A 115343-nucleotide genomic window follows, 5' to 3' on the forward strand; every position below is an offset into this window, starting at 1 on the left:
AGCCTGCAACAGCGACGCAGGATCAAAAACGTCCCCTGGCAATGCCACCCCAAGCGCCCCACGCAGCACGCCCAATTCCAATTCGATCGCCGACAAAGTGGACGGGTTCAAACGGGGGATGTTGGCGAAGATCGATTTTAACGAAAACCAATCCTGGTCGATCGGCCCCAGCAGTTGTCCCAGCGAATCGCGGCGGTCACCACGCTGGGCCGCGGATTCCAATTCTTGTGCCGATCGAAACATTCGGCGGCTGCGCTCCATCACAATCGCCTGCTGCTTGGGCGGCAGGTTGACCATCGACCGGATCGTCAGTTGGTCCAAGACTTGGCCCAAACTCTGTTCCAACCGATGCGCCGACGCAGTCAAGGATTGAGTGTTCTGCGGTGGCGGCATCCACAGCAAAGCGTAGGTTTGATCACCGCATTCGCGGAATCGATCCAAGCGTCGCGACAGGTGCGGATCGCCGAGCTCGTAAACCGCTTGGCTGACCGGCGACCAACCGCGAACGAATTCGGTAAAACGAGTAACAACTTCCTCGTAGGGTGCGGTCTCGATCCGGTCGGCTTCTCTTAACATCTGACCTCGCATCAATCGCACGTCGTGGCTGATTCGCTCGGTTCGTGAGTTTGCGGCGTTTGAAAGCGGCAGGTCGTCCAAAATCGTTTGCAGATGAGTCGATCCGACGATCATCAAATCGTGCAATTGGTGTCGGTCGAATTGAGGCTGCAATCCCAGCTGCCCACACATCTCGGTCGCCAAACGATCGCTATCGCGAATCGCAGCGGTCGAACGACTGGTCAGTGCGTCGGTCGAACGCAGTGTGAACGATAGTTGCCGCCATCGTGCATCCAGTTCGGAATAGGCTGGGACGATCCGATCCAAGGTATCCAAACCGTCGCATCGCCCGATCAATGAACGAGTGTCGGCTGCGATTCGATAGGCATCCGGCATCACCCCACGCAGGACCGCGTTGCGAGCCGCGGCGGTTCGAAGGTCGGCAACCAATGCGTCCACGTTGCTGCTGAAACCCACCAACGTCTCGACAAACTTGGCGGCTTGGCGGCTGCGGACACTGATCGACGCGGACCCGCCGGGATCACGGGGGCGGGCGATGGTCCGCTGTTCGTTGGTGGGGCGACTGGGGTTCGGCCGGTTCCCATGGGGACCGGGCGTGCCGGGCGGGGGCGCATCGGGCAAAGCTGCGGGCGGTGCAGGTTTGCGCCCCGACGCCTGCTGGGCTTCGGCGATCGTCCGAAAAAGATCCTCGATCAGACTGCCACGCTGAGCCATTGCTGGACCGGTGGCGATGCAAACCAGCATCAACGGAAGGATTCGGCGCATGTGGATCGTTCGGGGTTGGCTAGAAAAGAAACTTAGGAATCCGCGTTACCGGTAGCGCAGAATCCCCACCATCGGCAGCGGGCTGCCGCGGCCAGCAGAAAAGAAAACAGCACCGTCGTCAGTGATGTTCGTCTATCAACGATAGCGTAAAACGATCACAGATTCCGTAGAACCCATTGAAACACTCGCTCGGTCGCTTCGACCTGCCTGTCTGCTCGACCTTTCGCGGTCAATTGTTGGCGGGATACGGAAACATCGAACGGACCGCTGGATTGCCGCCGCGCCGCAGCGATGAGGACAACCCCATCGAACCCTGCGGGCGCCGCGGGGCCAAAGTGTCCGGTGATCGAAACCGCCAAGTCGGCTTCGGGCGTCTTCGTTAGAACGCCCTGTGCCATCTGCTTCGCTACGACTTCGCACACGGCGGTTTGCTGGGCGATCGTATCGGCATCGACATCCAACCATCGCGTCTTCGTATCGTTGCGGTAGGTCACCGCCGACCCACAAAGCCACTGCGACACTCCCGGCACCTTCCCCAATTCGCATGCGACCATGCCACAGGTACAGCTTTCCGCAAACACGACTCGGCACTTCGATTGGGCCAACCGGTCGACCACTTGGGCGGCTAGATTCATCGCTGACTCTGTGACGGGGGAAATTCACGATCGTCGGGAACCGTATCGATCGAGGCAGTCTGATCGGATTCCAAATCAGCAATCTCGTCATCCGCAGCTTCGTTCATGATCCGCTGGGCTTCGGCCATCTGGTCACAGAATTCGATCACCTCTGCCTTCTGGTCGGACGAGATCGGCATGCTACGAAACAGGTCCGATTCCTTTTTGACCAGTTCGCCATCCTTGTTCAGTTTTAACTTCACGGCCACTGCCGACAAATAATCGCTGGACGAACAGGATGGGCACGACGCCAATTGCAGTTCGACAAAGTCGGTCGACGATTCCGAGAACTTCAGCCGACGGAACGCCGCGACATCGCCCGTTCCAACCATCTGCCAAGCCGGGTCCGTGGAACTGACCGGCAGCGCCGCCATTTCGTTGGTTTCCACGGTCCACTGTTCACAGTCTTCGCAAAACGGTGCGTTCCCGTAACTCTTTCTGGCCCAGAATGCCGTGACGAAAACGATTGCGGCCTCGATGATCCACCCGGCCACGGCTTCCCAACCATCATGCGGTTTGCCATTTTTGAACCACAATCCGTTCTCGAAAATGTACTGTCCCCATCCGTAGATCGAACGCGGATCGAACCCAACGATCGCAGCGTTGACCACATCGTCGCTGAACCCATCCGCCGACGAAATGTACCAGGCACAGTGGACGGCCCAGGCAACATAGAAACTGACCATCGTGGTCAAGATCACCATCCCCGCGACGAAAAAATGGCTGCGGAACTTGGTCCATCGGCAAGTCCACCCCACCAATGTTCCCAGCAAACCGCCGTAGGCTAAGGTCAGCAAACATCGCAGTTTCAGAAACGGCAGATAGACCACGGCGCCGGAGTACAGGATCCCGATCACTACGGCCGCGGGCACTAGAACCGCGAACGCGATCACCAGGCCACTGACGGGAACTCGCCCGCTGTGCCGATAGCGAGACACTGCGGTGCGGGAGTATTCGACCTCGTTCATGATGCTGATTCGCTCGCTGACTTCGCCATGATCGTTGCCAAGGATCGCTGGCAATGGTCGTTCCCAAGATAGGTTCCATCGGATCGATGGTACCGCCGGCGGTCATTCTAACGCCTAGGCCGGCCGACGCGGACGAACACGACCGCGAAAAAGAAGCACTGCCTGTCGCAGTGGCATCCGTGCCAGCGGCCAGCACAACGCAGATCCCCACCGTCACGCCAACCAATGGGCAAAGAGTTCGCGCGGTCACCCACCACATCGGTGCCGGGTGGTCCCGTGGCTACCAACCGTATCCAACGCCACGACCGATTCCAATGGAAACACCCACGCCGCGTGACGCCGGGTACCGGTAGGATGGCCGATAGTATCGGGACACCGGACGTCCGATCTGGACCGAAACCGTTGGCCGCGAATAAGCGGGCGCCGCGTAAACCGGGGCTCGGTAATACGAACGTACGGGAGCGACATAGCGGGGCGCGTAGACCGGAACGACCACAGCCCGACGCAATCCACGCCGATGGGCTTGGGCCTCGTCTGCCGTACTAAACATGGCGGTCGCAACAACAACGCCCGCAATCAGATACTTCAACATCGTCAAACTCCTAGTGAGAAAGGAACTTCGACAATTGTCGGGCGCCTGTCAAATATCAACAAGCGTACAGGGTCGCCGGGGGGATCGTTTCCAGGTCCGCGGCGGCAGGTCCCCGCGCCTAGCGACGGCTGGGTTTCGGCGTTGCCGTCGACGCGATCTGCTGGACCGTCGGCAGTGCCACGCCCCGCTTTGCCGCTTCGAAACGCAGTGCACGCTCGAAAAAAGGCATCGGGAACGACGAATTCCGCTTGATCGCGTACCGTTCGATCGCGACTACCAGTTCCGCGTCCAGTTCGCCTTTCTTGACCTTTCCGACCACCAGCGCGATGTAATCCCGCTGTTCCTGGCGGGTGGCCCGAAGCCGATTGACCAATTGGTCGCTCAGCCGAGTGAATCGGTCAGACGTGGAATAAGACGTCTGGGGCGACACAATCTGTGCTTCGGCAATCGACGACAACGTGATTGCAAGCAACAAGGTTGCGAACGAGACGATTCCGGTTTGCCAGCGTGTCATTTCTTTTCATCTCTGTGGTTCCGAGTTCGATTGCCGGGCATCCAGCACCCGTGACCATCGCGTGGAAGCCCCGCACGATCTTTGGCAGGATCCGAAACGGCTGCCCCGCCAAACGTCAAAGTTGGACGAACCAGTAGCCTTTTCCCAATCAGCACGACTTCTGCGGCATGGGTACCAAGACTTTGGCGTTCATTGCAAGCCGTCCGTTGAACTATGGCAATCTGGGCGGTTTACAGAATTGATGCGGCTGGCTTCTGGTTCTGTCTGGCCTGGTCGGGGCGATTGTGTGCACGGCAACGAATGGGAAGCCGAAACAAAACAACGTGAGCAAGGTTGTGCCAGGGTGCCGCCGAACTCACGAAGTGGTCCCGTCCGGCCCGGCCGCGTTCCCAATAAGGGGAACACACCAGGCGTCTTTGATGGGCAGGGCCGAAGACGGAACAAATCATCAACTGCCGCCCTGAGTGGCGAAAAATCGGAAGGAATCCGCAATGTATCGTTGGCTATGGATGGGGTCTCTTGCGGCCCTGCTTGTCGGATCGACCGGTTGCCTGCATCACAATGTTCGCGGCGGCAACTGCTCGACGGGTGCGTGCAGCACCGGAGCCTGTGGAAGTGCACAATCGTGCGGCGGCGGCCAATGTGGCGGCTGCAATGAGTGCGCCGACAGCGCCCCAGTGGGTGTACTGAGTCGGCTGAAACATCGCAGCAAAGCCAATGCTTGCAACGGCGACTGCGGTTGCGGCAAAAGCGGCGTGCTGGGACGCCTGGGCACCATGGCTGGTGTCGGAAACTGTGGTTGTGGCAGCCGCACTGGATGTCAAACCGGCCCATTGGGTTGGCAACAAGGCGGCCTGGACTACAGTTCGCACTTGAATCCAGGTCTGCTCGGCCACAACGCCGGCAACGCGATCAATGGTCAGCAGTTCGCTCCTGGACCGCCTACCGGACAAGTCGCGTACCCTTACTACAGCGTCCGAGGTCCTCGTGACTTCTTCGTCGACAATCCGCCGACAATTGGCCGTTAAGCAAACGGTAGGAACGCCCATTCCCAGGGAAAATTTTCGCTCTGGGAACAAGCAAAATAATCGACAACGGCCAGCCGATTCTTTCGGACTGGCCGTTGTCTATAGATCCAACCAAGTTCGGCGAACATCGGTCGACGCATCACCCGAGGCGTCCATCGGCGTCTGTTCGCTGAACCTTTGCGACCCGACAATGGGTCTAGCTTGTTAGACAACCAGATATCGCACCTGAAGTTTCCATTCGCCGTGAGGGCAAACCTGTGGCATCCGACTTTCGGCTCAAAGAACAGCTTCCCAAACTGACCGAACAAATCGTCGCGACCTACACGCCGGAGGATTCGATCAACCATCTCGGCCACTGCGCCCTGCCCAGCTATTCGGGCATCGTCGAGATACTGATGAACATCAAAGACATTCTGTACCCAGGCTACCGCCGCAAAGTCGGTCTGCACTCTGGCAACATCGAGTATCACGTCGGCAGTTTGATCGACACGTTGCATGACCAGTTGACGACGGAGATTGCGCGAGCCCTCCGACACGAAGACCGCGTCACGCAAAAGCATACCGATTGCGAAAGTGATATCGACTTCGAAGCCAAGGGCCAAGCGATGGCGATCGAGTTGCTGAAATGCATCCCCGGTCTTCGCCGCACGCTGGCCACCGATGTCCAAGCAGCCTATGACGGCGACCCCGCTTGCCTAACGACTGACGAAGTCGTGTTTTGCTACCCCGGTTTCGAAGCGGTCACGATCTATCGCATCGCTCATGAATTGGTCCGATTGGACGTGCCTTTCATCCCGCGCATGATGACCGAATGGGCGCACAAAGAAACCGGAATCGACATCCACCCCGGTGCAACCATCGGTGACTACTTCTTTATCGACCACGGCACCGGCGTGGTGATCGGCGAGACCTGCGAAATCGGGCAGCACGTCAAGCTGTACCAAGGTGTCACGCTGGGCGCTCTCAGTTTCAAAACGGACAGCGAAGGCGTCTTGATCCGAGGCCAAAAACGGCATCCCACGATCGAAGATCGCGTCGTTGTCTACGCCAACGCAACCATTTTGGGCGGTCGCACCATCGTGGGACACGACTCGGTCATCGGTTCCAGCGTGTGGATCACAAAGACCGTGTCGCCGAGCACCACCGTGCTGCTGGAAAAGCCGCAATTGAAGGTTCGCGGTGCATCGGCCGATCACGAAGTGCTGGAAGATCGATTGAACTTCCAGATCTAGCAATCGTCATACGCCGCGTAATAGATGCGGCGTAAGAGATGCGGTGGCCGAAAGTCCTGACGCCACTTGCCACGACCGTGCCCAAGCGCCGCCCGCCAAAAGTCAGCGCGACTTACGTCCGGTGCGGCGGCTTGTCTTTCATGCCGAACTTGGCAATCCGCGGTTAGACGGCCGATGCCTTGACCAACGTTTTGCTGGGGTCCCCGTTTGCGACGAAGGCGTTCTCGCGGGCCACCTGCACGTTCTCGACCACGAACGTCAGCCTATGATGGGGTTGGACTTCGCGGCGTAGGAAGTCCAGCATCTCATTGCAGGCGGTTTGAATCATGATGACTTCGATCCGAACTTGCGGGATCGCTTGGACCGGCGTCTGTTCCAGCAAATGCTTACCGACACCGCGGCACGGAGTTGTGGTGTAGCCAGTGGCGCCCAACTGAATGCATTGGTTGACCAACATCGATTCGTTTTCCGGAGCCGTCATGATGGTGATCCGTCTTAGCGTGCACAATCCTTTCCGGCGGGCTGCGTGTTCGTGGTTCGTCAGCGGTTGGTGTTCGTCCAGACCGATCACGCGAAACACGAGTCCCTGCTGCGAAAAATCATCGGACACTTCATGCAGTTTGTCCATCACGCTGTGGTCGACGAACTTCGTTTCGGACAGATCGAAGTCAACGTTCTTGCGTTCCACCAAACCCAATTGCTCGATCTGGCGTCGGATAGGAATCCAGTTGCTGAACACGGCCGATTTGTAAGCCACGATCCGGATGGTTTGACCATCGTCATCGGCGACTTCGATCTCGGGTTTGAACAACGACCGCAGCGGCACCCCGTTGGCCAAGTGGATCACAACCTTGGTAGCGATCCCAATCGCGATCCCGATCAACAAGTCGGTTGCCAGCACCGCAACCATCGTCACCGTAAAGATGGCCAATTGTTCGCGACCGATTCGCCAAACGTTCATGAATTCGCTGGGGTGGGCCAAGCGAAAACCTGTATAGATCAGCATCGCTGCCAACGCGGCCATCGGAATACGGTGCAAAACCATCGGAATCATCGCGACACAGCTAAGCAGGAACATGCCGTGCCAGAAATCGGCAAATCGGGTCCGTGCTCCGTTATCGATATTCGCCTTGCTCCGTACGATTTCCGAAATCATCGGCATTCCGCCGACCATGGCCGCGCAAAGGTTCCCGCAACCGACCGCAACGATATCGCGATCCATATTGGTTTTTCGGCGCCAAGGATCGATCAGGTCAATCGCTTTGGCACTGAGCAACGATTCCAAACTGCCGATGACGAAAAACATGAACACCCACGACCAAGCTTTGGGCTGCTGAAGCGCCGAAAAGTCGGGGGTGGTGATCTGGTCGAACATGCCAAAAACGCGATCGGGCATCGCGACGAGGTAGTTTTCGCCCAACTGATATTGGTGGTTCTGCAGCACATAGGAATGCTCATGCATCAAGTCAAAGAACATGCCCATCGGAACAGCGACCAGCAACACGATCATGGGAGATGGAAAGACCTTGGCTAGCTTGAATTTTTTACCGATCATGGGCCACAGGAACATGATCAAAATGCTGGTACCACCAATCGTCGCGATTGCCGGGTTGGCGGATGCCAGGTAGTGCGGAATTTCTCTTAACATCGTCACAGGGTCCCCCGATGCAGTCACACCGAGGGCAACAGGAATTTGCTTGGCAATGATGATCACGCCGATGGCGGCCAACATTCCGTGCACTGCCGAGATCGGAAAGAATTCGCCCAAAATCCCGGCCCGAAAGAACCCGAAGGCAACCTGCAACACAGCCGCCGCGACCCCCACGGCCAACGCCGCACGGTAGGCATCGACATCGTTGGCCGACCAACCGCCCGCCATCCCATCGCCGCCAAACGATTCGATACAGCCAATCGCGATCACGATCAAACCCGCCGCAGGCCCCTTGATCGTCAACTCTGAATTGCTAATCAGTGTGGCAACCACCGACCCCACGATCGCTGTGAAAATGCCAGCGATCGGTGGATAGCCGCTGGCGATCGAAATGCCCAAGCACAGTGGCAAGGCGATCAGAAAGACGAGCAGGCCGGAGATGAAGTCTTGTTTGAAGTACTTCTTAAATCCAGCCAGGTTGCCGCGAGGCACTTCCGAGGTTTGGGGGGTCGTGGTGGTCATTTGGCGATTGGTCCAGGTCCCCAACGGATGGGGTGAAGATGTAAGGTGGGACTTGATCAGGCGAACCAACAAAACGCTGCTGGCCCCTGCTCGAAAATGCGATCTACGGCCGCAGGGTGGGGCTAATCATCGTGATCACGACCGACAACATCATCGTCATCATCCGATTCGTCCGTGTCCGAATCATCCGAATCATGGTGGGCGTTGTCGTAGTTTTTGGTCGCGTGCGTGATCGGGTTCAAGGCACGTTTTTCGGTCAGTTCCTTCGCTGCGTGATACCGCGATGCCACGCCTGGTTGCGGCACCAAGCCACCGCCAAGAATCAGAACCGTCAGCATCAGAACAGCGATTCGTTCCGAGCGGCGAGCATGCATCGGGATCAATGTGGCGTGTGATCGACCGGTAAAGATCCGAAAGTACGCCATCAATACCGCGATGCCACATAGCGCCGCTGCGATGACAACCGTCATTCCAACCAATGGGTAGACCTCGACAGCGCCTTCGATCAAAAGTTCCATGCCGACGAAGCCGACCGTGAAAGGAAACCCAATTGCGGCCAAACCGGTCAGCAAAAAGAAGCCCGCCAACGTGGGCATGTGACGACTGAGTCCGTGGTAGTCGGCCAGCGATATCCGAGAGATGCGTGCTTCGATACTTCGCAGCGTGATCCCAAATCCCGTCAATGACAGCCCGACCGACAACCATACGCAAAGCGCCCCGGTCAATCCGATCGGTGTGACCAGTTCTAAGCCGACCAACACCAACGAAGCTTGACTTAGGAACAGATAACAAAACATGCGGCGAGCTTCGCGTTGCACTAGCGACATCCCGCCGGCGTACACCGCCGTGACCAACGACAGAACGGCGATACTCTGCAGCGCCCAATCCGGTGCGATCGGCAACACAAACCGCATCACCGCGTAGGCCCCGGTCAAAGGGGTCACAAACAAGATGGCGGTTCCAAACGTCGCCTTTTCAAACAGGTCGGTCATCCACAGGTGCAGCGGCGCGATCCCACTGCGAAGCAGTGCCGCAGCAGTCAACAACGCGCCGGGAATCAACACCGACTGCGATACCTCGCCCGTCCACTGCAGTGCGGCATAACCGACCACCAACAGGACCACAAACACGGACATGTGCAGTACGAAGATTCGCGTGCAACGACCGCGTCGTTTCAGTTCTAGGTACACCGGCAGTGTCGCCAAACACATCAATGCGACCAGTGTCCACGAAGCGCGGCAACTGAACGTCGCCAACAAAATCGCTTCGGATACAAGCGTTGACGTCAACGAGAACCTTGGCGCCTTCGTACGCAGGGTCGACAAGACCGTCACAAAGTGGATCAACGCGCCCAACGGCAACAGGAACGCACTGAGTTCATCGACCACAAAGACTTCTTGATGGAACAGCCAATCGATGACCGCCCAATGGTCATGCGCGGCAAACGTTCCCAGCATGATGAAGTCAATCAGTTCGCCCACCGTCAGCGCGAGCGTCAAACCGCTGATCGCGACGGCTTGCCGGAACGAATGATCCGGATTGGCAAAAAACCGAATCCAGATAGCGCCGACCAAGGGAACCAAAATGGATGCTTCCATCCACGGAAAATGCAATTCACCCATCAGGCAGCCCTCTCGGAATCTTCGGGATGCAATTCGATCGCGTCCGATTCACGCGAAGGTTCGCGAGAAATCTTGTCGGTCGTCCAACGTTCCCAGACATCAAATTGCTGGAACAGCACCATGAACGGAGCCACGATCCATCGGTCCAGCGCGATGTCCATGAACCCACGGTCAAATCCATACCGGTAACACCAGCGTTGGACCCCGACGGGCACCCAAGTTCCAAAACGAGACTGCGAGGCGGGCAACCGACTGCCTAACGCGTTTTCCATCGTTTGATAGTCACGAAGCAGCGTGGGTGCCCTTAGTAGTTGCATCGTTCGCATGCAGGCGTGGCCGATGATGTGAATCAAGGCCAAGTATTTCAGTCCAAAACCGATCTCAACCACAATGATTCCTACCTGAGTAAGCGAAGCGTAGGCCAGCGAGACCTTGACGTCATGTTGGACACGCGACATCAACGCGCCGCTAAGCGCCGACACCACCCCCAAGCCGATGACGAGACACTGCAGCACCAGCGACACCTCCAACAAAGGGCTGACTCGCAATAACAAGTACACGCCAAGGTGGACCGACAACGCGCCATAGAAGATCGCACTCGACGGTGTCGGACCTTCCATCGCCCGCGGCAGCCATCCCGAAAATGGAAACAAGGCTGACTTGCCCGCGGCAGCAATCAACAGCAACGTTCCGACAAACAGGGCTTGCTGCGGCGTGACCGCTGCAGTCCCCTCGGGCCAGATACCGCTGCTCATCAAGCCCCCAAAATCGCCTTCGCCGGTCATGTGGTGAATCGAAATTGCCGCAATCAAAAACGCAGCATCCGAAAGGCGATAGATCGACCAAACCCTTTGACCACTACGGACCGGATTTTCGTGCTGATCAAAGTAGGCAACCAACAACGCCGACGACAAACCCACCATTTCCCAACCGACGAACAAGGTTTCGATCGTGCCGGCCAAGGATGACGTGACCATGCCGGTAAAGAAAACGGCGTAGTACAGAAAGAACCGACTGTACCCTTCTTCGCGGTGCAAATAGCGCCGAGTGAACGAACCTACGACACCGCACAACACGCACGAAAGGATGACGAAGGGAATGCTGAGTCGGTCAAAAACAAACTTCAGGTGAAAGTGAAACTCTTGCTCGGGGATGGTCACCCAGTCGCCCCATTCGATAGGAACATAACGGGTCCCCAGCGCTAGCATCATCACCAAGATCGCAACGGCGGGAGTCAGCGAGAACAACACCGCAGCCTGTGTCAGCCGCGCCACCGATGATTCGCTGAGCGGGCGTCCGACCAGCGAAGTGAGTCCTAAGACGGCAATCAGAATCGCCGGGCTGACGACAACAGCCGTGCCTAAAACTTGGAATGTCCATTCAACAGCGGTCATTGGACACCTCCCAAGCGATCCAAGCCGACCGAGGCGAATCCCAAATGGTCGCGTCTTCCACGGTACCAATCCGTCGACGTCGCAGCGGAGGGTAAATCATGAGTCGTTGGTGCATAGGGCTGAAAGCGTCCCTGGTGATAGCGTTTGATTTGACAAGTCTCGGCATCGAAAACGCTCAATTGAACCCAACCGTTGCGGACCAATCGGTTGATGGTCTCGCTGCGGTTCATGATCGCTTGCATCTTTTCGGGTGTCGTTTCGATGACGAACAGAATTCGCATCGGTTCGTGAATTTCGATCATCTGTTGCGATAGCCCCGGGCGCAGATCGCTGGACGCCCCCGTCATCACGCCCAACATCGATGCGATGTTGTGCGGCAACTTCGAACCGCAACCGTAGCCTTCGACGTCGACGGTCGAAAAGTAATATTCCAGATTGATGCCGGCACAGACGGGAATCGCTGCGGCCAGGATCCGCGCCAAAATCGACGCGTCGTCATCATCGATGGTGGGATCGTAAGACGTGACAAAGCAACGTCGATCCAGATACATTCCCCGACTCCATTCACGGCGACCAACAAACGCCAACGCGTTGGTCGCGTGGTTGTATTCCGGTCGCGCTTGGGACAAGTCTTCGGCGCGTTGTTCGACATGCTCCAACGCAGCACTGAAACTCATATCGATCGGCGCGGATTCGAAGCGTCGAGAACGTTCATGTGCGTTCCTGGCACGCGCCTCGTCGACACTGGCTTCGATCCGCCGAAACAGCGTTCGGTGAGTCCGTGGCAGCGAATCCAGATCGTAGTACTCCACCCGGTCGTTGCAAGTATTGTGATAGGCACCGACAAACCGAACATCATCGGGAAGTTCAATGCCCTGCTGGGCCACCAGTGCACGGACTCGCGAATCGTTCGCCATCATCGCAAAGGCCCGCGCGTTGGGGCCACCACGACCGCCGCTGCATGCACCGCAGTTGTAAGCCGATTCGTGCGGATTGTTCAGACTGCTGGATCCATGGCCAAAGAAGACAGTGATGGGCGGCAGATCCTTGACCGAACCGATGTCCTGCAAAATACGAACGACGATCGAAGCCATCTCCGACAGGCTATAGCCCAGTGCATCGAATGCTTGCCCCGGTTGATCGACGATGCGTTCCAGGTGCAACTCGGTCGCGGGCGGACGCGTCAAGGTTCCGATCGCTTCGCGAATTTGTGACGTCAACCGCGGTGCCAAAATTCGGGCGACCATCGGGAACGTTGCCAACGCACCAAAGACGCCGGTGATCCAACCGCCCAGCATCGTGCGGGACCCCGAGTGGACTTGGTGGGTGACGGTGCCGATCCGATGTCGTCGTTTCGCGCGTTTGGCGTTGTCTTCGACGGACGAAAACAACGGCTCTTCGACCACATAGTGATCCGGCTTAATCAGGTTCGGGCATAGAGGCCGAAAATGGGCATGGTCGGCACCCTGGTAGTACATCGCAACCGCATAGAAGCCCGCCGCGGAAGCCGTTTGGCATTCGGGATCGACTTCCTCTAAGTGACGACGCATGGATTCTTCGCGATCATCGATACAGAAGATCGCTTGATAGGCGGGGATGCGTTTCGGCGCGGCCGACTGTTTCCGGTCATTGATCCGCTTTGCATGAATCGCGACGGCGTCGAGTGCTTGGTGCCGATACTGCTGTTCGTACGCCAGATGAAAAATTCGGCGGCGTTCCAAAGATGTGAAGGATTCGATCTCGCTGATCAATCGCTGCCACTGCGGTTTGGACATCGAAACCAATTGGTCAGGCGTCCATCCGCCGGTCTGCGCCAACTGAAAAACCGTGAACGCACGCTGTTGAACCGAAGGCATTCTGGCTTTCGACGAAGCTCGGGTTGCCAACGAACGAATTTCACGCAGATCGTCGGTACCGAACAGTCGGCGTCCCGCGTCCACCAACGCGTGCTGTTCCAGCAGCAACTGAATCGCTAGGTACTGGGCCAGAGAACCCGCCGGGGCTGGATGAGGAAAGAACGGCGCCGAGGTTTCCATCTGCCAAATCATGCCGGCCCAACCTCGCAACGCGAGCAACGATTGGCCGATGTATTCGTCTTGTTCGGATTCGTCGATTCCAAGCGTTTCCAGCGAGTTTCCGATCGACTCGTAAGCGTCGAAGTCGCCCGCTAGGATCTCGTCCAACTGTGCCTGCATCGGCCGCATCCACGATGGCAGCAACGACATTCCCTGGGCGTACAACGTTGCGAACGAATGCGCGAACCCGGCTTCGCGATCCGGCAGCGATAGTCCCGCGAACCCCTGATCCAAGAACACTCCGCAAAACCGAATCAAGATCTCCTGAACCGGATTGTCGGTGTCCGTTCCCGTTGCCTCTAACAACATGTCCCGCAGCCGCAGCGGATGCGGGGTGATGGGAGCCGCTAGCCCGGCCTTTTCGACCCCGCGTTTGCAGACTTCCCACATCAACGTCAACACAAACGATTCCCACTTCTTGGTGGACCAGGAATCGATCTTTTGGTCGCGGAATTTGGTCAGCAAGCTATTTAGCAAGGTTTGGTCAGCCGGCCCCAATGCCGCACCGACCACATCGCCACTGGTTCGCGTCTGCCCGTCGCCGCTGTTGCGGTGTCGCAACACCCAATTGCGGGTGTGAGCCATCATCTGTTCACGCTCGACGTTGGACACCGAATCATTGAACGTACGTAGCAGTTCCGATTCGGCCAATAGCCATTCCAGTTCCGCGTCCGGCGCCGCGTGAGGCGGCATCTGCAACATCGCCAACCGCAGCGTATATCGAGTACCGAAACTAGCGATCAGCGCGTCGGCACCGTCCGCCAGATCTTCCAGCAATACATCTTGCAGATCCTGCAGTCGAATTCGCCCCGAATGCAACGCTTCCCGGAACCGCTCCTCGATCAAATATGGCTGGCAGTCGTACATCGAACCACCCACCACGACCGCTTCTTCGAAAGGCAGATCCTCGAACGAATGCAGTGTGTTGTGGTGAACGAATACCGAGATGGGCCCCTGCGCAGGCAAGTAGTGCGTTGCGTGCTCTAGGGCAGTTTCCAAACGCGAGCGCCACTCGCACGGTGCAACTGTAGGGGAGGTGTCGTTGGCGGGTTCATCCGACGCGGTCACGGAAGCGGGGCCGTCGGGCATGCTGCAAAAATCCTAGCGAGGAGTGGCGTCGCGGACAGGCAATGCCATCCACACAACTTTGCACATTCGCATATCTCGTGCCGCGTTGCCTGATGATGCTGGGCGTCGTCGCGAATTCCCCGTCATTTACGGCCCGAAAAACTTTCTTTTGCTAAAGAGTCATCGATTCCGCACGATCAACATGCAAGTGCCTGCACGGGGGCGTGCAACATATTGCACAGCCAGCATCAAGAGGTTGATGCGAAGAGAGATTGGGACGGGATTGTGACGCGAGGATCGAGACGACAAAAGGTTGTGGCGTTAACGAATCGTGACGCAAAAAGGCTGTGGCGCAAACGAATCGTAGCGAGACTCGCCAAGAGTTTCGGCCTAGACGTCGCACACCGAAAGTCTTGGCGACTTGCGCTACCGGGGTGGGCCTAAACGTCGTACACCGAAAGTCTTGGCGACTTGCGCTACGGGGTGGGGGTGGGGGTACGCGGTACGCGGTTGCGGCCGACTCGATCTTTTAGTCGCCTGCCGTTTGGCTTGGCGACTTGCTTTGCACACCTTGTTGGTGCTGGGGCTCTACAGGCCTAGGTCACCGAACAGGGGAGTGCTTAGGTAACGTTCGCCGAGGCTGCACATGATCGTGACGATTCGCTTGCCCTTCATTTCAGGACGGGCGGCGACTTGAGCGGCAGCCCACATATTGGCTCCGCTGCTGATGCCGGCCACGATGCCTTCCATCTTGGCCAGCTTTCGGCCCCATTCGAATGCATCTTCGTCTTCGACCAAGACCACGTCATCGATGATGGAAGTATCCAAGTTCTTGGGAACGAACCCGGCACCGATGCCTTGGATGCGGTGTTTGCCTGGACTTCCGCCGCTGATCACGGACGAATGAGTCGGTTCGACCGCGAACGCTTTGAAGTTCGGGTTTTGCTTTTTCAGATACCGTGCGATCCCGGTCAACGTACCGCCGGTGCCCACGCCGGCGACGACCGCATCGATGTCATGCCCGCTGTCTTCCCAAATTTCGGGACCAGTGGTGGCCTCGTGAACCGCGGGGTTGGCGGGGTTTTCGAACTGCTGAGGCATGAACGCGTTTTCGGTGGTTGCCACCAACTCGGATGCGCGGCTGATCGCCCCGTTCATTCCGTCACCGGCAGGTGTCAGCACCAAGTTGGCGCCCATCGCCCGCAGCAAAGCCCGTCGTTCGACCGACATCGATTCGGGCATTGTCAGCGTCAACTTGTATCCTTTGGCGGCGCAAACGAACGCCAACGCGATGCCAGTATTGCCGCTGGTTGGTTCGACGATGTGCGTCCCTTGGACGATCTTCCCGTCTCGTTCACCGGCTTCGATCATGGCCGCACCAATTCGATCTTTGACGCTGTTCAGCGGCTGAAAGAACTCGCACTTTGCAAAAATCGTCGCTCCGCCTTCGGGAGCCAGTCGGTTGATTTGGATCATCGGGGTATCGCCGACGGCCAAAGTCACATCGGCGTACGTTCGTCCTCTTGGCATCATTTCTCTCCGAAAAAACGCGTTATGTTGAACAGGTGCCCGCGGATCCGACCGCGGCATCGAACGTCCCAAAATCGAACCAGGACGCAGATCAATTCAGCCACTTGGGTGGCATCTCGGAATGCGATGTCGCAAAACCGAGACAAAATCCCCCAAGGGCAAATGTACATTTCGGGCTAGCGAAAGCTTCGCCAGCGCTGTCTCCATCGGGGCATCCGACTATTGGACGGTCCAGGTGTCACCCGAGGCGAACAGAGCTTCCAAATCGCCTTCGCCCTTTGTGCTGCGAGCCAGATCGACTTGAGCGTTGATTTGGTCGTCGTAGGTTTCGACGTTCTCTACCGCTCGAAACACACCGATCGGTTCGGGCATTTCGGGATAGCTCATGCGAGCCAGCATCATGTGAATCGATGGGTTGGGCGACTTTTCGTCGTGAATCAACAAATCGTCAGCTGGCACATCCGCGGTGTTGACGATTTCCAAGTGGTTGCCAACCAAACGAATTCCCTTGGTGCCCTTGGCAAAGATCAATGGCTTGCCGTGTTCAAGTTCGACGACGTTGTCATCGCGTTGTTTCTTCTCTTGGGCGTAGGCCATCGCACCGTCGTTGAACACGTTGCAGTTCTGATAGACCTCGACCAGCGAAGTTCCCTTGTGGGCGGCGGCGCGAGCCAGGGTCTGTCCCAGGTGTTTGACGTGGGCGTCGATGCTGCGGGCGACGAAGGTGGCTTCCGCGGCAAGCGCTAGCGACAGCGGGCTTAGCGGGTGATCGATCGATCCCATCGGTGTGCTTTTGGTGATCTGACCTTCGCGTGACGTTGGGCTGTATTGGCCCTTGGTCAAACCGTAGATCCGGTTATTGAACAGCACAACGTTCACATCGATGTTGCGTCGCAGCATGTGGATGAAGTGGTTTCCACCGATCGAAAGAGCGTCGCCGTCGCCGGTGATCACCCACACCATCAGGTCGGGGCGAGTCGACTTCAGTCCGGTCGCAAACGCGGGTGCACGACCGTGAATCGAGTGCATGCCGTACGTGTTCATGTAGTACGGGAATCGGCTACTGCAACCGATACCGCTGATGAAGACGATCTTTTCACGTGGCACGCCCAATTCGGGCAACACCTTTTTCATTTGCGCCAGGATCGAATAGTCCCCACAACCGGGGCACCAACGAACGTCTTGATCCGAAGCAAAATCGGCAGCTTTAAGAACAGGCAAAGAGGACATGGGAAAGGTTCTAATGGTTGGATGGAGTGTTGGATGGGGCGGGGACGAAGGCGGGCGGCACTAGGACGCCGACCGCGCTACTCCGCCGGCCGATGGCGTTTGGTTCTTGGCGGACTCTGCAATCTCGGTGATCTGTTCCACCAATTCGGTAACGGTGAACGGTTTGCCTTGGACTTTGTTGATGCCCAAACAGTCCACCAGATGTTCCGCTCGCAACAACATCCGCAACTGGCCCTTGTTCAACTCTGGGACCACCACCTTCTTGAACGAACCCAACAGTTCGCCAATGTTTGATGGCATTGGATTCAGATAACGAAGGTGAGCGTGACTGACCTTGTGCCCAGCCTTTTGGATCCGGTCGACGGCGGTGTGGCAGGACCCATAGGTGCCGCCCCACGAAACCACCAGCACATCGCCACTGGTTTCACCAAACACGTCCTGGGGCGGAATCCGGTTGGCGATCTGTGCAACCTTCGCCTCTCGCGTGTCCGTCATGTGTTGGTGGTTGGCTGGGTCATAGCTAACGTTACCGGTGATGTCCTCTTTTTCCAAACCACCGACGCGGTGCATCAAACCAGGCGTGCCTGGGCGAGCCCAAGGTCGAGCCAAGTTTTCGTCACGCATGTAAGGCTTGTATGCCTCGGATCCATCACTGCCCTCGGGGTGCGATACACGGATCTTTGGCAGTTCGCTAAGAGCAGGAATACGCCACGGTTCGCTACCGTTGGCGATGTAACCGTCCGACAAAATGATCACCGGGCACATGCACTCGGTCGCAATCCGCCAAGCTTCGATCGCGATATCGAAACAGTCGCCAGGCGACCGTGGTGCCAGCACCGGCAGCGGCGATTCACCGTTACGGCCGAACATGGCCTGCATCAAATCGCTTTGCTCTGTCTTGGTTGGTAACCCCGTGCTGGGGCCACCGCGTTGGACATCGATGATGATCATCGGCAGTTCCAAGATCATCCCCAACCCCATCGCTTCGCCTTTCAGCGCGATGCCCGGGCCACTGCTGGCGGTCACTCCCATCGTGCCGCCAAAGGCCGCTCCGATGGTCGAGCAAATCGCCGCGATCTCGTCTTCGGCCTGGAAAGTACGAACGCCAAAGTTCTTGAACTTGGTCAGTTCGTGCAGAATGTCGCTGGCCGGCGTGATGGGATACGTTCCGTAGAACATTTCCTTTCCGCTCAGTTTCGAAGCAGCGACCAAACCCATTGCAATCGCTTGGTTGCCCATGATGTTGCGATAGGTGCCGGGAACCAATTCGGCTGCGTTGACCTGGTAGCTTTCACCAAATGCTTCGGTGGTTTCTCCGTAAGCCCAACCTGCACGCAGGGCCGCAACGTTGGCGGCGGCGACGTCCGGCTTTTTGCCAAACTTGGCTTCGATGAACCGCAGGGTTGGATCCAGCGAGCGACCGAACAACCAGTACACCAAACCCATGGCGAAGAAGTTTTTGCAGCGATCGGCAAGCTTGGTGCCCAGCCCGAACTCGGATACCGCATCGCGAGTCAGTTTGGTCATCGCGACCTTGACCACGCGGTAGGTTTCTTCGATCACGCTGGCGTCTAGCGGATTCGATTCGACCTTCGCCAGTTTGAACTCTTTCTCGTTGAACCCATCTTCGTTGGCGATCAGGATGCCGCCTTTTCGCAGATCACTCAAATTGGTGACCATTGCGGCTGGGTTCATCACGACCAACGCATCGAGCACGTCGCCCGGCGTGAAGATTTCTTCGCTGGCAAACTGCACCTGGAAACCCGACACGCCGGCTCGCGTGCCACGCGGGGCACGGATTTCAGCGGGGAAATCCGGGAACGTCGCAACGTCATTCCCAGCCAGCGCGCTGGTATTGGTCAACTGGGTGCCCAGCAATTGCATGCCGTCGCCCGAGTCACCGGCTAGACGCACGGTGATGCCAGAAACAGATTGAACGTTCTTGTTGGTCGTGGGGGAAGCCGTCATGGAGTGCTCGTCATGCCACCGCTGCCGCGCCGTCAATGAGGTCGGTATCGATGGCCGGTTAAGGCGTAAGTGAGAGGGACTTTAGGGGTTGTATCGATCGTTCCGGATCAGAAACTTACCGAAATTCTATAATTCGCGGGCGTTTTGGTAACGCCCTTGCCCGAGATTCTTGGATCAGAACGCTCGTTTTCAGCAAAAAACATGCTCTTCCGCTTCCTCGGCGACTCGAAATTGGCCGCCACAGCGTCTTTCCCGGCATCAAAAACGGGTGCCGGCTACTTTGTCGCACAATCGGTGATTTCAATCGCAAGCGTTTGACTGCGACACAGATCTAAACGCATCAAAACCCGGATATTGCCGCGGTCACAGCTGACCGGACGCCCTCCTTGCCGGGGATTCCAAAACGGATGGCACCGAATGCCCCCCTCTGTTGGTCACCCAGGATCTGCAGACTAGACCAGCACGGCTTCGCCCCACAGGCTGGGATCCTCCAGCACGGGGTACTCTGGCCCTAGGGAAAGGGTCTGCCAACCGAGTTCACGATCGACGACGGCATAATACAGGCTGATCCGCGGCTGATCGGCTGGATCAAATCCCGTCAACGCATCCGCCGGGATGAACCCCGACATCTCGTATCCATCATGACGCGGCATGCCAACAATCTTCAGTTGATTGGGGCCAATGCTCTTGGGATGCATCCGCGCACGGTTGATGGGGATCATCGCAGCCGTCGGACGCTCTCGTTTGGGTCCGCCACCGGCCGGCATGAACAGAAACCGGTGACAGTACTGGGTCGCACGGTGAATCAGCGGGCTACATCGTGTGTCGATCCACAGATGAAATCCGTCGCTGTCTTCCAACCTCGAATCGCGACACCACGGCAATTGGCGTTTTCCATTGACGTTGATGTGCAAACCGATGCCTTCTTTGCACCACGCCATCCGGACATCCGCGAAAACGGGCCGGTCCCCCAACGCACCTAGAGACGGCAATTTGCACTTCTCGGGTAGCTTCAGCCCCTTGGTGGACCATTTGCAAGGGTCTTTGCAAAGCGTCACTTCGAACCGAAACAGAAAGGTCGGGTCGATCAGCGATTCGGGTTTCGGATCGTCCTGCAAAGTGCCCTCCGTGAGCGTGGGGTTTGATCAGCCAGTGGGTTCAGCGGCGTCGACTTCAGACTATCGCAAAATCCCCAAAACGAACACCCATCCGCCCAAGCGGACGCACGCCGGATGGACATTCGACCCCAAGGCCATTCGCGCCCAAGGCCACTCGATCGCAAACCCATTCGAATCACGGGTGCAGGATCTTTCGTGAACAATACGCTCGCAGGTGGCACCTGCAAAATGGCGAACCGATGCGAGTTCCGATTGACCGCATTTGTGCGTTTTCTGCTTGCCGACCTTTCCGCCCAACCCGTTCAACGCCCCCCAAGGGGAACTTTCGGACGGTCTGCGGGCGTCCTAATCACGAGAATCCAGCTTCCGTGGCCACGTTGGCTGTTAAGTTGGTTGGACACGAACCGGATGCGTGCCCCCCACCCTTTGCCCTCTGCGACCGAACTTTTCCATGATCGACCTTTCATCCCCATCACTGCGAAACGGCTTGCTTTTGGCTTGGATGACCAGTTTGGCGTTGTCTTTGGCGGCCCCGGAAACCCAAGTTTCAGCGACCGCGCAAGACGCCGCTGCCCCGAGCAAACCGGCATCGAAGTATCCCGATTCGGTCGTCGAGAAGGCCGACACGATCCTGGACTCGGTCGATTTGCGGCGGGCCGGGCGAGTGATCCAGTCGACCGCGACGGCAGACTTGTCACGGGCCATCAGCGGTCTATCGCGAAGTCGCCGTGAACTGCGGTTGGTGTATCAGGACTGGAAAGCGACCGACGACCATATCACAGCGATCACAGACGAACTGAAACGCCTGAACGGTCAGTACGGCGAACTGAACCTGCAACTCGCTCGCGTCGCCGGACGCGATCGAAGCTCCGAAAACAAATTGATTGGTTTGATCAACGCTGGCGTGGCCCGTTCGTCTCAATTGGACGACGAAAAGACCGCTCAAAAAAATCTGCTCGCTGAAAAACGTGCCGCCCTGAACCGGGCCGAAGCCGAATACGCCGAAACCGTCCTAGCAATCCGATCGGACTACAAAAAGCTGAAATCGGAGCTGGACGAAAAACTGCTTCAGCGACCGGTCCAGATCGCGTTGCAAGTGATGAACGCTAATTTCGAAACCCCCGAAGGGCTGACCGCGGACAAGATCCTGTCGTCGCTGGACAAGCGACTGCAACGCATCGAACAAGAAGTGTTCAGCGAAACGATCGCCTTGGACGTTGTTCAAAATTCGATGTTTGTGGACGTTGTCGTGGGCCGCAAAGCGACCCGCATGGTGGTGGACAGCGGCGCGTCGATCATCAGTTTGCCGGCAAAAACCGCGGCTGATTTGGGAATCGTGGTGCCCAGCGACGCTCGCAAGATGCGAATGATCTTGGCGGACGGTCGCGAAATCGCTGCCCGCGGTGTGATTCTCGATCGCGTCCGTGTGGGCGAATTCGAAGCCGAAAATGTCGAGGCGGCCGTCCTGGATGCCTCCGCCACCGACGCCGAACCGTTGCTAGGGATGAGCTATCTGGGCAAATTTAAATTCGAAATCGACATGGCCGAAAAGAGCCTGAAAATGCTGCGGGTCAAAGCCGAGGACTGATCATCCATTCTCGCGAACGTATTTTTTCAGCTTGCGATCCAACGTACTTCGTTCGATGCCCAAAATCTGAGCCGCGCGACTTTTATTGCCATCGGTGTGCCGAAGAATCCGTTCGATGTGGCCCCGTTCCAGTTCCGCAAGCGTAGACAAGGGCGCGGTGGATTCGTCTTGGGGTACCGATTGGTCCGTCGCCGGCGACAGCGCCAGATCCGATTCATCGATGATGGTTTTACGATTGAGCACAACGGCTCGCTCGATCACGTTTTTCAGTTCGCGAATATTGCCTGGCCACGAATAAGCGGCCAGCCGTTTCTTGGCACCGCTACTGATGCTTTCGATCTTGCGGCCCATTTCCAGGTTCAACCGATGCAAAAAGTGTTCGGCCAACAAAAGAACGTCGCTGCCACGATCACGCAGCGGTGGCACAATGATCTCGACGACGTTCAAACGGTAATACAGGTCCTGTCGGAACAGCCCCTTCGACACCATCGACTGCAGATCGCGGTTGGTCGCCGCCACGACCCGCACATCGACGCGAATCGATTGATGACCACCGACCCGTTCGAACGGGTGGCCTTCAAGAACTCGCAAGAACTTGGCTTGGACCTCGGGGCTCATCTCCCCAATCTCGTCAAGCATCAAGGTACCACCGTCGGCGACTTCGAACTTTCCTCGTTTTTGGTCCGTGGCCCCGGTAAAGGCCCCCTTTTCGTGGCCAAACAGCTCACTTTCCAGTAGTGACGGTGACAGCGCGGCACAGTTCAGGCACACCAGCGGTCCGTCGCGGCGGTTGCTGGCGTGATGCAACGCAGATGCCACCAATTCCTTGCCTACGCCCGACTCACCGCGGACCAACACCGTGGTGCCGGTGGGGGCGGCCAACCCGATCTGTTCAATGACCGCGGCGATCGGTTCGCTACGTCCGACGATCTGGACCTTGCTGCCCAATTGAGACTGCAACTGCTGGACCTTCCGCCTGCTCCGGTGCAAGGCCCTGTCCATTTCCAATCGTTCCACTTGACTGGCCAACGCTTCGGCCAAAATTTCGCTCGCCGCGACAGTGAACTCCAAGTCAGACGACGACAACGGTCTGCCGCCGGCGGCCGTTGTCAGGTGCAGCATGCCATGCAGCGACCCGTCGTGACGTCGGATCGGAGCCAGAATCAAACTCTCGATATCGATCTCGCCGCGACTATTTTCGGTGGCAAGTTGGCCGTCGCCCAAGACGTTGCGAGCCAGGGTAGCCTGTCCGTCGACGGACGCCACCGATTGCATCAACTGTTCAGGCGGACGGCGATAGCTACGCGGGCCGGTTTGCCGGGTCGCCACCAACGGCAGTTCGCCACCAGACGACGGCGGCTTAGTCGCTAAATAGACACCGGCGGTGTCGATTTCGACGTTGGCCGCGATCGTATCCAAGACTTGCTCGATCGTCGCGTCGGTTTCGTTTTCTCGCGCCAGCGTGAACGCCAACTGCAGCAGCGGCAGGCTGCGGCTGGACTGCGGCCCCGGTTCGGAAAACGGATTTTCGGCGGGATCAGCGTGCAAGTACGCGCTCTCGCGGCGGCGATCGGTGATCGAAGCGGGATCCAATTCCGTGGTCAGCTGGTCGTCCGTGGCGTGTGCGGGTCCGGAAACCGGTGCCAGTCCGCCACCGGCACCATCAATCCGATCGGTGAACGTGATCGCGAAGCCAGCCACCGAAATCTCGTCATTCCGTGCCAAGCGAACGGCACCTTCGATCCGTTTTCCATTGACAAAGGTCCCATTTCGGCTGCCCATGTCTTCCACATACCACCCGCCGACAGAAGTTTCGCCGGATTCTGATCCCCAACGAATACGGGCGTGTTGGCGGCTGGCCTGGTCGCTTTTCAGCACGATTTGGTTCTTGGACGACCGTCCGATGATCGCCTCGGCAGGCGTAGAAAGTCGAAAAACGTCGCTCCAGCGGCCTGCACTGCGCAGCACCAGGTAGGCCCCCCCACGGTCCGGTTGGACCGATCGACCGGGTTTCGATGGCTGGTTGGGTTTCAACGGTTGGGGTGTAGGTGTGTTCACGATCGCCGATCGAACCGGAAAAGCTTCTGTTGCTGGAAGTTTCTACGCCAACTATCCTAGCGACTGACTGGAATTTGCTCGAAATCTGCGAGCCGATCAGTCAGACTAAAAGCATACCTCGTCGACTCTAGTACGCGGGACGTCCTTCCGGACGCCATCCCGAAGTGCGATTCACCCGGAGATCCACTGCGATGGATTTGGTCCCCCGAACTTCACGTTCATTCCTAAAGTCTCTTTTCTTGGTTCCGACTTGTTCGGCGCTCGTCCTGTGCGTGGCCGCAACAGTGCACGGTGGCCTGTCCGGCATCGGCAGCCAGCGTTCGGTTGGCGGCGTGATGATCGACGCCGCTGGTGTCGTCCGCACCGCAACGGCAGTCGAAAAGCAGGACCTCGCCAACACACTGCGCGAGAGTCTGTCGCCTGCCCAAGGCGAACTGGACAACGCTGCCGAACTGCGAATGATCTCGCTAGCCGGACTGCAGAAGGCAATCACGCAAAGCGAACAAGACGGGAAGCCGATTCCCGAAGACATCGAATTTTTGGCCGGCCTACAGCGAGTCGACTACGTATTCGTCGACACCGACAAGCATGACATCGTCATCGCTGGTCCTGCCGAGCCTTGGAAACTACTGGACGACGGATCGGTTGTCGGAACGATCTCTGGCGGATCGACCATGCGATTGGCCGACCTTGTGGTGGCAATGCGAAGTGTCGAAGTGGCCCGCAACGGCGGCATCAGCTGCTCGATCGAGCCCACTCCCGAAGGTCGCCGCCGTCTGCAACAGATGCTCAGCCGCGTCAAACTTCGTCCTGGCCAAAACCCGGCCATCTACGAAGCCACGATGAAGGAAGCCTACGGACCGCAAATGATTCACTTGGCTGGCATCCCTGCCGACAGCCGGTACGCTCGTACCCTGGTCGCGTCGGACTTCGAAATGAAGCGAGTCGCGATGGGATTGGCTCCGTCGCCAGTCGCTGGATTGCCAAGCTATCTGGAAATGGCCAAGAACAGCCGCCAAGGTGCTGGCCAAAACCCACGTTGGTGGATGGCCTGCGATTACGACGCACTGGCTCGCAGCGATGACGGTCTGGCCTGGAAGATCTCTGGACGCCGCGTCAAAACGATGACCGAACAAGATTTGGTTGCTGCCGATGGCACCGTCAAGGGCGGCGGCCGTGTCGACAAGACCGCGCAAGCTTGGGCCGACAAAATGACCGACTCCTTCGGCGAACTGGCCAAGGAAATTCCTGTCTTTGCGGATCTTGAAAACGTGATGGACCTGACCGTCGTTGCCACCTTGATCGTGCAAGAACGTTTGGCGGAAACCGCTGGCGTCGACTTGGCGACTCTTTCGAAGAGCAACGGCGTCGAACTGGCTTCCTACGCCGTACCACGCAGCATCGACCCGCAGTGCAGCTTCATTCGCGGCCGCGCCGGATGGGTCGTAACCGCCTCCGGTGGCGTCGATATCAATGCCTTCTCGATCATTGAAAATCAGAAGACGGAATCGGCCGTAGGCGAGACTCGCGGGGCCATGTTGGCATCCGCGACGGATCGTTGGTGGTGGAACAAGTAGTCTGAAATGGGTTCGTGGGGACCACGATCTTTCGAAGATGACATCGCGTGCGATTGGTTAGAGGATCTGTTGGATTCAGATCCAATCGCATTCTTTGACCATTGCCTTGATCTGAGCGGACTCGATTCGCTGGAGATGTTGGCGTGCATCGGCGTCGTCTGTACCGCCGAAATGATCCGCGGCTTGCTATGCGGGCCGCGTGATGGGTTGCCCGAATCGGCCCACCGCTGGCTGCAACAGAACGATTCGCTCGACGTGCTGGTCCAAAGCTTGGTGCCCAGCACCGTCGACGGACTGCGGCGTGTGCTTTCGCCGGATTCGGAGATGTACCAACAGTGGGATGACGCCGGTCCCGAATTCGACGCCTGGCACAACAACGTCGAATCGCTGCTGCACGAACTGCGTCTGACGGTAATTTAGCCCCGACCGGTGATTTCGCCCCGGCCGGCGCCCCCGTTCATCGCGTACCGCTGTTCATCGCGCACCGCTGTCGAATGCCCCGCAACGACAGGGTCAGTTCTGGTTGCGAATCTTTTCGAGCGCCAACGTCATTCGCTGGACGATTTGGGGATGGGCATCAGCGATGTTGTTGGTTTCGCCCGGGTCAGCCTCCAGATCAAACAGCATGTAGGGGGTCTCGAAAGGTTTCCCCTTGGGCTTTTCGCGTCCGCCGCTTCCGTTGCCAGCGACCATCTTCCATTTTCCGGCTCGCAGCGCGAACATTCCGGCAACGCTATGGCAAACCAAAGGCGAGCGACGGTAGTCAGCGTTGGGATCGGCAAGCAGTTTGGCAAAGCTGACGGAATCCGGCCCCGCGTCATCGGTGGTCGAAAGGTTTAAGTGATCGGCCAATGTCGCCATCACATCGACCAGTCCAACCACTTGGTTGACCTTCTGCCCTGCGTTCATCTTTTCGGGCATGCGGACAAAGAACGGCACTCGATGGCCACCCTCCCAAACGTCCGCCTTGGTGCCTCGCCAATTTGCGTTCGACCGATGCGACGCGGCATGGAAACCCTGGACGGATTCGTCATCCAGATGATCCGGTTGCCCTTCGTCGATTCGATACATGAACGATCCGTTGTCACTGGTGACGATCACGATCGTTTGATCCAACACCCCTTCGCTTTCCAGTGCATCCACGACGCGACCGATCGTTGCATCGACCTGGCGAACAAAGTCACCGTAGTCTCCTCGATTAGACGTTCCGACGAACCGCTTGGCCGGTAGCACCGGTTTGTGCGGCGCGGTCAGCGGGAAATACAACATCGTCGGTCGATCCGATTCTTTCATTCCGCTGATCACGGTGACCGCTTCGTCGGTCAACCGATCCAGACAACCGCGGAGTTCAAAATCCACTGCACGCGGCCCCTGGCGTGTGTAAGCCGGGAATCCAACGGCGGATTGGTCAACCGTTTCGGACGTGGTGGCTTTGCCGTCACGGAAATACGCATAGGGTGGGAAATCCAGCGACGCTGGGATCACGAACGAGCTTTCGAAACCATTCATTCCGGGGAATTCGGTCAACGGTTTGGCCAGGTCCAGATTGGCCTTACCGCCAACCAGCCCCAACCCCAGGTGCCATTTGCCAACGATCGCGGTCCGGTACCCATTGTCGGAAAACACGGACCCCAGCGTGGCCCGATCCGCGTCAATCAGTGGGCTGCCGTAGCCATCTAAAACGCCTCGCTTCAAACGCGTCCGCCAACAGTACTGACCGGTGACCAGTCCGTATCGGGTCGGTGTGCAAACTGCCGACGGTGTGTGTGCGTCGGTAAACGTGATCCCTTCGGCCGCAAGCCGGTTGAAGGCGGGCGTTTGAATCGTCGAATCGGGGTTCAGCGGCTGAACATCGCCGTAGCCAAGGTCGTCGGCAAGAATCAAAACCACATGCGGCCGCTGATTCGACTGGGCCTGCACCGCCCCGCCGCACAATGGCCCCAGCCAGACGGCACAGAACGCTAGTGCCATCGGCCCCATCCGCAGTTGCGCAACGCGGCGGAGACCGTCTTTTGATCGTAAGCAAGGTTGGGAATACGCCGACTTGGCCATAAACGATGTCATTCGGAAGCCTATTGTTTCTTGGGGAGAATGCGGACAGAAACGTCCAGCAAGTCATCGAATCCTTCGCTGGCGATGATCCCAACATCCGATCAGGAGATCCGATCAGGAGACTGGGGTGCTGTGACGAATGGCAGCGATTGTACGTCAACCGCGATTTTGATGCGAAACCGGGACTCCCCATCCGGCATGGGGTATCTCGTGTAGCATCAAGCGCGATGGAACCTGTAACTTCATCCTTTGTGCGGTTGATCAGTCGGACCGGTTTGCGGAGCGGCTGAGACGTGTCGGCGACGTGTCGGCCCTATTCGCAATGCCGTGCCTCTCTTTTCGGGATCAGTATTTTGTCGAGTTCAACAGTTCGGCTTTCGATGGCGGTTGGCCTGCTACTGATGTTGGGCATCGGCGGATGGTTGTATTCCAATCCTTCGACGACCACGGTGGTCATCTCGACGGGATCCGAAGGCGGCGTCTACCACAAAGTGGGGACGCTGATCGGCGATGCACTCCACCAACGCATCCCAGAAGTTCATTGCACGATCGACCCGAGCGTGGGCAGTACGGAAAACATCGCTCGGCTGGAAGCAGGCACGACAGACGTCGCAATCGTTCAAAACGATGCTGTCGCTAGTCAACGAGTTCGCAGCCTAGCGATGCTGTACACCGAATCGTTGCATCTGGTCTGCCGCCGGGAAGCCCAGATCACGTGTCTGAACGACTTGGTGTCTCACCAGACAAACCTGGGATCGACATCCGGTGGCACATCCCAATTGGTCAACGAACTTTTGTCGTTCGCACAGATCCAACTGCCCGAATCGATGCAAACTCGCGTGGGGTTCACCGAGGCCGAGACGATGTTGGTTTCAGGTCAACTGGATGCCGCCTTCTTTTTGGTCGGCGTGGGGTCAGACATCATCCAGCGTTTGCTTGCCGACCCACGATTCGAACTCGTCCCCATCCAGCTGCGTGCCAGCGGAGCATCCGATTCGTTCTTCGCCGACAAAGCATTTATTGACGGATTCCAAACTCGCTATCCTTACGCAACCTATCGGGAAATTCCGCTGATGGCGTACCAGGGCAAGCCCACCCGCCCAGTCGCTTCGATCGGAATCGGGGCGGTGCTGGTTTGCCGCGACGACTGGGACCAAGAACTTGCTCGAGTCCTGGTGCAAGCGGTGTTTGCGCACAAGGCCGTGCTTGGACGGAAGATTTCGCTTCTGACCAACATCGACGAAACCACCAGCCAGTCGTCGCTGCAGTTCCCGCTGCATCTCGGCGCGGACGCCTATTACCGCCGGAACGAACCCGGCTATCTAGCAGAGAATGCCGAATCGATCGGACTGTTGATCACGCTGGCGCTGCTAACCGCAAGCGGATTGCATGGTGCCAAAAAGTGGATCGACCAGAACCGAAAAAACCGCGTCGATGTCTACTACGCACGAGTGCAAGAAACCGACACGCTGACTCGGCAAGCCACCACCCCAGATGACCTTGCGAAGTGCGAAGAACGACTACGCCTGATCGAAGCGCAAGCCTGCGATGAACTGATCGCCGAACGCTTGGATGCAGACCATTCGTATGTGATCCTGCAAAACATGTTGATCCGTTGCCACACCGACCTGGATCGCAAACGCCCGCCGCCCTGGCAGCAAACGGAACCCAAGGCCTAACGCCCAAATTCGGCCGACCGCTGTGTCCCAAATGCTGTGTCCTAAATGCTGAATTCGCAACCAGCCGCGTGACTCGCGTCGGTGAACGGGTGGTCGCACGATGGGTGGCCGAATCGGATTCAGTGTGGACGGGAAGGTTCCAACCTGCCGCGACATCCCCACCGTCCGACTGCGGCGATACCGGTACATTGAAACCCACCTTGGCTATCCATTTGACATTGGGGCTGAAGTTTCGGCTCCAACCGACCCGTGTTGGCCCAGCAAGTGCACTCCGTAATCCCTAACGGCCGTCATCGGCCGGGATTCCACTGGCAATCCACTTGGATCGTCAACGAATCACGATGCGGATCAAGCCACTTGATAAAGGGAAATAGCGATGGACATTCCACAGGTCACTTCAAACGCGGACGCACAATCCGGCCAGATGGGCCAGCGGTATCTTGCCAGCGGAAAGTCGGTCGCGCTGCGACGCTGGGAAATGGACGCGTGTGAGTTCAATCATTCGGTTTGCCGTGAATACGAAACCGTCGGCTTGGTGATCAGCGGCGAATTGGCATTGGATCTAGACGGCGAGATTGTCCATCTGCATCCAGGCGACTCGTGGCTTGTCCCCGAAGGCGCACCGCACCGATACCGCGTTGTCGAACCGGTGGTTGTCATCGAAGCCACCAGCCCGCCAGCACGATTCAATGACCGCGACGAACCGGCCTAAGAATCATCGGCGTTCGATTGCAGATTCACTGCAGACGAGGTAACCAACGGATGTCGACAATGTGGCATCTGCTGGCGACTTACGCTTGGGACGCACACCGATCGACAGGGCTTCGAATTGACTTGCCGCGATTCGGGAACGACACTTTGGCGAACACTTCCCGTTCGATCCAAACGTGAATCATGATGCGGCATAGCCAAAGTTTGTTCTCCACCGCTTTTAGATCTCTGCTGGCAAGTTATCGTGCCAAGGCAGGACGACATCCATTGTCGACCGGCAACATCGCCGCTTGTTGGACGATGCTGTCGCTGACGATGCTTTCGTCCGCAGCGGCGCAATCCGGCGATGCCTCATCCGGCAACGCTTCGGATGCTTCCAGGCCCAACGTTATCTTGATCGTCACCGATGACCAGGGCTATGGCGACATGTCGTGTCACGGCAACCCGTGGTTGAAGACACCCCATTTGGACCAATTGGCTAGCGAAAGCGTGCGGCTGGAAGACTATCACGTCGATCCGGTCTGCACGCCCACGCGAGCCGCATTGATGACGGGTCGGTATTGCACTCGCGTCGGTGCCTGGGCGGTGGTTCAGGGGCGACAGTTGCTGCAACGGGATGAATCAACCATCGCAAACGTGTTCGCCGATGCCGGGTACCGGACGGGAATGTTTGGCAAATGGCACCTCGGCGATGCACACCCGTATGCGCCTCGCTTTCGGGGGTTCCAGGATGTGGTGTGTCACTTAGCGGGCGGAGCCGACGAGATTGGCAACCCTGTCGAAAACGACTTCTTCGATGACACCTACTATCGAAACGGAGTCCCCGAAAAGTTCGACGGATACTGCACCGATGTATTCTTCAGCGAACTGCAACGTTTCGTCACACAAGAATCCGACGCTCCGTTCTTTGCTTACCTACCGCTGAACGCGATGCATGGCCCCCATCACGTCGCGAAGAAGTATTCGGATCCTTTCCTGGAACAAGGGCATAACGAAGCACGTTCTAAGTTTTTTGGAATGATCGCAAACTTCGATGAAAATCTAGGTCGATTCAGCGCGACGCTGAAACGGAAGGGAATGGACCAGAACACCATCGTCATCTTCATGGGCGACAACGGGACCGCGCAGGGCAGTGACGGGAACCCAGCGAATGACGACGGGTTCAATGCCGGGATGCGAGGCAAGAAAGGATCAACCTACGAAGGCGGGCACCGCGTCGCCTGTTTCGTACGCTGGCCGAACAAACTGGAACCGGGACGTCGAATTCATCAACTGACCACGCACCGCGATTGGTTGCCAACGTTGATCGACCTCTGCAAATTGGAACCATCCAAGTCTGCCCCCCATCAACCGTTCGACGGACGATCCATCGCACCGCTGTTGCTGGGCGAAGAAGTCGATTGGCCACAGCGAACCGTGTTTGTCCAGCGGCAAGCCGATCAACCATCGCTCGAGATGAATCCAGGACGCCGTTCCGCCTATCCCAAGTACGCGGTTCTGACGGAGCAATGGCGAATGGTCAACGGCGAACTGTATCACCATGGTGACGATCCAGGCCAGACACAGGATCTGTCCCAACAGCACCCCGAAGTGGTCGAGCAGTTGTTCGCGCAGTACGAAAAACACTATGCCGACGTCTTTGCCGAAGGCGAACCCTATGCACGGTTTGAAATTGGAACAATGGAAAACCCCACTCGCTTGACTGTCCGCGACTGGCATCCGGACACCATCCCGGGAGTCAAAGGCAGGGTGATCTGGAAGCAGGAACAGCTTGGCGACGACAAACTGTTCATCAATGGTTTTTGGGCCGTCCACTTCGCTCGAACGGGAAGGTACCAAATCCGCTTGTCACGCTTTCCGGGTGACGCGATCGCTGCCATGAAAGCCGATTCGGCGACACTTCAAATCGGCGACCAGACGTTTTCACAAACGATCCGGGCAGATGAATCGTCGGCGACATTCGAAGTGGAACTGGCCGAAGGCGATGCCTTGCTTCAGTCGTGGTTGGTGGACGCAGAAACCGGAAACCAACGTGGTGCCTATTTCGTCGACGCCAAGTTGATTGGCAATTGAGAGTGATCCCCGCCCCCCCAGCTTGATCCTGCCCAGCTTGATCAGGCTCAGTACGGTCATTGCCCAGCCTGACCACAGTCGGGCCGGGCGGGCGGGCTCCCGATCCAATCGGATCGATCCGGACGAATTGGCCCTCGCCAGACTTCCCCGCAGGCGAAATCGCTCTCGCCAGCGATAAAACCTGCTTCGGGCAACCTTTTTCGGGCTATTTTGTTGACACTCCGCTGATAGACGTCATTGGCCTCATGTAGGCAACGAGCGATCAATCAGTGTCGTTTCTTTCTTCCCCCTCTTTTTTACTCTCTCCTCCGCAAACCGCTGCGCGGCGGGGCCGAGATGACTTGAATCGCGACACTGATTGATCGCTCGTTGCTAGGTCAGTCAGTGGACATTCGACACGTCTGTGATCGCGATCGGACTTCGGTCAGGGCGAAACAGCACAAGGTTTGGAAACAACATTGAAGCCCGGCAATAACGAACAAAAAGGCGTCGACGCCGAGGTGGTGGCACTGATTGCACAGCACCAGTCGCGGCTTCGTGGACTGTTGCGGTGCATGATCGCTGGGCACGCCGACGTGGACGATCTACTGCAAGAGGTCAACGTCGTCATTTGCCAAAAAGCCGACACCTTCGAAATCGGCACTGATTTCTGGGCATGGGCCAGCCAGATTGCTCGCTACAAGGTGATGGAACGCGGCCGCACCTTTGCACGCAGCCGATTGGTTTTTGACGATTCGTTTCTTGATGAACTTGCAGAGGTCGCCACCCAGCGGGCATCCGGATTTGACGAACAACGCGACGCACTTCGCCGGTGTCTGCAGAACCTGCCTCCGGCGCAGCGGGCGCTCATCGAAATGCGGTACGCCAGCGAGCGAACGATTGGCAGTATCGCGAGCGAAATGGATCGGCCAGCGGGTTCGATTCGGCAGACACTTTATCGGATCCGCGGATTGCTGATTCAATGCATCCAGAATCGCTTGGGGGATCTAGCGTGAAGTCCGAATCAGATCGCGAGTTCGCGAAACTTCTGGACCTAGCGGTCAACGGTCAGATTGATCACGTGGGGCTGGCACGCGCCGAACAGTTGATGCAGGAAGACCGCCAACGAATGGAATGCTGGGTCGATCACTTTCGTTTGGATTCGATGCTAAGCGACGAGATGGATCGCCGATCCATCGTGGATCTGGTGGATCTGGTGGCCGCCAGCAACGAAGCCGATTCGCCGGAAACCGGCACGCTTGCAGCTTGGCTTGCCAGCCATCTTTCTGGCCGCACAATGCCATGGATCGCTGCAACCGCACTGGCCGCAGTCCTGTTGCTGATGTTGGCTCCGCGTTTTTGGACACCATCAAACAGCGTCGTCAGCCAACTTCCCCACCGGACCGATTCCAGCGGCGCGATCGCCATGCTGGTCCAATCCACTGCCGACCGCTGGAAGGGCCGGACACAGTCTCCGGCGATGCTAAGCCCTGGTCGATTGCAGTTAGAATCCGGACTCGCAGAGATCGAAATCTACAACGGTGTCACCATGTATTTGGAAGGCCCTGTTGATTTGGACCTGATCTCGCTCGATCGAGTCCATCTTCATCACGGAAAGATTCGCGCAGTCGTTCCCGAACAGGCATTAGGGTTCACCGTCACGACCGAATCGGTGCAGTTGGTCGACCGCGGAACCGAGTTTGCCATTTCGGCCGAATACCAAGGGCTATCGAAAGTACACGTGTTTGACGGGCTGGTCGACCTGTACCCCATCGATCAACCAGACGTCGACGATGACAAGCCGGGGCATCCGGTCCACCAGGGACAAAGCGTCGAAGTCGGGCCCGCTTTCGCCACCCGCGAAACCGAACTCGATCCCGACGAATTCCCTTCGGCATCTGCGATCGATCGTTCGGTGGAACAACGCCGCCAGCGGTGGGTTCAATGGAGCCAGCAGTTCGCGAAACGTTCCGATTTAGTGCTCTACTTCACTTTCGAAAACCCTCGCGACCACAAACCGCACCGACAGCGTGTCGACAACCTAGCCAGTCCGCCACAAGAACCGAGCCAAGGAACCATCGTTGGCGGCGAATCGATGGCAGGACGCTGGCCCGGAAAGAACGCGATCGGTTTCTACCATTCGGCGGACCGAGTGCGGGTACGAGTGCCAGGGGATTTTCCCCAATTAACGCTCGCCTGCTGGGCACGCGTGGACGAACTGCGGGGCGCCAATCAAGCCTTGTTGCTGACTGACACGTTTGAACCCTGGCAACCCCACTGGCAGATAGCACGCGAAGGAGTGCTGAAGCTTGGGATTGGTCAACCAACGCCCCAAGAAGCACGAGCGATGCGTAGCCCGTCACAGCCGCTGAATTCGGTCACCCCGATCGGACGCTGGATGCATCTGGCAACGGTCTACGATAGCGAAACCAAATCCGTCCAGCACTACATCAACGGGGACCATGCTGGATCCAACCAACTGCCTTCGGCCAAACCGCTTCGCATCGGAACCGCAGAGATCGGCAATTGGTTGAAGCCCCGTACCGAAGGTGGCGAACCCGTTCGCAATTTGGACGGACGAATCGACGAATTCATGCTGCTACGGTCCGCCTTGGATGCGAAAGCCATTCGCGAAATGTACGAAGCGGGCCGCTGAAACGAATCCAAACCAAATGCATCGATCCATCACTGGACGAACACCACCGAACAAGCCGACCCTGCATTCCAAGCACACCGCATCAAGTCTCTGTGGTGCAGTCCCCACCGACCTAGGAAATCCCACAAGATGAAAACGATCTTCTCCGTCCTGTCGCTCATGGCGATCCTTTGCACCGCTGCCGTTTCGGCCGACGAACCGTCCAATCGCACCGTCGTCCTGCAAGACAACTTTGACGGTCGTACATCGGTGGGCGATGCCTATTCCACTGCTCGCGGAATGGAGGACGCATGGTCGGTGGTGGATGGAGTTCTGATCGGCAAACAAACCAATGACGATCACGGCGCTGTGATCCGTACCGAGTTGGCATTTGACGACATCGAAATCGAGTTTGACTTTCGGTTCAGCGGCGGCAGCCGATTCAATTTCGTGATCGATGACAAGAACGAAAGATCGGTTCACTCCGGTCACATCTGTCGCGTTTCGATCTCGCCCAAACAATTGAATGTCAGTGACGATAAAGTTGGCAGCATGAATCTAGAAGTTCGCAAAATCCGCCAGAATCCCGCTGCCACGGACGCTGACAAACAAACTCTTCAGCAGGTGCTAGCCAAAACTCAATCCGCGGTCAAAGTCGACCTCAAACGAGGCCAGTGGCATCATCTGCGAGTCCGCATTCAAGGCGACCAGATGCAGGCATTTCTGGATGGCAAGCTTGCCACCAGCCTGAAATCACCTGGGTTCGCACACGCCACGAAATCAAAATTCGGATTCACGGTCAACGGTTCGACCATCGATTTTGACAACCTGATGGCCTATCGAATCGATCCAAGCACCACCCGGTAACCGGGTTGGTCACCAATGGTGCTGGTGGAATGGATTCCAAACCGAATTTCGAATTCGGGCAAGCGCACTGTCTTTCCCCTGCCGTGAAGTCCACGACCGAGTTGATGATGTTTCGACGAAGTGTTTTTCGCCCATTCTGTTTGCTCCTTTCTCTGCTCCCGTTTGGCTGCGATGTGCAGTCCGCGGAACCGGCATCGGGGCGTCCCAATCTGATTTTCATTCTGACCGACGACCAGCGATATGACACGCTTGGTTGCACGGGGAATCAGTTCGTGCAAACACCGCACTTGGATCAGTTGGCCGCCGATGGCACCCTGTTCGCCAACGCATCGGTGACCAGCGCGATCTGCACGCCCAGTCGCGCATGCTATTTCCTTGGCCAGTACGAACGCAAACATGGCGTCAATTTCAACTCTGGCACCGCGATGACCCAGCAGGCATGGTCCAAGGGCTATCCGATGGTGCTGCGCGACGCCGGATACTTCACGGGGTACGTTGGCAAGAATCATGTTCCCATCGGCCCCCAAGGCTATGACTCGGACGTCATCGATCATAGCTTTGACTTTTGGTACGCCGGCCACGGGCATCTATCGTTCTATCCCAAACGTCGACACAAAATTTTCGAACATGCGATCGCCGACACACAGACCGAAGTCGTGGGCGAAGGCGCCGTCAGTTTTCTTTCCAACAGTGCGGGATTCATCGAAGGTGCGGACGCATTTTTGCAGCAACGTCCCGCCAACCAACCCTTTTGCCTATCGATCGCCTGCAATTTGCCGCACGGATCAGGCACCCGATCGATGGAAATGCTGCCCACCGATCCCGAACTGTATCGGACCATGTTCCGAGACCGAATGGATCAAATTGGCATCCCCCAAACCTACGTTGCCGCGGACCAGATCAGAAAGCCAAAACTGCCCGCGGATGTGCTGTTCAGCGATTTCCGACAAACCAACTATGACTTTGTCGACAGCCCTGAACTGCTGAAAGAACAACTGGTCCGCAAAGCACAGACGATCACAGGAATCGATCGGATGGTGGGCCGGATTCGAACGACGCTTGCCGAACAAGGGCTCGCCGACAACACCGTCATCATTTTCACTTCGGACCACGGGCTGATGAACGGCGAATTCGGACTCGGCGGAAAGGCACTCAACTACGAAGCCTGTTTGCGTGTACCGATGATTGTGATGGATCCGCGAATCGATACGGACCAGCGTGGCCGCCGGTCCTTGGCATTGGTTCAATCGATCGACATCGCACCCACCCTGATTGAGTACGCCGGCGCTGACCTTCCGGATGAAATGCAGGGGCACAGTCTTCGCCCCCTGGTCGACGGAACCACCGACAGCATCCGCGATGTCAGTTTCGCAGAAAACCTATGGTCGACCTACTTTGGCAACCCGCGAATCGAATCTGTACGAACGCGTGATTGGAAGTACATCCGGTATTTCGAAAACGATCGCGATCAGTTCGCCAGTGTCACAAAGAAAACGCTGTACCAAGTCAGCCAAAGTCAAATCGAAAGCTATTCACGTTGGCTGACCAGTTCGATCGAAGGCGAAGCTCCGGTGTACGAGGAACTGTTCCACTTGGCCTCGGATCCCAGTGAATCGGTCAACCTTGTGGCACGTCCGATCTATGCCGAACGTCTTCAACAAATGCGTCAACAATGCCAAGCATCCGTGACGCTGGCCAAAGGCGACGTAGACCAACCGTCCGCGACCATTGTCGTCCCTGAAATTCGCGAAGGCAAAACGAAGTAGCATCGCAGGCCAAGCGGACACGGCTCCGCAGCCCGCGGATTCCCCCTTTGCCCCCTTTGCCCGCTGCCGCGGCTGACCGAGCATCCGCTTCTTCGGCCGTCCAAGCATCCTTGTCCATTCAACCCCACCCGATCCAACACGTGTTGGACGCAACATCCATCCCCCAAGGTTGACCATGTCCTACCCATCGAAAATTACGACGCCGAATCATTCATCCAGACGCCAATTCCTAAAAACGTCGACCGCTACGGCCGCCGGCGTGTTGGTCCCGTACCACCTGACCACGTCACCAGCGCGGGCTCAGTCCAAAGCCAGCCGATTGCAGTTTGCATTGATCGGCGTTGGCGGCAATGGAACGCGAACAGCGCCGGTCGGGAAAGAGTTTGCCGACTTGGTTGCACTGTGCGATGTCGATTCGCAACATCTCGACGCGGGCAACCACCTGTTGTGCGATGGCAAGGCCGATACCTATTCGGACTATCGCGAAATCCTGGCTCGTGACGACATCGACGTGGTACAGATTTCGACACCGGATCACTGGCATGCAAAGATCTTGATCGAAGCGATGTTAGCAGGGAAAGACGCGTACTGCGAAAAGCCTCTGACCTTGACCATTGACGAGGGCAAACTGGTCCGCAAAATCCAAAAACAGACGGGGCGAGTCGTCCAAGTCGGCACGCAGCAACGCAGCAGTTTCGACAAATTCAATCATGCCTTGGCAATCATTGCCGAAGGTCGAATCGGAAAGCTGAAACGATTGGTCGTCGGAATTGACGGGGGTGGATGGAGTCCAGAGATCCCCGCAACGGAAGTCCCCGCCGAACTGGATTGGGACCGCTGGCTGGGCCCGACGCCCTCGATTCCGTATCGCTATTTGGTCAACCCCAAGCGAGATCCTAAGAACGGATTCACCAACGGGCACACTCAGTTTCGTTGGTGGTATGAACATTCCGGCGGAAAGCTGACCGATTGGGGCGCCCACCACTTCGACATCGCGATGCTTGGAATCGCTGCCGCTGGGCAAAACAACGATCCAGTATCGGTCGGCGGAACGGCGAAGCACGCGGTGGAGTTCAAAGACGGTATCCCGGTTCAAACCGATCGCTACAACACAGCCCAGAGCTTTGATCTGCACGTATCGTTTGCCGATAGCGATATCGACATGAATATCCGCAACGATGTCGACAACGGAATTCTTTTCGAAGGCGACGAAGGGCGCATTTTCGTCAACCGCGGCAAACTGGTTGGAAAACCAGTCGAAGACTTGACGTCCAATCCGCTGCCGGATGATGCGATCTCCAAAATCTATCGTGGCATGCCCATGAAACAGAACGACCGGCACGCACATTGGGAAAATCTAATTTACGCCATCGACAATCGTGTGCTCCCTATCTCGGACGTCCATTCGCACATGAAGATGTTGAACGTCGCCCACTTGGCGGGCATCTGTTGCCGGTTGGGAAGGACGGTGAATTGGGACCAAAAGACTGAAACCGTGATCGGTGACGACTTAGCCGCTAGCATGATGGAGCGGCCCTACCGCGACGGCTACCAAATTGAGATGTAGGCGAACGCGTCGACCAGCCAACCCCATTGTTGTCGCTAGACCGATCGATCAACGCGGCGGCATGAACACTTCATACCGAAATCAAAGGAAACCTTCCTGCCATGCATCTTTTTAAAGTCACGCTTCCCTTTCTGTTCGTCGCGGTGCTTTCAGGCGTCGCATTTGCCCAGACCGATGCGAAGCGTCCGAATGTCCTGTGGATCACGATCGAAGACTGGAGCCCCGATCTGTCGTGCTACGGCACCAAAGGAATCGAAACGCCGCATGTCGACAAACTGGCATCCGAAGGCATTCGATTCGAGCGGGCCTTCACGACATCGCCGGTTTGTTCGACTTCGCGATCGGCGATGATGACCGGTTTCCACCAGAACTACATCGGTGCACACCAGCATCGCACCGACGACAAGAAACCGTTGCCGTACGGGATCCGCCCGATTCCGCACCTGTTTGCCGACGCCGGCTATTTCACGTGCCTGATGAGTTGGAAGACCGACTGCAATTTCTTGCCAGATTCCAAAGAGGAACTGTTCATGGGCGGCGACTGGAATCAGCGTGACCCAGACCAGCCGTTCTTTGCACGTATCACCTTCGGTGGAACTCACCGCGCCTGGAATCGCGATCCGGTTCGGCCGATCGACGGGGACGACGTCGAACTGCCGCCGTATTACCCCGACACCCCATTCATCCGCCGCGACTGGGCCAACGGATTGGAACAGATGCAGTTGGTGGATCGCGAGGTCGGCGAATTGCTGAAACGATTGGACGACGAAGGACTTTCAGAGAACACCATCGTATTTTTCATTGGCGATCATGGTCGCTGCCACATTCGCGGCAAACAATTCCTGTACGACGAAGGAACTCGCATTCCGATGATCCTGCGTTGGCCCGGAAAGGTCCAGCCGAAACAAGTCAATCACGACCTGGTGATGTCGATCGACATCTGTGCCACCATTTTGGACGCCGCGGGGATTCAACCGCCGGTTCCACTGCACGGCAAGAATCTGTTCAGCGACGATGTCGGGCAACGCAAATATGTGTTCGCCGCTCGCGACAAAATGGACGACACGCACGACGCGATGCGTTCGATTCGCAGCCAGGAATACAAGTTGATCCAGAACCTGATGCCCGAGCGAGCTTATTGTCAGTTCAGTTTCTATAAAGAGGCGTCCTATCCGCCGCTGGCCGAGCTGAATGTGCTGAACCTGGAAGGCAAACTGACACCCGCCCAAGCGGCGTTCATGTCGGCGACCAAGCCAGAGATCGAGATGTTCGATCTGCGCACCGACCCCCACGAGATCCATAACGTGGCGGATGATCCTAAGTACGCCGATGCCAAAGCCGAATTGATCGCAGAACTAGATCGTTGGCGCAATGATGTGATCAATGACCAAGGTGTTTCGGACGAATTTCGCGGAATCGGTATCTTCCCGGATTCCTGCCCCACACCGACCGTTGGCCAGTGGGTTCAGCAAAATACCGACAAGTATGACTTTGCCAAGTACGGGGCACCGGGTTGGTACCCAACCCGCACCTTGGAACAGTGGAAACAGATCCGCGAACAGTGGGAACCCTATGTTTTCCGCGGACCAAATGAAAAGGTGGCACGCCCGGTGATCCCGTTCACGAAAAAGCCAAAGCGAAAATAGTCGGCTCGCCGGATCGGCTTTGCCGTCCATGCTGAACTTCCCAAACTTCCTTTCACTTTCCTGCGGTTGGAAATGATCGCGCTGCCCTGGAACACCATGAACCGACCGAATGCTTGCTTGATTGCCACGCTGATACCTTGGGTCTGCGCATGCTGCGTTTTCCCGGCGAAGGCTGACCAGCCGGGGAAGACCACCCCGGATGGAACGACAGTCCGGGCGGCCGTTGCAACCGACGCTGGCGGACCGGCTGCCAACGTTTCCGGGAACAACGTTTCCGGGAACAAGGTCCCCGGAAGCAAGGTGCCCGGAAACAAGGTGGCCGGAAACAAGGTGGCGGAAACTCCCACTTGGACGGACCCGATGGTTGCGGCCCGAGAATCGGCTGCGTTCGGATTCTTGGGGGAATACATCAAGGATCGTCAGGCCATTCAGGTGGTTCCCTGCGAAGGTCGGTACTATCTGTCCATCTATCAGGGCGGACTACCTGGGGCAGGATGGGATCGTGGCCGGATCCAGCATGAATGGGTTCAGGCAGATTCAATCGCAGATCGGTTAGCAGGTTTGACGAAGGTGGACCGATCGGGATCGCTGACGTTCCCCACGCCACCGGAAAACGCAGTCGTCTTATTCGATGGCAAGAACATGGATCACTGGGCCCATGGGAAGATCCTGAACGGGTTGCTGCAAGCCGGTGCCAAAACCAAAGATCAGTTCCAGGATTTCCAACTGCACTTCGAAACGATGGTTCCCTTCAAACCGGAACTTCCGTTGGCTCACCCCGGGCGAGGGAACAGCGGCGTCTTTGCCGTCGGTGCCTACGAAGTCCAGGTCTGCGACACCTTTGGAATTGATTTCGCCCCGGATCGTTGGAAGATCGACAATGTCCAGAAGCACCCGGACACGTGGTGCGGATCGATCTATGGGATTCGTGCGGCAGACGTCAACATGTGCTTGCCGCCGTTGGCCTGGCAGACGTTCGATGTCGACTTCACGGCCGCTCGATTCCAAGATGGCGAAAAGATCTCGGACGCCCGCATGACCGTGCACCAGAATGGAATTCTGATCCACGATGACATTCCATTGCCTGAGGGAACCGGCGGCGGCCCCTCGGGTCCACGCGACGAAGTGCCTCGCGGAGCCATCTACGTTCAAAACCACCACAATCCAACCCAATATCGCAATATCTGGATCGTACCGCGGGACTAGTTGTGTAGCGGTCGCTTCGCCCCCCCTTGGGTATTCAGAAGGCGAAACCCGAATTCTACGATTCAAAACGATTTCGATTAGGCTACGGTTCGCAAACTGCGACGTTCCCTATCTAGCTGCCCAGCATGAATCCACTGAACCGGTTTAGCCGATCCCGCAACTCCCATGTGCAGCCCGATGCCCACATGACGTGGGCTTCGCGAAGCATTTCCATGACGGTTACCCGAACCGGACTGTACCTGAAAAAGCAGCTCTGGATCTGGCCGATCGTTGCGGTCGTGATGTTGTCGACCATCGGCTATTTCATGGGCAGTGCGATCGAATCGACGATCAAAGGTAACGTCAGCTCGGGAATGCAGACGCTGGTCGATCTGGAAGCCGAAATGTTGACCAAGTGGTTCAGCGTTCAGGAATCCGCCGCCGAAGCTCTGGCCAACGACGCGTCGGTGCGCCGAACGGTGTACCAACTGTTCCAGCAGGACGACAGTCTTTCGACATCGCCATCGACGACCGACCCCCACCTGGAATTAGCGGCCGAGCTGGGCCCTGCGATGTCGGCCCACGAATTCGACAGCTATCTTTTGGTGGACAAAACCAAACGAGTCGTTTCGGCAACCCACACCGCGTTGATCGGTGAACAGGGGATCGCCGAATACGAATCCTTTATCGATCGGGCGCTCGCCGGCGAAGCATTCGTCTCACCCCCGTTTCCCAGTGTCGTGATGATGAAGGGCATCGACGGACGATCTCGTATGGGCGTCCCCACCATGTATGTGTGCGCCCCCGTTCGTGACCCGTCGTTCCAAGTGGTCGGCGTGCTTGCGCTGCAGATCCGTCCCGAACGAGAATTCATCCCGATCCTTCAACTTGGTCGAATCGGTGCGTCGGGCGAAACCTATGCCTTCAACGAAGACGGCATCATGATCAGCAACAGTCGCTTTGACGAAGACCTCATCTTGCTGGGACTATTGCCGGACCAACCCCATTCGCATTCGATCCTGCAGATGTCGGTACGCGACCCGGGCGACGACATGACGCGCGGATTTCGCCCCAACCGCCGCCGGTCTCAATTGCCGCTGACGACCATGGCTGCCGATGCGATCGCAGGGAATTCGAACCTGAACGTGGACGGCTATCGGGACTACCGCGGCGTGACCGTGATCGGCGCCTGGCGGTGGCTGCCAAAGTACAAGATTGGCGTCGCAATTGAAGTCGTTGCGGATCAGGCGTTTCGTCCGATTGTGATCTTGCAACGAACGTTCCTAACGATCTTCATTCTGTTGTTGTTATGTGCCATCGTGATCTTTGTGTTCACGCTGATCGTCGCCCGACTGCAACGCCAATCTCGCGAAGCGGTGATCGAAGCCCAACAGTTGGGACAATACACGCTGGATCAAAAGCTAGGCGAAGGTGCGATGGGGGTCGTGTACAAAGGCCATCATTCGATGCTGCGACGTCCCACTGCGATTAAACTGTTGCATGCCGACAAGGTGAACGACACTTCCATCGCTCGTTTCGAACGCGAGGTGCAGATTACCTGTCAATTGAACCACGCCAATACGATCGCGATCTACGATTACGGTCGCACGCCGGAGGGAGTGTTCTACTATGCCATGGAATACTTGGATGGCATCGACCTGCAGGACCTGGTCGACAAGTACGGAACTCAGTCCGAGGCTAGAGTGATCCATATTCTGTTGCAGATGTGTGGATCCCTGTTCGAAGCTCATTCACAAGGACTTGTGCATCGCGACATCAAACCAGCCAATGTGATGCTCAATCGCCGCGGATGTGAACCGGACGTCGTGAAGGTGCTGGACTTTGGGTTGGTCAAAGCGGTCGATCGCACCGAAGGATCGCCCGCGTCCGATGGAAACTCGATGTCGGGCACGCCCCTGTACATGTCGCCTGAATCCATCCAGGCCCCCATGACCGTTGACGCTCGCAGCGACATCTATGCGGTTGGCGCGGTCGGCTATTTCCTGCTGACGGGCAAACCCGTCTTCGAGGCGTCCAACTTGGTCGACCTGTGCCAAAAACACATCGAGGAATCGCCCGTCCCGCCGACCAAACGAACCAATGTCCACGTGTCTAGCCAGCTAGAAGACGCAATCATGGGATGTCTGGAAAAGTCACGTGCCAAGCGGCCGCAAACAGCACGCGATCTCGGAATCCTGATCTCGAAATGTGCGGCGGCTAGCCAATGGACGATCGAGGATGCGGACCGATGGTGGGGGCGACACGAACGTGGATCACAGACCAAGGTTTCGACCGCGCCAACATCCACCCCGTCGTCAACAGCATCGGCTGCGATGGATGCCACGATGGACCAGTCCATCCAGGATCCCGATGCTGAAGATACCGGTCGATAATCCGGCAACCAGCGATCGGCTGCGGTGATGGCCGATGATCCGACTTAGAAACTGATCTGCAGTTGAGTTCGGACAAGCCAACCCTTGTCGCCTGGGTTGATGTCCAACACGGCCGAGTTGACCGTCGCTCCGTTCAGATACGTCGCGTCCATCGTTACCTTGGCGTGATCTTGGTCAAAGTACCAAGCCCAACCTCCTGCAAATTCGTCGGAACTCTGATCGGTCACGCCCAGTGTTCCCGAGTTTCCGTTGACGCGGGACCAGCGAGCCATCAGTTCCATCTTGTGGGGAACCACGAACATGCCGGATTGCAGCCAGAACCCGTGGTCGAACAGATTGGGAACGTAATCGCCCTGGAACCCAGTGATGTTGCGGAAGTAGTATTCGCCCGTCGCCGAGAAACCTCGATACTTCATCGATGTGTCCAACGAAAAAATCGATACGTCGTAGCTTTTCACGGCGAACGGCAGCAAATTGGAAAGTTGGTGCCCCGAGTCGACTGTTCGGATCGAACTGAATTCGGTGGTGCCACTGCGGTCAATCGTGGTGGTCGCAAAGCCTGCCCCGACACGCGTCGCAAGTTGCCGGTGCCCGGTTAAGTCCGCAAGCTGTCCCGGCCCCCACTGGCCCGTCGGGTGGAAATGCAGACGTCCCGAAAATGCGTTGTTGTTGTCCAGTTGACCGCTGCTGCCGGTTTCTGCACCACCGGTCACCAAGCCGTTGAACAATGCCAGTTCCCAATGAATCGGAAGCGGCAAACTATTGGTCGCGCCATAGAAGCCCAACGCCAGACTGCGATTGACGTCAAAGTAGGTGCTGGACATGGATCGGTCTGAAAACTGAAGATGCTTGCCGCTAAGCTGCCTAGCAAGCGAGAAAGGCATCTTGTACAGCCCAGTGCGAATGCCAAGCGTTCCGCGGTCGCAATCCCAAAGACGATGAGCAAGGTCGAACTGAAAGTAGTAGTCTAAGATTCGGATCGAATCGCTGGCGTTGCTTCGCCCATCCAGTTGAACGTAGTAGGACAGGTCCGAGCTGATCGCATTGCCTGACAGAATGATTCGAGCACGTTTAAGCTGAATCTGGTTCAAATCGTCTTGCGAGTCGTTGCCCGCGAACACCGTTTGCCGTAGCTGTCCCCAACCGTTCAGCTTCAAACGATAAGGATAGTGCTCGGTTCCCAGATCCAGATCATCTTGGCTAGCGATGACAAAACCCCCATCGTAGCCAACGCGAATCGGAACCACTTGGGACGACGAAAGTGAAGGATTGGATTGCAGGTCGTTCGCCGAACTTGCACCGAAAGTCGCATCGTTCAGAGTTTCGGTTGCCAGCAGATCCAGTGAATCGGAATCATAAGAGGCAAGTTGAACGGGAGCGGTCCGGGGCGTCTCGCCAATGGACGATCCGGAGTCCAGCCAGTTTAAGCCGAGCGATTCCGGCAGGCCAGATTCCAGCGCGGTCAAATCGGACCATTGCCTCGGAAATTCGGTCCCGCGTGTCGCGGGTTCGTTGGTCCTGGATTCCGTTGCCCACGGCTGGGACGGATCCATCCCGGGCTGGTCAGCGTGGGCAGCAACGGCAGAGAGCAGGGACATCAGTGATGCCAATGCGATCCTCCATCGTCGACCCAGCTGCTTGTTCATGACGTTTCAGACACCGCATGAAAGGAAAGCACGGGGGGAAATGGGCGGACCGAAAACGGCCGTTTCATTCCTTTCATTCGGCATGACTGGCATTCCCTATCAACCGAATGCCAACTTTTTTCGCAGAATCGCTCATCGACCAGCATGGCTGATCGCCCCCGGATCGCATCGGCTTGGGGCCAATGCGCTGACGATTGATCCTCCGCGGCGGAGTCGAATTTCGCGTCTGAACGGCGCTGACTTGATTCATCCCGCCCAAGCACATCACGCGACGGAAGTTGATTGGACCGCGTCCGTTCATCCGCCTAGCGTCTGCCTAACGTTCGATCTGCGGTCGCCCTTGGCCGCGTCGACCGCCCTGCTGGCGGCCACCGCGTTGGCCGCCGCCCCGTTGGTCCGCTCCACCTTGGTCGGCTCCACCTTGGTCGGCTCCCGGGCCTTGCTGCAGCATTTTCTGTTGTTGGGCGGTCAGAATGTTGGCGAGTTGGGCGTCGACTTCCATCTGCAACTTCGCGATGGCCTGACGCTGTTCGTCCGATAGTTCGAGATGATCTTGGACATGGGACGGCATGATCTGACCCACTGGCGGAGGCCCGAATTGGCCCTGCCCACCTTGCATGCCGCCACCGCGCATCTCACCGGCAGGGGGTCCACCGGCGCCGAAATCGCCACCCGCACCACCGCCTGCTCGACGACCGCCGCGTCCTCCCTGCGCCTCCATCATTGCGGTCAATTCCTGTCGCGTCACCGCACCATCTTGGTTGGCATCGGCTCGGTTCAGCATCGTTTTCAAACGATCATCGCTGACCTCGTTGACCGTTAGCATGCCGTCACCATTCGTATCCATGGTCATCAATCGTTCCACCGGCGATGGTCCACCCTGGCCGCCTGGTCCACCCGGTCCTCCCGGACCACCCGGGCCTCTGCCACCTCCGGGTGGTTGGGCCATGATCGTGCTGGTGCAAAACAGTGTGATCGCGACACAGGACAGAGATGAAAATTTGCGCATTGGATTTTCCTGACAAGTTAGAGAGAAGCGACTCAGTCGACGCGGCAACCCCAAACTGGGGCCGCAGACTGCTGATATAACGTTGGTTGCAGCCACGCCCGAAATCCGCCAATGATTTTCGAAAAGGTTCTTGCGATGCTTTTCAGACGATTCACTGCAGCGTTTTCAGTCGCCCTCTGGTTCGCCGCCACACTATCGACACCGGCCCAGACACCCAAGCCCGCACCGGCGATTCAATCCAGTCTTCCAGTGATGACCACCACGGAAGACCATCGCGACATGATGCGTCAGTTGGCAATCACCGCACTGCGTCCGGGACCAAGTGGCAACCCGGATGCGGACAACGCGGCCAACTACGACGAAGCGCTCGCCAATCCCTTTCCGGATTGGCCAGCGATTTTGGTAGCCAACGATGGGACGGACGTTGCCACCGAAGAAGATTGGCGACAACGACGTCGCCCGGAGATCGTCGAGGCGTTTCAGCAGCATGTCTATGGCCGCGTCCCCGAACGAGTTCCCGTAGTGACCTGGGATGTTCGCGAAACACGGGAAAGCACGTCGGGCGATGTTCCGGTTGTCGAGCAACACATTGTGGGTACGGTCGACAATCGAACGTGCCCGGATATTTCTGTCGAAATCAGCATGTCGCTCACTCTGCCCAAGGACATTTCGGGCAAGGTGCCGGTGCTGATGATGTTTGGACGGACAGCTTTTGATCCGGTGCCCGAGTGGATGAAACGCTTCCAACGCAGAGGATCGGATGACGGTAACGGAAACCAGACCGACCGCCCGGCTTCCCCAACCGATGAATTGATCGCTGCCGGATGGGGTGTTGTCCGCATCCATCCCGCGTCGATCCAGGAAGACAACGGTGCCGGATTGACGCGTGGTATCATCGGACTGGTCAATCAGGGCCAAGTGCGGAAGCCCGACGATTGGGGATCCCTTCGCGCCTGGGGTTGGGGAGCCTCGCGAGGCTTGGACTACCTAACGACAAGAGACGAGATCGATGCGGATCGGGTTGGCATCGAAGGAGTTTCGCGATACGGAAAGGCGGCGTTAGTGGCGATGGCGATGGACCAACGATTTGCGATGGGGTTGATCGGATCGTCCGGCGCCGGTGGCACAACTCCGTTCCGTCGCAACTTTGGCGAGGCTCCCGAAAGTCTTGCGAGCTCCGGCGAATACCACTGGATGGCGGGCAACTTCCTACAGTACTCGGCCCAAGAATCCAGCCGAGGTGCGATGGACGCCAACGACCTGCCCGTGGACTCGCACCAACTGATCGCGTTGTGTGCCCCACGGCTGACGTTCATCAGCTATGGCATCCCGGAAAAGGGCGACGCCAAGTGGCTGGATCAACAGGGCAGCTACATGGCGGCGGTCGCCGCGAGTCCGGTATTCGATCTGTTGTCAGCCCGTGGTCTGGGCGTCGACCAAGACTACCAATCCGCCACAATGCCGCCCGTCAATCAAGGGATCCTGACGGGCCATCTTGCGTGGCGACAACACGATGGCGGGCATACCGATGCCCCCAACGTCCGGCATTTCATTGCTTGGTGCGAAGAACACTTCGGCCGCTAGACAAGCCGGACGTGATGCGTCGGACGCGATATTGCAGTGCCCGCACTCGAAATTGGTCAGCGAAACGCTGCCAGATCCTTTGCAAACTTCTTTCGCCAATTTTCGAAAATTTCAGCGGCGGTTCTCCGGGCACTCAGCAACTAGTGGTTTAGCGGCACAACGATGTCCCGCTGCCCCATGATCCATTCGATAAGGTTCTGCCCATGCTCCGCTGGTCTGTACTGCGACCGCTAAACTTCCTGGGAAGCTTAGCAGCGATCGCTCTTCTTTCGGCAAGTGTTCCCGCCGTCCAAGCACAGCCGCCGGGCTTTGGTCCAGGAGCAGCCGATCGCGAGCTGCTGGATCAGTTCGATGCCGACAAAAGCGGCTGGTTGAACGAATCCGAACGCGGACAGGCCCGACAATTCTTAGCGGACAACCCCGCCCCACAGCGAGGATTTGGTGGCCGCGGTTTCGGGGGGCCCGATGGACGTGGTACGGATGGACGTGGCCCAGAAGGACGCCGCACAGAATCACATGACAGAGATTTCGATCGTCGCGGTACCGGCGGACCGGATGCCGGGCAACGCAGGCCGGAAGACGCTGGTTTTGGACCACGCCCCGGCTTTGGTCCACCCGATGGCTTCGGACCTCCCCGTGATCGCGATGGCGATCGCCCCGAACGCGGTGGCCGACCGGGCCCCGGCGACGGGCCTCCCGACGGCTTTCGCGGACGCGGTGGACCTCCCGGTGGTGGGCCTCCCGGAATGGGACGCAGCCGACCTGCCCCCGAACCCGGCCGAGCGGTTCGCAAAGATTCTGTCGAACCGCTCGATGCCGATCTATACGACACCAGCGTGCTGCGAACCATCTTTGTTGACTTCGCCAATGACGACTGGGAAGCCGAACTAGAACAGTTCCATGGAACCGATGTCGACGTGGCCGCGACCTTGACCGTCGACGGCAAGATCTACCCGAACTGCGGAATCAGTTTTCGCGGGGCGTCCTCGTACGGCATGGTCCCGACGGGATACAAGCGATCGTTGAACGTCTCGGTCGATATGGCTGACAACAAACAACGGATCGGCGACTACAAGACGCTGAACCTGCTGAACGGTGCAAGCGACGATTCGATGATGAGCACCGTGCTGTACTCGCACATCGCCAATCGTTCCATCCCGGCACCGCGATCCAACTTTGTTCGCGTTGTGATCAACGGCGAAAACTGGGGCGTATACACCAACGTCGAACAATTCAACAAGGACTTTGTCAAACGCAACTTTGGCAGTGGCAAAGGCGCTCGTTGGAAAGTCAGCGGATCGCCACGCGGTGGCGGTGGGCTGGATTATCGCGGCGAAGACCTGGCCGACTATCAACATCCCTACGAACAAAAATCAGGCGACGAAAAAGACCTTCGCAAACTGGTCGAACTGTGCCGAGTGATTGATCAAACGCCCGCCAATGAACTTCCCGCCGCACTCGAAAAGATCGCGGACGTGGATGGATTGCTTTGGTTCCTGGCTCTGGATAACGCGCTGATGAATTCCGATGGCTACTGGATTCGCGCCAGCGATTACAGCATCGTGCTGGACAAGGACGACATCTTTCACTTCGTGCCCCACGACATGAACGAAGCATTCCGCGGTGCCGGCGGACCAGGCGGCCCCGGCGGCCGAGGTGGTCCTGGTGGTCCTGGTGGGCGGGGAGGCCCGGGTGGCAGAGGCGGACGCGGGGGCCCTGATGGTCCCGGCGAACGTGGATTTGGTGGGCCAGGCTTTGGTGGGCCAGGTTCTAGTGGGCCAGGTTCCAGAGGGGCAGGCGGATTCGGTGGTCCTGACTTCGGTCCACCTCCTCGGGACCTCGCCGATGCGGGCAAGCCAGTCTCCGATGGACCCGCTGCATCGCCGCTAGAACTGGATCCATTGATCGGGTTGGACGATCCAAGCAAACCGCTTCGAAGCAAAGTGCTTGCTGTTCCCGAGTACCGCGATTCCTACCTAGCGAAGGTGCGTGAGATTGCAGAGAGGTCACTCGACTGGGATCAAATGCGTCCATTGATCGAATCGTCCGTCGCGTTGATCGATGACACGATGCGAATCGACACCCGAAAACTGGGAACTTACGAAGCCTTCAAAGATGCGGTGGCATCGCACGACAGCGACGCACCGGCCGACCACGATTCTCAGGTTCGCGGTGGCCATGGAAGCATGAACCTGAAGCAGTTTGCCGATGGACGACGCAAGTTCTTGTTGGAGTACACGAAATGACTGACGCACAAATTCACGACAAACGGATCGAGCTGAAATACATGCTCGATGCATCGCTGTCGCTGCAGGTCCAACAATGGGCTCGCGAACATCTGGGCATCGATCGTCATTGCAACGAAACGCTCGGCGATAGCTATGACGTCAACACGCTGTACCTCGACACGCCCGACTATGACTTGTTCCATCGCACCGGAAAAGCTGGTCGCGCCAAGCACCGCATCCGCCGTTACGGTGACGAGAAGTCGTTGTGGATTGAAACGAAACGCAAAAAGCAGAACGTTGTCCGCAAAAATCGGACAGCAGCAGATGCGGATGAAGTCCTATCCCAACTGTCCGCCCCGGATGACACGTCGCCCTGGTGCGGTGCATGGTTTCGCGATCGCGTCGTCGATCGCAACCTGCAGCCCGCCGCACAGGTTCACTATCGACGCTTCGCTCGCACGGCAACTTTTGATGGCGAAAGCCTACGGTTGACCATCGACAGCAACCTACAAGCCAGCCCGGCTCAGGGCTGGCTGGTGGCCGCTGCGTCGGATCCACACCCACCGTCCCAGCGACTACAAGCCACCGATTCGCAAATCCTGGAACTCAAGTTCTACAACCACATGCCGCATTTGTTCAAAGAACTGCTGCGCACCTTCGCGATCCCCGCAACAGGATTTTCGAAGTATCGCACCGCAGTCCAGGCATGGCAGCTAGACACGCCGGTGCCAATCTCAGTGGCACCGATGGATCAAACGTCGGAAAAGGATTGCTTGGCCAATGCCTGAATGGATTACCAGTGTATCGACCGAGGTAGACGCTGACCTTCCGACGCTCGCGACACGCCTGACCTTGGCGTGGCTCTGCGGTTGGATCGTTTCCTTCATCGCTCGATACAAAAAGCCGCATGACAACAGTGACAACTTCACGCTGACATTGGTGTTGATGAGCATTCTGATCGCTATGGCGACGCAGATCATCGGCGACAACATCGCGCGCGCGTTCAGCCTGGTCGGGGCATTGTCGATCGTTCGATTCCGCGCCGCGGTGTCCTCCACTCGTGACGTCGCGTTCGTCTTGGCCGCGGTGGTCGTCGGAATGGCGATCGGAGCGGGCCAGTACTGGGTAGCAGTGATTGGAATCGCGGCAGTGGCCTGGGCCACCGGATTCAATGGGTCGATGCCCACGCCGACGAATGACAAGCAGAATCCGTCCAACGCCAAACCATGGCAGCTGACGTTGAAAGTAGGCCTCCACACCGTCGGCGGTTGGGAATCCGAACTGCAGCGGATGACCGCCAACTACCACCTCGTTTCTGCCGAAACCGCACGACGCGGCGGCGCCTTGCAACTGGTCTACCAATTCCAGCCCCATCAAGACCACGACGCCAGCCAACTCGTCGCTGCACTCAACGGTCTCCCCACCGTCGAATCCGCCACCGCCCAATCTGGATAAGCCAACTCGAATGGCAGAGGGCTATCGCCACTGCGTGGCTGTAAGGACAACTAGTGCCAAAGGGAACACCGACGATCAGGTTTCCCAAAAGTCCCGCAGGAACGGCAGCCAATTCGGTTCCCCAAAGTCCCGCAGGGACGACAGCAATTTGCCGGTGGTCTTGACCACCGGTACCGACCGCAAAACCAACAACTCGCTTTCTCCCCTCGCTCGATCGCCGCTGAAGGCGGCGATCGGGCGAGGGGAGAAGGCAGCACATTCTGCTGACACCGATGGCCAAGGCCATCGGCAGAGGGCTGTCGCCACTGCGTGGCTGACAAGACAACTAGTGCCAAAGGGAACACCGACAATCTGGTTTCCCCAAAGTCCCGCAGGAACGGCAGGCAATTCGGTTCCCCAAAGTCCCGCCGGGACGACAGCAAAATTGCCGGTGGTCTTGACCACCGGTACCAACCGCAAAACCAACAACTCGCTTTCTCCCCTCGCTCGATCGCCGCTGAAGGCGGCGATCGGGCGAGGGGGGAAGGCAGCACATTCTGCTGACACCGATGGCCAAGGCCATCGGCAGAGGGCTGTCGCCACTGCGTGGCTGAAAGGACAACTAGTGCCAAAGGGAACACCGACAATCTGGTTTCCCAAAATTCCCGCAGGAACGGTAGGCAATTCGGTCCCCCAAAGTCCCGCCGGGACGACAGGCAATTCAGTTCCCCAAAGTCCCGCAGGGACGACAGCAATTCAGTTCCCCAAAGTCCCGCAGGGACGACAGCAAAATTGCCGGTGGTCTTGACCACCGGTACCAACCGCAAAACCAACAACTCGCTTTCCCCCCTCGCTCGATCGCCGCTGAAGGCGGCGATCGGGCGAGGGGAGAAGGCAGCACATTCTGCTGACACCGATGGCCAAGGCCATCGGCAGAGGGCTGTCGCCACTGCGTGGCTGAAAAGACAACCAGTCCCAAAGGGAACACCGACAATCTTGTTTCCCAAAAGTCCCGCAGGGACGACAGGCAATTCAGTTCCCCAAAGTCCCGCAGGGACGACAGCAATTTGCCGGTGGTCTCGACCACCGGTACCAACCGCAAAACCAACAACTCTCTTTCTCCCCTCGTCCGCTGCCTATTGGGGAAGTCCCATCGGATCCCCGACCAATTCGTTCCACTTGTCCCGCTGTTCGGGCGTCAGAATTTCCAGGATGTGATCGACGGTGTTTTGTATTCCCGCCCATCGCTGTGGATCGTTTGGCGGTCTGCCACCGAAATCGCGTGGCCGGCCTCCTCCACGTCCACCGGGCGGACCATCGCCAAATCCACCTCGCGGTCCGAAGTCGAATCCATCGTTGGGAGGACGGTGATCCAGGGAAACAAAATCGGAAAATGCGCCTGGACCGCGATTGGATCCGGGCCCGCCTGGGCCACCACCTGGCCCACGACGATTGCGGTCATCCGAATTCCGTCCGGGCCTCGTTTCTTCCATGATCCGGTTGATGTCCACACGTTGCTGGCGAGTCAATTCCAGCGCGGCCACCACTTCCGACGTCTTGAAGGTGAATGGTAGTCGCCGTTGCCTGGCAATTTGACGCAGCCGATGCAATTGATCATCCGAAAGTTGCTCGGACACAAACTGATCAAATTCTTGCAGCAACAGGCTCAGTTCTTCGTTCTCGCTATTGAGCCCACCTGGGTTCTGATGCGCCATCGAACGACGCTGTAGTTCGAACTGCTCGATTGCCTGATCGATACTGATGGCCTTCGTTTCGTCGATCGCTAGTTCTGTTTGCACATCCGGATCATTCAATTGCATCAGCGGCATCACGTTGTCGAGGACGCTGAGTTCTTCGACCATCTTCTGCACGCGAGAAGACGTCGCCGCCAGATCGCTCTTCAGTGCCGGATCGTCGGAGCGCAGGGCTAGAAAATCGCGGTAGAATTCGAGCGAGGTTTCCAGAAAACTGCGACGCAAATCCTGCAAATCACCGCGGTACGCAAGCTCGCTCTCGCTGAGACTGCTGAACGTGTCAACGGCTAGCCGAGCCTGCTGGAAACTCTGTTCGGCAAGTTCACGCTGTTGAGTTTCTCGTTCCAGTGCTTTCCGCGTCGCATGCTGCTGGCGCCATACGGTCAACGTCGTCACCAGCAAGGCTAGCGTTGAAACGAACAGTACAGCAAACGCAGCCGCCACCAATCCACTGTTTCGGCGTCGCCACTTGGCCAAGCGTTGCAACCCGGTTGGCGGCTTCGCCTTGATCGGTTTGTCATCCAGCCAACATTGCAGGTCATCTGCAAGTTCCTGCATCGTCGAATACCGGTCGACGGGCAGCTTCGCGATCGCTTTGCGAACGATCGTGTCCAGTTCCGGTGGCAGATCGGGAACAATCGATTTGGGCGATGCAGGTTCGACTTCGACGACTTGGTTCAACAGTTCGCGGAACCCCTCGCCCTGGATCGCTGGTCGCAGAGTCAATAACTCGTACAGCGTGACTCCCAACGAATAGACATCGGTTCGATGGTCCAAGACAGTCCGCTTTCCCGATGCCTGTTCGGGCGACGCATAGCGAAGTGTCCCCATCGGGTCGCCCGTACGCGTCAGATTGCCAGGATCGGATTCAATCTGAGCCAACCCGAAATCGGTGACCCAGATTTTTCCGGCACCATCGATCAACAGGTTGCTTGGTTTGATGTCTCGGTGGATGACGCCATACTGATGCGCGTGCTGAATCGCGACCGCCGCCTCGTGCGCCATTCGCACGGCGGACTGATAGTGTCGGCGACGACCGGCCATCGTGTTCATCGAAGTCGTTTCGCCCGTGACCGTGGCCGCAGATGGGCGATCGGCGGCGTCCAGCGTGGTGTCCTGCGTCCGCTGCTCTTCGGATCGACTGGCGATCACGTCCGCCAACGTGCGTCCCTCGATCATCTGCATGGCGTAATAGTGCACTCCACGATCGCTGCCGACCGCGTAAACCGGCACGATGTTGGTGTGGTGCAAGGCAGCGGCGGCGTGAGCCTCATTGCGGAACCGCTGCAAACGGATCTCGTCCAGACCGCTGGCGAAGGGCAACACCTTCAACGCAACTCGTCTGCCCAGCGACAACTGAATCGCTTCGTAAACCACGCCCATGCCCCCGCGGCCGAGTTCACCGACGATCTGGAAATCGCCGATCGGTTTGGCGGTAAACTCGGCATCCGGTGCGACGAAACCCGATGATTTGGCGGGCGCCGGGCCCGCACGATGCACCATCGCCAAACCTTCTAGCGATGGACGCAGCTCGTCCGCGATTTGAGGGTGGTCGGCCAAAAACGCTGCTACCGTCGGGGCGTTGCCCGCGTCCAGCATGCTCATGTAAGCCTTCACCGCCGAAACCACTCGGCCATCATCGGTTTCATCAATCGCGGGCAATGTCATCCCTCTCCCATCGTCGTTTTCAATTTCGCTAAACCACGCACCCACAACTTTTCGACACTATCGACGCTTCGTCCCATCGCCTTGGCGACATCGGCAAACAGCATCCCGTCAACGTGTCGCAGCACGATCACCTGCCGGTAGTCCTCCGGCAACGATTCCAACGCACCGGCCAACTGCAGAAAGGCCTCGTTTCGTGCAAACTGTTGACTCGGCGACGTAACATCACCAGCGATCCGCGAATGCAAGAATCCCGATGCACTGGCCAAACTTGCATTCAAACTCTGTTCCAATCGCGGGTCGCGTTTCTGCGTGCCCAGAAACTTGCGAACGTGCATCGCCAAGATGTTCGACAAAATCCCCCGCAACCAACCAGCAAATTCTTCGGCCGATTCGCCGCGGAACTCCGCGATGTTGCCGTGCGCAGCCAGACAAACCTCCTGGGCCAGATCAGACGGATCTGCCTTCCCCCGCATATGGTTGTGCAGACCCGCGCGAGCCAAAAACACGACGTACTTTCGATAGCCGTCCAACAAATCGCCTAACGCCTCCGAATCTCCCGCCCGCGCAGCACAAATCAACGCAGACGTTCGGTCTGCTGTCCCGTCTTGTCCGGAAAGTGAATCGTCAGTCAAAGGGTTCTCAATCGTTTGCCAAGGCTGTCCTAGAAGTACGGTTGCGGTCGCTGTGTCCAATCCGCCGCACCAAAATGGAATTCTACCAAATGCATCCCTGCGCCTGACCCGCGCCACCGTTCCCACGGACGATGCCAGCCGACTCGCCCCTTCGCCGGCCGATCGAGCAAACGGATCGGCCATCACACGCTCGGCCATCACAATCACAATCGCGGCCGCCCCGGCAAGACGCCCCCCGGGCTGCGTTCGTGAAAGGTTGACATCGAGCCCCCTTTCTATACACTAAGGTGCACGTCTTGGCAGGCTGGTTCAGCACTGCCGATGACAAGTTGTTTCCAGCGGTTCCCGTGCATTCAAATTTCCGTGAATTTCAATCATGACGCCAACGATGAAGCTGTTTTTGATCGGATGCGTCACAGCAACGTTCGCATTAGCGGCTGGCTCGCCGGCTCGCGGCCAGTTCACGGTCAACATCGACATTGATCAAGCACCGTTCCAGTACACCGAAACCCCGGGCAACAATCGAGTCAGCCGGTTGATGCATCAACTGGAGAACAAGGAAGTCGAACTCGATTACACGAGCCAACGCGGCTACCTCGATTCGCTGTTGGAAGCACTGCAAATTCCACCGTCATCGCAAACGCTGGTATTTTCCAAGACCAGCATGCAGGTGCGTTACATCACTCGACGCAATCCACGCGCGATCTACTTCAACGACGACACCTATGTCGGATGGATCAACGGCAGTTCGCTGGTGGAAATTTCAACCGCAGACCCGAAACTCGGTGCGGCGTTCTACACGATCGACATGTCACCGTTTCGCCCCAAACTGAAACGGATGAACTACGATTGCTTGGCCTGTCACGCTACCTCGCTAACTCAGGGCATTCCCGGCCATACGGTCCGCAGCGTGGTTCCGTCCTATGATGGCAGCGTCAACTCGCAGACCCAGTCTTTCATCACGAACGACACCAGCCCATTTTCGCAGCGTTGGGGCGGTTGGTACGTGACGGGATTTCACGGCGACATGAAACACATGGGCAATGCCTATGTCAAAGGCGGCAGCTTAGACACATCACGAAACGCCAACCTGTTGAACCTGCGTGACGAATTTGACTCTGCCAACTACCTTGCTCCGCAAAGCGACATCGTGGCGTTGATGGTGCTGGAACACCAGACGCAAATGCACAACTCGATGGTTCGGGCCGATTTTTTCGTTCGCCAATTGGACCACGAAGCCAGTGAACTCGACGACGACAAGGTGGACGCAGCGGAATCCGCTGCCCAATTGCAGCTGATCGCTGGTGAAGTGGTCGATCGACTGCTCTTCAAAGACGAGACGAAGCTTACCGACGAAGTCCGAGGATCCGTTGTATTCGCGGCCGATTTCCAAACGCTCGGGCCGAAGGATTCGCAGGGTCGATCACTGCGAGACTTCGACCTCAAGTCGCGCATGTTTCAGTATCCGTGCAGCTATCTGATCTACTCCGACGCATTCAAATCACTTCAACCAAAACTGCGATCAGAAATCGTGCGGCAAATTCACGATGTTCTTGCCGGCACCGCCGGCGGTGACCGCTACGAACACCTTTCGGCGGCTGACCGCGGATCAATTCTGGGGATCCTATCGGACACTCACCCAGACTTCTCCATCTCTTCCAACGACTGATCCGGCGGCATTGGCGACCTGCCGGCCCCGGCCGCCAATCACTGAGCCACAGGGCGTGACGCCGTCCCGAAGGCTAGGCAATGTCTTTATTCGCCGTCGCCATACCGGCTAGATGTCCTGGATGATTCCAGTGCTGTCTGCGAAGGAATCGGTGGGGACGCCTAGGCGCTGTAGCATCGTTGCGTACAGGTTCGAAAGCGGCAGGTCTTCGCCCTTTGCTTCGTCTTGCCACGGTTCGCCTTTCCCCATCCACGGACCGCCTTGGAAATTGAGGCCCGCGTGATTGAAGTATTGCCCCAGCTTGAATCCCATCTGTTTCCCACCCGCCAAAATGATCGGGTAGTTCCGCGATAGGTGAAACGCACTGGATGCGGAACCGAACAGCAGCAACGTATTGTCCAGCATGTTTCCGGTTCCCCCGGGTTCCGGTGTTGCCTTCAACTTGGCGACGAAACGCCCGTATTCTTCGTTCAAAAATCGGCAATAGGTACCGAAATTCTTCCAACCATCGGGGTTCTTGGTTTCGTGGGAAAGTTGGTGGGCCAGGTTAAACCCGACCGCTCGCGCCAAGTGATCGCTTCGACCGACCCCGTTTTCGCGGCCGATCTGGTAGGTCGCTACCCGCGTTGAATCGGTCTTGAACGCTAGATAGATCAGATCGAACATCGTTTGCAGATATTCACGTGGCTCGTCGGTCGTCAGTTCCAAATTCAACGGATCACCATCGACGCTTGGCAACGGTGCCCCCAACCAACGTTTTGCTTTCTCGACCTTGATCTCGGCTTGGCGAACGGAGTCCAAATATTCGTCCAGACTACGTTGGTCGGCAGTCGAAAGTGATTTTCGCAGACGCTGTGCATCATCCTGCATTTCGTCCAATGCGCTGCGACTGAGTGCCAGACGGCGCGCCGAGTCGACGTCGCTGTTGACGAACAGCTGGTCAAAGATCTGTTTGGGACGATGTTCGGCCGGTATCGGTCGTCCGTGATGATCAAACGAAATCGTGTGCGTCCCGCGTGCAGTCCCCGTTCCACCATCGGTCGACATCACCAGCGATGAAAAACGCGTCTGGTCGCCGACATGCTTGGCGTAAACTTGATCCAACGAAATCGTGTTCTCGTACTCTTTGTCTCCGCCACCGGTGAGAGCTGCGGTCAAGAACTGGTCGGCATTGTTGTGCCCGTGAACACTTCGCGACTTGGGATGCGAAAGTCCCGACAGCACGATCAGATCGTCTTTCACCGGATCCAACGGTTCCATGCACTTGGTCAGCGCAAACTCGCTGCCGTCGCCATGCGGAAACCACGCCCAGTCCTTGTACGCAGGATCTTCGGGCAACGGCATCGGCACACCATCGGGAAAGTAGAAGCAGCCGAGCCGTTTTGGGTTGGCCTTTGGTTCGGTACCCGCAACCACTCGGGCCGCCAGCGACCCAAACATCGGCAACGCAAGCGCAGTCCCACTGCCTCGCAGGAATCGGCGACGATCGATCGTGTTCATTTTTTGCGGCATGGCGTGGTTCCTAACAAGATTCGTTTGTGCGTCTTGATCGTGCGGTCGCTGATGTCGTTACATCGATTGGAACAGGTTGCTGTTGATGATCGCATTGACCATCGTCTTCAAGCCATCACCGTCTCGTCGAACCTGAGCGGTGATCGCATCGATCTCGGCTCGGTCCGAAAATGCCAGGGGGCGGCCCAGCGCATAGGTGGCCAACTTGGACACGGTGGCCCGCACGAACTGATCTTGGCGATTTTCCAACAGGAACCGTTTCAGGCCGTCCATGCCATCGATGGTTTCGTGATTGAACAGTTCACTTGACGCGTCGATCGGCTTGCCTTGGATCTCGTCACGCCATTTCCCCAGTGCGTCATAGTTTTCGAAGGCCACACCCCAGGGGTCAATTTTGACGTGGCAAGACATGCAGGCAGCGTGATTGCGGTGATCTTCGATTCGTTCCTTCAAAGTCATCTTCGCAATCTCTGGATCCGCTAGATCAATCTGCGGAACGGCCGGCGGTGGGGGCGGGGGAGGATCAGCCAGCACACTTTCAAGAAGCCAGATCGCCCGTTTCAGCGGGTGAGAGTCCGGATAGTCGGAATTCATCGCCAATAGCCCAGCCTGTGTCAGCAACCCGCCACGGCGGAAGCCATCGTTGATCGGAACGCGTCGAAAATGATTGCCGTGCACATTCCGCAAACCGTAGTGCTGTGCCAAACGCTGGTTGACGATCGCGTAGTCGCAGTGCAGAAAATCCAAGACGCTGGCGTCCTGCTGCAGGACGTGACGGAACAGGGCGACCGGTTCGTGCAGCATCGCTTCTTTCAAGAGCGGATCAAACCCACGCACGTGCTGTTCGAAATTCTGGAAATCCAGCAGCTGCAAATCCAACCACTGATGCACGAAGTGTTCGCCAAACCGTGCACTACGTGGGTCGTCCAGCATGCGTCCAACCTGCCACTGCAGCACCGTCGGATTTGCCAGTTGTCCACTGTCCGCCAACGCCAATAGTTCGGGATCGGGAATGCTGCACCAAAGGAACATCGACAACCGGCTGGCCAGAGCGTGAGCACCGAGTCGCGATCGGTCGTCATCTTGGCGTTTGTCATCGACTTCCGCCGCCGCGGGATCGCCCGACGGGCTAGCGATGTACAGAAACTGAGGCGACGACAGCACGGTCGCTAAGACTTCGATGACGGCCTCTTCGAAACGATTGCACTGCGGACGCATCGTGTCGAAGAGATCCATCTTGCGGTCGACTTCATCGTCGGTGACCGGACGTCGCCAAGCGCGAGTCATGAATCGGGTGATCGTTTCGCGAGCGTAATTTTGCTCATCCGCCGCATCGTCGCTTTCAAAGAAGATTTTGCGATGCGATTCCGGCGGCCACTGGTCGTAGACGGGCGCGGCGACCTGCACATGATCGATCTGAATCTTGGATGCCGATGCCGACGTATTTCGAAATCGAACGTATTCCGATGGGCTTGGCGTTGATCCCATCGGCGACGTTTTGCGGACAGAGTTGCGGGGATAGATCTCGCCAAGCGGCACGTCCCACTGAATGATCTGTGGTTCATCCGGTCCCGCCGTCACGGGCGTGTCTTTCTTTCCGACGGGCAAAAGCGCACGGCCTTCGTTGCTGGCTTGCCATCCAAACAACAATTGCAAATCCGGAATGTAATCGCTGTCGGTGTTCACTCGCGACGCTCGCACGGTGACCCGCATCGTGCCTTCATCGGGCAAATGGTTCCCCAGTTCAACGATCAGTCGACTGCTGCGACCGTTGGGAAGAACGGCGACACAATCGAAGTCGTCGGGGATCGCAGAGGGCTGGTCCGTCGGCTCGAACGCGAATCTGGCGCCGTGGTAGTCCCAATCGGCTTTCGCGGTCCGGTCACCGGTCAGGTCGCTGAAGTATGCGGCGCTGCGTGGTGGACGAAAGCCGTCCTGAAGCTTTTCCAATTCGGCCGCAAGTTTTTCGGGATCGTCCTTCAGTTCCTTTTTCAGCTTGTTGATCTGATTGTCTTGCTTGGTCCATTCACGTTGTGCGGCATCCTTCATCGCGACGTCCCAGTAGCGTGTGGGCGGCCGATCGCCAGTGACCGTTGCGCGGCGCAGTGCGTTGCGGGCGATCCGGTGATACGTTTCGAACTGTGACACCGATAGATGCAGCAGATCCGAACTGTTCTGGAATCCCTCGTCCGAATGCGCCTCGGGTGGCAGATCGTCTGCGAATTCCCAAGGCAATCCGAGCAGGTCTTGTAGCGCGTAGTTGTACTCGTAACGCGTCATCCGCCGGAATCCGGAATGATCCCCCGAGCGCCGACGCACGATCGATGCGGTTTGCAATTCGGTCGATAACCATTCGGTCAGTTGCAGTCGATCGGCTTCACTTAAGTCCCCGTCATCGGGCGGCGGCATTTCGCCCTTGGTGATCACAGCAAAAATCTCGGACCACCAATCGGTATCGGCCCCGTTCACCAGATCCGGATCGAGCGTATCGATCCGAATGTTCCCCTCGGTCGTATCGGGTCCGTGACAATCGATACAGTTCTGTTCCAACAGCGGCTTGATCGTAGATTCAAATCCCGACAAGTTCGCTTGCAGAGGCTGCGATTGTGCGGATCCCGTTGCTTGCCGACGATTCCCAGCTGAAAAGTCTTTGAATCGAGACCGTTCGAGTCCGGTGGATTTCAAATCAGCCAAAGTCGGCTGCTGGGCATCGACGGCAGCGATTTTCGTCACCACTTCCACCGCTGACTGCACGTTGGAATCCTTGGAATCCTCCGCAAATATCGGCACTGCGAAAACGGTAGCGCAGGGCAGCAGCAAGAATCGAACGGCTGTTCGCAGGATCAATCGCATGGGTGGGGACGACCAAAGGGTTGGGTCAATCGATATGCAGGCGGGATCCAGACGGCACACTCGCAATGCACTGAAACGAGGCTGATTCAATTTGCAAACACGCGTCTGGACAGCCCTATCTTAGCACAATTCCGGAATGATCAAACAACCATTGTCCCGAGCCAAGACGGGAACGGATCCGCCGCCCCTCAACACCCCAACGATCCCCAACGATTGTTCCGCTAGCTGGCTTTTCGACGCCAAAATCACACGGATGTCGCGACATCGATTCCCCCCCCCCCCCGAGTCCCCGTGACACGGACGATTCCCCCCCCCTGCGACGACAAAGATTGCAAGCTTGGAAGCTTGTGACGACTCGCATCGGCCTCTCAGTGGCCCCCCCGGCTTGCCAAATAACCGATCCGTTGTCGCGTGCTGGAATCGGCAAGCCGCGCCTCTACGAACCGACCTGGTTGGCGAATGGAGAGGCCATCCGAGCACGCGGGGATTGGCTCCGCTAGACTTTTCTTCCCCTAAGGGATGTCTTTTTGAACTCGACTTCAGGTGCTTTCCAATGCCTCGCTTCCTGCTTCTGGTCGCCTTCGCGACCGTGTTTTCGCCTGCGGCACAGGCCGAGCTTTCCGTGCCAAATTTTTTCAGTGACCACATGGTGCTGCAGCGAGATCGACCTGCGGAGATCTGGGGAAAGGCGACGGCGGGATCGGAAGTGAATGTTCAATTCAAGGGCAACCGTTCCACAGTCGTGGCCGGACCGGATGGCCGTTGGCGAGTGGGCGTTGAAACCGGAAAGGCAGACGCGGCGGGCGCCGACCTGACGATCCAATCGGGCAGCCACCGCATCACCATCCATGACGTGCTGGTCGGCGAGGTCTGGTTTGCATCCGGCCAATCCAACATGGTTTTCACAATGAATCGTGTTCCGGCATACGCCGACGTGATCGCCAAGTCCGACTACCCACAGATTCGGATGTTCAATGCACCGACCGTGACCGCTGTCACACCGCAAGAAGACATCGATGGCCAGTGGACTCTGTGCAGTCCCAAATCGATGCCTGGCTATTCCGCCGTTGCCTTCTTTTTCGCTCGCAAGCTGCACGAAGAACTTGGCATTCCGGTCGGAGTCATCAAATCGGCTTGGGGCGGGAAACCCGTCGAAACGTTCACCAGCCGTGCGGCGTTGGACTCACTGCCGGGAACGAAGGCGCTTGTCGATGCGATGGACAAAGCCGACGCGAACTATAACGAAGCCAAGGCACAAGTTGCCTACCGATCGCGATTGGACCAGTGGGAAGCTGATGCCAGAGAACAACGCAAGCTTCCCGCCGATCAACGCAAGAAGCTAGCCCGGAAGCCGACGAAGCCAAAGCGACCGCTTGATACCGAAGGCAAACCGGGCGTGCTGTTCAATTCGATGATCAACCCGTTTGCCGGATACACGATTCGTGGCGCGATCTGGTACCAGGGCGAGGGCAACGCAAAGCCGGGCGCAGTCCCGTACGACCAGACTTTGCCGTTGATGATCCGCGATTGGCGAACGCGTTGGAACGATGACTTTTCGTTCTACTTCGTCCAGCTTGCAAACTACCGTCAACCGTCAACGATGCCCGGTACACCGGACCACTGGGCACTGCTGCAGGACCGCATGCGCTTGGTGCTGGACACGACACCCAAAACCGGCATGGCAATCATCAACGATGTCGGCGACGCCAAAGACATCCACCCGAAGAACAAGCATGATCCCGGCGAACGTCTGGCGCTATGGGCGCTGGCAAAGGACTATGGACAAGAACTGGTCTACAGTGGACCACTGTTCCAATCCAGCAGCTTGCAGGGCGCATCCGTTCGCGTCACCTTCGACCAGGCTGGCGACGGACTCAAGTCGCGAGACGGCGAAACGCTGAAACGATTTGAAATCGCCGGAAAGGACCGCATCTGGCACTGGGCTGATGCCAAAATCGACGGACCTAGCAGCGTCGTGGTCACCAGCGACGCGGTCCCCAATCCTGTTGCCGTGCGGTACGCGTGGGCTGCCAATCCGAAGGGAGCCAATCTGGTCAACAGTGCAGGACTACCAGCCTCGGTATTCAGGACCGACGACTGGGACGATTTCGGTTCCGAGTCGGAAGCCAAATCCAAACGCTTACAACGTCAGCAGTAGGTCCAACGAGCCCGGGGAATCCCACCGCAGCCAAGCCGTCTGATCCAGGCGGCTCTGCGATGGTTTCAAAACCGGCCGCGAAAGCACGGTGGTCGATGAAGCCACGTGCTGAACGGGCCAGACGCTTGCACAGGGCACCGCGTCAGCCTCAACGTCATGCCGCTGCGATCATTCTGCGGCAGCCACTTCGGCGTCCGATGGTTTTGGATCGGCACCTAGCTTGTAACACAGAGCGATCGCTTGGCGAGCGTAGTCGACCGATTCGGCGAGCACACGAGCAGCTTCTTGACGAGCGTGGAATCCCTTGCTGTTTTCGCTCGCGATGAAGTCAAGTCGCCACATCGCTTTACGTTGCAGGTCGCGGATCGGCTTCAACTGTTCTTCCGTCGCCCCGGCCTCTTGCGCCGCCATGATGGCATCGAACATTTCAGTGACCGCCACCGCCGCTCGATCGATCAAGGCTCTCGTGCGATCTTGGATCAGATCGACGCGGTCCTTGATTTCCTGTTCGGGGATATGGTGGCACGTCTGGCACGCTTTATTGATGTTCAACATCGGGCTGCGAACCCAGTGGCTGCTAACCTTGGTCGCACCGACCTTTTCGTACGGCATGTGACAGTCACTGCAACTGACGCCCGACCGAGCGTGGATACCCTGGCTCCATAGTTCGAATTCCGGGTGCTGTGCCTTGTAGACCTTCGTGCCGGTTTCTTTGTGGACATAGTCATAGAACTGACCGCCATCTTCACCATCGGCCGTGGCGGGGAACTCCGTTTCGTTCCATTCTTTTTCTAGGTCCTCGACCTTCAAACCGTTTGCCCAGGGGAAGGTCAACGTCATCTTGTTGGCACAGTAGTACTCGACATGGCACTGGCCGCAAACGAACGAACGAAGTTCTTGACGCGTGGCATCGGTGTTCGGATCGTAGTTTCCTTTGGATCCCGCGTCTCGCCATTTCTGGATACTGGGCAAATGCGGCACTGGATCATCGCTCTTGGCCAGCTTGTCGATGCCTAAGATGAACCCTGGCCGCGTGACGCGAATCGCCATGGTTTCGGGATCGTGGCAATCGATACAGGACACTGGGTGAGCATTGCCCAAGTGGGGATCACCTTCGGAAGCAGCGAAAACTCCGTCGGGAGTCTTCAACAACTCGGCTTGGACTTCCTCGTACTTCTTCTGACTGACAGCTTTGAATCCGGCCATCACCGCTTCCTGGTTGAACGATTCAGCCAAGACCGATTCGGTGGCTTCTTCGCCCATCGATTCCAGACCAATGCGTCGATAGGTAGGGATGATCGAAGCGTGGCAATGCAGACAGGCACCGGATTGCTGGACTTCGGTGACTCGCTTGGTCACCTCTTGATCGGCCAACATGTGGGCGTGACCACGCGCCTCGCGATATTCGATGCTGAACGCGTAACCGGCGAACAGCCGTTTCAACCAAGGGTGTTCTTTCAATTTGTTTGGCGGCAACGCGTGATTCCCACCGTAATCGGTGTAATCGTCCTCGACCGTCTTCAGATAGTCCTCGTACTGCTGCGGGAAATTCAGTCCCCAAGGCTTCGGATCGGTGCTGATCTCGGTAACCTCGACCACCTTGATGAACGGCGCGCGAGCTTCCTGTTTGCGTTCAAAAATGTTGACCAAGAGCGCCACGACACCGACGGTGACCGCTGCGACCAATCCGGTCAGTAACGCAAGCCAGCCGAAACTACGTTGATCGTTAGAAGTCATGTAGAAAGTTCTGAAGAAAGTGTTTTGAAAAGGTAGATTGTCGCCGCGTGTTTTTACCAACCAGCGTGACCGACGTTACTGTGGCAATGCACGCAGGATTGCATGTCACCGCCATCGACCGCCGGCAACAGCGGATGCACGAAATCTTGATGACAAGAGACGCAAGTGCTTTGCGTGACCCGCTTGTTGCGAGGTTTGATTTGGATTGGATCCTTGAATCCGCCCGTCGTGAATGCCAACGAGTGGAAGAATCCGTTGTCGGCCTTGGTTACCCATTTGCCAACAAAATCATGTGGCAGATGGCAGTCATTGCAGACCGCAACGTTGTGATGGCTGCTCTGTTGCCACGAATCCAGATGACTTTGCATCACATGGCAGTTGACGCAAGTCTGCGGATTGTTGCTCAGATAGCTTGCGCCACGCCCGTATCCGAACGTGAACACGCCAAGCCCAGAGAAGATGCCCAGACTGGTCACGAATAGAATCGCACCTTTGCCAAAGCGGCGTTTGGTTGGCTTGCTTTGGGGGACATCATCCGGCATTCATGCGTCCTGCTACTGCGATCGTGGATGCGATAAGATTGAATAGACTGAATAGCGTACAAAGTTATCCCATCGCGTGCCTTGACCTAAATCAAGACTACCCAAAAAACATGCCGATTCTGCCAAGTTCCCTGCCGCGAAACCACGACTCGCCCAACGAGAGCGTGATTTCAAGATGCCAGTTCCTCTCCGGACTTGGCCAAGACCAAATCAAAAAGCTGGCCGCGATGTCGGTGCCGCGAAACTATGCAGCCGGCGAATCAATCTTCCGCCAAGGCGACGCATGTCCGGGATTGTTCGTGGTGGACCAAGGACTGGTACGCGTGTTTCGCAGCGGAGCGGGCGGCGGACAGCACGTGCTTCATCTGTGCGGTCCCGGACAAACGTTTGCCGAAGTTGCTGTGTTTGCAGACTTTGACTTACCCGCCAACGCGATCGCAGTGCAACCGACGCAGTGCTTGTTGATCCCCACCGATGAACTGCAGAACGAATTAGCGGCCAACCATCAACTTTGCCGGGATATGCTAGGCAGCATGGCGTTCTGGACACGACACTTCGTTCAGTTGCTAGACGACATCGTGCTGCGCGATGCAACCGAACGGGTGGCCAGGTTCCTGTGCGATGCCCCGTGTGATTCAAAGGGCCACCTGAAGCTGCCGGGTTCCAAGAAAGACGTCGCCAACCACTTGAATATCGCCAGCGAAACGTTCTCGCGAGTGCTCCGACGACTTTGCGAAAGCGAGGTCCTGGAAAATCGCGCCGGCCAGGACATCCGAGTCATCAACGCAGCCCAGTTATCCCAGCTTGCCGTACAAGCCCCGAAGACACAGCCGATCCAGTAGCGGTCGCCTTCCGCACCCCGCGATGGTCTCCACCAAGCGTTTGCCAACAATTGCGACGTTTGCTGACAACTACGGGACAACCTAGCGATGCAACCACGGCCCTACGACGATGAGTCAAGGATCGCAGTGATGTTTTCCAGCGGTCGTCCGATCGCCGCCTTTTGATCGTGGATCACAATCGGCCGCTCGATCAATTTTGGGTTTTCGGCCAAGATGGCCAGCCACTGCTGATCCGACAGATCTCGGTCAGCCAAACCCAGCTCTTTGAACAGTTTCTCGCCGCGACGTGCCAATTGCTCGGGCTTCATCCCCAGCATTTTGACAATTCGCCCCAGCTCTTTCTCGCTAGGCGGTGTCTCCAAATACTTGACAACTTCGAACGGAATCCCGCGTTCTTCGAGCAACTGCACAGCTTGACGGGATTTCGAACAACGCGGATTGTGATAAATCGATGTCATGGTTTCGCTAGATCGGTTCGGTCAGTTCAAAAACGGGAGGCAACACTGCAATCCATTGGTCGGTTGATCTTGCGAAGCGATCGCAGCGCTCAATCCACCATTCCGCTAGGCACGCGGTTACGAATGATCTTGGTTGTGGGATCACCGGGCATGATCGTATCGCACCACAGTTCATTTTCGAACCGATAACGCACTTGGATCGCTTGGGCTGTTCCGGCCGCGAAAGCTTCGGCCGCGTCGGCCAGTGCAACCGTCGCGTCGCTGTGGGATGATTTCAATTGCACATGCTGCACGTCGGCACCGGCAGACAGATCGGCAAACAACTGCATCACCTGGTCTTTCGCCCATTCGGCTTGCAATATCTCTGGCAGGGGATCGTTGTTCGCCAGATCTTCCAATTTCAGATAATTCGAAGTCATGCGTTGGGGATTCCAGGGCGAGAAAAAGCGGGCATCAGCAGGATTGCGTTTTCCGGTGCGGGACACACATATCGGCACACCCCGCATCCAGTGCAAACATCTTCGTTGACACTTGGTTTGCCATCGGAAACGGTGATCGCACGCTCCACCGGACAGCGTTCGCTACATACGGTACAGGTCGTGGAATGATACGCAAGACACAGATGCGGCGTGACGCGAGCGGTGCCCATGATCGGCGGAATGTTGTCGATCAACACCCCTGCGTCGCAGGACGCGATGCACGGAAAATCCTGGCACATCATGCATGCCGACGAATCGGCATCGATGATGGGTGTCCCCGCAACGATCCCTAGGCGATCGGGCGCTTTGACGATCGCATCGTAGGGACACGCTTCGATACAGTCTCCGCATTTTGTGCATCCCGCCAAGAATGCATACTCATCAATCGATCCTGGTGGACGATGCACGGGGATGGTCCGCGCCACCGGCGTGCGTCCCAGGTTGGTCACCGGAACGGGGTCAATATTGATGCCAGCGATGCTGCGAGGCTTTCCGAGCGGAGGCGTCTGCGGCTCGGGTGTTGGCAAACGTGTGACGAGCGGCGCAAATTGCGACGCGGGAATCAGCTTCCAAAGGCGACCTTGCAACAACGCCCGTCGACTTCGCGAAGTCGGTGCAGGTTTCAGCAGAAACGAAAACGCACGGGCAGGCAGACGCCATACCGCGGCCAACACGCGTCGCAACCAAGACGACACGGGTGGCGACACCGACGGACGTTGCTGGCCGTCGGACGGATTCATTTCGAGACCACGTCCAGCGGTGGCAGCATCGGCACCCAATCGCTCGCTGGCATCTGGTCCAATTCCGCCGACGGAGCATGGCACTGGGTGCAATTGGTTCGCCATGGGTGCGTCGATTCCATGCCCTTCCAACCGTTTGGACCACCGTGACAGGCACTGCAGTTTTCACGCATCCAACGCGAATGCGGAATCGTTGGCGGCGCTCCTTGGAACGCCCGCTGACCCTGCTTGGGTGCCGGCAACCCGACGAAGCTAGTGTCAACGTCGGCGTCCAAATTCTGAAACGGTGCCGGCGCCATCGCCCCATGACATTGGACACAATTCCCCAAGAACGGGTGTGACATCACACTCGCTTTTTTGCCATCGATCCTGCCCCCGTTACCGTGGCACGCGTAACAGGCCGCGTCGTTTGTGTTTTCAACCGGGTGCGGAATGATCGGCGGAGCACCATTGAACGCTCGCCTGGATGCGCGCAATTGCCCGGACGCTTCTTTTTCCGCAGGGCTCAATTTGATCTTGGTGTACAGGTCGTACTGCGAGGACGGCAAGGATTGCGGGGTCGATTGCCAAGCCTTTGTCGGCCCCATCGCCGAACCGGAGACCTCGCTGTACGAAACCGCCGGGATCAACTTCGGATTCGCATCAACTGTTTTTTGATCGAACTTCGCCACCATCGATGTTTCATCCAGTCCGCCCGGTTGTGGCACGCCATCCATCACGCCGACCAGAAATCCGATGACCGCTAGCGCGATCACGCCAGCGAAGAAGATCGGTGCTAGCCGGCCGATCATGAGGGCACCTCGGCAGTCGTTGCGGGCGATTCCTTCACCGCAGCCTTTTCCGCCGGTGATTGCGATTGCGTGGTCTTTTTCACCACCCGCACCGCGCACTTCTTGTAGTCCGGCTGTTTCGAGAACGGATCGTGAGCTTCCAGCGTGCAGTTATTGATCAGTTTGGTTTCGTCAAAGAACGGCACGAAGACTGTCCCGCGTGGTGGACGACCACGTCCATCGATCCAAACCGGCAAATCGCAGGTTCCTCGCCGCGACTCGATCGTAACGACTTCTCCCTGCCGGATATTCGCCGCTTTGGCGTCCGCCATGTTCATTTCGACATATGCTGTCGGCATCGCTCGATTCAACGGTGCGACGCGGCGTGTCATCGTGCCGGTATGCCAGTGTTCCAGCACCCGTCCGGTGCACAACCACATCGGATATTGATCGTCCGGCATTTCCGGTGGTGGTTGATAGTCGTGGAACCAGATCTGCGCTCGACCATCATCACTGGATGAGTGATAGAACTCGAATTCCTGGCCTTCTTTGACAAAGGGATCGTCGAACGCCGAGAACCGAAACCGGGTTTCTCGCCATGATCCATCCTCTTGCTCCACGACCGGCCAACGCAACCCACGGGCTTTGACGTATTCATCGTACGGGGCCAGATTCTTGTGCTTCATCCGCGTGAACTGGCGGTATTCTTCGAACAGATGCTTGTCGACGTTCGTGTCGTAATAGTGATCGAAATCCCAGACCGGAATTTCTTTGCCATCATCGTCCTTGATCGCAAAGATAAAGTCACCGTCTTTATCCTTCATCCCCTCGTGGCCCATTTCGAACAGCTTGTGAGCGATTGCGATCGTCATCCAGCAGTCATCACGGGCTTGACCGGGCGGGTCGACCATTTTGAACCATTGCTGCGTCCGGCGTTCGCTGTTGCCAAACATACCGTTCTTTTCCACCCACAATGCAGCGGGCAGGATCAAGTCGGCAAGCAGTGTGGTCGCCGTCGGATACACCTCGCTAACGATCAGGAACTTGTCGTCGAGATCTTTCTTGTCGTTGAACAGCGCGTTCAGGTTCGGCAGCGTCTGGCCCGGATTGGTGACCTGCACAAGCATCGTCGTGATGTCCCCGCCCTCGGATGTCGGCCTGGTGAACTGATCGAACATCTTCACCGTGTGATAGCCGGGCACTTCACTGATGCTGCCTTCGCGAACGTTCCAATATTCTTCGCTTTGCTGGCGGTGTTCCGGTTTGGCGACCACGCGACCGCCGGGCAAGGCGTGTGCAAGGGTGCCGACTTCGCGAACCGTGCCGCATGCGGACGGTTGCCCTGTCAAACTGGTCGGCGCATCACCGGGACGCCCAAAGTGACCAGACAACAAGTGCACACCGTGGACCAGCGAATTGATCGCAGTGCCCATCGTGTGCTGGTTCATGCCCATGCACCACAGCGACGTGATCCGAATGTCGTGGTTTCCGAACAGATCGGCAAGCATCCGAATTTTGTCGGCGGGCACACCGGAAAGTTCTTCGACCAATTCGGGCGTGTACTTGGCGATGGATTTGCGAAAGTCATCTTCGCTGATCGCTTCGCCCTGCAGAGTCGGGTTTTCTGCCTCGGCACCGCGGAAATTGCAGTGTTTTCCCACGAATGATTTGTCGTAGTTGTCGTTTTCGATCAACAGATGCATGATGCCCAATGCGATCGCAACATCACCGTGCGGCTTCATTTCCAAATAGTCGCTGGCCGCGTCCGTGGTCCGAGTTCGGCGCGTGCCGATGTCGATGATGCGAACCTGTTGGCCACGGGAACGACGATCGGTGACACGCGAGAACAACACCGGGTGCATTTCCGCAGGATTATTGCCCCACGTAATCAGCACGTCGCATTCGTCCAAATCTTGATAACAACCGGCCGGTTCGTCGACACCGTAGGTCGCGATGAACCCCGTCACGGCTGACGCCATGCACAACCGAGCGTTGGGGTCGATGTGGTTATTGCCGAGCCCGCCCTTCATGAATTTCTGTGCTGCGTAGCCTTCGGGAATCGTCCATTGGCCACTGCCATAGAACGCGAAGGTATCGGGCGAATCGAAGATCCGCTTGGCAATCGTTTCGATCGCTTCGTCCCAACTGATCTCGGTCAGTTCGCCGTCTTTGCGAAGCAGCGGTTTGGTAAGACGGTCACTGCCGTAAAGAATCCCACCGACATGATAGCCTTTGACGCACAACAACCCTTTGTTGACGTCGGCAGCCTTGTCACCGGCGATCGCGACCACACGTCCGTCTTCGACACCGACCTGCACATGACACCCAGTCCCACAGAATCGACAGGGCGCCTTGTTCCAGTTCAAACCATCGCCACCGGGCAAATCACCAACGGCTTGGTCGGCGTGAACGACCGGCAACGAAGTGTCGCCGGCGACCATCGAACCGGCAGCAGCCAACGCGGCCGACTTCAAGAAACTGCGACGCTTGGTATCCATCATCATTCATTCCTGATTGATTCGTTCGTTCCGCATTCGCCTTCCTCATCAAACGCAATCATAGCGACCGCCAAATCGATCACGCCCGGCAATTCCTGAATCGCGTTCCAAATCTCGGCGTCACGATCTCTGTTATCCGAGTCGACAACGATCGCCAGTTTGCTGCCGCCAGCAACACCGACCTCGATTTCGGGAATTTCCCGCAGCCGGTCGATCGTAGCGTTATGATCACTGGTCGGCGACCGGAACGTAACAACGAGTCCGCTGATTGGCACCGCGATCGCCTTTGAAAAGTGGTCCGGAAGTCGGCGAAGTGAGGTTTCGCCAACATGCACGCCAGTGTATACATTAGAACTCATCGGTGGAACCTCTCTTTGGGACAGAAATTCATGCCGCGAATCGCTAACTTGCTCTTTGCCGGCGTGGCGTGTTTGGCGGTCGCGATGTTCTTTGTCGCGTTCAACCAAATGGCGATGCAGGACACCGCCTACACCCACCATGCCAACTTGGATGATCCGGCGGCGGACGATTCACGTCACGTGGCGGACCAGAAGACATCGCATGCAGATGAATCGGAATCGTCCGGCGATCTAGAAGTGTCGGCCGTGAAGTTTCCGGTCACGATTCGCAAGCCCAGCGGGCCACCGCGGATCGAATTGGCTGGCATGGACCCCCAAGGTCGATCGGCAACGGTGGCTTGCTCGACATGCCATGCCAACCGCAAACCAAACATCGAAAACGTTTCGGCCGCGACGCTGGATGAATTCCATCGCGGCATGACGTTCAAGCATGGCACGATCACCTGTTATGCATGCCACAATCCAGACGGGTCCGATTCGCTGCGGATGGCCGATGGAACTTCGCTTGAATACCAGGACGTGATGACCTTGTGTTCGCAGTGCCACGGCCCGCAAGCGACCGCATTCGCGCATGGTGCACACGGCGGAATGAACGGTCACTGGGATCTAACGCGTGGACCGCAGACAAAAAACAATTGCATCGACTGCCACGATCCGCACGCCCCCAACTATCCCAAAATGATCGTCGGTTTCAAACCGAAAGATCGTTTCAATGCACCGGCGGATTCCGATCACGACCACCAAGGAGCGGACGTCCATGACAGCCACTGAAAACGGATCGCCCAAGCAGCCCAGCACGGATCGATCGCTGCCGGTCATTGAAAACTTCACGCGCCGCGCTGCCGTCAAAGGTGCGTTCGCAACATTGGGTGCGGGAGCCTTTGTCGCCGCGATCTCGCCGCTGCGACAAGCCGCCGAAAACTCGTCGGCCGCTGAGTTCATGCAGACCCATTACACCGAACTGTCACCGGACCAGAAGGGTGACGTGATCGCCCGACTGGAAGCCGAAACCAAAGAGAAGTACGGCGCGGACGTGACGATCGCGGATGATCGGCCCATCCCCGGAACCAAATTCGTCTACGCGATCAACCTTAGTGTTTGTAACGGCAACGGAAAGTGCGTCGAAGCCTGTCACAAAGAAAACAATCACGACCGCGATACAAACCAATCCTATATCCGCGTCCTGGAAATGCCCAAGGGCACGATGGATATGGAAAAGGGATCGACAACGTACTCCGGCACTGTCCCCAAGGACGACAAGTTCTACCTGCCCGTGCAGTGCCAACAATGCGACGAACCGCCGTGCGTCGACGTTTGCCCAGTCAAGGCGACGTGGAAAGAAGAGGACGGCATCGTGGTGGTCGATTACAACTGGTGCATCGGTTGCCGGTACTGCGAAGCGGCATGCCCCTACCACGCACGCCGGTTCAACTGGAAAAAGCCGGAAGTACCAGCCAAAGAAATCAATCCCGACCAAAGCTACCTCAGCAATCGAGTCCGTCCGGTCGGCGTGGTCGAAAAGTGCACCTATTGTTTGCACCGCACACGGCGCGGAAAACTGCCAGCCTGCTTGGAAGCATGCCCGACGGGAGCACGCGTGTTCGGCAACATCCTTGATCCGGAATCGAACATTCGATGGATCCTGGAAAACAAACGCGTCTATATCTTAAAAGAAGAACTGGGCACCAAACCTGCCTTCTTTTATTACTTCGATTGAGCCTTCGTTGACGTGGATCAAGCGATTGGCTTGCCAGCCCACGACGGCGACCCTTCTGGCAGACTACCCCACCAGGAACCATGAGCAGCATTCCCGCGAAAGAGTCACACACCACGAGCTATCCGAAATTCATCGGTCGTTCGTTGTGGTTGGCCACCGAAGGTTCCTTTGCATTCTATGCCTGGATGACGATGCTGACCGCATTGTTCTTGGTCGGTGCCAATGCGTGGGCCAACCAGGTCGCCGGCGGCATGATCGGCACCAACATGACGGACCAAGTCAGTTGGGGTCTGTACATCGCCAACTTTACTTTCATGGTCGGGTTGGCGGCCGGTGGCGTGATGATGGTGATCCCGGCGTACCTGTATCACGACCGCAAAATGCACGACGTCGTGATCATTGGCGAATTGCTTGCCATCGCCGCCATTGTCATGTGTCTGATGTTCGTCGTCGCAGACCTGGGTCGCCCCGACCGGTTCTGGCACATGATTCCGGTCATTGGAAAGTTCAACTTCCCGATCTCCATGCTGACCTGGGACGTGATCGTCCTGAATGTATATCTGCTGTTGAATCTGCACGTCTGCGGTTACTTGCTTTACATGCGTTATCTCGGTCGCAAACCCAACCCAACTTGGTACATCCCCGTCGTGATGCTGTCGATCGTGTGGGCGATTTCGATCCACACGGTCACCGCGTTCCTGTACTGTGGACTGGGCGGGCGACCGTTCTGGAACACCGCACTGCTGGCACCACGATTTCTAGCGTCCGCTTTCGTCTCGGGCCCCGCCTTCATCATCGTTTCGCTGATCTTGATCAAAAAACTGACTGGAATCGGCGGATTGGATGGACCGATTGCGACGTTGACTAAGATCATCCGTGTGACGATCCTGATCAACCTGTTGATGGTCGCATCGGAACTGTTCACCGAGTTCTATACCGGTGGTTCGCATGTTAGCGCGGCGAAGTATCTGTTCTTTGGCTTGCACGGCAAGACCGCGTTGGTGCCATGGACGTGGACAGCGATCGGGCTGAACGTCACCGCGGCGCTGCTATTCCTGTGGCCGGGAACACTGCGTTTCCGCTGGCGTCCATTATTGGTGGCGGCTTGCTGCATGGCGTTTGTCGGCGCCTGGATCGAAAAGGGCATGGGCCTGATCATTCCCGGCTTCGTACCAAGCACGCTGCACGAGATCGTCGAATACGTGCCTAGCCAACTGGAATGGAAAGTCACCGTCGGCATCTGGGCCTTTGGATTGATGGTGTTCACCATCGCCATCAAGACCGCATTGCCGACGCTGAAACATCCCGCCGAGCACTAAACAACGAGCACTAAACAACGAGCACTAAACAACGAGCACTAAACAACGAGCGATCGATCAATCAGTGTCGCGATGCAAGTCATCTCGCCCCCGCCGCGCAGCGGTTTGCGGGGGGAGAGAGTAGAGCGAGGGGGAAGAAAGAAACGACACGGATTGATCGCTGGTTGCTAAACGGGATGTGATTTTCGCAACAGCGTGACGCTTTCGGCGATCAGTTCGCTTTGGTGACCAACACGACCGAATCCTCGGTCGCCATCAGGCTGTGCAATTCGCCCGGTGGCAGGAACAGCATCGTCCCCGGAGTCATCCGTAGGGTTTCGCCCATCGTCGTGAATTCAACGGCCCCCGCGACGCACTGCACGGTGATCTCTTTGGCCGCTTTGTGCTCGGCAATCGACTTGCCGGCCGACAGGACCAGTCGCATGACGTTCATCGGCCCGGTCTTGATCAGTAGCTTTGGCTTGGGATCGTCGCCGCTGCCAACATCGTTCAGGTCAATCAGCTTTCCAGGTAGTTGGTCCATCTCTGGTTTCCGTTCGTAGGTATGGTTTTCGAAAAATCGTTAAGCGACGCTTGCCATCCTACACCCGCACGTGCAGATTAGGAAGCCAAGCAGTGATCCGTTCGCCAAGGATGCGGGGTCACCAAGGTGATCGCCAGAAACTACGATGAAGCAGCCTCGGATGACTGCTGGCACCGGGCTGCTATCCGATTCGGGCCGTCCGCCCCGGGGTTGGCACGACACCTATCGATCCACCGACGAAGACACTTTCATGATGAAGTCACGAATCATCCGCCTCGTTTTCTGCCTCGCTAGTTTTGCGTTCTCCGCATCCACTCAAGCGAGCAATCCACCGAATGTGATCTTGATTTTTGCCGACGACCTGGGCCCTGGGATGCTGGGGTGCTATGGCCAACAAGTCGTGTCGACTCCGAACATCGATCAATTGGCCGCCGATGGCATGCGGTTCGACAACTACTATGGTGCAGTCTTCTGTGCCCCCGCACGATGGACGTTGTTGTCGGGAATGCACGACGGACGCAAGGGCGGCTGGAACCACACTTCGGCGGGACTGCCGATCCAGCGGGATTCGGGCAAAATATCCGAACAGGAATATCAGCGTCGATTGGCGACTCTGAAATCCAAAGCCCACCCCATCGCGTCCGACGAAGTGTTCCTAGGACAGGTCGCGCAGTCGGCCGGTTACCGAACCGCACAGTTTGGCAAATTGGACCGAGGCTTTTTAACTTGGCATGAACGGGTCAAACGTTTTGGGTGGGATTTCCACGAAGGCTACTATGACCACGCCCGCTGCCATGGATTTTATCCGCCCTATCTATGGCGCAATGGCCAGCGGTTCGAATTGCCAGGCAACCACTTGGCGGACTGTGGCAAAACCAGCGAGAAGGGTGACGAGCCGGTTGGCTATGGTGGCGAAACCTATTCGCAAAACGTATTTTTGCAAGGCATTCTGAAGTTCATTCGCGAAAACAAGGACCAGCCATTCTTTCTGTATCACCCCACGCAACTGCCGCACGGACCCGTTGCGATTCCTGAACTGCACGCGGACTTTGCCAATCATCCGACCATGAGTCTTGCCGAAAAGAAGTACGCATCGATGGTCAAGATGCTGGACGACCATGTGGGGTTGATCATGAACGAATTGAAGAAACAATCGATCGACGAGAAGACGATCGTCGTGTTCTGTTCGGACAATGGGCACGAACTGTATTACGGTCCCAAGCCGGCCTATCACGCCCAAAAACTTGCTAACGGGCAGAGTGCCAATTTGGACGACAAAAAGTGGCGAACATCCGAATGCGGTGACATTTTTGATGGGGCAGGCGGTCGGGCCGGCTTGAAGCGATCCGGGTATCAGGGTGGGATGCAATGTCCGATGATCGTCCGTTGGCCTGGAAAGATCTCGGCCGGATCTGTCACGGACCTTCTGAGTTCGCATTACGATTTCATGGCGACTTTGGCGGACATCGGAAACGTGCCCTCGCCGCCCGGCAAAGACGGCATCTCGTACTTGCCAACACTGTTGGGACAGCCTCAGACCCAAACCCATGACTATGTGATCGTCAACAATCACAACCATCGCATGGGGTCGAGCGCCGTGATCGCTGGTGACGGATTCAAACTAGTCGAAATCAATCGCGCCAAAGACCAGTTCCAGCTTTACAACATCGAAACCGACAACGAGGAAAGGCACAACTTGGCCGATCAGCTTCCGGAAAAAGTTGCATCGTTGAAAGAGATCCTGGTTCGTGAAATCGATTCCGACCGCCCCGATCTCAACTAGCGCTGAACCGATACGACGACGCAGCTTGGATTGCGATGCGATCGATCGCCGGGATGCCAATCGTTCCGTTGCCGACCACTGCAGCGTGCAACGCGGGTCACCGATCACTGGTTTCGCATCGAAACATCGTCCAGATAGAACGAGGAATCGTCGGTTGCCGACGATATGAATCCAACCCACCGGGTGTCTGTCCAACCCGGGTCACAGGTCAGACCGGACACCTCTTGAGATTGTCCGTTGGGCAAACCGAACGTGACACGCCACTGACTGTCGGGCCGTCCCTGGATCGCTTCCATGGTGACGTCGAGCCACGTATCGGCGGGAAGGTCCAACAGTTTACGTCCTCGGCTATGCACCGCTTGACCGCTGAACTGCAGGCTAGGTCCGGTTCGATACGGGGCGGAACGATCACGCCATTGGCACGCCACATTGGATGTCGGGTCTAACCGGATCCGAAACGACATGTGCGAACGGCCTGTGGTGTACTTGGGATCCCAGTAGAAGTGCGGGTTGTAAGCTGCCTTCATGTTGGGATCGTCTTGAACCTGCAGACATCGTCCGGGGCCATCCGGGTTGTCCGACATACGGATCAGGTTGTCTTTCCCCTCCAGACTCTTGGTCGACATCCCCAGCATCGACACCGGGTGATCGTCTTCGAAATCGTTGTCGAACTGGAAGCGTGGCGATGGTGGCACGAGAAATGGTTCACGAAAGGAGGTGGATTTTGCCAAGTCCTGCCAATCCGCAGATCCCTGCACGCCCGCCAAACCGATATCGAAGGGGACAAAACCAATTCTTTTGGCGGGCGAATCGGGTGCCAATCGAAAGTCGTGATTCAGCGGATCAACGAACATCGGATCCGCGATGATGGAACCTTCGTCATTTCCATCGGCCTGCCATTGCTGCCAAGTTTTGCCCGCAAAATCGAACGGCTGGCCACCGACACGCCAGTACAGATTGTTTCGCATCCGCACCTTGGATCCCTGCGTCCATCCCGAGTATCCCAGCAGATGGCCTCGGTCCCAGTACACCAGATTGCGCTTGAACGTGAACGAACGATGAGGCTCGGCACGGGTCACTGCGATCTGCCCTTCTTCGCTGAAGGCAAAAATATTGTTGCAAGCGATGTTCTCGCGTCCGTAGTGCTGGTGAAACCCTCCGTCGCGAACGTTGTAAACCAGATTGTTTTCGAACCGAATGTGCGAACTGCCCTCGTCCGGATAAAGCCCCCACCCGCCGTAGCGGGTCGCATAGATATCGTGGATCACATTGTGGCTAACGATGGTGCCTTCGGACGGACCTAGCGTATAGACGCCGCCCATGTCGCTCAGGATCCGGTACCCCACGTGATGCAGATGGTTGTACTGGATCCGGTTTCGCTTGGCACCGCTTTCGGCATAGCCCCATCGCCATCCCACCGACACCGCGGTGTAGAAAAAATCGGCGACGTCACAGTGGGTGATCTGATTGTCACCGCTATGGCCGATCCAAACGCCGACGGCGTGCGGGGCGACGCGACCACCGCTGTGAAGGATGCAATTGTCAATCGTGATCCCGCCGGTACGTACATCGTCGGGAACCAAACCGGTCTCGCCGATTCGTACCGCCGATACGCCTATGTCAAACACTCGGCTTCGTTCGACTCGGCAATCTCGGCACGCTTTGCGGAACCAAAAACCGGTTCCACCGACATGTTCGACAGCAACGTCCACAAACTGAATGTCTTCGGCGGCATCCACCTGGACGGCGGTCGAGTCGATGTTCATCGCCGCTTGATTGGATCGGATGCCTCGGTCGGGAGTCCGAAAGGAAGTGTGCCGAAGTTTCAACCCTTCGAAGTGAAGGTGTTTGACTCGAGTGACCGAATCCCGGATGTCGCCTTGAATGTCGATCAACCGTGGAATCGTCGCCGCAACGACTTCGGCGCTTGTCATGTCCTCATCGTCTCGGGGCCGATAGTACAACCAACCGTCGTGATCCAAAAACCACTCGCCTTGGGAATCGAGAGCCGCGCGTAGGTTTTCAAAGTAGTACAAACAATCACGCGTCATCGGATTGTGCGGCTTCATGATTTCGCCGCGAGTGGTGAACAGGTTGCGTTGGGGGTCCGCGGTCACAATCGGTTCGCGCGTCGTTTCCCATTTGTGGAACACAAACAATTCAGCGTGTTTCAGCGATTCGGGGTCGACACCATCCAATGCCCTCAGGTCCCCGTCGCTTGTTGCATAGGTATGTCGGAAGACCCATTTTTCATCCGGCTGTGGCGATTCGCTCGACCCTAACAAAACATAAAACTGTCCCTCATCGGGATCTCTAGCGCGTACCGCACGCCGACCGTTGACCCAAAGTTGTTCGATCTGCCAATCTTGCGCGTCGCCGTCGACTTGCCGACCGCCTGGGTCCGCATGGGGAAGTCGGGTCTTCCACAGCCCAGGATCCTCGACGACCTTTTCCCAGTCGGTGACGTCACGCCCACCGGATAGCACGACCTCGCCACCCGGAACCCCGCGATAAAGAACAGGCAGATCACGCGACGCTCCTGAATCCGCCGGTTGGAACGTCAACGGACGACGAAGTCTGTACCGGCCTGGATGGATATGAACCGTGATCGCTTGGTCTGGATTCGAAACGCGGGCAGCACGCGCGGCAACTTGGGCGCGATGAACCGACGCGAACGGTTGTTGCACCGTTCCCGGATGATCGTCGGATCCGTCCGTCGCGACGTGGTAGTCGATGGTTGCCCTTTGGTTGGCGGTATCGGCGTCGGTGGGAACGGCGTTGGTGGGAATGGCGTCGGTGAAAGCTGGGCCGGCCGGAAAGGGGGCGGCTAAACACGAACCCGTCAGACATGCATGTCCAAGCAAGCAAGCGATCGCCAGTCTGGTTGCGACAAGTGTGGTTGCAATTTGCGTACGCTGAGCCATGGTGGGATGATTCGATGGGTGGGATGATTCGATGGGTGGGATGAACGGCTGCGCCGCAGCGACGACGGACCGCTAGCGATGGCATCCAACATGGTAACATGGGGGTGACTTTTAGAAACGCGTTCCATCATCCGAGTGACCAGTCACCGACGGCCCCAACCGATCCAATGAACCTTTCCTTTTTGAATCGCACTTTGCCTCTGGCAATCACCTTGATCGTTTTGCCGCAGGCGTTTGCGCAAGACCTGGAAACGTCGAACCTTGCACCTGCCGACGCACCGCAATCTGCGCTGTGGCAAAAGATCCAGCCCAATTTTTCGCCACCACCACAGTGGGCGGGCAAGTTCGGTGACTACCCATCACCGCTTCGGTTCGCAGACGGCACGCAGGTCAAGACACCCGCGGACTGGAAACGCCGGCGCGCCGAGATCGCATCGCAGTGGGAAACGCTGCTGGGGAAATGGCCCCCTCTGATCACAAAACCACAGGTCGAGATTCTGGACACCCAGCGGCGCGATGGTTTGACCCAACATCGCATCCGTTTTGCATGGACACCCGACCAGCATACGACGGGCTATCTGCTGATTCCCGACGGTGATCATCCACGCCCCGCGGTGCTGACGGTCTTCTACGAACCCGAGACGGCGATCGGCCAGGGAAAACCGAACCGTGACTTTGCTATTCAACTTGCCAAACGCGGTTTCGTCACCTTGTCGATCGGGACAAGCGAAGCATCGGCGACGAAAACTTATTCGCTTTACTATCCCAGCATCGAAGACGCCAACGTGGCTCCGCTTTCGATGTTGGCCTATGCGGCCGCCAACGCTTGGTACGTATTGGCCGACCGACCGGAAGTCGATTCGAACCGTATTGGGATCGTGGGACACTCGTTTGGTGGCAAGTGGGCAATGTTTGGATCCTGTCTGTTCGACAAGTTCGCATGTGCGGCGTGGTCAGATCCTGGAATCGTGTTCGACGAATCTCGAGAAAGCGTCAACTATTGGGAACCGTGGTACCTGGGGTACCATCCTAAACCGTGGCGAAAACGCGGCTTGATCACCGATTCGAATCCTGCACGCGGGCTCTACCCCCGGTTGACCGCGGAAGGCCACGATTTGCATGAACTGCATGCGTTGATGGCACCACGGCCGTTCTTGGTGTCCGGTGGATCCGAGGATCCGCCCAAACGCTGGGAACCGCTGAACCACAGCATCGAAGTCAATCGAGTTCTGGGGTACCAAGACCGCGTTGGCATGACCAATCGCCCAGACCATTCTCCCAACGATGAATCCAACGAAACGATCTATTCGTTCTTTGAACATGTCTTGAAACCCACCCCAAACTAGACCTCTGCGGAAACATTGCAAAAACAGCATGGACACAGTGCAAACGATCATTCCAGGACTGACATTAAGTCCTGCAGGACAAGCGACGATTGATCCGCCCCTGCACCAGCCTCTGTTTGATCTGGCTCTCGCTCTGGAAGCTCCTACCGGACTGCCGGTGGACATCCAACATGTAGTGGCGGCACTGGTGATGGCGCGTCAAAAGGGCGACATCGACAAGGATCTGCGGCTAACCGGCAATGACGCGATTCTTGTGACTCAGCTGGCTCCGTACGTCCAATCGCTTTTCGATCAACATGGCGGCATCTTGGGCGAAGACGAATGAACCTTCGTACCCGATTCCAATTGGCCGACCACAACATGACCGACGATACCGGCGATGGACTCCATTGCCCAACACTTGCAGACAATCAAAGCTCCATTCAACCTTCCGCAAACAGACGACACAACATGCGATACCTCCCCACTGCATTGATCCTGGTAGCCGCTTCGATTGCCTGGCTAACTTTCGACGATCCGGTCCACGCTGATGAACCGGTCCAAATAAAAGTACTGTGCTACAACATTCATCACGCCGAAGGTGTGGATTCGAAGTTGGATTTGCAACGTATCGCGAAGGTCATCCAGTCCGTCGCCCCCGACATCGTGGCTCTGCAAGAAGTTGATCGAAACGCTACTCGATCCCAATCGGTTGACCAGCCGGCAGAATTGGCACGCTTGTGCAAAATGGAAGTTGTGTTTGGTGCGAACATTCCGCTGCAGGGCGGCCACTACGGCAATGCGATTCTGTCCCGACATCCGATCATGGAACAGCGAAACCATTTGCTTCCCAATTTGGAAAATGGCGAGCAACGTGGCGTGTTGGTGGCCGAAATCCAAATGCCGTCCATTCCTCAAACGCTGGTCATGTTTGCGACCCACCTCGACCACCGACGCGCTGATCACGAGCGGGTTGCATCCGCCCAAATGATCAACGAACTAGCGACGAAGTACAAAAACCAGCCTGCGATTCTGGCCGGTGACATGAACGACGTGATCGACAGCGCCACCTTGAACACGTTGGAAAAACGATGGACGCGAACCAATCCGAAACCGTTGCCGACGATTCCTGTGACAGATCCGACCAGACAGATCGACTTTGTCCTGGTTTCAGCACAGGACCGCTGGAAGGTCGTTGATGTGACCGTGCTTTCCGAGGCCGTTGCATCGGATCACCGCCCGATCCTGGCCACACTGGAACTGTCGCCCGCCACCAACCCGTGATCAAAGCAACCACCGGAACGATTCCGCGTCAGGCTGCCGTATAGCCGCGTGGTGTCGCATGGACGCACGGTGCGATGTCATTGTCGTTTAACCGCGAGCCCAGCGGGCCGCGCGTTGCTACATATGGACGCACGGGGCGATGCCGCTGTCGTTTAACCGCGTGCCCAACGGGCCGCGCGTTGTCGCACATGGACGCACGGTGCGTCGCCGTCGTCGTTTAGCCGCGTGCCCAGCGGACCGCGCGTTGCTGCACATGGACGCGCGGGGCGTTGCCGTCGTCGTTTAACCGCGTGCCCAACGGGCCGCGCGTTGCTGCACATGGACGCGCGGGGCGTCGCCCACGCGGTGAAACGATTCGCACCCGCGGGGCGTCGCTGCTGTCGTTTAACCGCGTGCCCACCGGGCCGCGCGTTGCTACATACGGGCGCGCGAGGCGATGCCGCTGTCGTTTAACCGCGTGCCCAGCGGGCCGCGCGTTGCTGCATATGGACGCGCGGGGCGATGCCCACGCGGTTAAACGATTCGCACCCGCGGTGCGCTGTCATTGTCGTTTAACCGCGTGCCCAGCGGGCCGCGCGTTGCTGCACATGGACGCGCGGGGCGATGCCCACGCGGTGAAACGATTGGCACCCGTGATGCGCTGTCATTGTCGTTTAGCCGCGTGCCCAACGGGCCGCGCGTTGCTACACATGGACGCGCGGGGCGATGCCCACGCGGTGAAACGATGCGCCTCGATATGCGGTCCAGTTCACACGGTCGTTTGACCGCGTGCCCATCGGGCCGCGCGTACTGGTGGGTGGACGCGCGGGGCGATGCCCACGCGGTTAAACAATTCGCATGCGTGATGCGCTGTCATTGTCGTCTAACCGCGTGCCCAACGGGCCGCGCGTTGCTGCATATGGACGCACGGGGCGATGCCCACGCGGTGAAACGATTGGCACCGGTGATGCGCTGTCATTGTCGTTTAACCGCGTGCCCAGCGGGCCGCGCGTTGCTGCACATGGACGCGCGGGGCGATGCCCACGCGGTGAAACGATTCGCACCCGCGGTGCGTCGCCGTTGTCGTTTTGGCGCGTGTTGCTGCACACCGGCTAACGGGCGACTCCATCGGGACGAAGCATTATCGAAGCCAATCGGGAAGCGAATCGTTATCTTCCCACTCTTGGATTCGCTTGTCCAACGAATCACCTTTCCAATGGTCGGTACCGGCGGGCAACGCACCGGATTTTGGGATCCATTTTTTGTGATCTTCGACAACCGACGCATACTTTGGGTCCGCCGCCAGATTCGTATGTTCGCCGGGATCGGTCCGATGGTCGTAAAGTTCTTCGGTATCATCCCGATACCGGATGTAACGCCAATCGTCGCTTCGAACAGCGTAGTTTCCGTAGTACCAACTACTTAGAACCGGATGCCCGCGATCAACCGTCGGATTCAACATCAACGGAACCAGACTCTTTCCATCCAGCTTGGGTGCTGCTGGCAGGCCACAAAGATCGACCAGTGTCGGATACAGATCAAGCAAACTGACCACCTGGTCGCAGGCGCCGTCCGAAGCAGAAACGCCGGGGGCTTTGATGAATAATGGAACTCGGGTGGATTCTTCCCACAGAGCTTGTTTCCGCCAGTGATTCTTTTCGCCAAGGTGTTGACCGTGATCCGACCACAGGACGACAACGGTATTGTCGGCGTACTTGCTGTCGGCCAAGGCATCCAGAACTTTGCCGGCCTGAGCGTCCACAAAAGACACGCAAGCCAGATAACCGTAAACCATTTCACGCCAATAGCTGTCGCTTAGATGGACGACGGCGTAGTGATCGCCGGTTCGGATTCGGCCGTGAGCAATCGCTTTTCCCATCATCGGGATGTCAGCCATCTCGTCCGCAGGGACCTCTGGGATCTTGATCTGGTCCAGATCGTAAAGGTCAAAGTACTCCTTCGGTGCCGTGTACGGGACATGCGGTCGCACGAATCCGACGGCCAAAAAGAACGGCTTGTCGTGATCTTGGTTCAGCTGATCAACGGCCCAGTCCGCGATGTTCTCGTCAAACATTTTTCCGCCGGGGATGTCCTCGCGCTGAAGCGAACCGTAGCACAGCGAGTTTCCGTCGGCGAACTTTTTTCCGTATCGATCGATGATCTGACTGCCGTCTCTGGGGAACGGGTAAAACATTTTTCCACCGTACCCCTCCCCACGTGCCAATAACTTCTTCGGCACCTTATAGCCTGGGGCGGTCGTGTCCCAGAAGTCTGGCGTGCGCTCTTTATAGTCCGACACGCCCTGATGAAAGACCTTCCCTGCGGCCAACGTTTTGTAGCCGCTATCGCGAAAATGCTGCGGCAACATTTTGTGGTCGCCCATCACCTGATCGTACGTCTTCCGCATGGTGCTCGTCGAACTGTACCAACCCGATGTACTCGGATGCAGACCGCTCAGTACCGAGTTGCGCGACGCCGTGCACACCGCTTGCGAACAATGGGCATTTCGAAACAGCATCCCCTGCCGAAACAGCTTGTCCATATTGGGGGTCTTCGCCTGGGCGTTGCCCCCCATGCCAGATTCCCAATCGTTCAAATCGTCGATCGAGATAAACAGCACATTTGGCTTTGCAGCAGTCTGATTCCCGGTCGTTTCCTCTTGTGCCATGGCAACATGAAACGCAGACGACGCCAGAATCAGGATGCTTGATACGACTACACGCAAGGTCATGGCGAATCCAACGTAGGAATTGAAAAGGGGCCGTGATCTGACGCCCTAAAATGATGATCGAGAACGATGCCGCTAGACGGTGATGGGGAACGGCCCCGATGCCATCGGGCCTAGACCCCACCGCCCTAGGCTGGAAATATCAGTTCACAGGAATCTCGCTAGTGTAGTCGACCGGTTAGAATCGGATCGTTGCAAGATTCGTTCGCGTTTGGTTGCCCGAAATCGGCAGGTTCCATGCCGGCCCGGGGCGAACGCCCTTCCAAAGGACTCCATCATCAATGATGATCGCTCGCCATTCCCGCATCTGCGGCCTGTTTTTCATTGTCGCAGCCGTTGCGTGTTCAGCTGGCTTGGCGGCACCACCGACCGGCCAAGATCGTCCGAACGTCGTGGTCATTTTGGCGGATGACTTGGGGTATGGCGATCTGCAGTGTTACAACCCACAGTCGCGAATCCCGACGCCCAATCTGAATCGATTGGCAGCACAGGGGATGCGATTTAGCGACGCCCACAGCCCGTGTACCGTCTGCACGCCAACGCGATACAGTTTGATGACTGGCCAGATGGCGTTTCGTGTCCCCAATGGCGGGCGAGTGTTTTCAGGCGCAGGCGGCCCATCCCTGATCACTGCCGATCGACTGACGCTTCCTGAAATGTTGCAGCAGGTCGGCTATGCCACTGCATGCTTTGGCAAATGGCACATCGGTTTGACATTTTACGATGAAGACGGGAGTCCGATTCACAAAGGAGACCTCGATTCGGTTCGCCGGATCGATTACACCCGAGCGATTGATGGCGGCCCCCTCGACTGTGGGTTCGACCAATTCTTTGGAACCGCATGTTGCCCAACCACGGACTGGTTGTACGCGTACATCGACGGAAATCGAATTCCTCAACCGCCTACGAAACAGCTAGACAAATCAACCTTACCGCAGCATCCCTATTCCAACGACAACCGCCGTGGCATGGTGGCACCGGACTTCGACCTAGAGAACGTCGACATGGTGTTCCTAGAAAAGAGTCAGCAGTTTCTAAAGGATCATGTCGCGAAGTCGCCCGACCAGCCTTTCTTTCTGCTGCATTCCACTCAGGCGGCGCACCTTCCATCCTTCCCCGGCGAATCATTCAAAGGGAAAACGGACTCCGGTCCTCACGGCGATTTCATCTTCGAGCTTGACCATGTCGTTGGGGAGCTGATGAAGACGTTAGAATCACTGAACATTGCCGACAACACGCTGGTGATTTTCACCAGCGACAATGGCCCGGAAGTGCCCACCATTTTCCACATGCGTCACGACCATGGGCATGACGGTGCCCGCCCTTGGCGGGGAGTCAAGCGAGACAACTGGGAAGGCGGCCATCGGGTCCCCTTCATCGCTCGCTGGCCCGGACAAATCCAGGCCAACACGGTTTCCGAGGAAGTGACATCGCTGACCGACGTGATGGCCACCGTGGCCGAAGTTGTCGATGTTGATTTGCCAGACGATGCGGCCGAAGACAGCCTCAGTCTGCTGCCCACCATGCTGGGTGCTGACCGCGACCAACCGCTTCACGACTACATCCTTCAACAGGGATTCGGCGGACGCAAGTATTTGGCCATCCGCCGTGGCCCGTGGAAATATCTGGCTCACAAAGGATCGGGCGGAAACAACTACGAGACGCACGCGATGTTGAAGGAGTACTTTTTGCCTGATACGGCTCCGGATGCACCTGGGCAGTTGTACAACCTGGACACCGATCCCGGCGAAACACAGAACTTGGCTGACAAGCATCCAAAGATCGCAGCAGAAATGAATGCGCTTCTGCAGAAGTCCATCGCTGATGGACGAAGCGTCCCGAAGCCGCTGAAGAGAGCGTCCAAATGAGCCGCGGAGCGGCGGCAGATAGATGCCGTGGGGCTTGCCCCACGGTTTGCGATGACGGACGCAATCTTGATGTTTTCGGCCGCACCGAGAACATCTTTGCGGGATGCCAAATCCGGTGGCCAGCGGCCACCGGTACGACGCTTTCGCCTCTCCGAGACTACCGTAAGCTGAAAACTCACTGAAGCTGGTACTACCAGCGGTCGCCTGGGTCGAACTTGCGATCCGTTCGTTGAGGTCCGACGAGTGCGGATTCGGATGTGCTTACAAAGACCATCCTGCACGAGGCTCGCGACGGATCAGGGGGTCGGCTTCGGGGCAACCGGTGCACTTCATATTGGCAGCGTCCCAGTGGATTTTTTGGCCGACTCGATAGGCGACGTTCCCTAGGTGATTCGCCTCGGTCAACGGTCCGGCGTAGGAGAACGGGCTGCCGGTCTGGCCTTCGCCAAGGCAGGCGGATACCCATTCCTGGTGATGCCCTGGGGAATCTGGGACGAATGGTTCGGGACGTTGGAAATCGACGAATTGATCCTCTGGCAGCAGCAGGTGTTTGTTGTAGTCCGACAACAGCATGCCTTTGTCGCCAACGAACAGAACCCCGCTGTCCCATTGAGGAATTTCACCTTGCGTCCACACATCGGGCTTGTACGATCCCTGATACCAAGCCAATTCCACCGGTGGCTTTCCACCGCGTGCGCCGTATTGGTAGACCGATTTCATGGACGCTGGTGCGATCTCGGGATGCGGTGGAATCCCAAACGACTCGACCGTCTGCGGTGCATCCAGTTCCAATGCCCAATAGGGCAGATCGTTCCAGTGGCTGCCCAGGTCCGACATGGTCCCGTTGGCAAAATCCCACCATCGGTACCAATTGGGCCCGGGGAAATAGACGCGGTGGAAAGGACGCTCCGGCGCCGGTCCCAACCACAGGTCCCAATTCATGTGTTCCGGTGGCGTCATCACGTCGGTCGGGCGTGCATCGACAAACAAACGGTCTTTGTTCGCCTCGGCTTCCGCCTCGCTTTGCAATCCCCACGCACGTGATACCCACACGTGGGCTTCCCGCACGTCACCGATCGCTCCCGATTGAATCAGTTCAACCACGCGGTGATAGTTGTCGGTGGCATGGATCTGGGTTCCCATCTGAGTCACGACACCAGCTTCCTTGGCCGCTTCGGTGATTCGCCGGGTTTCGTAAACATTGTACGCGAGCGGCTTTTCGCAATAGACATGTTTGCCAAGTTGCAGGGCTGGCATCGTGGCGTATGCGTGCGTGTGCTCGGTCGTGCTGACCACGACCGCATCGACTTGATCGCCGATCGCGTCGTACATTTTGCGGAAATCTTGGAACACGAGGGCCCCCGCATGCGCTTGGGCAGCGCCTTCGGCAAACCGAGTGTCGACATCACAAACCGCAAACACATCGACCAGACCTGTGGCGGTGATCGACCGAAGGTTCGATCCACCTCGGCCGCCCACACCGATGAACGCAACTTTCATGCGGTCATTGGCGGCCGCGCGGGCGATTTGTGGCGACACGAACGAAGCCGCAGCAAGGCAACCGGTGCCCGCCACGAACCGACGACGACTGATCTTCGCGGCGGACTGTGAGGACGGTGGGAAAGGCATTATCGAATTCCAAAAAGGCGGGAAGGGATCGGAGGGATTGCCATTGTAAACGCAAACCGACACCGATTGCATCTCGTCGATGCATCCGGAAACTACAGCGGCAAAGCGATTACGATCGTGGCTCGTCGAATGGAACCCGGATCTCGAACCGTGCGCCGCCCAGCGGACTTTCGCTGACCGTCACCTCGCCCTGCATCCGGCGGCAGATGCGACGCACCAAGGCTAGCCCCAACCCCATCCCGGCAGGCGATTTCCCGTACTGCGAATCCCCGCCCAGGCGTCGAAAAGGTTCGAAAATCAACTCTCGATCACATTGGGCAATCCCACTGCCATCATCGTCCACGGTGATGCGAAGCAACCGATCGTCGGCACTTGCGTCAACCAGCACTTGCGACTTGGAATATTTTCCCGCATTGCTGATCAGATTTCCGATCGCCCGCGACAGCCCTGCACGGTAGGTCACGATTTGGATCAGCGGCGCCGCATCGAGTCCCCGAAACGAAATCGCAGAATGCAGCGGCGAGTGGGCCGCTATCGATTCGGAAACCAAGTCGTTGATACAAACATTTTCTAGCTTGCTGCTTTCGTTGCCCTCGTCCTGCCTTGTGTAATCCAACAATTCCCCGACCAGCAAATCCAGATGATCCGTCGCGTCATCGATGGCATCCAGCCGTTCCTGACGTTTCGGTTCGTCTTCGGCCGATCGCACAAGTTCCGTGGCGAACTTGATCCTAGCCAGCGGTGTGCGAAGATCGTGTGAAACGGCCTGCAGCAGTTCCTTCTGAGATTGCAGCAGGCGTTCAACGCGATCGGCCATGTTGTTGAACGCAGCCACGATCGGCAAACCGCGATCCTGTTTGTCTTCGCTGATGCGTACCGACAGATCGCCTTTCGCGATCGCCAGCGCGGCGTGTTCTACCGTCCTTAATTGGTTGGCGATCGGCCGCATCAGAATCGCGATCGAAACCGCTACCAACAGAAAAACACTGCCTAGCCCCAGCAGAATGTCTCGTTGCGAGGGACCGACAAACTTTGGCAGTGGGCCGAGTTCGACAAGCAAGTCCGTATCGGGGATTGCCGCGTTGACTCTGCCACGAAACAAAACAGCCTGACCATCCTGGATCCGCAGCGCCGTCGCCGCTGACATTTGCCGATCGGCGCGTTTGACGATATTGACCGGATACGCAAACCGAGTCTGGATCTCTGCGAGCGTGGATTGCATATTGTCTGGTCCGCCAGCGGACAGCTGGTCGCGGGCCAGCAACGCGCCGCCGGCCAACGCCTCTTCCACCACGCCCATGTTGGCCGCTTCAGTCGTCCCCTGGAACACATACGCCTGGATGACCCAAGCGACCACAAGAATCAGGATGACGCCCAGATAGAATCGAAAGAACAACCGAGTCATGTTGACTTTGCCATCAGATATCCCACGCCGCGAATGGATTTGATTCGCGTCGGTTGACCCGAATCGTCATTCAATTTGCGCCGCAACCGAGACACACGAAGATCGATCGATCGGTCCATGCCGTCGTATGGCAATTCAAGCAGATCCACATAGATCTCTTTGCGATCGACCACCGTTCCAGCACGTTTGGCAAGGTAGACCAACAGATCGAATTCTGCCGTTGTTAGTTCGATATCCTGGCCCGCGATCGCGACACACCGACTAGCGACATCGATCCGCAAATCATCGACCAAGATGGCTTTCTCACTGACCGGATTCTCTGGCTTGTCACCACGCCGCAGATGCAGTTTCAATCGTGCCAGCAATGCACGGGGGCGGACCGGTTTGGACATGAAATCGTCGGCGCCGACTTCCAGGGCAATCACCTCGTCGATCTCTTCGCCGCGAGCGGTCAGGACAATGATGGGACCGCTGTACTTGGGCCGAACGCTGCGGCAGACGCTAAACCCGTCGGTCCCCGGCAGTCCAATGTCCAGCACGACGGCGTCAAAGGAATCCCGCTGGATTCGCTCAATCGCTGTGTTGCCGTCTCGTTCGATGGCAACTTCGAACCGATGTTCGACTAAGAACTCTTGCACCATCGACGCCAGCGGTACGTCGTCTTCGACCAGCAAAATTCGATGCTTCACGGAACTCATCAGGACCTGGATACTTGGATTCTGCGATGGGGCGACACGAGAGATTCCACGATTGTATCGAAAAGAACCGCCAAAACGGGTGGGACTACAGGCCGATACAATACGCTCTGATACACCACTGCTACAGTAAATTGGATGGCGTCTAGCTATATTGTGGGTATCGATCCATTCACCCGACGATGCCGAGACGACTGTTTCAGGCGATCTAGGTCAGGGTGACGCCCCGCAATCGGACGAAAGTCATCGTTAGGTTCCTGATCATTCTGGTCATCATTGGTGCGGCGGGCGCGGCTGCCTACCGACCGGTGATGAAGTATTTGGCCGAACGAAATAAGGTCACCTGGGAAACCGCAGAGCTTGAAACTGGCGACATCACACGCTACGTCAACTCTACCGGCACGATCCAACCGGTTCTTTCGGTGTCGATCGGGTCATTTGTCTCGGGCCCGATCGTCGAATTGAATGTCGACTTCAACGACGAAGTGCAAAAGGGTGACATCCTGGCCCGCGTCGACCCCCGTCTTTTCAAAGCAAACGTCGACCGCGACGAAGCCACCTTGGCGACACGCGAAGCGGATCTGGAACGCGTCGAAGCACAGCTGCAACAATCGCTGAACAACTACATGCGAGGGAAACGGCTGCGGGCGACGAACAAAGATTTCATGTCCGACCGCGAAATGGATGCGTTGACGTTCGAGGTCAAGTCGCTGCAGGCGCAGCGTAAACTTTCCAAAGCATCGATCCTGCAAGCCACCGCATCGCTCGAAACATCCCGTGCCAACCTGAACTACTGCGAGGTAACGGCGCCGGTCGACGGCGTGGTGATCGACCGAAAGATCAACCCCGGACAGACGCTGGCGGCTCAGTTCCAAACACCCGAACTGTTCATTATCGCGCCGGATCTGCGAGAAAAGGTTCACGTATTTGCGTCCGTCGACGAAGCCGACATCGGTCTGATTCAAGTCGCCAAAAAGGCCGATCGAAAAGTCACCTTTACCGTCGATGCACATCCCGACGAAGTCTTTGATGGGACGATCGAACAGATCCGCGTCAGCAGCGTTTCGACGTCCAACGTTGTCACTTATCCAGTGGTCATCGCTGCCAGCAATTCGGAACTGAAACTGTTACCCGGGATGACCGCCAGCATATCGTTCGAAGTCGATTCGACCGAAAACGTGCCGAAGATCCCCAATGCGGCGCTGCGTTTTTTCCCCGAGGACGTGAAGTTGGTGCGGAAACAGGATCAACACCTGATCGACGGATCGAATTGGAAATCAAAGCCCAAGTCCGAAGCCGAAGAACAAGAGAACGCAAACCAAACGGCCACCGAAAAAGCAGAGTCCCAGCGAAAGAAAAATCACCGTCACCTTTGGATGATCGATGGCGATCTGTTGAAGGCAGTCGAAGTGACCACCGGGCTGACAGAGAATCGGTTTACCGAAATGGTCGACGGGGATCTCGAAGTCGGTGCCAAGTTGGTCACCGGACGAAAGGGCTGACGCGGAATGTCGTTTCTGGATACGGTTCGTATCGCACTGCGTGCGTTGCTAAAGAACAAGATGCGAGCGGTTTTGACCATCATCGGTGTCGTGATCGGGATCGCGGCCGTGACAACCATCGTGTCGATCGGACAGGGTGCTAGCCAGTTGGTCAGCGGCGAGTTCGAAGCGTTGGGGACCAACGTGGTCTTGGTGCTGCCCGGACAAACCCGTCGCGGCGGTGTTCGCCAATCGGGCGCTCCGACATTGACGGCCGAAGACTCGGATTCCATCGGCACCGAATGCCCGGCGGTCTTGGCGTCATCACCGATCGTTGGCACGTCAGGCCAGATCATTTACGGCAACGAGAACTGGAACCCCAAAGAGATGCAGGGCGTTGGATCCGACTATCTGATCGTCCGCAACTGGGATCTCGACGCGGGTGGTTTCTTTTCCGACGGCGACATCCATTCCAATGCCAAGGTATGTGTGATCGGACAGACGTTGATTCCAAAGCTGTTTCGCACCGTCAATCCGCTGGATGAAACCATTCGAATCAACAATGTGCCGTTTCGAGTGATCGGAATTTTGGCCAAGAAGGGTGCAAACATGGTTGGCGATGACCAGGATGACATCGTCCTGATGCCGCATACAACAGTCCGAAAACGGATCAACGGATCGCCGCAAGACACGGTGCACGCCATCATGGTTTCGGCCCGCAGCACCGACCAGATGGGGATCGCAACCAAACAAATTGAATCGCTGATGTACGAACGCCATCAGGTTGGCCCCCAAGACGAGGCGGACTTCAGCGTTCAAGACACGACCGAAATTGCTGCCACCTTAGGGATCATCACCGGCACGTTGACGTTGATGTTATCGGCAATCGCCGGTATCTCGCTGTTGGTCGGCGGCGTAGGCATTATGAATATCATGCTAGTTTCGGTCACCGAACGGACTCGAGAAATCGGGATTCGGATGGCGATCGGTGCACGGGGCAAGGATATCTTGCGACAGTTTTTGATCGAATCGGTCGTCCTGTCCTGCATTGGCGGTGCGATCGGTCTGGCACTGGGGACAGCGACATCGATGGCGGCCACTGTCCTGATCAACGCCTACAAGCCGGGCACCGAGTGGCCGATGGTGGTTTCCATTCCGGCGGCCTTCGTCGCGATGGGTTTCGCGGCCGCGGTGGGTGTGTTCTTTGGCTATTACCCAGCCCGGCGAGCAAGCAAGCTGGACCCAATCGACGCGCTGAGGTACGAGTAGATGGCGTTGATCGAACTGAAAGACGTTCGCCGCGTCTACGATCTTGGCGAAGTGCAGGTACACGCCCTTCGTACTGTCACGCGGAACGTCGAACTTGGCGAATACATCGCGTTGATCGGTGCATCGGGCAGCGGCAAGTCCACGCTGATGAACACGCTTGGCTGTCTGGATCGTCCGACCCACGGCAGCTACCTGCTAGACGGCCAAGAAGTGGTCACGATGAACCGCGACCAAAGGGCAAAAATCCGCAACAAACAACTGGGGTTTGTGTTCCAAAGTTTCAATCTGTTGAACCGCACGTCGGCGCTCGAAAACGTCGAACTTCCGTTGCTGTACGGAGCGAAGATTCCTGCCCGCGAACGTCGCGACCGCGCGATGGAGATGCTGGGCAAGGTGGGACTAGCCGATCGGTACCATCACCATCCGAGTCAACTATCGGGCGGCCAACAGCAACGCGTCGCGATCGCCCGAGCTCTTGTGAATCGACCGTCGATCCTGATGGGGGACGAACCAACCGGCAACCTCGATTCGAAGACCAGCCGCGAAGTGATCGAGCTGTTCCGTGAACTCAACAACGAACAGAAGATCACCGTCATCTTGGTCACTCACGACCAGAACGTCGCCCGGAATGCCAAACGAACGATCGTCCTGCGCGACGGCGAAGTTGTCGAAGACACCGAAGATTTCTCGATCGCCAAAGCCGCTCTGGAATTCGATCCCGAGCTCGGCCCGTAGTGGAATTCGCCAGAAATCCCTTTGGTTAGTGAAGAGGGAACTCTGGCGAATTTCACGACGATCGGCTTGCGGATAATCGGTTCAGGCTGCGTATTCCTACCTTTTGTATCCATTGCACTCAGCCTCCGTTCTGGTCGTAACGGCAGATGTCCATCATCTGGTGAATCCGGACTGACCGTCCGAATCCTAAAGCTATGGATACGTCATCAGATAGAAACGTTCTTCGCTACTGCTTGATCACGCTGGTCTTTGCAGCGCCACTGATATCCCGTGCCGAAGAACCGTGCCAACCGATTCTACCCGAGCAGCGATGTCTGGACGTTCGAAGTCCCGGACAAATGTGTCAAGTGGCGGTTCCCTTGACCCGGCGTCCGGCAACCGTCAACGATCCCCAATTCGACGCTCCCGTTCGACATCTGACATTGAACGATGCGATCAACATTGCCTTGGCCAACAGCGAAGTCGTGCGAGTCCTGGGCGGCGTCACCGCATCGACCAGCGGACGCACGATCTACGACACCGCCATCATCAACACGACAATCGACCAACAGCGAGCCGCGTTCGATCCGAACCTGCAGCTGAACAATTCGTGGAATCAAACCGAAACCCCGACCGCCGCTTTCGACCCGCTGGACCCGACCAATGCGATCATCAACGGGACACAAAACGAAGGTTACGGACTGGACTTTGGGTTGTCCAAACGCAACCTGCTGGGCGGCACCACGAACCTAGGCGTCAATAGCAACCGCAGCCGCATCACGCCTGGATTCCTGCCCCTGAATCCCGCGGACCGTACCGCGACCGACCTAAGTTATACGCAACCGATCTTAGCCGGCGCCGGCAAGGCAGCCAATCAAGTCCCGATCGTGCTGGCGAGGATCGAAACCGAACGATCCTACTTCCAATACAAGGCTGCCGTTCAGCAGTCCGTCCAAGGCGTGATCGAAGCGTACTGGTCGCTTGTGTTTGCGAAAACCGACCTGTGGGCAAGAAACCAGCAAGTCGAACAAGCCACGTTTGCTAACAACCGCACGATCGCTCGCGTCGCCGCGGGCGACGCAAGTTCCGGCGACTTGGCTCAAACCCAACTGGCGCTCGAAAACTTTCGCGCAAGCCTATTGGCGTCGCAAGCCAACGTGCTGCAACGACAGGCCGCTCTGCTGAACATCCTGGGTCTCCCTCCCTACGAAGCGCAGCGAACGGTGCCGGTCACGCCGATGACCGAGGACTTGATCGCCGTTGATTGGGCGTCGATCAATGAACTTGCGCAGCGTGAACGCCCCGACATCATCGAACTGAAGCTTATCCTAGAAGCCGACCAACAACGTTTCTTGCTTGCGGACAATCAAGCCCGGCCTCAGCTAAACGGCGTCGCGCTGTACCGCTGGAACGGGCTCGAAGGGATCGCACCGGCGGGCAACCGAGTTCGCAGTGGCTCGGGAGACTTCGAAGATTGGTCACTCGGCATCAACTTTTCAATACCGTTGGGATTGCGTGCCGAGCGGGCTTCCCTGCGTCAACGCCGACTGATCATTCAACGTGATCGCGCGAACTTGGACCAGGGACTGCACAACATGCAGCATCTATTGGCGCTAAGTCTCCGCAATCTGGAACAGTTCTATGCTCAATACGAACGGTTCCAAGCCGTCCGCGTCGCCGCTCGTAAAAACCTAGAACAACAACTAGCACAGTATGACGAAGGCATTGTTCAGTTTATCGTCGTCCTGCAAGCGATCGTCGATTGGGGCAATAGCGTCAGCGCCGAAGCCCAGTCGTTGTCTCAGTACAACACGGAACTGGCCAGACTAGAACTGCAGACCGGTACGATTCTGCAAGAGCACAACATCGTCTTTTTCGAAGAACGGTTCCGTTCGATTGGACCAATCGGCCGACTAGGAAGCGAGGAATGCTATCCGCGCAGCCAAAGACCATCGGCGAACGTTGATCGCTATAAAGGCGGTTCCCAACCATCCGAAGATTTCTTTGACCTGGAAGATCCCGTCAACCGAAAGTCAGCGTCCGAATCGGATCAGTCATCGCCCGTGGAAGTTGACATGGACACCGACGTCGAGTTCCAAAAGATCGATGCAAACCAGGATGGAGAGATGACCGATGAAGAGATCGACAAGATGCTTGAAAAGAAGAATGCGATGCGAACCTTTTCTGACTTTTTGAAATCCAGGCTGCGTCGATAACCGATTCCTAAACCGGCGGCATCGTTATTCGTAGACGTGGACTGTCCAAAGCGATGCTTCCCCCATGCCGGCAGGGTAGAATGCCGATCCAGACGCCACCTGGATCGCGGTGGTGGGCGGCGAATCGATCGAAATCGCCGCCGTCGCCCTGAACCGCCCCTGTCGGTCTGCAATCGCTCCCCCCCCACTCGTTATTGTCATTTCGAAAGAGGTACTGCCATGTTCCCAAAGAACCATTTGTTGGGTCGCCGAGAAATTTTGCAGGGCGGCGTTGCTGTTGGCACGGCCGCCTTTACGACCGCGGGCGTGTTCGCCGACATGATCCAAACGCCCCCGCAGACCGAGGGCCCGTTCTACCCCAACCGGATGCCCCTGGATACCGACAACGATCTGTTGGTGATCAACGATTCGATCACTCCCGGCGTAGGCGAGATCACGCATCTGTCGGGGCGAGTTCTGGATAGGAAGGGCAACCCAATCCGGAATGCGTTTGTCGAAATCTGGCAGGTCGACAACAACGCGGTTTACATCCATACCGACGATCGGACCAACCGCGACAACCAGGACACGAACTTCCAAGGCTACGGCCGTTTCTTAACGGATTCGAAAGGCCAGTACTATTTCCGCACCATCAAACCCGTTCCCTATCCTGGACGAACGCCGCACATCCACTTCGGAATCAGCAAGAACGCAAAACGCATCCTGACGACACAGCTGTACGTGAAAGACCACCCGGCGAACGCCAAGGATGGGATTCTGAATCGGATCGACAAGACGGCCAGAGAGACCGTCCTGGGCGATTTCAATCCAATCCCGGGATCCAAGTTCGGCGAACTAGCGGTGAACTTCGATATCGTGTTAGGCATCACCGCCCAAGAAGCCGAAGACGGCACCATGCATGGGATGGGCAAATCGGATCGACAAGGCGGTCGCCGCCGCGGCTAGACATCGTTCCGTTTGAACGTTAGCCGTCTGGGCGCACGCGGCCAAAACGCAGCGATGTGGTAAATTCCGTAGCGCAAGTCGCCAAGACTTTCGGTGGTCCAACGTCCACCGAACGAAACTCTTGACGAGTTCGGCTACGAAAGAAACACCCAGGACGTGGGGGGATGAACGATTGGCGGCATCAAGACAGGCTTTCCTGCATATCGGCTTCGACGACGTTCTTTGCGAAACTCTCGTACGCTGCCCCGATCTGTTCCGCCATCGGGTCGGGCCATGCATGGAATTCGCCCGCCGCAAGGGCGTCGAAGATCGACTGTGCCACCAAGGACGGCGAGGCGGCGCTGTCGCCGAAACCAGCTTCCTGTCCCATGTCGGTTTGAATCGGACCTGGGTGGACGCTGACGACCGCGGTCCCATTAGCCTTTAGTGAATCACGGAGCCCCTGGGTGATCGAATAGCTGGCGGCCTTCGATGCACAGTAGGTTGCCATTTCAGCGAACGTTTTGACTGATGCAACGCTGTTGAGTTGGACCAATGCACCGCCGCCGTTGGCTGCCAAGACCGGTGCGAACGCTTGGGCGACTCGCATCAGTCCGTAAACATTGGCGTTCATTTCGAACTGCAGCGACTCGATCGCATCGGCGTCGACTGCCGCACTCTGTTTTAGCACTCCCGCATTGTTGACCACGACGTCCACGTCGCTTGCCTGCTGCGCTGCGGCGGTAATCGATGATGGGTCATCCAGATCGATTCGAACCGGCACGACCCGATCGCCATGCTCGGCAACCAATGGCTGGGCGGATTCCAATTTGCGTACCGCCGCGTAAACCTTCACGGCACCGCGACTGAGTGCTTCTTCCAGGATCACCTTCCCGATGCCACGGTTAGCGCCGGTCACCAAAACGGTCTTGTTCTTCACGTCAAATTTCATCGGTTTGTTTCTTGCTGAATGGAATAGATACGAGTGGCTTGTCGAACCAGCGTTTGCGATTGGTCGTCAAGCAAAGTCATGGAAATCTTGGTCAGGTGTGGTCGTGTCAGTTGGCAGCCGAATCGTCCGCGCTCCAAACGTTCTTTGCGAACATCGGATCGACCGGCGTATCGGCGACGTGATTGGTGTAGTTCGACAAGACCTTGTAAGCGGTCCCCAAAACGACCTCGAAAACAGTTCGCTTGGTGTATCCGGCCGCAATCAGTTCATCGATGTCACTGTCCTGCATCCAACCGCGATTGAGGTTGACCTTTTCTGCGAAAATTCGCAGGGCTTCCAGCTTTGCGTCTGCAATCGGTGTGCCATCCCGCAGAGAGGTAATCACATCCGGCGGTACCTTAGCGCCCTGCATGATCGTCGTATGGGCGGCCATGCAGTACGTGCACCCATTCAAGCGATTGTTCGTCATCGCGATAATCTGCTGCTCGGTCGGACTCAAATCCGTGTGTTCGCTAAAGATGTTGGTGATCGTTTGGTAGGCTTCCAATAGAGCAGGCGACTCGGCCATCACGGCATACAAATTCGGCACGACACCATATTTCTTCAGCCCCTTCTCTAACAAAGGCTTGCTGTCGCCGCTGGATTCGACGGTATGTACTTTGAAATCAGCCATCTTGATTGCTCCTAATTGTGTGTACCGTTCGGTCCAAACTGGATCGAAAGGGACGTGCCGCTGGATCGTGTTTCCGCTGTGCACGCGGTCGCGTGCATGTTGCTTAGCCCGTTGAATGGCCATCGAAAGGCTTGATCCGCCAATCCCAAACTTTCGCTCGGATAGTTTCACCGTCTGTTTAGGCCGCACATTTTCGCCGCACGATGTCGCGGCCTGTGGATCCGCTTTGATGTTTGATCTGTGTCGGATCGCCAAAACATTCAGTCGATGTCGACAGGTTCGCCGCGGCGGTAGCGGCCCGGTGGCATCCCCATCGCCCGGCGAAAAGCAACGCTGAGGTATTCTTCGTTTTGGTAGCCCGAACGTTCTGCGATCTGCGCGATCGTCAAATCTGATTCATTCAACAACTGGCACACACGCGCGATTCGCCGACGGGTGATCTCTTGGTGCAGAGTTCGGCCGACAGTGTTTTGGAATCTGGATTCCAGGGAACGACGCGAAATCGAGACCACCTTCAAGACGTCACGAACGTTGACCCCTTCGCTGTAATGGTCGCGAATGAACCGCATGGCGATCGCAACATCTGGGTCGTCGATCGCCAGGACATCGGTCGATTGCCGGGAAACGACTCCAAGCGGCTCGATTAAATTACAAAGCTTCGTCCTCTTTTCGCCGTTCATTAGCGAGTCAAGACATTTGGCGGCCATGTATCCAGTGCGATTGGCGGCCGGGACGACACTGGACAGCGGCGGCGTACAAATTTCGCACAGGACTTCGTCGTTGTCGACGCCGACCAACGCGACGTCTTCGGGGACACGGATGCCCTGTTCGCGGCAAACATCCAGGATTTCCTGGGCCTTGATGTCATAGCAAGCCAGCACACCGACGGGCCGTGGCAACGACTTGATCCAGTGGGTCAATTGCTCTCGTTCGGAAAGTGCGGACTGTTGCCCTTTCGCGCCGCGTTTCGGTTGGAAAACATTACACTCGAACCCGCCTGCCGCCACGTATTTGGCAAACCCATCGCGGCGAAGTTGCGACCAACGGAAACGCGGTTCGTCACAGTAGGCAAAGTTCCTCAGCCCACGCTCCTGCAGATGATAAAACGCCAAACGCCCGACTCCGACCTCGTTGATTTCGAAGTACGGGATCTCTGGGATGTGCCGCGCCGCGCTGACATCGACCACCGGCAAATCCAGCCGTTGGATGGCCGCAGCGACGGCGTCGTTTTCGATCCGCGCGATGATCCCGTCCCCCTTCCACCGCTTCAACCACTCGGGCGGCCCCGAATCACGGCCAAGCTCGGGCAGGTAGATCGACCACAGTTCGTTTTCGTGCATGTACGACGCGATCCCCTTCAACAGACCTCGCGCGTAGGCGTTGGACGTTTCGATCAGCAACGCGACCGACCTGGATCGTTCCGTCGCGGCCGCTTGGTCTCCGGACCGATCGACCGACGATTTCCCGGTGCTTCGCTGACCCTGCATTTTTGCAGAGACCGGCGTTTTCAAATCCGAATCGGGATCCATGGATGATTTCACAGTTCTAAGGCACCCAAACTGGAGCAATCGGAGACAGAAAAAAGGCGTCACTGCCCCGGAGCGTAAAATAAAACAAGTTACCTGCGCATTTTTGCATTCAACACAGGATTAGCGTCGCTATAATCGCCACAAAGATTCCCGGTACGGAGCTGGGACCATCCAGCGTCAGGAATCGAGCGGTAAGTTGCAGCTTGCGATTCTCGCACCCCGACAGGGGGCGGGGAAGTCGCAAGCACGGTGGGAAGACGCTTTTGGCGGCTTTCATCGAACCGAAACACCCACGTGGGTTGAATTTGCGGTTGGAAATTGCCTGCTTCGTCGCCCCATGATCTTCCAAGTCGGGCTTTTCAAGTCGGGGATCCCTGATCCGGCTCAGCGATGCCCCGCCTTTCCCTTTTCTTAAACCAGCCTTCATTATGCCTGATCAACGAATCGCAATGTCACTTGGATCAACACACCGGGGCAGATCCGTTTTTCTTGCCTCGCTATTTCCGTTGGCAGTGCTTTTGACCGCGTTCATGGCGACGGGCGCGTTCACGTCGACAGCCTCGGCTGCCGACGTCGACGTTCTGTTCCTTGGCGATTCCGGCCATCACCAACCACGCCCCCGATTCGACGAACTGGCGCCGATGATGCAGCAGCGTGGGATCCAGATGACCTACACCGACGATGTTGCCGACCTGAACGCCGAAACCTTGTCCAAGTATGACACGTTGGTGCTATACGCCAACATCGACGAAGTTTCCAAGGATCGCTCTGATGCGTTGCTGGCGTATGTCAACCAGGGCGGCGGATTCGTACCGCTGCACTGCGCTAGCTACTGTTTCCGCAACCAACCCGAGATGGTTGCGCTGATGGGGGCTCAATTCAAGAGTCACGACACGGGCGTCTTTCAATCCGAAGTGGTTGGCGGTGAACATCCGGTGACGGCAGGTTATGGCGGGTTCCAAAGCTGGGACGAAACCTACGTCCATCACTTGCATAACGACAAGAACCGCACCGTCCTGGAATACCGCGCCGATGCCAACGGACGCGAACCATGGACGTGGGTAAGAAACCAGGGCGATGGCCGCGTGTTCTATACCGCATGGGGACACGACAGCCGAACTTGGACGCACCCAGGATTTTTGAACCTTGTCGAACGAGGCATTCGCTGGGCTGCGGGCAAAGATCCACAGACTGCGGGACAATACCTAGCGTCGACACAGGTCATCGCACCCGAGATGACGCAGATGGCGGCTGACCGGGCGGATTTCGAATACGTGGACGTGGGCCGTGAAATCCCGAATTACACGCCATCGAACAAGTGGGGAACTCAGGGCGAACCGCTCAACATGATGCAAAAGCCACTGTCGCCTGCCGAGTCGATGAAGCACTTGGTGGTCCCCAAGGGTTTCCACGTCGAACTGTTCGCGTCGGAGCCCGATCTTGGCGGCAAACCGATTGCCATGGCATGGGACGAACGAGGCCGGCTATGGGTCGCTGAAACCTACGACTATCCCAACGAACTGCAGCCCACCGGCAAGGGTCGCGACCGAATTCGCATCTGCGAAGACACCGACGGCGACGGAAAGGCAGACAAGTTTTCGGTCTTTGCCGAACAACTCAGTATCCCGACCGGAATCACGTTCACTTCCGCCGGTGTCGTCGTGCAAAACGGCGTCGAAACACTGCTGTTGACGGACACCGATGGAGACGACCGCGCGGACCAGCGAAAGGTGTTGGTCGCCAACTGGACATTGGGCGATACCCACGGCGGGGTCAGCAATTTCCAATATGGATTGGACAACTGGATCTGGGCGATGCAGGGTTACAACCAGTCGGCGCCAGTGGCCGACGGCGAAAAGCAACAGTCGTTCCGCAATGGATTTTTCCGCATGCGTCCAGACGGATCCCAAGTGGAATTCATCCGTTCGACCAACAACAACACCTGGGGAATCGGACTCAGCGAAGAGGGCCTTGTCTTCGGATCCACCGCCAATGGCAACCCCAGCATCTACATGCCGATCGCCAACCGATATTACGAACGTGTGCGTGGTTGGACGCCTTCGCTGACATTGTCATCGATAGCCGACACCAACGATTTCCAACCGATCACCGACAAGGTTCGCCAAGTTGACCACCACGGGGGATACACCGCAGCCGCCGGCCATGCGTTGTACACCGCGCGCGAATACCCGCAACAGTATTGGAACCGAATCGCATTTGTGTGCGGTCCCACCGGTCACCTAGTCGGTTCGTTCGTGCTGAATAACCGCGGGTCCGACTTTTCATCCACCAGCCCCTTCAATTTGCTGGCCAGCGACGACGAATGGACCGCCCCTATCATGGCAGAGGTCGGCCCCGACGGTCAGGTTTGGGTCGTGGATTGGTACAACTACATCGTGCAACACAACCCGACGCCGGAAGGTTTCCAGACTGGCAAGGGTGCCGCATACGAAACCAAACTTCGTGACAAAAAGTATGGCCGCATCTACCGATTGGTGGTCGACGATTCGAACGTGCCGGCGATTCCCAACCTAGCCGATGCCACCCCCGAACAATGGGTCGCCCAGCTAGCCAATCCCACACAGATTGTCCGCAAACACGCACAACGTCTTTTGGTCCAGCGCGGCAACACGGATGTTGCTGCGGCACTCACCGAATTGATCGCGGATCGATCCACCGATGCAATCGGGTTGAACGTGGGTGCGATCCACGCCTTGTGGACCATGCACGGCCTTGGATTGCTTGACGGCACGCACCCCGATGCAACCGCGACAGTGGTGTCTGCGCTGTCGCACCCATCGGCGGGAGTGCGGCGAAACGCACTGCAGGTCCTGCCCAAGTCGGCGGCATCCATCGATGCATTGCTGGCTGCGGGCATTTTGCGAGATCGTGTCGCACTGGTTCAATTGGCGGGACTGTTAGCCATTTCGGATTTGCCGTCCGCAGATCAACCCAATGGCGATTCGGTGTCCAGCCAACGTGCAGCAGCCGAACTGGTGCACCTGCTAGGCCAGCGAGTCGTGATGGCAGATCGCTGGCTTCCCGATGGATTGACCAGTGCCGCTGCGGTCCACAGCGCCGCGTTCCTAGGTGCGTTGACGCAGGCCGGTGAATTGCCATCGGATTCGTACCAGATCATTCAACGCGTGGCAGAACATCATGGCCGGGGCGACCATGCCTCGGATGCCGCAGTCCGATTAGCCGGCCTGCGTGACGCCGACGCCAAGGTCTTTGACGCGGTGATCGCCGGGTTGGCCGCAGGACTAAAATCCGACACCAATGTCGACCTGGACACAGCGACCGAAAAGACGTTGATGGACATGTTGGCTAAGGTCAATCCAGTGTCACGAGGAACGTTGGTGAAATTGGCGACCGCTTGGGGCAGCAAGAACTTCACCAAGTATCAACAACAGATTGTCGACGACCTGCTAGATCAAGTCACCGACGAAGACGGAACCGATGATTCGCGAATCGACGCTGCTAAACAGGCGATCGCGTTCTTGCCTGACGACGAAGATCTTTCGTTGACCCTGTTGGAAGAAGTCAATCCACGAACGCCGCCCGCGGTCGCAGCCGGAATCATGACCGCGTTGGGGGAAAGTCGCTGGGACGGTATCGGCGCCGCGATCGCCGAATCGATCCCGCAGATGACTCCGACACTGAAACAGATTGCGTTGCTGCAACTTCTGCGTCGGCCATCGTCCACGATGGCGATGTTGGAAGCCTGCGAAGCCGGTGAACTTTCGCTTTCGGATCTAGCGTTGGATCAAAAGCAATCGCTTGCCAATCACCCCAACGCGCGGGTCAAAAAGCTGGCCAACCGATTGCTGGCCCAAGGTGGATCGTTGCCAAATGCCGATCGTCAAAGAGTCGTGCAGCAGTACCTGGATTCAACCAAACTGAAAGGCGACGTCGCCAAGGGAACGATCGTGTTCAAGGAACACTGCTCGAAGTGCCATGTCCACGGCGATGTAGGCACCCAGGTTGGCCCAAATTTGACCGGGATGGCGGTCCACCCGAAAGCCGAATTGCTGACACATATCCTGGACCCCAGCCGCAGTGTCGAGGGTAATTTCCGGTCCTATACCGTGCTGACGCTCGATGGAGTGGTGCTCAATGGCATGCTGGCTTCGGAATCCAAAACGTCGATCGAATTGTTCGACACCGAAGGCAAGAAACGTTCGGTCCTTCGCGAAGATATCGATCAATTTGTGATGAGCACCAAATCGGTGATGCCCGAAGGATTTGAAAACGCCATCAAGCTTGATGCGATGACGGACCTGTTGGAGTTCCTGACTCAGAAAAGCCAGTTTGTTCCGATCAGTCTGGACAAGTATGCGACCGCGATCAGCACGAAATCACTGTTCACTGGCAACCCGGCGGACGTGATGGTATTCGACGATTGGCAGCCCAAGACGTTTGCGGGCGTGCCGTTCGTTTTGACAGATCCCATGGGACAGTCCAAAGCCAACATCATCTCGCTGTACGGCCCCCGCGGACCCGTGTCCAAAACCATGCCGCGTTCGGTGACGCTGCCTTGCAACACGCCGGTCGCGGCCATCCACTTGTTGGGTGGCGTCGGCGGATGGAATTCCCCGTTCGGGACCAAGGGCAGCGAATCGATGATCGTACGTTTGAAGTTCGGCAATGGAACAAGCGAGGACCACCCGCTGCTAAACGGTGTGCACATGGCGGACTACATTCGCCGCGTGGACGTGCCGGACAGTGAGTTCGCATTCGCGCTGCGAAATCACCAGGTGCGGTACCTGAAGGTGACGCCCCAGAGCCATGAAACGGTCGAAACCATTGAACTGTTAAAGGGCACCGATGACACCGCGCCGTTGGTGATGGCCGTGACGATCGAAACCCTTTCGGCGGGGCACTAGCGTCCACGGCGAATCGCGTTGGTCCTGGAAGCCCACAGCACTTCGATCGCGGTTCCAACCGAACCATCCCCACGGATCTAGCAGTCTGTGATTCGTGGCGATGGTCCGTGACGGTAATTGGGGGGTGACGAATTATGGCGGCGAGCTGTAACAGCGAATTGTGACAGTGAATTGTGACAGCGGGGGCCACCTGATCGCATGGTCAGTATGGCGGAACCCGAGGCTCCAACCTAGTTGCATGAATCGATCCTGCTGATCACGCTAGCAGGAACGTTTAGGTTTCAATCCGCAGACATCGAATCGATTGTCAGCATCCGGTCCATCCGGCTTTTACCTCATCTCCCCTTTTTGATCCAACCGTCGCTGCGTTACGGTTTGCAGCACGCAGGTTTGCGTGTTGCGATCGACCGCTGCTACGATGGCCACCCCACTTCCCTCCTGATTTCCCCCGGATTTCACATCATGTTTCGAACACCTTTGTTTTTTGCAATCGCGGCCAGTCTGTTCACCGCGACTTTGACACCCTCCAACGCGACGGCCGAAGACGGCAAGTGGGTGTCCCTGTTTGACGGAAAGACACTGGACGGCTGGAAAAAAGTCGGCAAGGACGAAAGCCACTGGGAAGTCAAAGACGGCGAAATGCGAAGTGGTGGCGAAATTTCGATGCTGACCTCGACGACGGGACCGTACAAAAACTTTCGTTACCGCGTTGAAATGAAGATCAACGACGGTGGCAATTCAGGGCTGTATTTCCGCACCACCGAGAACCCTGGATTCATGGACGGCTACGAGGCGCAGGTCGACAGCACCCACACCGACCCGATCCGCACCGGATCGCTGTACGGTTTTTGCCATGTGTACAAGCAATTGGTAAAGCCAGACACGTGGTTCACCTACGACGTCGAAGTCCGTGACGACAATTGGCGTGGTCGCGACATGACTCGCATCAAAATCACGATCGACGGCAACGAACTGTACGAATACATGGACTTTGAAAAGACGTACAAAGAGGGACACTTTGCGTTTCAACAACATGACCCAGGCAGTCACGTTGCGATCCGCAAAGTCGAGGTCATGCAATTGCCGTAATACGCCCCTGCCGGAGAAAACAACGATGGCCAACCTGCGATTTACGATCACACGAGTCGCGTTCTTGGGGCTGATGATTGCCCCCGCCCAGGCTGGCGATCCCGTGCCCCCAAATGGCACGGCACAAGCCGCACAGACCGCTGGGCAAGCGGCAGGCGGTGATTCGGCCGCACCCACGAAATCAGAACCGAAACCACCCCGCAAAGTCGAAACCATGAAGCTTGCCATCGTCCAACCCGAGTCGATGGGGATGTCTGCATCCGGGCTTAGCGAAATCACGGAAGTGATGGATCAGTCGGTTGCGGACGAAAAGATCGTTGGCGGCGTGGTCATGGTGGCCAGGAAAGGCCACGTGGTCTTTCACGAAGCCTACGGGATGCGCGACCGAGAATCCAAATCTCGGATGCAGCTTGATACGATTGTTCGCATCTATTCGATGACCAAATCGATCACCACCGCGGCGGCGTTGATGCTGTGCGACGAGGGCAAACTGAGTCCCGACGATCTGGTTTCCAAGCACATCCCCGAAATGGCCCAACCGATGATTGCGGGGCCCGATGGACTGATACCGGCAAAACGTCAACCGACGATCGCAGACCTGATGCTGCACACGCTGGGCGTTTCCTATGGGTCATCGGGCAATCAATTGCACGACGATGCGTTCAAGCGTCTGGACTTGATCACCAACGACCAAACGATGGCCCAGTTCCAATCCAAACTTGGCGAACTGCCGCTGCTGTTTGAACCTGGGTCGGACTGGCACTACGGCATATCGACCGACATTCTTGGTCGCGTTGTGGAGAACGTCTCGGGCATGCGATTGGACCAATTTTTCCAGACCCGAATATTTGATCCGTTGGGGATGGTCGATACTGGTTTCTATGTGCCGCCCGGAAAACTGGACCGTTTTGCAGCGACCTATCGACGGACCGCGGACGGGAAGTTGGAGGTCAGCGACGAACGCCGCGGCCGCAACTATCGCAAACCGGCCACGTTCTTTAGCGGTGGTGGTGGGCTGGTGTCGACCGCCAGCGACTACATGCGATTCCTGCTGATGATCCAGGCAGGTGGCAGTTGGAATGGCGTCCGCTACCTGAAACCAGAAACCGTCGCATCGATGACAACCAACCTGCTTTCGGCGGACGCGGGCTGGGTCACCTTTGGTGATGAAGTGCGAACCGGCGTCGGCTTCGGGTACGGATTCAATGTTCGCCCATTCATCGACCAGTGGGATCCATCCGGACGACCAGGCGAATACGGGTGGGGCGGCGCAGCCAGCACTCACTATTGGGTATCGCCAGAGGACGATTTGGCGGTCGTGACTTTGGAACAGGTGATGCCGTATCAATGGCACACCGAATTCCAACTCAAAAAACCGATCTACGATTCGATCACAGACTGACGAAGTCCGCACCTTCAATCGCGAGACACGTGAATTTGCCCCGCCAATGTCGCCACGCATCGCCGGGGGGCAAACTTCGAATGCCTGCTGCGATAGGAAACATCTTCACTGGCCACGGGACCGATCCCCAACGGGGGCAGGCACCGCCCCCAGTGGCGACTGCGATCGTATTGCTTGGCGTTCTGGCCGAGTTCGGCAACGGAATCGACATCGCAAGACAGAGAACCTGCGCTGGTCAAAATCAAGGTGCTGTTCATGCGTTTGGCTGATCCGGATGATGCAATTTCCAGTTAGAATGGCTCCATCCAGTTGCTGCCTTTGGAACTCCCGCCGCTATGCCCGCCAGAACCTTTCTTGTCTCGCTGCTGATTGCTTGCGCTGTCCCATCACTTGCGGACGAATCGTCGACGATCACTTACAACGAAGACATCCGGCCAATCTTGGCTGAAAACTGCTTTGCCTGTCACGGCACGGACAGCGCAACTCGAGAAGCTGGATTGCGGCTGGACCAGCGTGAAAGCGCGGTCGATTCCGGTGCGATCACCCCTGGTGAAGCTGACCAAAGTTCGATCATTCAGCGGATCCATTTGGACAGGGACGACGATGAATTGATGCCACCGGCGGACTCGCACAAAAAGCTAACCGCCGAACAAAAGCAAACGTTGACTCGTTGGATCAACGAAGGTGCCCAGTACCAACCGCATTGGTCGTTCATCCCGCCTGGGATGCCGTCGTTGCCGGATACGGACGAGACGTCGTGGACGCAAAACCCGATCGACCGTTTCGTCATTTCGCGGATGAAGGACGCCGGATTCTCTCCAGCCCCCGAGGCCGACCGTCGCACGCTGGCACGACGAGCCGCGTTGGACATCACTGGCCTGCCCCCGTCGCCGCAACAGTTGCAGTCCTTTCTGGACGATCAGGAACCCGGGGCCTATCAGCGCTATCTGGACGAATTGTTCCAGTCACCTGCCTGGGGCGAACAGCGGGGTCGATACTGGCTCGACTACGCTCGCTATGCCGATACGCACGGCATCCACTTTGATAACTATCGCGAAATTTGGGCGTATCGCGATTGGGTCATCGACGCGTTCAACCAGAACATGCCCTTTGACCAATTCAGTATCGAACAGTTGGCGGGCGACTTGTTACCCGAGCCGACGCTAGACCAACAGATCGCGACCGGCTTTCATCGCTGCAACATGACCACCAACGAAGGCGGCATCATCGATGAAGAGTACGCGGTGCTGTACGCTCGCGACCGTACCGACACGACGGCCGCCGTCTGGATGGGACTGACGGCTGGTTGTGCCGTGTGCCATGATCACAAGTTTGACCCGATCTCAGCGAAAGAGTTCTATTCGCTGTCGGCATTCTTCAACAACACGACTCAGAACGTCCGCGACGGCAATGTCGCCAACACGCCCCCGATTCTGACGGTTCCGATCCGGGCTGATCGTGACCGTTTTAACGAACTGCAGCAACAGATCCCAGAGACCGAAGCTGCGATCGCTGCGATGGTTGCCACTGCCAAGACGACGATCCACGAATCGCACCCCAGTCCAGCTGCGATCGGACGAACGTTTCCGGCGGCTGACCAACTGGCTTTCCATGCTCCACTATCCGAAGGGATCGGCAACACGACCACGGTGTTGATCGACGGCCAGCTTGTTCCCATCACTGCCCAAGGCGACTTGAAGTGGTCCGCAGGCTTGACCGGCCTACATGCGATCGAAGCCGTCGCGGGCGTGAACCTGCCCGTTGAATCCGTCGGTGATTACGACACGCACGACGCATTCACAGCCGCCGCGTGGGTGATGCCCAATCAAGACGGAGTGGTAGGGGCGATCATGGGCAAACTGGATGGCCAGAACGGGCTGCAAGGTTGGGACCTATGGCTCAACGGCGGACGGCCCGCAGTGCACTTCATTCACCGCTGGCCCGAATTCGCGATCAAGGTGATTGCCGGTGACAAGTTACCGGTCGGTCAATGGAGCCATTTGGCGGTCACCAGTGATGGATCCGGCACCGCGGATGGCCTGCGTTTGTTCGTCAATGGAATCGAACAAGGCAAGCGAGAGGTCACGAATGACACGCTGGAAACCAAGACGATTCGAAGCGCGGTCGCACTGACCATCGGAAGCCGCGACAACAATTCGGTAGCGTTGGGCGTAGCGATCAATGACGCCCGATTGTACGACGCAACCTTGCGTCCCGAGGAACTTCGCGACATTGCCGATGGCAGCGCTGCGATGCTGGCAGCGTCCGTCCCCCACGCGATTCGCAGCGAATCGCAAACCGATGCATTGGTACGCTGGACCCTCGACCACAACAGTGGTCCGTACCAGGCGGCCAACGAGCAATTAGTAGCTTTGAAATCCGAACAGGCATCGATCCTAGAACGAGCAACGATCGCACACGTGATGCACGAAAAGTCGACGCCGCCGATCGCCCACATCCTGACCCGTGGCGAATACGACCAACGGGCTGAACAGGTTTCCGCCGACGTCCCCGCGGTATTGCCTGACATGGGCGACCTGCCACGCAATCGTTTGGGATTGGCCAAGTGGTTGTTTCGCGACGACCATCCGTTGACAGCCCGAGTGACCGTCAATCGGTTCTGGCAGGAAGTCTTCGGAACCGGTCTGGTTCGCACCAGCGCCGACTTTGGCGTGATGGGCGAAATGCCAAGCCATCCCGAATTGCTGGACTATTTGGCGATTGAATTCCGCAACAGCGGCTGGGACGTGCAAGCACTCTTTCGCATGATTCTGACCAGCGCCACCTATCGCCAGAGCGCCGTCCACAGCCAGCTGGCGATCGACACCGACCCACAAAACCGGTTGCTATCGCACGGACCTCGTTTCCGAATGCATGCCGAAATGGTTCGCGACTCGGCACTATGGGCCAGCGGACTGCTATCGGACACGATCGGCGGGCCGTCGGTGCGACCGTATCAACCGGATGGTGTGTGGGAGGCTGTCGCGATGCCGGAAAGCAACACGCGTGTCTATCGCCGTGACGAAGGCGAATCGCTTTATCGTCGCAGCATGTACACGTTCTGGAAACGGTCGGCCCCACCTGCGTCGATGGAAATCCTAGGAGCACCGAATCGCGAATCATGCACGATCCAGCGAGAACAGACCAACACTCCGCTGCAAGCGTTGGTAACTTTGAACGACCCCCAATTTGTGGAAGCCGCTCGCGGGTTGGCGACTTTCATTTTGGCGGATCCAACGGCCAAAGACGCGGACCGTCTGCAGGTTGCGGCACAGCGATTGATGTCGCGCCCGCTGACCGATCAAGAGATCGCGATTCTGTTGACAAGTTTGGGGCGGCTACGCAGTTTCTACGAATCCAACGATAGCGACGCAGCCAAACTGCTGACGACTGGCCAGTTGCCGATCGACGAAACGATTCCAACGGCGGAATTGGCTGCTTGGACGATGCTTTGTAACGAACTGATGAACTTGGACGAGGTGTTGTGCAAATGAGCGATTCAAGAATACGAGACATGTTGGCACGGCGCCGTTTCCTGACCCAGACCACCCAGGGGATCGGTTATGCAGCGTTGGGCAGTTTGTTGGGGCCCGATCGGTCGGCCTCGGCAATCGAGCAATCATCTGCCTTGCCACGGTTCGGCGGTGCAGCGGGTATCCCGCACTTTCCGCCCAAAGTCGAACGGGTCATCTACATGCACATGGTCGGTGGCCCCAGCCAGATGGACCTGTTTGACTACAAGCCACAGATGGAGAAATGGTACGACAAGGATCTGCCGGAATCCGTCCGCGACGGCCAGCGGTTGACGACGATGACCAGCGGTCAGAATCGGTTTCCGATTGCCCCCAGCAAGTACAAGTTCCAACAGCACGGCGAATCCGGAATGTGGGTCAGCGAACTGCTGCCGCACACCGCCAAAATGGTGGACGAGATGGCCTTTGTCCGGTCCATGCATACCGAGGCGATCAATCACGAACCGGCGATTTCTTTCATTCAAACCGGCAACCAAGTCACCGGTCGCCCCTGTTTGGGATCATGGACGTCCTACGGTCTGGGCTCGCTGAACCAGAACCTGCCTACGTTTGTCGTGCTGGTTGCACAGCCCAGCAATCGCGAACAATTGCAGGCGATTTCGGGCCGACTGTGGGGCAGCGGTTATCTGCCTGGCAAACATGCCGGCGTGTCATTCCGCAGCCAAGGCGATCCGATCCTGTTCCTGAATAATCCCGACGGAGTGCCTGCGGAAATGCGGCGGGAAACGTTGGACACGATCTCGCGTCTGAATTCATTGCAACATCAAGCGATTCGCGATCCCGAAACGGCGACGCGAATCGAGCAATACGAAATGGCGTTCCGGATGCAGGCCAGTGTGCCGGATCTGGTGGATCTGTCGACCGAAACCAAGGAAACCATCGACCTGTACGGTGATGCAGCTTTGCAGCCTGGCACGTTCGCAAACTCGGCCCTGTTGGCGCGGCGGTTGACCGAAAACGGCGTCCGTTTTGTCCAGATCTACCACAACAATTGGGACAACCACTCCAATGTCGGCGGGCGTCTGCCCAGCCAGTGCAACGACGTGGACAAACCGTGCGCAGGTCTGATCCAGGATCTGAAGAACCGTGGACTGCTGGATTCGACACTGGTCATCTGGGGTGGCGAATTTGGACGCACCATCTATTCCCAGGGTAAACTTAGCCACGAAAACTACGGACGCGACCACCACCCCCGTTGCTTCACCATGTGGATGGCAGGCGGCGGTGTCAAACCTGGAACCGTCTACGGTGAAACCGACGACTTCAGTTACAACATCGTCAAAGATCCCGTCCACATCCGTGACCTTCATGCCACGGTACTGCAGTTGATGGGGATCGATCACCAACGGTTCACCTACAAGTATCTGGGGTTGGACCAGAAACTAACTGGGGTGGAACCAGCACGCGTGATCTCGGATCTGATCGCCTAGCCGATTCACCGGCGATGCAATCAACTAAACCGCCTTCAGCACATCGGCTAGGCGGCGGTACTGGTCCAGATCGTTGTAAGCATGTGCCGAGATCCGCACGCAGGTTGGCCCGTCGGCGATTCGAATGACCGGCATCTCGATCCGATGGACGTGAAATAGATCGCGTCGAAATGCGTCCAGTTGATTGTCGTTCATGGCGTCCAGGGCGTGGACCGGAATGGTGGCCATGCTGCCGATCATCGATTCCGGCGCTGGTTCCGCGCTGCCCAACGTTTCCAGAATCAATCGACGACCGGCCAGGGCGAGGGCACGGTTGTTTTCCATCACCGCGGGCATTCCGTTTGGATGCAGCTGATTCAAGAACTGCAATGCACCGGGTAGCGATAGCAGCGACGATGGGTCGTAGGTGCCTTGCCAGTTGAATTCCGACTGGAACCGCGAATCGCCCAATCCCCGCGTGTTCGCACCATGGCTGATCACCGTGGGATGGATGTCTGATTGACTTTCGGGGCAAACCATCAGGAAACCTGACGCTTTGGGCGCACACCACCATTTGTGGTGGTTGGCGGTATAGAAATCTGCCGAGATCGCGGCAAGGTCCACGGGCAGCAATCCCGGCGCGTGGGCACCATCCACCAACACCTTCGCACCGCGACGGTGGGCGAGGTCGACGATCTCGGCGATCGGCAGCACCAAGGCGGTCGAACTGGTCACGTGATCGACCAACACCAATTTCGTCCGTGATGTGATGGATGATTCGAACGCATCGATCACCTCCGTCGCCGCATGAATCGGAAACGGCAGTTCGGCAATCACCACCTCTGCCGACGATCGATCGGCCACGAATCGAGCGGCATTGTTGCAGGCGTTGTAGCCGTGACTGGTGATCAGAATTTGGTCACCAGCGCGGAATGACATCGATCGAAGCACCGCATTCACACCGTCGGTCGCGCTGCGCACAAAAGCGATGTTGGACGATTCGGTGGCAACCTGATCCGCCACGACTGCCCGAACATGGTCCAAGCGAGGAATCAAACTGCGCTCGGGTCCCAAAAACTCGATCGGATCGCATTCCAGCTGCTGAATCCAATCGCGTTGTTGTTCCTGAACGCAGATCGGTGTGGCACCGAAAGACCCGTGATTCAAAAAATCGACGTCCGGGTTCAGTGACCAAAGTTCGCGCAGTGATGG

The 115343-nt window shown here is 57.3% G+C and carries 82 protein-coding genes (2 of these 82 running past the window's edge); 41 read left to right on the plus strand and 41 right to left on the minus strand.

The window, feature by feature from the left end; translation table 11 throughout:
• The 5 genes from K227x_RS17335 to K227x_RS17355 all read right to left on the minus strand — a co-directional run.
• Positions 1–1341 carry the 5' portion of a hypothetical protein gene (locus K227x_RS17335; RefSeq protein WP_145171432.1) on the minus strand. It extends 342 nt beyond the left edge of the window, so only the first 1341 of its 1683 coding nucleotides appear in the window; it begins with the start codon at positions 1339–1341; the stop codon falls past the left edge of the window.
• A 155-nt stretch (positions 1342–1496) separates the two neighbouring features.
• Positions 1497–1976 carry a CinA family protein gene (locus K227x_RS17340; RefSeq protein ID WP_145171434.1) on the minus strand — a complete coding sequence of 160 codons (480 nt, stop codon included), beginning with the start codon at positions 1974–1976 and terminating at the stop codon, positions 1497–1499.
• Complete coding sequence (locus tag K227x_RS17345) at positions 1973–3037, minus strand: hypothetical protein (RefSeq protein ID WP_145171436.1); 1065 nt, start codon at positions 3035–3037, stop codon at positions 1973–1975. Before K227x_RS17345 ends, K227x_RS17340 begins: the two co-directional genes overlap by 4 nt.
• 226 nt (positions 3038–3263) lie before the next feature.
• Positions 3264–3575: a hypothetical protein gene (locus K227x_RS17350; protein ID WP_145171438.1), complete on the minus strand. Its 312-nt coding sequence runs from the start codon at positions 3573–3575 to the stop codon at positions 3264–3266.
• 118 nt (positions 3576–3693) lie between these two features.
• Positions 3694–4089, minus strand: coding sequence for a hypothetical protein (locus K227x_RS17355; protein WP_145171440.1), 396 nt, complete (start codon positions 4087–4089; stop codon positions 3694–3696).
• A 491-nt stretch (positions 4090–4580) separates the two neighbouring features.
• Here K227x_RS17355 and K227x_RS17360 point away from each other — a divergent pair, with 491 nt between their 5' ends.
• Entirely contained in the window at positions 4581–5117 is a 537-nt protein-coding gene (locus K227x_RS17360; protein WP_145171442.1) for a hypothetical protein, read from the plus strand.
• Positions 5118–5374: 257 nt separating this feature from the next.
• Positions 5375–6349, plus strand: a complete 975-nt coding sequence (locus K227x_RS17365; protein ID WP_145171444.1) for a serine O-acetyltransferase — start codon at positions 5375–5377, stop codon at positions 6347–6349.
• A gap of 163 nt (positions 6350–6512) precedes the next feature.
• Here K227x_RS17365 and K227x_RS17370 read toward each other — a convergent pair whose 3' ends face one another.
• From K227x_RS17370 to K227x_RS17405, 8 genes are all read right to left on the minus strand, one after another.
• Positions 6513–8522, minus strand: coding sequence for a SulP family inorganic anion transporter (locus tag K227x_RS17370; RefSeq protein ID WP_145171446.1), 2010 nt, complete (start codon positions 8520–8522; stop codon positions 6513–6515).
• Between the two features lie 122 nt (positions 8523–8644).
• On the minus strand, positions 8645–10144 hold the full coding sequence (locus K227x_RS17375) for a proton-conducting transporter transmembrane domain-containing protein (RefSeq protein WP_145171448.1): 1500 nt from the start codon (positions 10142–10144) through the stop codon (positions 8645–8647).
• Complete coding sequence (locus K227x_RS17380; protein ID WP_145171450.1) at positions 10144–11538, minus strand: proton-conducting transporter transmembrane domain-containing protein; 1395 nt, start codon at positions 11536–11538, stop codon at positions 10144–10146. Before K227x_RS17380 ends, K227x_RS17375 begins: the two co-directional genes overlap by 1 nt.
• Positions 11535–14702: a DUF2309 domain-containing protein gene (locus K227x_RS17385; protein ID WP_145171452.1), complete on the minus strand. Its 3168-nt coding sequence runs from the start codon at positions 14700–14702 to the stop codon at positions 11535–11537. The genes K227x_RS17380 and K227x_RS17385 overlap by 4 nt, the downstream gene beginning before the upstream one ends.
• A gap of 567 nt (positions 14703–15269) precedes the next feature.
• Positions 15270–16214: a cysteine synthase A gene (cysK, locus tag K227x_RS17390; RefSeq protein WP_391540380.1), complete on the minus strand. Its 945-nt coding sequence runs from the start codon at positions 16212–16214 to the stop codon at positions 15270–15272.
• A gap of 216 nt (positions 16215–16430) precedes the next feature.
• Positions 16431–17441, minus strand: a complete 1011-nt coding sequence (locus K227x_RS17395) for a 2-oxoacid:ferredoxin oxidoreductase subunit beta (RefSeq protein ID WP_145171454.1) — start codon at positions 17439–17441, stop codon at positions 16431–16433.
• 60 nt (positions 17442–17501) lie between these two features.
• Positions 17502–19409, minus strand: coding sequence for a 2-oxoacid:acceptor oxidoreductase subunit alpha (locus tag K227x_RS17400; RefSeq protein ID WP_145171456.1), 1908 nt, complete (start codon positions 19407–19409; stop codon positions 17502–17504).
• Positions 19410–19861: 452 nt separating this feature from the next.
• Positions 19862–20401 carry a DOMON domain-containing protein gene (locus K227x_RS17405; RefSeq protein ID WP_145178017.1) on the minus strand — a complete coding sequence of 180 codons (540 nt, stop codon included), beginning with the start codon at positions 20399–20401 and terminating at the stop codon, positions 19862–19864.
• A 577-nt stretch (positions 20402–20978) separates the two neighbouring features.
• Here K227x_RS17405 and K227x_RS17410 point away from each other — a divergent pair.
• Positions 20979–22115: a retropepsin-like aspartic protease family protein gene (locus K227x_RS17410; protein ID WP_145171458.1), complete on the plus strand. Its 1137-nt coding sequence runs from the start codon at positions 20979–20981 to the stop codon at positions 22113–22115.
• Here the strand turns inward: K227x_RS17410 and K227x_RS17415 are convergent, their stop codons facing one another.
• Complete coding sequence (locus K227x_RS17415; protein ID WP_246145872.1) at positions 22116–24173, minus strand: sigma 54-interacting transcriptional regulator; 2058 nt, start codon at positions 24171–24173, stop codon at positions 22116–22118.
• Positions 24174–24364: 191 nt separating this feature from the next.
• On the opposite strand from K227x_RS17415, the gene K227x_RS17420 reads away from it, so the two are divergent.
• Entirely contained in the window at positions 24365–25750 is a 1386-nt protein-coding gene (locus K227x_RS17420; protein ID WP_145171460.1) for a DUF1598 domain-containing protein, read from the plus strand.
• Between the two features lie 6 nt (positions 25751–25756).
• Positions 25757–26170, plus strand: a complete 414-nt coding sequence (locus K227x_RS17425; RefSeq protein ID WP_145171462.1) for a DUF4259 domain-containing protein — start codon at positions 25757–25759, stop codon at positions 26168–26170.
• Positions 26171–26263: 93 nt separating this feature from the next.
• Here the strand turns inward: K227x_RS17425 and K227x_RS17430 are convergent, their stop codons facing one another.
• A complete protein-coding gene (locus tag K227x_RS17430; RefSeq protein ID WP_246145873.1) occupies positions 26264–27814 on the minus strand; it encodes a sulfatase-like hydrolase/transferase in 1551 nt (516 codons plus the stop codon).
• 341 nt (positions 27815–28155) lie between these two features.
• On the opposite strand from K227x_RS17430, the gene K227x_RS17435 reads away from it, so the two are divergent.
• Entirely contained in the window at positions 28156–29481 is a 1326-nt protein-coding gene (locus tag K227x_RS17435; RefSeq protein ID WP_246145874.1) for a TAXI family TRAP transporter solute-binding subunit, read from the plus strand.
• A 376-nt stretch (positions 29482–29857) separates the two neighbouring features.
• Positions 29858–30193: a cupin domain-containing protein gene (locus K227x_RS17440; RefSeq protein WP_145171464.1), complete on the plus strand. Its 336-nt coding sequence runs from the start codon at positions 29858–29860 to the stop codon at positions 30191–30193.
• Between the two features lie 238 nt (positions 30194–30431).
• Here K227x_RS17440 and K227x_RS31230 read toward each other — a convergent pair whose 3' ends face one another.
• Positions 30432–30596, minus strand: a complete 165-nt coding sequence (locus K227x_RS31230; RefSeq protein WP_246145875.1) for a hypothetical protein — start codon at positions 30594–30596, stop codon at positions 30432–30434.
• On the opposite strand from K227x_RS31230, the gene K227x_RS17445 reads away from it, so the two are divergent.
• From K227x_RS17445 to K227x_RS17485, 9 genes are all read left to right on the plus strand, one after another.
• Positions 30586–32265, plus strand: coding sequence for an arylsulfatase (locus K227x_RS17445; protein ID WP_246145876.1), 1680 nt, complete (start codon positions 30586–30588; stop codon positions 32263–32265). The genes K227x_RS31230 and K227x_RS17445 overlap by 11 nt on opposite strands.
• A gap of 458 nt (positions 32266–32723) precedes the next feature.
• Positions 32724–33260, plus strand: a complete 537-nt coding sequence (locus tag K227x_RS17450) for a sigma-70 family RNA polymerase sigma factor (protein WP_218933325.1) — start codon at positions 32724–32726, stop codon at positions 33258–33260.
• Positions 33257–34900, plus strand: coding sequence for a LamG-like jellyroll fold domain-containing protein (locus K227x_RS17455; protein WP_246145877.1), 1644 nt, complete (start codon positions 33257–33259; stop codon positions 34898–34900). Before K227x_RS17450 ends, K227x_RS17455 begins: the two co-directional genes overlap by 4 nt.
• Positions 34901–35029: 129 nt before the next feature.
• Positions 35030–35746: a family 16 glycoside hydrolase gene (locus tag K227x_RS17460; protein WP_145171470.1), complete on the plus strand. Its 717-nt coding sequence runs from the start codon at positions 35030–35032 to the stop codon at positions 35744–35746.
• A gap of 104 nt (positions 35747–35850) precedes the next feature.
• The gene (locus K227x_RS17465; protein WP_246145878.1) at positions 35851–37512 is read left to right on the plus strand and encodes a sulfatase-like hydrolase/transferase; all 1662 of its coding nucleotides are present in this window, start codon (positions 35851–35853) and stop codon (positions 37510–37512) included.
• A gap of 175 nt (positions 37513–37687) precedes the next feature.
• Positions 37688–39079 carry a Gfo/Idh/MocA family oxidoreductase gene (locus K227x_RS17470; RefSeq protein WP_145171472.1) on the plus strand — a complete coding sequence of 464 codons (1392 nt, stop codon included), beginning with the start codon at positions 37688–37690 and terminating at the stop codon, positions 39077–39079.
• A gap of 101 nt (positions 39080–39180) precedes the next feature.
• On the plus strand, positions 39181–40725 hold the full coding sequence (locus K227x_RS17475) for a sulfatase family protein (RefSeq protein ID WP_145171474.1): 1545 nt from the start codon (positions 39181–39183) through the stop codon (positions 40723–40725).
• A gap of 96 nt (positions 40726–40821) precedes the next feature.
• Positions 40822–41931 carry a 3-keto-disaccharide hydrolase gene (locus tag K227x_RS17480; RefSeq protein ID WP_218933326.1) on the plus strand — a complete coding sequence of 370 codons (1110 nt, stop codon included), beginning with the start codon at positions 40822–40824 and terminating at the stop codon, positions 41929–41931.
• Positions 41932–42056: 125 nt separating this feature from the next.
• A complete protein-coding gene (locus tag K227x_RS17485; protein WP_145171478.1) occupies positions 42057–44303 on the plus strand; it encodes a serine/threonine protein kinase in 2247 nt (748 codons plus the stop codon).
• A gap of 44 nt (positions 44304–44347) precedes the next feature.
• Here K227x_RS17485 and K227x_RS17490 read toward each other — a convergent pair whose 3' ends face one another.
• Positions 44348–45901, minus strand: a complete 1554-nt coding sequence (locus tag K227x_RS17490) for a porin family protein (protein ID WP_218933327.1) — start codon at positions 45899–45901, stop codon at positions 44348–44350.
• Between the two features lie 364 nt (positions 45902–46265).
• Positions 46266–46958, minus strand: coding sequence for an EF-hand domain-containing protein (locus K227x_RS17495; RefSeq protein ID WP_145171482.1), 693 nt, complete (start codon positions 46956–46958; stop codon positions 46266–46268).
• 135 nt (positions 46959–47093) lie between these two features.
• Here K227x_RS17495 and K227x_RS17500 point away from each other — a divergent pair, with 135 nt between their 5' ends.
• The 4 genes from K227x_RS17500 to K227x_RS17515 all read left to right on the plus strand — a co-directional run bounded on the left by K227x_RS17500 (position 47094) and on the right by K227x_RS17515 (position 52225).
• Positions 47094–48542: a glucuronyl esterase domain-containing protein gene (locus tag K227x_RS17500; RefSeq protein ID WP_145171484.1), complete on the plus strand. Its 1449-nt coding sequence runs from the start codon at positions 47094–47096 to the stop codon at positions 48540–48542.
• Between the two features lie 203 nt (positions 48543–48745).
• Positions 48746–50788 carry a CotH kinase family protein gene (locus K227x_RS17505; RefSeq protein ID WP_145171486.1) on the plus strand — a complete coding sequence of 681 codons (2043 nt, stop codon included), beginning with the start codon at positions 48746–48748 and terminating at the stop codon, positions 50786–50788.
• Entirely contained in the window at positions 50785–51558 is a 774-nt protein-coding gene (locus K227x_RS17510; protein ID WP_145171488.1) for a polyphosphate polymerase domain-containing protein, read from the plus strand. Before K227x_RS17505 ends, K227x_RS17510 begins: the two co-directional genes overlap by 4 nt.
• Positions 51551–52225 (plus strand): DUF4956 domain-containing protein, encoded by a 675-nt coding sequence (locus K227x_RS17515; protein WP_145171490.1) that lies wholly within the window; start codon positions 51551–51553, stop codon positions 52223–52225. The genes K227x_RS17510 and K227x_RS17515 overlap by 8 nt, the downstream gene beginning before the upstream one ends.
• Before the next feature lie 1115 nt (positions 52226–53340).
• Here K227x_RS17515 and K227x_RS17520 read toward each other — a convergent pair.
• Together K227x_RS17520 and K227x_RS17525 are read right to left on the minus strand one after the other, a co-directional pair.
• Complete coding sequence (locus K227x_RS17520; RefSeq protein WP_145171492.1) at positions 53341–55626, minus strand: serine/threonine-protein kinase; 2286 nt, start codon at positions 55624–55626, stop codon at positions 53341–53343.
• On the minus strand, positions 55623–56258 hold the full coding sequence (locus K227x_RS17525) for a sigma-70 family RNA polymerase sigma factor (RefSeq protein WP_246145881.1): 636 nt from the start codon (positions 56256–56258) through the stop codon (positions 55623–55625). Before K227x_RS17525 ends, K227x_RS17520 begins: the two co-directional genes overlap by 4 nt.
• Positions 56259–56634: 376 nt before the next feature.
• Between K227x_RS17525 and K227x_RS17530 the strand changes: the two genes are divergently transcribed.
• Positions 56635–57927 (plus strand): hypothetical protein, encoded by a 1293-nt coding sequence (locus tag K227x_RS17530; protein WP_246145882.1) that lies wholly within the window; start codon positions 56635–56637, stop codon positions 57925–57927.
• A gap of 108 nt (positions 57928–58035) precedes the next feature.
• Here K227x_RS17530 and K227x_RS17535 read toward each other — a convergent pair whose 3' ends face one another.
• Together K227x_RS17535 and K227x_RS17540 are read right to left on the minus strand one after the other, a co-directional pair.
• Complete coding sequence (locus K227x_RS17535; protein WP_145171495.1) at positions 58036–59439, minus strand: DUF1552 domain-containing protein; 1404 nt, start codon at positions 59437–59439, stop codon at positions 58036–58038.
• Positions 59440–59496: 57 nt separating this feature from the next.
• Positions 59497–62292 carry a DUF1592 domain-containing protein gene (locus K227x_RS17540; RefSeq protein ID WP_145171497.1) on the minus strand — a complete coding sequence of 932 codons (2796 nt, stop codon included), beginning with the start codon at positions 62290–62292 and terminating at the stop codon, positions 59497–59499.
• 553 nt (positions 62293–62845) lie between these two features.
• On the opposite strand from K227x_RS17540, the gene K227x_RS17545 reads away from it, so the two are divergent.
• Positions 62846–64450 carry a sialate O-acetylesterase gene (locus tag K227x_RS17545; protein WP_145171499.1) on the plus strand — a complete coding sequence of 535 codons (1605 nt, stop codon included), beginning with the start codon at positions 62846–62848 and terminating at the stop codon, positions 64448–64450.
• 168 nt (positions 64451–64618) lie between these two features.
• Here the strand turns inward: K227x_RS17545 and K227x_RS17550 are convergent, their stop codons facing one another.
• Positions 64619–66187: an ammonia-forming cytochrome c nitrite reductase subunit c552 gene (locus K227x_RS17550; RefSeq protein ID WP_145171501.1), complete on the minus strand. Its 1569-nt coding sequence runs from the start codon at positions 66185–66187 to the stop codon at positions 64619–64621.
• Positions 66188–66240: 53 nt separating this feature from the next.
• On the minus strand, positions 66241–66729 hold the full coding sequence (gene nrfH / locus K227x_RS17555) for a cytochrome c nitrite reductase small subunit (protein ID WP_145171502.1): 489 nt from the start codon (positions 66727–66729) through the stop codon (positions 66241–66243).
• A 110-nt stretch (positions 66730–66839) separates the two neighbouring features.
• Between nrfH and K227x_RS17560 the strand changes: the two genes are divergently transcribed.
• Positions 66840–67571, plus strand: a complete 732-nt coding sequence (locus K227x_RS17560; RefSeq protein WP_145171504.1) for a Crp/Fnr family transcriptional regulator — start codon at positions 66840–66842, stop codon at positions 67569–67571.
• A gap of 101 nt (positions 67572–67672) precedes the next feature.
• Here the strand turns inward: K227x_RS17560 and arsC are convergent, their stop codons facing one another.
• The 6 genes from arsC to K227x_RS17590 all read right to left on the minus strand — a co-directional run bounded on the left by arsC (position 67673) and on the right by K227x_RS17590 (position 72875).
• On the minus strand, positions 67673–68029 hold the full coding sequence (gene arsC / locus K227x_RS17565; RefSeq protein WP_145171506.1) for an arsenate reductase (glutaredoxin): 357 nt from the start codon (positions 68027–68029) through the stop codon (positions 67673–67675).
• An 89-nt stretch (positions 68030–68118) separates the two neighbouring features.
• The gene (locus K227x_RS17570; RefSeq protein ID WP_145171508.1) at positions 68119–68448 is read right to left on the minus strand and encodes a hypothetical protein; all 330 of its coding nucleotides are present in this window, start codon (positions 68446–68448) and stop codon (positions 68119–68121) included.
• Positions 68445–69248, minus strand: a complete 804-nt coding sequence (locus tag K227x_RS17575; RefSeq protein ID WP_145171510.1) for a 4Fe-4S dicluster domain-containing protein — start codon at positions 69246–69248, stop codon at positions 68445–68447. Before K227x_RS17575 ends, K227x_RS17570 begins: the two co-directional genes overlap by 4 nt.
• On the minus strand, positions 69245–70039 hold the full coding sequence (locus K227x_RS17580) for a diheme cytochrome c precursor (protein WP_145171512.1): 795 nt from the start codon (positions 70037–70039) through the stop codon (positions 69245–69247). Before K227x_RS17580 ends, K227x_RS17575 begins: the two co-directional genes overlap by 4 nt.
• Positions 70036–72522: a molybdopterin-dependent oxidoreductase gene (locus tag K227x_RS17585; RefSeq protein WP_246145883.1), complete on the minus strand. Its 2487-nt coding sequence runs from the start codon at positions 72520–72522 to the stop codon at positions 70036–70038. Before K227x_RS17585 ends, K227x_RS17580 begins: the two co-directional genes overlap by 4 nt.
• Positions 72519–72875 (minus strand): chaperone NapD, encoded by a 357-nt coding sequence (locus K227x_RS17590; protein WP_246145884.1) that lies wholly within the window; start codon positions 72873–72875, stop codon positions 72519–72521. The genes K227x_RS17585 and K227x_RS17590 overlap by 4 nt, the downstream gene beginning before the upstream one ends.
• Before the next feature lie 30 nt (positions 72876–72905).
• Between K227x_RS17590 and K227x_RS17595 the strand changes: the two genes are divergently transcribed.
• From K227x_RS17595 to dsrP, 3 genes are all read left to right on the plus strand, one after another.
• Positions 72906–73646: a cytochrome c3 family protein gene (locus K227x_RS17595; RefSeq protein WP_145171514.1), complete on the plus strand. Its 741-nt coding sequence runs from the start codon at positions 72906–72908 to the stop codon at positions 73644–73646.
• Positions 73633–74592, plus strand: a complete 960-nt coding sequence (locus tag K227x_RS17600; RefSeq protein WP_145171516.1) for a 4Fe-4S dicluster domain-containing protein — start codon at positions 73633–73635, stop codon at positions 74590–74592. Before K227x_RS17595 ends, K227x_RS17600 begins: the two co-directional genes overlap by 14 nt.
• An 80-nt stretch (positions 74593–74672) precedes the next feature.
• Positions 74673–75911 carry a sulfate reduction electron transfer complex DsrMKJOP subunit DsrP gene (gene dsrP / locus K227x_RS17605; protein ID WP_145171518.1) on the plus strand — a complete coding sequence of 413 codons (1239 nt, stop codon included), beginning with the start codon at positions 74673–74675 and terminating at the stop codon, positions 75909–75911.
• A 211-nt stretch (positions 75912–76122) separates the two neighbouring features.
• Here dsrP and K227x_RS17610 read toward each other — a convergent pair whose 3' ends face one another.
• Positions 76123–76434, minus strand: coding sequence for a cupin domain-containing protein (locus tag K227x_RS17610; RefSeq protein ID WP_145171520.1), 312 nt, complete (start codon positions 76432–76434; stop codon positions 76123–76125).
• A gap of 253 nt (positions 76435–76687) precedes the next feature.
• On the opposite strand from K227x_RS17610, the gene K227x_RS17615 reads away from it, so the two are divergent.
• A complete protein-coding gene (locus tag K227x_RS17615; RefSeq protein WP_145178037.1) occupies positions 76688–78217 on the plus strand; it encodes an arylsulfatase in 1530 nt (509 codons plus the stop codon).
• A 104-nt stretch (positions 78218–78321) separates the two neighbouring features.
• Here the strand turns inward: K227x_RS17615 and K227x_RS17620 are convergent, their stop codons facing one another.
• Positions 78322–81141, minus strand: a complete 2820-nt coding sequence (locus tag K227x_RS17620; RefSeq protein WP_145171522.1) for a right-handed parallel beta-helix repeat-containing protein — start codon at positions 81139–81141, stop codon at positions 78322–78324.
• 167 nt (positions 81142–81308) lie between these two features.
• On the opposite strand from K227x_RS17620, the gene K227x_RS17625 reads away from it, so the two are divergent.
• Genes K227x_RS17625 through K227x_RS17635 form a run of 3 tightly spaced genes read left to right on the plus strand, consistent with a single transcriptional unit; the run spans position 81309 to position 83750 of the window.
• Positions 81309–82487, plus strand: coding sequence for a S9 family peptidase (locus K227x_RS17625; protein ID WP_246145885.1), 1179 nt, complete (start codon positions 81309–81311; stop codon positions 82485–82487).
• Positions 82488–82515: 28 nt separating this feature from the next.
• A complete protein-coding gene (locus K227x_RS17630) occupies positions 82516–82812 on the plus strand; it encodes a hypothetical protein (protein WP_145171526.1) in 297 nt (98 codons plus the stop codon).
• Entirely contained in the window at positions 82809–83750 is a 942-nt protein-coding gene (locus K227x_RS17635; RefSeq protein ID WP_246145886.1) for an endonuclease/exonuclease/phosphatase family protein, read from the plus strand. Before K227x_RS17630 ends, K227x_RS17635 begins: the two co-directional genes overlap by 4 nt.
• A 1120-nt stretch (positions 83751–84870) precedes the next feature.
• Here the strand turns inward: K227x_RS17635 and K227x_RS17640 are convergent.
• Positions 84871–86460: a sulfatase gene (locus tag K227x_RS17640; protein ID WP_145171528.1), complete on the minus strand. Its 1590-nt coding sequence runs from the start codon at positions 86458–86460 to the stop codon at positions 84871–84873.
• A 278-nt stretch (positions 86461–86738) separates the two neighbouring features.
• On the opposite strand from K227x_RS17640, the gene K227x_RS17645 reads away from it, so the two are divergent.
• Positions 86739–88325, plus strand: coding sequence for a sulfatase family protein (locus K227x_RS17645; RefSeq protein ID WP_246145887.1), 1587 nt, complete (start codon positions 86739–86741; stop codon positions 88323–88325).
• Positions 88326–88586: 261 nt separating this feature from the next.
• Here K227x_RS17645 and K227x_RS17650 read toward each other — a convergent pair whose 3' ends face one another.
• The 3 genes from K227x_RS17650 to K227x_RS17660 all read right to left on the minus strand — a co-directional run bounded on the left by K227x_RS17650 (position 88587) and on the right by K227x_RS17660 (position 92057).
• A complete protein-coding gene (locus tag K227x_RS17650) occupies positions 88587–89954 on the minus strand; it encodes a Gfo/Idh/MocA family protein (protein WP_145171530.1) in 1368 nt (455 codons plus the stop codon).
• 109 nt (positions 89955–90063) lie between these two features.
• Positions 90064–91359: an ATP-binding protein gene (locus tag K227x_RS17655; protein WP_145171533.1), complete on the minus strand. Its 1296-nt coding sequence runs from the start codon at positions 91357–91359 to the stop codon at positions 90064–90066.
• Complete coding sequence (locus K227x_RS17660) at positions 91356–92057, minus strand: response regulator transcription factor (RefSeq protein ID WP_145171535.1); 702 nt, start codon at positions 92055–92057, stop codon at positions 91356–91358. The genes K227x_RS17655 and K227x_RS17660 overlap by 4 nt, the downstream gene beginning before the upstream one ends.
• Positions 92058–92272: 215 nt before the next feature.
• Here K227x_RS17660 and K227x_RS17665 point away from each other — a divergent pair, with 215 nt between their 5' ends.
• The 5 genes from K227x_RS17665 to K227x_RS17685 all read left to right on the plus strand — a co-directional run bounded on the left by K227x_RS17665 (position 92273) and on the right by K227x_RS17685 (position 98679).
• Positions 92273–93556 (plus strand): efflux RND transporter periplasmic adaptor subunit, encoded by a 1284-nt coding sequence (locus tag K227x_RS17665; protein WP_145171537.1) that lies wholly within the window; start codon positions 92273–92275, stop codon positions 93554–93556.
• 6 nt (positions 93557–93562) lie between these two features.
• Positions 93563–94804 carry an ABC transporter permease gene (locus K227x_RS17670; RefSeq protein WP_145171539.1) on the plus strand — a complete coding sequence of 414 codons (1242 nt, stop codon included), beginning with the start codon at positions 93563–93565 and terminating at the stop codon, positions 94802–94804.
• Entirely contained in the window at positions 94805–95539 is a 735-nt protein-coding gene (locus K227x_RS17675; RefSeq protein WP_218933329.1) for an ABC transporter ATP-binding protein, read from the plus strand.
• A gap of 194 nt (positions 95540–95733) precedes the next feature.
• The gene (locus tag K227x_RS17680; RefSeq protein WP_145171541.1) at positions 95734–97734 is read left to right on the plus strand and encodes a TolC family protein; all 2001 of its coding nucleotides are present in this window, start codon (positions 95734–95736) and stop codon (positions 97732–97734) included.
• Positions 97735–97953: 219 nt separating this feature from the next.
• Positions 97954–98679 (plus strand): dioxygenase family protein, encoded by a 726-nt coding sequence (locus K227x_RS17685; protein WP_145171542.1) that lies wholly within the window; start codon positions 97954–97956, stop codon positions 98677–98679.
• A 181-nt stretch (positions 98680–98860) separates the two neighbouring features.
• On the opposite strand, the gene K227x_RS17690 is transcribed toward K227x_RS17685, so the two are convergent.
• The 3 genes from K227x_RS17690 to K227x_RS17700 all read right to left on the minus strand — a co-directional run bounded on the left by K227x_RS17690 (position 98861) and on the right by K227x_RS17700 (position 101824).
• Complete coding sequence (locus K227x_RS17690; RefSeq protein WP_145171544.1) at positions 98861–99610, minus strand: SDR family oxidoreductase; 750 nt, start codon at positions 99608–99610, stop codon at positions 98861–98863.
• A 106-nt stretch (positions 99611–99716) separates the two neighbouring features.
• A complete protein-coding gene (locus K227x_RS17695) occupies positions 99717–100283 on the minus strand; it encodes a carboxymuconolactone decarboxylase family protein (protein WP_145171546.1) in 567 nt (188 codons plus the stop codon).
• 260 nt (positions 100284–100543) lie between these two features.
• A complete protein-coding gene (locus tag K227x_RS17700; RefSeq protein ID WP_246145888.1) occupies positions 100544–101824 on the minus strand; it encodes an AraC family transcriptional regulator in 1281 nt (426 codons plus the stop codon).
• A gap of 518 nt (positions 101825–102342) precedes the next feature.
• Here K227x_RS17700 and K227x_RS17705 point away from each other — a divergent pair.
• From K227x_RS17705 to K227x_RS17715, 3 genes are all read left to right on the plus strand, one after another.
• Complete coding sequence (locus K227x_RS17705) at positions 102343–106698, plus strand: PVC-type heme-binding CxxCH protein (RefSeq protein WP_218934074.1); 4356 nt, start codon at positions 102343–102345, stop codon at positions 106696–106698.
• Positions 106699–107160: 462 nt separating this feature from the next.
• On the plus strand, positions 107161–107787 hold the full coding sequence (locus K227x_RS17710) for a 3-keto-disaccharide hydrolase (protein WP_145171550.1): 627 nt from the start codon (positions 107161–107163) through the stop codon (positions 107785–107787).
• A gap of 25 nt (positions 107788–107812) precedes the next feature.
• The gene (locus tag K227x_RS17715) at positions 107813–109189 is read left to right on the plus strand and encodes a serine hydrolase domain-containing protein (RefSeq protein ID WP_218933330.1); all 1377 of its coding nucleotides are present in this window, start codon (positions 107813–107815) and stop codon (positions 109187–109189) included.
• Between the two features lie 14 nt (positions 109190–109203).
• On the opposite strand, the gene K227x_RS17720 is transcribed toward K227x_RS17715, so the two are convergent.
• Complete coding sequence (locus K227x_RS17720; protein ID WP_145171554.1) at positions 109204–109446, minus strand: hypothetical protein; 243 nt, start codon at positions 109444–109446, stop codon at positions 109204–109206.
• A gap of 78 nt (positions 109447–109524) precedes the next feature.
• Between K227x_RS17720 and K227x_RS17725 the strand changes: the two genes are divergently transcribed.
• The gene (locus tag K227x_RS17725) at positions 109525–112683 is read left to right on the plus strand and encodes a DUF1553 domain-containing protein (protein WP_145171556.1); all 3159 of its coding nucleotides are present in this window, start codon (positions 109525–109527) and stop codon (positions 112681–112683) included.
• Positions 112680–114152, plus strand: coding sequence for a DUF1501 domain-containing protein (locus K227x_RS17730; RefSeq protein WP_145171558.1), 1473 nt, complete (start codon positions 112680–112682; stop codon positions 114150–114152). Before K227x_RS17725 ends, K227x_RS17730 begins: the two co-directional genes overlap by 4 nt.
• 24 nt (positions 114153–114176) lie before the next feature.
• Here K227x_RS17730 and K227x_RS17735 read toward each other — a convergent pair whose 3' ends face one another.
• A protein-coding gene (locus tag K227x_RS17735; protein ID WP_145171560.1) for an aminotransferase class V-fold PLP-dependent enzyme crosses the window boundary here: on the minus strand, positions 114177–115343 show its 3' portion. It continues 54 nt past the right edge of the window; only the last 1167 of its 1221 coding nucleotides appear in the window; its start codon lies off the right edge, out of view; it ends in the stop codon at positions 114177–114179.

Source organism: Rubripirellula lacrimiformis (assembly GCF_007741535.1).
In the GTDB taxonomy this organism is placed as follows: Bacteria; Planctomycetota; Planctomycetia; order Pirellulales; family Pirellulaceae; genus Rubripirellula; species Rubripirellula lacrimiformis.

Excerpts from the sequence above, each read along its gene's own strand:
- K227x_RS17340 (WP_145171434.1), bottom strand. The coding sequence starts at position 1,976 with ATGAATCTAGCCGCCCAAGTGGTCGACCGGTTGGCCCAATCGAAGTGC.
- K227x_RS17350 (WP_145171438.1), bottom strand. The coding sequence starts at position 3,575 with ATGTTGAAGTATCTGATTGCGGGCGTTGTTGTTGCGACCGCCATGTTT.
- K227x_RS17355 (WP_145171440.1), bottom strand. The coding sequence starts at position 4,089 with ATGACACGCTGGCAAACCGGAATCGTCTCGTTCGCAACCTTGTTGCTT.
- K227x_RS17360 (WP_145171442.1), top strand. The coding sequence starts at position 4,581 with ATGTATCGTTGGCTATGGATGGGGTCTCTTGCGGCCCTGCTTGTCGGA.
- K227x_RS17370 (WP_145171446.1), bottom strand. The coding sequence starts at position 8,522 with ATGACCACCACGACCCCCCAAACCTCGGAAGTGCCTCGCGGCAACCTG.
- K227x_RS17375 (WP_145171448.1), bottom strand. The coding sequence starts at position 10,144 with ATGGGTGAATTGCATTTTCCGTGGATGGAAGCATCCATTTTGGTTCCC.
- K227x_RS17380 (WP_145171450.1), bottom strand. The coding sequence starts at position 11,538 with ATGACCGCTGTTGAATGGACATTCCAAGTTTTAGGCACGGCTGTTGTC.
- K227x_RS17385 (WP_145171452.1), bottom strand. The coding sequence starts at position 14,702 with ATGCCCGACGGCCCCGCTTCCGTGACCGCGTCGGATGAACCCGCCAAC.
- cysK (WP_391540380.1), bottom strand. The coding sequence starts at position 16,214 with ATGATGCCAAGAGGACGAACGTACGCCGATGTGACTTTGGCCGTCGGC.
- K227x_RS17395 (WP_145171454.1), bottom strand. The coding sequence starts at position 17,441 with ATGTCCTCTTTGCCTGTTCTTAAAGCTGCCGATTTTGCTTCGGATCAA.
- K227x_RS17400 (WP_145171456.1), bottom strand. The coding sequence starts at position 19,409 with ATGACGGCTTCCCCCACGACCAACAAGAACGTTCAATCTGTTTCTGGC.
- K227x_RS17410 (WP_145171458.1), top strand. The coding sequence starts at position 20,979 with ATGATCGACCTTTCATCCCCATCACTGCGAAACGGCTTGCTTTTGGCT.
- K227x_RS17420 (WP_145171460.1), top strand. The coding sequence starts at position 24,365 with ATGGATTTGGTCCCCCGAACTTCACGTTCATTCCTAAAGTCTCTTTTC.
- K227x_RS17425 (WP_145171462.1), top strand. The coding sequence starts at position 25,757 with ATGGGTTCGTGGGGACCACGATCTTTCGAAGATGACATCGCGTGCGAT.
- K227x_RS17430 (WP_246145873.1), bottom strand. The coding sequence starts at position 27,814 with ATGACATCGTTTATGGCCAAGTCGGCGTATTCCCAACCTTGCTTACGA.
- K227x_RS17440 (WP_145171464.1), top strand. The coding sequence starts at position 29,858 with ATGGACATTCCACAGGTCACTTCAAACGCGGACGCACAATCCGGCCAG.
- K227x_RS17460 (WP_145171470.1), top strand. The coding sequence starts at position 35,030 with ATGAAAACGATCTTCTCCGTCCTGTCGCTCATGGCGATCCTTTGCACC.
- K227x_RS17465 (WP_246145878.1), top strand. The coding sequence starts at position 35,851 with ATGATGTTTCGACGAAGTGTTTTTCGCCCATTCTGTTTGCTCCTTTCT.
- K227x_RS17470 (WP_145171472.1), top strand. The coding sequence starts at position 37,688 with ATGTCCTACCCATCGAAAATTACGACGCCGAATCATTCATCCAGACGC.
- K227x_RS17475 (WP_145171474.1), top strand. The coding sequence starts at position 39,181 with ATGCATCTTTTTAAAGTCACGCTTCCCTTTCTGTTCGTCGCGGTGCTT.
- K227x_RS17480 (WP_218933326.1), top strand. The coding sequence starts at position 40,822 with ATGAACCGACCGAATGCTTGCTTGATTGCCACGCTGATACCTTGGGTC.
- K227x_RS17485 (WP_145171478.1), top strand. The coding sequence starts at position 42,057 with ATGAATCCACTGAACCGGTTTAGCCGATCCCGCAACTCCCATGTGCAG.
- K227x_RS17490 (WP_218933327.1), bottom strand. The coding sequence starts at position 45,901 with ATGTCCCTGCTCTCTGCCGTTGCTGCCCACGCTGACCAGCCCGGGATG.
- K227x_RS17495 (WP_145171482.1), bottom strand. The coding sequence starts at position 46,958 with ATGCGCAAATTTTCATCTCTGTCCTGTGTCGCGATCACACTGTTTTGC.
- K227x_RS17500 (WP_145171484.1), top strand. The coding sequence starts at position 47,094 with ATGCTTTTCAGACGATTCACTGCAGCGTTTTCAGTCGCCCTCTGGTTC.
- K227x_RS17505 (WP_145171486.1), top strand. The coding sequence starts at position 48,746 with ATGCTCCGCTGGTCTGTACTGCGACCGCTAAACTTCCTGGGAAGCTTA.
- K227x_RS17510 (WP_145171488.1), top strand. The coding sequence starts at position 50,785 with ATGACTGACGCACAAATTCACGACAAACGGATCGAGCTGAAATACATG.
- K227x_RS17515 (WP_145171490.1), top strand. The coding sequence starts at position 51,551 with ATGCCTGAATGGATTACCAGTGTATCGACCGAGGTAGACGCTGACCTT.
- K227x_RS17520 (WP_145171492.1), bottom strand. The coding sequence starts at position 55,626 with ATGACATTGCCCGCGATTGATGAAACCGATGATGGCCGAGTGGTTTCG.
- K227x_RS17530 (WP_246145882.1), top strand. The coding sequence starts at position 56,635 with ATGACGCCAACGATGAAGCTGTTTTTGATCGGATGCGTCACAGCAACG.
- K227x_RS17535 (WP_145171495.1), bottom strand. The coding sequence starts at position 59,439 with ATGCCGCAAAAAATGAACACGATCGATCGTCGCCGATTCCTGCGAGGC.
- K227x_RS17540 (WP_145171497.1), bottom strand. The coding sequence starts at position 62,292 with ATGCGATTGATCCTGCGAACAGCCGTTCGATTCTTGCTGCTGCCCTGC.
- K227x_RS17545 (WP_145171499.1), top strand. The coding sequence starts at position 62,846 with ATGCCTCGCTTCCTGCTTCTGGTCGCCTTCGCGACCGTGTTTTCGCCT.
- K227x_RS17550 (WP_145171501.1), bottom strand. The coding sequence starts at position 66,187 with ATGACTTCTAACGATCAACGTAGTTTCGGCTGGCTTGCGTTACTGACC.
- nrfH (WP_145171502.1), bottom strand. The coding sequence starts at position 66,729 with ATGCCGGATGATGTCCCCCAAAGCAAGCCAACCAAACGCCGCTTTGGC.
- K227x_RS17560 (WP_145171504.1), top strand. The coding sequence starts at position 66,840 with ATGCCGATTCTGCCAAGTTCCCTGCCGCGAAACCACGACTCGCCCAAC.
- arsC (WP_145171506.1), bottom strand. The coding sequence starts at position 68,029 with ATGACATCGATTTATCACAATCCGCGTTGTTCGAAATCCCGTCAAGCT.
- K227x_RS17570 (WP_145171508.1), bottom strand. The coding sequence starts at position 68,448 with ATGACTTCGAATTATCTGAAATTGGAAGATCTGGCGAACAACGATCCC.
- K227x_RS17575 (WP_145171510.1), bottom strand. The coding sequence starts at position 69,248 with ATGAATCCGTCCGACGGCCAGCAACGTCCGTCGGTGTCGCCACCCGTG.
- K227x_RS17580 (WP_145171512.1), bottom strand. The coding sequence starts at position 70,039 with ATGATCGGCCGGCTAGCACCGATCTTCTTCGCTGGCGTGATCGCGCTA.
- K227x_RS17585 (WP_246145883.1), bottom strand. The coding sequence starts at position 72,522 with ATGATGATGGATACCAAGCGTCGCAGTTTCTTGAAGTCGGCCGCGTTG.
- K227x_RS17590 (WP_246145884.1), bottom strand. The coding sequence starts at position 72,875 with ATGAGTTCTAATGTATACACTGGCGTGCATGTTGGCGAAACCTCACTT.
- K227x_RS17595 (WP_145171514.1), top strand. The coding sequence starts at position 72,906 with ATGCCGCGAATCGCTAACTTGCTCTTTGCCGGCGTGGCGTGTTTGGCG.
- K227x_RS17600 (WP_145171516.1), top strand. The coding sequence starts at position 73,633 with ATGACAGCCACTGAAAACGGATCGCCCAAGCAGCCCAGCACGGATCGA.
- dsrP (WP_145171518.1), top strand. The coding sequence starts at position 74,673 with ATGAGCAGCATTCCCGCGAAAGAGTCACACACCACGAGCTATCCGAAA.
- K227x_RS17610 (WP_145171520.1), bottom strand. The coding sequence starts at position 76,434 with ATGGACCAACTACCTGGAAAGCTGATTGACCTGAACGATGTTGGCAGC.
- K227x_RS17615 (WP_145178037.1), top strand. The coding sequence starts at position 76,688 with ATGAAGTCACGAATCATCCGCCTCGTTTTCTGCCTCGCTAGTTTTGCG.
- K227x_RS17620 (WP_145171522.1), bottom strand. The coding sequence starts at position 81,141 with ATGGCTCAGCGTACGCAAATTGCAACCACACTTGTCGCAACCAGACTG.
- K227x_RS17625 (WP_246145885.1), top strand. The coding sequence starts at position 81,309 with ATGAACCTTTCCTTTTTGAATCGCACTTTGCCTCTGGCAATCACCTTG.
- K227x_RS17630 (WP_145171526.1), top strand. The coding sequence starts at position 82,516 with ATGGACACAGTGCAAACGATCATTCCAGGACTGACATTAAGTCCTGCA.
- K227x_RS17635 (WP_246145886.1), top strand. The coding sequence starts at position 82,809 with ATGAACCTTCGTACCCGATTCCAATTGGCCGACCACAACATGACCGAC.
- K227x_RS17640 (WP_145171528.1), bottom strand. The coding sequence starts at position 86,460 with ATGACCTTGCGTGTAGTCGTATCAAGCATCCTGATTCTGGCGTCGTCT.
- K227x_RS17645 (WP_246145887.1), top strand. The coding sequence starts at position 86,739 with ATGATGATCGCTCGCCATTCCCGCATCTGCGGCCTGTTTTTCATTGTC.
- K227x_RS17650 (WP_145171530.1), bottom strand. The coding sequence starts at position 89,954 with ATGCCTTTCCCACCGTCCTCACAGTCCGCCGCGAAGATCAGTCGTCGT.
- K227x_RS17655 (WP_145171533.1), bottom strand. The coding sequence starts at position 91,359 with ATGACTCGGTTGTTCTTTCGATTCTATCTGGGCGTCATCCTGATTCTT.
- K227x_RS17660 (WP_145171535.1), bottom strand. The coding sequence starts at position 92,057 with ATGAGTTCCGTGAAGCATCGAATTTTGCTGGTCGAAGACGACGTACCG.
- K227x_RS17670 (WP_145171539.1), top strand. The coding sequence starts at position 93,563 with ATGTCGTTTCTGGATACGGTTCGTATCGCACTGCGTGCGTTGCTAAAG.
- K227x_RS17675 (WP_218933329.1), top strand. The coding sequence starts at position 94,805 with ATGGCGTTGATCGAACTGAAAGACGTTCGCCGCGTCTACGATCTTGGC.
- K227x_RS17680 (WP_145171541.1), top strand. The coding sequence starts at position 95,734 with ATGGATACGTCATCAGATAGAAACGTTCTTCGCTACTGCTTGATCACG.
- K227x_RS17685 (WP_145171542.1), top strand. The coding sequence starts at position 97,954 with ATGTTCCCAAAGAACCATTTGTTGGGTCGCCGAGAAATTTTGCAGGGC.
- K227x_RS17690 (WP_145171544.1), bottom strand. The coding sequence starts at position 99,610 with ATGAAATTTGACGTGAAGAACAAGACCGTTTTGGTGACCGGCGCTAAC.
- K227x_RS17695 (WP_145171546.1), bottom strand. The coding sequence starts at position 100,283 with ATGGCTGATTTCAAAGTACATACCGTCGAATCCAGCGGCGACAGCAAG.
- K227x_RS17705 (WP_218934074.1), top strand. The coding sequence starts at position 102,343 with ATGGCGACGGGCGCGTTCACGTCGACAGCCTCGGCTGCCGACGTCGAC.
- K227x_RS17710 (WP_145171550.1), top strand. The coding sequence starts at position 107,161 with ATGTTTCGAACACCTTTGTTTTTTGCAATCGCGGCCAGTCTGTTCACC.
- K227x_RS17715 (WP_218933330.1), top strand. The coding sequence starts at position 107,813 with ATGGCCAACCTGCGATTTACGATCACACGAGTCGCGTTCTTGGGGCTG.
- K227x_RS17720 (WP_145171554.1), bottom strand. The coding sequence starts at position 109,446 with ATGAACAGCACCTTGATTTTGACCAGCGCAGGTTCTCTGTCTTGCGAT.
- K227x_RS17725 (WP_145171556.1), top strand. The coding sequence starts at position 109,525 with ATGCCCGCCAGAACCTTTCTTGTCTCGCTGCTGATTGCTTGCGCTGTC.
- K227x_RS17730 (WP_145171558.1), top strand. The coding sequence starts at position 112,680 with ATGAGCGATTCAAGAATACGAGACATGTTGGCACGGCGCCGTTTCCTG.